Origin of the sequence: Thiocapsa sp. UBA6158, assembly GCF_002423035.1 — a bacterium.
Taxonomy (GTDB): domain Bacteria; phylum Pseudomonadota; class Gammaproteobacteria; order Chromatiales; family Chromatiaceae; genus Thiocapsa.
Map to the genome: position 1 here is coordinate 1 of NZ_DIUM01000064.1, position 87,581 is coordinate 87,581.

75 protein-coding genes, 1 tRNA gene and 3 pseudogenes are annotated in these 87,581 nt (G+C 66.1%); 21 read left to right on the plus strand and 58 right to left on the minus strand.

What is annotated here, in order from left to right:
* Positions 1 to 237 precede the first annotated feature (237 nt).
* The 9 genes from B4N44_RS08960 to B4N44_RS09000 form a co-directional block, all read right to left on the minus strand.
* Positions 238 to 1,629 carry an FtsW/RodA/SpoVE family cell cycle protein gene (locus tag B4N44_RS08960; RefSeq protein ID WP_296699607.1) on the minus strand — a complete coding sequence of 464 codons (1,392 nt, stop codon included), beginning with the start codon at positions 1,627 to 1,629 and terminating at the stop codon, positions 238 to 240.
* Positions 1,626 to 3,206 (minus strand): peptidoglycan D,D-transpeptidase FtsI family protein, encoded by a 1,581-nt coding sequence (locus tag B4N44_RS08965; protein WP_296699610.1) that lies wholly within the window; start codon positions 3,204 to 3,206, stop codon positions 1,626 to 1,628. The genes B4N44_RS08960 and B4N44_RS08965 overlap by 4 nt, the downstream gene beginning before the upstream one ends.
* A gap of 35 nt (positions 3,207 to 3,241) precedes the next feature.
* The gene (gene menC / locus B4N44_RS08970) at positions 3,242 to 4,318 is read right to left on the minus strand and encodes an o-succinylbenzoate synthase (protein WP_296699612.1); all 1,077 of its coding nucleotides are present in this window, start codon (positions 4,316 to 4,318) and stop codon (positions 3,242 to 3,244) included.
* Entirely contained in the window at positions 4,315 to 5,265 is a 951-nt protein-coding gene (locus B4N44_RS08975) for a 1,4-dihydroxy-2-naphthoate polyprenyltransferase (RefSeq protein ID WP_296699615.1), read from the minus strand. The genes menC and B4N44_RS08975 overlap by 4 nt, the downstream gene beginning before the upstream one ends.
* On the minus strand, positions 5,210 to 6,025 hold the full coding sequence (gene menB / locus B4N44_RS08980) for a 1,4-dihydroxy-2-naphthoyl-CoA synthase (RefSeq protein ID WP_296699617.1): 816 nt from the start codon (positions 6,023 to 6,025) through the stop codon (positions 5,210 to 5,212). The genes B4N44_RS08975 and menB overlap by 56 nt, the downstream gene beginning before the upstream one ends.
* 70 nt (positions 6,026 to 6,095) lie before the next feature.
* Positions 6,096 to 7,886, minus strand: a complete 1,791-nt coding sequence (gene menD, locus B4N44_RS08985) for a 2-succinyl-5-enolpyruvyl-6-hydroxy-3-cyclohexene-1-carboxylic-acid synthase (protein ID WP_296699620.1) — start codon at positions 7,884 to 7,886, stop codon at positions 6,096 to 6,098.
* On the minus strand, positions 7,883 to 9,271 hold the full coding sequence (locus tag B4N44_RS08990; RefSeq protein ID WP_296699622.1) for an isochorismate synthase: 1,389 nt from the start codon (positions 9,269 to 9,271) through the stop codon (positions 7,883 to 7,885). The genes menD and B4N44_RS08990 overlap by 4 nt, the downstream gene beginning before the upstream one ends.
* An 88-nt stretch (positions 9,272 to 9,359) precedes the next feature.
* Positions 9,360 to 10,292, minus strand: coding sequence for an alpha/beta fold hydrolase (locus B4N44_RS08995; protein ID WP_296699625.1), 933 nt, complete (start codon positions 10,290 to 10,292; stop codon positions 9,360 to 9,362).
* Between the two features lie 15 nt (positions 10,293 to 10,307).
* Positions 10,308 to 11,789 carry a DUF2867 domain-containing protein gene (locus B4N44_RS09000; RefSeq protein ID WP_296699813.1) on the minus strand — a complete coding sequence of 494 codons (1,482 nt, stop codon included), beginning with the start codon at positions 11,787 to 11,789 and terminating at the stop codon, positions 10,308 to 10,310.
* 414 nt (positions 11,790 to 12,203) lie between these two features.
* Here B4N44_RS09000 and B4N44_RS09005 point away from each other — a divergent pair, with 414 nt between their 5' ends.
* Positions 12,204 to 13,058, plus strand: coding sequence for an alpha/beta hydrolase (locus tag B4N44_RS09005; RefSeq protein WP_296699627.1), 855 nt, complete (start codon positions 12,204 to 12,206; stop codon positions 13,056 to 13,058).
* A gap of 12 nt (positions 13,059 to 13,070) precedes the next feature.
* Here the strand turns inward: B4N44_RS09005 and B4N44_RS09010 are convergent, their stop codons facing one another.
* The 7 genes and pseudogenes from B4N44_RS09010 to B4N44_RS09035 form a co-directional block, all read right to left on the minus strand.
* The gene (locus B4N44_RS09010) at positions 13,071 to 13,520 is read right to left on the minus strand and encodes a hypothetical protein (protein WP_296699629.1); all 450 of its coding nucleotides are present in this window, start codon (positions 13,518 to 13,520) and stop codon (positions 13,071 to 13,073) included.
* Positions 13,521 to 13,944: 424 nt separating this feature from the next.
* Positions 13,945 to 14,331: pseudogene (locus tag B4N44_RS09015) on the minus strand (glycoside hydrolase family 65 protein); the annotation flags it as partial.
* Positions 14,332 to 14,344: 13 nt separating this feature from the next.
* Positions 14,345 to 14,701, minus strand: a pseudogene (locus B4N44_RS19920) (glycoside hydrolase family 65 protein); the annotation flags it as partial.
* Positions 14,702 to 14,965: a hypothetical protein gene (locus B4N44_RS09020; RefSeq protein ID WP_296699633.1), complete on the minus strand. Its 264-nt coding sequence runs from the start codon at positions 14,963 to 14,965 to the stop codon at positions 14,702 to 14,704.
* A 138-nt stretch (positions 14,966 to 15,103) separates the two neighbouring features.
* A complete protein-coding gene (gene treY, locus B4N44_RS09025; RefSeq protein ID WP_296699636.1) occupies positions 15,104 to 20,281 on the minus strand; it encodes a malto-oligosyltrehalose synthase in 5,178 nt (1,725 codons plus the stop codon).
* A gap of 29 nt (positions 20,282 to 20,310) precedes the next feature.
* Positions 20,311 to 22,029: a malto-oligosyltrehalose trehalohydrolase gene (treZ, locus tag B4N44_RS09030; protein ID WP_296699639.1), complete on the minus strand. Its 1,719-nt coding sequence runs from the start codon at positions 22,027 to 22,029 to the stop codon at positions 20,311 to 20,313.
* Between the two features lie 19 nt (positions 22,030 to 22,048).
* Complete coding sequence (locus tag B4N44_RS09035; protein ID WP_296699640.1) at positions 22,049 to 22,240, minus strand: hypothetical protein; 192 nt, start codon at positions 22,238 to 22,240, stop codon at positions 22,049 to 22,051.
* A gap of 292 nt (positions 22,241 to 22,532) precedes the next feature.
* On the opposite strand from B4N44_RS09035, the pseudogene B4N44_RS09040 reads away from it, so the two are divergent.
* From B4N44_RS09040 to B4N44_RS09060, 5 genes and pseudogenes are all read left to right on the plus strand, one after another.
* A pseudogene (locus tag B4N44_RS09040) lies at positions 22,533 to 23,639 on the plus strand (alpha-amylase family protein); the annotation flags it as partial.
* Positions 23,640 to 23,709: 70 nt separating this feature from the next.
* Complete coding sequence (locus B4N44_RS09045; RefSeq protein ID WP_422664311.1) at positions 23,710 to 25,800, plus strand: putative maltokinase; 2,091 nt, start codon at positions 23,710 to 23,712, stop codon at positions 25,798 to 25,800.
* A 49-nt stretch (positions 25,801 to 25,849) separates the two neighbouring features.
* The gene (locus B4N44_RS09050) at positions 25,850 to 26,935 is read left to right on the plus strand and encodes an HlyD family secretion protein (protein WP_296699647.1); all 1,086 of its coding nucleotides are present in this window, start codon (positions 25,850 to 25,852) and stop codon (positions 26,933 to 26,935) included.
* Positions 26,899 to 29,649, plus strand: a complete 2,751-nt coding sequence (rbbA, locus tag B4N44_RS09055) for a ribosome-associated ATPase/putative transporter RbbA (RefSeq protein WP_296699651.1) — start codon at positions 26,899 to 26,901, stop codon at positions 29,647 to 29,649. Before B4N44_RS09050 ends, rbbA begins: the two co-directional genes overlap by 37 nt.
* A 1-nt stretch (position 29,650) precedes the next feature.
* Positions 29,651 to 30,775: an ABC transporter permease gene (locus tag B4N44_RS09060; protein WP_296699655.1), complete on the plus strand. Its 1,125-nt coding sequence runs from the start codon at positions 29,651 to 29,653 to the stop codon at positions 30,773 to 30,775.
* A 238-nt stretch (positions 30,776 to 31,013) separates the two neighbouring features.
* On the opposite strand, the gene B4N44_RS09065 is transcribed toward B4N44_RS09060, so the two are convergent.
* A complete protein-coding gene (locus B4N44_RS09065; RefSeq protein WP_296699658.1) occupies positions 31,014 to 32,609 on the minus strand; it encodes an ABC-F family ATPase in 1,596 nt (531 codons plus the stop codon).
* A 127-nt stretch (positions 32,610 to 32,736) separates the two neighbouring features.
* Positions 32,737 to 32,940 (minus strand): cold-shock protein, encoded by a 204-nt coding sequence (locus B4N44_RS09070; protein WP_007191453.1) that lies wholly within the window; start codon positions 32,938 to 32,940, stop codon positions 32,737 to 32,739.
* A 259-nt stretch (positions 32,941 to 33,199) separates the two neighbouring features.
* On the opposite strand from B4N44_RS09070, the gene gloA reads away from it, so the two are divergent.
* The gene (gene gloA / locus B4N44_RS09075; protein ID WP_296699663.1) at positions 33,200 to 33,583 is read left to right on the plus strand and encodes a lactoylglutathione lyase; all 384 of its coding nucleotides are present in this window, start codon (positions 33,200 to 33,202) and stop codon (positions 33,581 to 33,583) included.
* A 172-nt stretch (positions 33,584 to 33,755) separates the two neighbouring features.
* Here the strand turns inward: gloA and B4N44_RS09080 are convergent, their stop codons facing one another.
* Positions 33,756 to 34,157 carry an HIT family protein gene (locus B4N44_RS09080; RefSeq protein ID WP_296699666.1) on the minus strand — a complete coding sequence of 134 codons (402 nt, stop codon included), beginning with the start codon at positions 34,155 to 34,157 and terminating at the stop codon, positions 33,756 to 33,758.
* A 208-nt stretch (positions 34,158 to 34,365) separates the two neighbouring features.
* Between B4N44_RS09080 and B4N44_RS09085 the strand changes: the two genes are divergently transcribed.
* Together B4N44_RS09085 and B4N44_RS09090 are read left to right on the plus strand one after the other, a co-directional pair.
* On the plus strand, positions 34,366 to 35,076 hold the full coding sequence (locus B4N44_RS09085; RefSeq protein ID WP_296699816.1) for a class I SAM-dependent methyltransferase: 711 nt from the start codon (positions 34,366 to 34,368) through the stop codon (positions 35,074 to 35,076).
* A gap of 65 nt (positions 35,077 to 35,141) precedes the next feature.
* Positions 35,142 to 35,762, plus strand: coding sequence for a ParA family protein (locus tag B4N44_RS09090; RefSeq protein WP_296699669.1), 621 nt, complete (start codon positions 35,142 to 35,144; stop codon positions 35,760 to 35,762).
* On the opposite strand, the gene B4N44_RS09095 is transcribed toward B4N44_RS09090, so the two are convergent.
* Together B4N44_RS09095 and B4N44_RS09100 are read right to left on the minus strand one after the other, a co-directional pair.
* Positions 35,753 to 37,789, minus strand: coding sequence for an EAL domain-containing protein (locus B4N44_RS09095; RefSeq protein WP_296699672.1), 2,037 nt, complete (start codon positions 37,787 to 37,789; stop codon positions 35,753 to 35,755). The two genes, B4N44_RS09090 and B4N44_RS09095, sit on opposite strands and share 10 nt — an antisense overlap.
* A 540-nt stretch (positions 37,790 to 38,329) precedes the next feature.
* On the minus strand, positions 38,330 to 39,592 hold the full coding sequence (locus B4N44_RS09100; protein WP_414718133.1) for a Coenzyme F420 hydrogenase/dehydrogenase, beta subunit C-terminal domain: 1,263 nt from the start codon (positions 39,590 to 39,592) through the stop codon (positions 38,330 to 38,332).
* Positions 39,593 to 39,703: 111 nt separating this feature from the next.
* On the opposite strand from B4N44_RS09100, the gene B4N44_RS09105 reads away from it, so the two are divergent.
* The 6 genes from B4N44_RS09105 to B4N44_RS09130 all read left to right on the plus strand — a co-directional run bounded on the left by B4N44_RS09105 (position 39,704) and on the right by B4N44_RS09130 (position 47,534).
* Positions 39,704 to 40,714, plus strand: coding sequence for an alpha/beta fold hydrolase (locus tag B4N44_RS09105; RefSeq protein ID WP_296699678.1), 1,011 nt, complete (start codon positions 39,704 to 39,706; stop codon positions 40,712 to 40,714).
* Positions 40,715 to 40,942: 228 nt separating this feature from the next.
* Positions 40,943 to 41,968, plus strand: coding sequence for a magnesium chelatase ATPase subunit I (gene bchI, locus B4N44_RS09110; RefSeq protein ID WP_296699681.1), 1,026 nt, complete (start codon positions 40,943 to 40,945; stop codon positions 41,966 to 41,968).
* On the plus strand, positions 41,965 to 43,764 hold the full coding sequence (locus tag B4N44_RS09115; RefSeq protein ID WP_296699684.1) for a magnesium chelatase subunit D: 1,800 nt from the start codon (positions 41,965 to 41,967) through the stop codon (positions 43,762 to 43,764). Before bchI ends, B4N44_RS09115 begins: the two co-directional genes overlap by 4 nt.
* Before the next feature lie 144 nt (positions 43,765 to 43,908).
* A complete protein-coding gene (bchO, locus tag B4N44_RS09120) occupies positions 43,909 to 44,811 on the plus strand; it encodes an alpha/beta fold hydrolase BchO (protein WP_296699818.1) in 903 nt (300 codons plus the stop codon).
* A 145-nt stretch (positions 44,812 to 44,956) separates the two neighbouring features.
* Complete coding sequence (locus B4N44_RS09125) at positions 44,957 to 46,486, plus strand: phytoene desaturase (RefSeq protein ID WP_296699686.1); 1,530 nt, start codon at positions 44,957 to 44,959, stop codon at positions 46,484 to 46,486.
* On the plus strand, positions 46,467 to 47,534 hold the full coding sequence (locus B4N44_RS09130; protein WP_414718134.1) for a phytoene/squalene synthase family protein: 1,068 nt from the start codon (positions 46,467 to 46,469) through the stop codon (positions 47,532 to 47,534). The genes B4N44_RS09125 and B4N44_RS09130 overlap by 20 nt, the downstream gene beginning before the upstream one ends.
* A 166-nt stretch (positions 47,535 to 47,700) precedes the next feature.
* On the opposite strand, the gene B4N44_RS09135 is transcribed toward B4N44_RS09130, so the two are convergent.
* The 7 genes from B4N44_RS09135 to B4N44_RS09165 form a co-directional block, all read right to left on the minus strand.
* The gene (locus tag B4N44_RS09135; RefSeq protein ID WP_296699692.1) at positions 47,701 to 48,501 is read right to left on the minus strand and encodes a DUF4412 domain-containing protein; all 801 of its coding nucleotides are present in this window, start codon (positions 48,499 to 48,501) and stop codon (positions 47,701 to 47,703) included.
* Between the two features lie 106 nt (positions 48,502 to 48,607).
* Positions 48,608 to 49,951, minus strand: coding sequence for a phenylacetate--CoA ligase family protein (locus tag B4N44_RS09140; RefSeq protein ID WP_296699821.1), 1,344 nt, complete (start codon positions 49,949 to 49,951; stop codon positions 48,608 to 48,610).
* Positions 49,952 to 50,346: 395 nt separating this feature from the next.
* Positions 50,347 to 50,790: an ACT domain-containing protein gene (locus B4N44_RS09145; protein WP_296699694.1), complete on the minus strand. Its 444-nt coding sequence runs from the start codon at positions 50,788 to 50,790 to the stop codon at positions 50,347 to 50,349.
* A 198-nt stretch (positions 50,791 to 50,988) separates the two neighbouring features.
* A complete protein-coding gene (locus tag B4N44_RS09150) occupies positions 50,989 to 52,329 on the minus strand; it encodes a phenylacetate--CoA ligase family protein (RefSeq protein ID WP_296699697.1) in 1,341 nt (446 codons plus the stop codon).
* Positions 52,330 to 52,531: 202 nt separating this feature from the next.
* Positions 52,532 to 53,032 (minus strand): indolepyruvate oxidoreductase subunit beta, encoded by a 501-nt coding sequence (locus B4N44_RS09155; RefSeq protein ID WP_296699702.1) that lies wholly within the window; start codon positions 53,030 to 53,032, stop codon positions 52,532 to 52,534.
* A 21-nt stretch (positions 53,033 to 53,053) separates the two neighbouring features.
* On the minus strand, positions 53,054 to 54,682 hold the full coding sequence (locus B4N44_RS09160; protein ID WP_296699705.1) for a thiamine pyrophosphate-dependent enzyme: 1,629 nt from the start codon (positions 54,680 to 54,682) through the stop codon (positions 53,054 to 53,056).
* A 252-nt stretch (positions 54,683 to 54,934) separates the two neighbouring features.
* Complete coding sequence (locus tag B4N44_RS09165; RefSeq protein ID WP_296699707.1) at positions 54,935 to 56,233, minus strand: META domain-containing protein; 1,299 nt, start codon at positions 56,231 to 56,233, stop codon at positions 54,935 to 54,937.
* A gap of 346 nt (positions 56,234 to 56,579) precedes the next feature.
* On the opposite strand from B4N44_RS09165, the gene B4N44_RS09170 reads away from it, so the two are divergent.
* Positions 56,580 to 57,140 carry a HugZ family protein gene (locus tag B4N44_RS09170; RefSeq protein WP_296699709.1) on the plus strand — a complete coding sequence of 187 codons (561 nt, stop codon included), beginning with the start codon at positions 56,580 to 56,582 and terminating at the stop codon, positions 57,138 to 57,140.
* Between the two features lie 38 nt (positions 57,141 to 57,178).
* On the opposite strand, the gene folP is transcribed toward B4N44_RS09170, so the two are convergent.
* The gene (gene folP / locus B4N44_RS09175; protein ID WP_296699710.1) at positions 57,179 to 58,015 is read right to left on the minus strand and encodes a dihydropteroate synthase; all 837 of its coding nucleotides are present in this window, start codon (positions 58,013 to 58,015) and stop codon (positions 57,179 to 57,181) included.
* 211 nt (positions 58,016 to 58,226) lie between these two features.
* Between folP and B4N44_RS09180 the strand changes: the two genes are divergently transcribed.
* The gene (locus B4N44_RS09180) at positions 58,227 to 58,577 is read left to right on the plus strand and encodes a hypothetical protein (RefSeq protein WP_296699713.1); all 351 of its coding nucleotides are present in this window, start codon (positions 58,227 to 58,229) and stop codon (positions 58,575 to 58,577) included.
* 318 nt (positions 58,578 to 58,895) lie between these two features.
* Here B4N44_RS09180 and B4N44_RS09185 read toward each other — a convergent pair whose 3' ends face one another.
* From B4N44_RS09185 to B4N44_RS09195, 3 genes are all read right to left on the minus strand, one after another.
* Complete coding sequence (locus B4N44_RS09185; RefSeq protein WP_296699716.1) at positions 58,896 to 59,552, minus strand: pilin; 657 nt, start codon at positions 59,550 to 59,552, stop codon at positions 58,896 to 58,898.
* 468 nt (positions 59,553 to 60,020) lie between these two features.
* Entirely contained in the window at positions 60,021 to 61,025 is a 1,005-nt protein-coding gene (locus B4N44_RS09190; RefSeq protein ID WP_296699719.1) for an FAD:protein FMN transferase, read from the minus strand.
* Positions 61,026 to 61,451: 426 nt separating this feature from the next.
* Positions 61,452 to 61,625 (minus strand): hypothetical protein, encoded by a 174-nt coding sequence (locus tag B4N44_RS09195; protein WP_296699722.1) that lies wholly within the window; start codon positions 61,623 to 61,625, stop codon positions 61,452 to 61,454.
* A 162-nt stretch (positions 61,626 to 61,787) separates the two neighbouring features.
* Between B4N44_RS09195 and B4N44_RS09200 the strand changes: the two genes are divergently transcribed.
* Positions 61,788 to 65,543, plus strand: coding sequence for an efflux RND transporter permease subunit (locus B4N44_RS09200; protein ID WP_296699725.1), 3,756 nt, complete (start codon positions 61,788 to 61,790; stop codon positions 65,541 to 65,543).
* A 61-nt stretch (positions 65,544 to 65,604) separates the two neighbouring features.
* The gene (locus B4N44_RS09205; protein WP_296699824.1) at positions 65,605 to 66,033 is read left to right on the plus strand and encodes a DUF29 domain-containing protein; all 429 of its coding nucleotides are present in this window, start codon (positions 65,605 to 65,607) and stop codon (positions 66,031 to 66,033) included.
* 253 nt (positions 66,034 to 66,286) lie between these two features.
* Here the strand turns inward: B4N44_RS09205 and ruvB are convergent, their stop codons facing one another.
* Positions 66,287 to 67,342: a Holliday junction branch migration DNA helicase RuvB gene (gene ruvB, locus B4N44_RS09210; RefSeq protein WP_296699727.1), complete on the minus strand. Its 1,056-nt coding sequence runs from the start codon at positions 67,340 to 67,342 to the stop codon at positions 66,287 to 66,289.
* Positions 67,342 to 68,829 carry an FAD-linked oxidase C-terminal domain-containing protein gene (locus B4N44_RS09215; protein WP_296699730.1) on the minus strand — a complete coding sequence of 496 codons (1,488 nt, stop codon included), beginning with the start codon at positions 68,827 to 68,829 and terminating at the stop codon, positions 67,342 to 67,344. The genes ruvB and B4N44_RS09215 overlap by 1 nt, the downstream gene beginning before the upstream one ends.
* A 227-nt stretch (positions 68,830 to 69,056) precedes the next feature.
* Here B4N44_RS09215 and B4N44_RS09220 point away from each other — a divergent pair.
* Positions 69,057 to 69,132, plus strand: a tRNA-Thr gene (locus B4N44_RS09220).
* Between the two features lie 515 nt (positions 69,133 to 69,647).
* On the opposite strand, the gene B4N44_RS09225 is transcribed toward B4N44_RS09220, so the two are convergent.
* Genes B4N44_RS09225 through B4N44_RS09240 form a run of 4 tightly spaced genes read right to left on the minus strand, consistent with a single transcriptional unit; the run spans position 69,648 to position 74,157 of the window.
* A complete protein-coding gene (locus tag B4N44_RS09225) occupies positions 69,648 to 70,625 on the minus strand; it encodes a contractile injection system protein, VgrG/Pvc8 family (protein ID WP_296699733.1) in 978 nt (325 codons plus the stop codon).
* 4 nt (positions 70,626 to 70,629) lie between these two features.
* A complete protein-coding gene (locus B4N44_RS09230; protein WP_296699736.1) occupies positions 70,630 to 70,839 on the minus strand; it encodes a tail protein X in 210 nt (69 codons plus the stop codon).
* 5 nt (positions 70,840 to 70,844) lie between these two features.
* The gene (locus tag B4N44_RS09235; RefSeq protein ID WP_296699739.1) at positions 70,845 to 71,423 is read right to left on the minus strand and encodes a phage tail protein; all 579 of its coding nucleotides are present in this window, start codon (positions 71,421 to 71,423) and stop codon (positions 70,845 to 70,847) included.
* A gap of 10 nt (positions 71,424 to 71,433) precedes the next feature.
* A complete protein-coding gene (locus B4N44_RS09240; protein WP_296699742.1) occupies positions 71,434 to 74,157 on the minus strand; it encodes a phage tail tape measure protein in 2,724 nt (907 codons plus the stop codon).
* Between B4N44_RS09240 and B4N44_RS09245 the strand changes: the two genes are divergently transcribed.
* Entirely contained in the window at positions 74,156 to 74,362 is a 207-nt protein-coding gene (locus tag B4N44_RS09245) for a hypothetical protein (protein ID WP_296699743.1), read from the plus strand. The two genes, B4N44_RS09240 and B4N44_RS09245, sit on opposite strands and share 2 nt — an antisense overlap.
* Here the strand turns inward: B4N44_RS09245 and B4N44_RS19925 are convergent.
* The 20 genes from B4N44_RS19925 to B4N44_RS09340 form a co-directional block, all read right to left on the minus strand.
* Positions 74,359 to 74,472 (minus strand): GpE family phage tail protein, encoded by a 114-nt coding sequence (locus tag B4N44_RS19925; protein WP_414718135.1) that lies wholly within the window; start codon positions 74,470 to 74,472, stop codon positions 74,359 to 74,361. The genes B4N44_RS09245 and B4N44_RS19925 overlap by 4 nt on opposite strands.
* 17 nt (positions 74,473 to 74,489) lie before the next feature.
* Complete coding sequence (locus B4N44_RS09250) at positions 74,490 to 74,828, minus strand: phage tail assembly protein (protein ID WP_296699746.1); 339 nt, start codon at positions 74,826 to 74,828, stop codon at positions 74,490 to 74,492.
* A gap of 9 nt (positions 74,829 to 74,837) precedes the next feature.
* Positions 74,838 to 75,347, minus strand: coding sequence for a phage major tail tube protein (locus B4N44_RS09255; RefSeq protein WP_296699750.1), 510 nt, complete (start codon positions 75,345 to 75,347; stop codon positions 74,838 to 74,840).
* A 15-nt stretch (positions 75,348 to 75,362) separates the two neighbouring features.
* Positions 75,363 to 76,997 carry a phage tail sheath subtilisin-like domain-containing protein gene (locus tag B4N44_RS09260; RefSeq protein ID WP_296699752.1) on the minus strand — a complete coding sequence of 545 codons (1,635 nt, stop codon included), beginning with the start codon at positions 76,995 to 76,997 and terminating at the stop codon, positions 75,363 to 75,365.
* Positions 76,882 to 77,406, minus strand: coding sequence for a hypothetical protein (locus B4N44_RS09265; RefSeq protein ID WP_296699755.1), 525 nt, complete (start codon positions 77,404 to 77,406; stop codon positions 76,882 to 76,884). The genes B4N44_RS09260 and B4N44_RS09265 overlap by 116 nt, the downstream gene beginning before the upstream one ends.
* 44 nt (positions 77,407 to 77,450) lie before the next feature.
* Positions 77,451 to 78,455 carry a gp53-like domain-containing protein gene (locus tag B4N44_RS09270; protein WP_296699757.1) on the minus strand — a complete coding sequence of 335 codons (1,005 nt, stop codon included), beginning with the start codon at positions 78,453 to 78,455 and terminating at the stop codon, positions 77,451 to 77,453.
* Positions 78,456 to 78,524: 69 nt separating this feature from the next.
* The gene (locus B4N44_RS09275; protein ID WP_296699760.1) at positions 78,525 to 79,193 is read right to left on the minus strand and encodes a phage tail protein I; all 669 of its coding nucleotides are present in this window, start codon (positions 79,191 to 79,193) and stop codon (positions 78,525 to 78,527) included.
* Positions 79,163 to 79,747 carry a hypothetical protein gene (locus tag B4N44_RS09280; RefSeq protein WP_296699763.1) on the minus strand — a complete coding sequence of 195 codons (585 nt, stop codon included), beginning with the start codon at positions 79,745 to 79,747 and terminating at the stop codon, positions 79,163 to 79,165. Before B4N44_RS09280 ends, B4N44_RS09275 begins: the two co-directional genes overlap by 31 nt.
* Positions 79,747 to 80,430: a hypothetical protein gene (locus B4N44_RS09285; protein ID WP_296699767.1), complete on the minus strand. Its 684-nt coding sequence runs from the start codon at positions 80,428 to 80,430 to the stop codon at positions 79,747 to 79,749. Before B4N44_RS09285 ends, B4N44_RS09280 begins: the two co-directional genes overlap by 1 nt.
* On the minus strand, positions 80,430 to 81,350 hold the full coding sequence (locus B4N44_RS09290; RefSeq protein ID WP_296699770.1) for a baseplate assembly protein: 921 nt from the start codon (positions 81,348 to 81,350) through the stop codon (positions 80,430 to 80,432). The genes B4N44_RS09285 and B4N44_RS09290 overlap by 1 nt, the downstream gene beginning before the upstream one ends.
* Positions 81,347 to 81,694: a GPW/gp25 family protein gene (locus tag B4N44_RS09295; protein WP_296699773.1), complete on the minus strand. Its 348-nt coding sequence runs from the start codon at positions 81,692 to 81,694 to the stop codon at positions 81,347 to 81,349. Before B4N44_RS09295 ends, B4N44_RS09290 begins: the two co-directional genes overlap by 4 nt.
* Before the next feature lie 5 nt (positions 81,695 to 81,699).
* Positions 81,700 to 82,260 carry a phage baseplate assembly protein V gene (locus B4N44_RS09300; protein ID WP_296699776.1) on the minus strand — a complete coding sequence of 187 codons (561 nt, stop codon included), beginning with the start codon at positions 82,258 to 82,260 and terminating at the stop codon, positions 81,700 to 81,702.
* A complete protein-coding gene (locus B4N44_RS09305; protein WP_296699780.1) occupies positions 82,257 to 82,859 on the minus strand; it encodes a hypothetical protein in 603 nt (200 codons plus the stop codon). The genes B4N44_RS09300 and B4N44_RS09305 overlap by 4 nt, the downstream gene beginning before the upstream one ends.
* Positions 82,860 to 82,923: 64 nt before the next feature.
* Positions 82,924 to 83,430: a hypothetical protein gene (locus B4N44_RS09310; RefSeq protein ID WP_296699783.1), complete on the minus strand. Its 507-nt coding sequence runs from the start codon at positions 83,428 to 83,430 to the stop codon at positions 82,924 to 82,926.
* On the minus strand, positions 83,418 to 84,437 hold the full coding sequence (locus tag B4N44_RS09315; protein ID WP_296699785.1) for a reverse transcriptase domain-containing protein: 1,020 nt from the start codon (positions 84,435 to 84,437) through the stop codon (positions 83,418 to 83,420). The genes B4N44_RS09310 and B4N44_RS09315 overlap by 13 nt, the downstream gene beginning before the upstream one ends.
* A 263-nt stretch (positions 84,438 to 84,700) precedes the next feature.
* Positions 84,701 to 85,102 (minus strand): four helix bundle protein, encoded by a 402-nt coding sequence (locus B4N44_RS09320; RefSeq protein ID WP_296699786.1) that lies wholly within the window; start codon positions 85,100 to 85,102, stop codon positions 84,701 to 84,703.
* Between the two features lie 44 nt (positions 85,103 to 85,146).
* The gene (locus B4N44_RS09325) at positions 85,147 to 86,499 is read right to left on the minus strand and encodes a hypothetical protein (RefSeq protein ID WP_296699788.1); all 1,353 of its coding nucleotides are present in this window, start codon (positions 86,497 to 86,499) and stop codon (positions 85,147 to 85,149) included.
* Positions 86,496 to 86,933: a hypothetical protein gene (locus tag B4N44_RS09330; protein ID WP_296699789.1), complete on the minus strand. Its 438-nt coding sequence runs from the start codon at positions 86,931 to 86,933 to the stop codon at positions 86,496 to 86,498. Before B4N44_RS09330 ends, B4N44_RS09325 begins: the two co-directional genes overlap by 4 nt.
* Positions 86,930 to 87,208 carry a hypothetical protein gene (locus tag B4N44_RS09335; RefSeq protein ID WP_296699791.1) on the minus strand — a complete coding sequence of 93 codons (279 nt, stop codon included), beginning with the start codon at positions 87,206 to 87,208 and terminating at the stop codon, positions 86,930 to 86,932. The genes B4N44_RS09330 and B4N44_RS09335 overlap by 4 nt, the downstream gene beginning before the upstream one ends.
* A 36-nt stretch (positions 87,209 to 87,244) precedes the next feature.
* Positions 87,245 to 87,581 (minus strand): DUF1320 domain-containing protein (locus B4N44_RS09340; protein ID WP_296699793.1); only part of this gene is annotated, 337 nt, incomplete at its 5' end.

Sequence of the window (87,581 nt, forward strand, 5' to 3'; positions counted from 1 at the left end):
GGTTTTTTTATGGGCGCGGAAAAGAGGACACGAAACTGCGCCCGGGCGTGCGATCGATGCTCTCGAGCAGGCCCGTCGCTTCGGCATCCATCAGCAAGGCTTGTAATCGCAATATCGGCTCCGCTGCTCCGTATAACGGCGGCTGGAATTCGCCTAACTTGTTCGTGCCGCGCGCAAAACGCCTATCTGCCGTGCAGACCACGGCCCTTCGCGATTTCCCTGACGCACTCAGTAGAATCAACCCACCGAAGTCTTTTGATTTCTTCGAACACCCTTCCCCGCAACCCCACTTGTCTGCTTAGCGACCCGACTCCTTGACGCTGTTGGGGGTTGCCCGTCGGAGATGGCGAGAAGTATGCCTACACTGATGAATCCCGTGATCAGACTGCTTCCGCCGTGACTGATGAAGGGCAAGGGTAGGCCGGTGAGAGGGACGAATTTGGTGACCCCGCCGATATTGAGAAAGGTCTGGGTTGCGAGGACCGTTACGAGCCCGATCCCGACCGCTCGGCCATAGTTTTCGGGCGCTCGGGAGGCGACCAGCAGGCTTCGCCCGAACAGGATCAGGAAGAAGAGGATCACGATTGCGCATCCCGCAAATCCCAATTCTTCTCCGATAACCGAATAAATGAAGTCCGATTGGGCGATGGGCGTATATTCCGGGCTGCCGCGTCCGAATCCTTCTCCCCAGAGTCCTCCGGAAAACATTCCGGACAATCCCTGCAGGATCTGCCAGCTCCCTCCCGTGGGATCACGGAAAGGCTCGAGCCAAGCCGTGACCCGACGCTCTCCATGGGGCAGAACCTTCAAGACGGCCACGGCCAGTGCGATCGCGCCGATCCCGCCGAAGAGCAGATAGCCCATGCGTCCGCTCCCGACGACGAGCATCGTCAGCAAGGCGATGCTCAGAATGATGAAGAGTCCAAGATCGCGTTGGACGACCAAAAGGCCCGCCAGAACCAGCCAGAAACCGGCGAGCGGCAGCAAGGCGCGCCACGGCGGCAGCGGCAAACCTTTTCCCCAAACGGCGAGTGATTTTGCGTTGCGCGCGATAAATCCCGCCACGAACAGCACGATCGTCACTTTCAGGATCTCGCTCGGTGTGATCAAACCGGCAGCATAGATGCCGCCGCGAAAGCGCTGGCCGAACAGCAGCAAGACCGCCAGAAGCCCGAGCGATACCCCGGCCCAGACCCAGATCCAGTGCGCTAGCCCGAGGGCCTGATAACGGCCGCGCATGAGGATGGTCGCGGTTGCTCCCATCAGGATCAACCCGATCGGAAAGAGAAGCAGGTTGAGCGAGATCGTTCCCCCGGTTTCGAAAGATCCCATCCGGTATTGGGCGAGCATCCCGAATCCCGATAGAAAGGCGACGGCGACCAGGATGAGTTGATCGCCCCTGAATCGCGTCGTTACCAGCATGAGATGCAGCGTCAGCAGCGAAAGGGCATAGAGCCCGAGCGGCAAAAGATCGAGTCCGTCGAGCATTCCGCCGCCCACGTACGTCGAGCCCCAGAGCATGACGAATCCGAGCGCGATACAGACGACACACCAGGCCAGAAGTGCACGCTCCGGCGCGCGTAGATGCCAGGTATCCGCGACGTCGATCGGCCCGTTTGCCCGACTCATCGGATCAACCCCAGATCGACTGCACGCGTCAGGAGATCCCGCGCGATCGGCGCCGCCGTCGTCGAGCCATAGCCGCCGTGCTCGACCAACACCGCCACTGCCAGCTGAGGCCGCTCGGCGGGTGCAAAGCCGACAAACCAGCTGTGCGACGCACCATGTGGGTTCTCGGCGGTTCCGGTTTTTCCTGCAATCGCGAGTCGAGGGGTGTCGATCCCGCGGCCGGTCCCGCTGATCACGACTTGTCGCATCATGGCCGATAAGCGTTCGGCGACGGATGTGCTCATGAAATAGGCCAAGGGCGCGGGCTCTTCCGTCTCGATCAACCGCGGTTTCACGGCGAGCCCCCGATTGCCGACCGCGGAGGCGATCAGCGCCATGTGTGCCGGTGTCACCAGCGCGGCGCCCTGACCGATGGACATCTGAGCGAGTCCATACTGGTCCGAGGCGTCGAGTCGCCGGATCTCGCCCGTGCGCATGGACCAGTCTCCGTAGGGCGTCTCGTGCAGGACGATCCGGCGATTGAGCTGCATCCGTTCGGTCATGCCGTAGAAGGCGTCATGCCCGTAGCGCACGCCGAGCTGAGCGAAAAAGACATTCGAGGATCGGGCGAACGCCGTGGCGAGATCGATGCGCCCGTGCCCCGCCCACATCGAGCCGCTCTTCCTGGCGGTATAGTACTCATGGTCCCGGATCTTCCGATAGCGCGGGGAGGTCGTGAAACCATCCGCAGGGCATTCGAGCGTCCCGGAAAAACCCTGTTCCAGCGCCAAGGCGGCAAGCAGGATCTTGAAGGTCGAGCCCGGTGGATAGAGACCCTGAGTGGCGCGGTTCAACAAGGCCGCGCCCGGGCCCGCATCCTGGAAGAGTGCCGAGGTGATCCGATTCGGATCGTAGGAGGGTGCGCTCGCGAGCGTGCGGATCGCCCCGTCCTCGGGCCGCATGGCAACGATTGCCCCCTGTTTTCCTTCGAGGAGGGCGAAGGCCGTTCGTTGGAGCTCGGCATCGAGCGTGAGTGTCAGGTCTCGGCCGCGCGGACGCTTGTCCTGCGTGACGAGCTGACGACCGAGCTTCCCCCAGTCGCCGAGTCCGTCCGGCGCGCCGCCGTTGAGTCGCACGTTCGCCACCGATTCCATCCCCGAAGCCCCGAACCAGGGATGGCTATAGCCGACGACATGGGCAAAGGCGGGCCCATCGGGGTAGAGCCGATAGACCTGTCCGAGGATCTCCTCGCTGTAGGCGAGCACCTCGCCGCGATGATCCAGGATCCGCCCGCGCTGGATCCGATGCGCCGGGTTCAGCTCGCGCCTGTCGTGCAGCTGCATGAAGGCGATGAACTCCGGGCGAGACGCACCGATCAACTGCCATGTCGCTTGATAGACCAGGATCCCGATGAACAAAAGGATCAAGAGGACGATCGGTACCCGCACCGACCATTTGGGGCGCGGCAAATGGCGCAGCTCGGTGACCCAGCGGGCGTCGAACATCGACCGGAGCAGATAGGCGGCAGCGAAGAAGAAGCCGACATGCAGCGCCACGCGAACCAGCGACCAGAGTTCCGGATCCAGGTGTGTCGTCATGCGGGGACTTCGATCGAAACCTTCTCGTCTTGGTTTTACTCCGGGTTGGGATCCGGATGCGGCGTAAATCCGGAGCCCGGTCGGTCGGAGAGCGACAGGTGTGCGCCGCACAAGCGCGGCACAACCCCGAGATCCTCGGCCAGCCAGTCCGCGGTAGCGAGTCCGTGCGGGAGCGCGCTGCCGGTAGCGGCGGCCAGCTGAGCAGTCGGCCAGAGTCCGGCTGCGCTCTCGACGACACCTGTGACCACGACCTCGAGACCGGCCCTGGCTGCGCGTCGCGACAGGTCGAGCGCCGACCCAAGCCCACCCACGACAGCCGGCTTGATGACGATGCGCCTTACACCCAGCCCGCCGAGATCCGCATCGGCAGTCAGCCCCGCCAGGCTTTCGTCACGCGCCAGCGGAAAGCCCGCTCGCTCCTGAAGCGCATGCAGCCGGCTCGGGTCCGGGATCCGCAGCGGTTCCTCCAACGATTCGATCGGCAGCCCAGCCAGCTGATCGAGAATGCGACATGCCTCGTCATAGCCCCACGCACCGTTGGCATCGAGCCGAAGTTGCATGTCGGTCGGCACGAACGGCGCGAGCGCCGTCAGGCGGGCAATCTCCGAGGCAGACGTCTCGACGCCCACTTTAAGCTTCACCACCCGAAAACCCGCCACCGCGGCTTGTTGAAGATCAGCCGCCGTCAGGGTTGCGAGTGCGCCGAGGATCCCGTTGACCGGAACAACGTCCGATGCATCGGCTGCCAAGAGCCTTCGCAAGGGAACGCCTTCCGCTCGGCTCAGGAGGTCGAGCAGGGCACATTCGAGCGCGAAGCGCGCGGCCGGCGTTGCGGCGTATCCAGTGTCCAGCATCTCCAGGATTTCGCCGACCGATCTGCCGGGCGCCCGGGCACAAGCATTCAACAAAGCGGATTTGGCTGATTCAGGATCCTCCGTTCCCGCGGCGGGAATCGGTGCACAATCGCCGAAACCGATCGCACCATCCGTCTCGGCGCAGACCAGCCAGCCACGTCGTCGCTCGAATCCGCCCCGAGCACTGTGCCAGTCACGACGCAGCGGCAGGTCAAACGGGCGTATCCGGAATCGATCGATCCGGAGTCGATCCATCATGCGATGCGGCTCAGAGCGAATCCGACGAGCAGCAACACCGTTACTGCCGCTTGAAAGAGCCCGGTTTGTCCCAGGAGTGGATTGATCTGCTTGCCGGTTGCGCCGCGAACGAGCTTCAGTGTCGGAAGGACGCCGAGCGGGACGGCCGCGAGTAGAGGCCATGCGATGGTCGGGCCGAAGGTCAGGCCAAGAATTGCGATCGATGCCAGCAGCAACAGGCCATAGAGAACACGCGCCCTCGGTCGGCCCAGATGGTGGCACAGTGTGCGCCGTCCAGCGATGCGATCGGTCTCCAGATCCCGATAATTGTTCAGGAGCAAGACGGCGGCGGCTGGCAGACCCAGTGCGACACCGACCATGAATGCCGACCAATCGAAGCTCAATGTCTGCAGGTAATAGGTCCCGCCCACGGCGGCGAGCCCGAAGAACAACAGCACATAGAGCTCGCCGAACGGGCCGTAGGCGATGGGACGCGGGCCGCCGGTGTAGGCATAGCCCGCGACCAGCGATGCGATCCCGATGGCGAGGATCGGCCAACCGCCGCGCACCACCAAGGCCAGCCCGATCACGAAGGCGAGCCCGAACGCCAGGTGTGCCGCCCGCTTAACCTGCTCTAGACTGAACCAGCCCTCGGCCGTTGCCCTCGGGGGGCCGAGACGATCGGCGGTGTCCGTCCCGCGCTCGTAGTCGGAGGCATCGTTGTGCAGGTTGGTGCCGATCTGGATCGCCACCGCCGCGATCAATGTGAGCAAGGCGGTGCCGGCGGCAAGCTCTCCGGTCCGAAAGACGGCCAGCCCGATCCCCGCCAGGACCGGGGCCATGGCCAGAACTAACGTCTTCGGGCGCGCCGCCGCAATCCAGAGCGCGAGATTCGACCCGGAACTCGCCACGTCAGGGACGCCGCGGGAACTTGCCGAAATCGGGTTCGCGTTTCTCGAGGAAGGCATCGCGTCCTTCTTGTCCCTCGGCGGTCGTGTAGAAGAGCGCGGTGGCATTCCCGGCCAGCTCCTGGATACCGGCGAGTCCATCCGTCTCTGCGTTGAAGGATGCCTTCAGCACACGCAGCGCGGTCGGGGACAGTCGGTTGATCTGCCGGCACCAATCGAGCGTGACGGATTCCAGCTCGCGCAGCGGGACCACCGTGTTGACGAGCCCCATCGCGAGCGCCTCCTGCGCGTCGTACTGACGGCATAGGAACCAGATCTCCTTGGCCTTCTTCAGGCCGACGGTGCGGGCCATGAGTCCGGCCCCGAAACCGCCGTCGAAGCTGCCGACACGCGGCCCGGTCTGGCCGAAGCGGGCATTGTCCGCCGCGATCGTCAGGTCGCAGATCAGGTGCAGTACATGCCCGCCGCCGATCGCATAGCCCGCGACCATCGCCACGACCGGTTTGGGGAGGGTGCGGATCTGACGCTGCAGCTCGAGCACGTTCAGGTGCTCGACCCCGGACTCGTCGCGGTACCCCTCGTCGCCCCGGATGCGCTGATCGCCGCCCGAGCAGAAGGCCAGATCACCCGCGCCGGTCAGGATAATCACGCCGACACGCGGATCCAGATGTGCGCGACGGAAGGCGTCGATCAGCTCGCGGACCGTCTGCGGCCGAAAGGCGTTGCGCACTTCGGGCCGGTTGATGGTGATCTTGGCGATCTGCTCCACCTGTTGGTAGAGGATGTCTTGATAGAGGTCGCCGGGGGGCGTCTCCCACACGACGGGGCTCGGTCCCTCGATTTCGTTTTGACCGGCCTGCTGACTCAACGCTGACGACACCTTAGGAACCTCATTCACTCTCGATGATGGATTGCTCGCGAACGCCGTTCCAGAACGCACGGTGCGTCCGGAGGCTCAGCTCCGCATCCAGACGGACCTCGATGAGTCCGGCCGGCTCTGCACGCATTCCGGCGTCGATCGCCTCGGCCAGGGCCTGCACGAAACCCGATGCGTCCTCGACCGAACGATACGGCAGCCCGAAGGCGCGTGCCAAGGCATCCGGCTGCACGCGCTGCGGCGTTCGCCAGAGTGCCTCGAACCCCGCCAGTCCGCGCTGCGGCAGATAGTCGAAGATACGACCCCCGCCATTATTCAAGACAATGCATGGGCGGTCGAGCTTCTCCATCAGCATCAGGCCGCTGAGGTCATGGATAAAGGACAGATCACCCAAGAGTCCGGCGACGCCGCGTGTCGGCTCGACCCTCCCCGAATTCAGGCCGGCGAGCGTGGAGCTTTGTCCGTCGATCCCGCTCGCACCGCGATGACCGAAGATCCGCAGCGGTTTGCCCGATTGTCCCGACCAGGTGTCGAGCTGACGGATCGGCAGCGAATTGGCGCAGAAGAGACCGTCCCCCGCGGGGAGGTGTTCCAGCAGATCGGCGATGAGATGGCCCTCGCACCAGGGCGACTGCTCCAGGAAGGCGCGGGCGAGCCGCTCGAGCGTCTGCTCCGCGGCGCTCCAGCGCCGGATCCAGAGCCCGTGCGCGTTGCGTTCGATACGTGTCTTCAGCAGCCTGTGAAATGCGATCGGATCTGCGCTGATCCGGGCAATGACGTCGTGGGTCGGATCCGTCCAGCGCTCGCCGGGATCGACGAGGATGGACGGGATCCCCTCGAGCCAGCCGGACAGCATCTTGGAGACGGGTGTCCCGCCGAACCGGATGACCCAGTCGGGTCTCAGCGTCGCTGCGGCCGCGGTATTGCGCAGCAGGCTGTCGTAGCGCGTGATCCGAGCGCTCGGCGCCGGGCGGAAGCGAAGGCCGCACAGTGGGTCCGCCAAGACCGGGGCGTCGAGCCGCTCGGCACAGGCGAAGATGGCCTCGGCCGCTGCGTCAGAGTGCCTCATCGGACCGCAGCAGATGATCCCGCGCCCGCCGAGGAGTGTCGTGAGCTCCTGCGGCCACTGCGGTGTGTCGAAGCAACGCACCTGATCCGCCGCCGACGAACCCGCCTCCGGTCCGTCACGCGGGCCGGTCGCCGGTGCCCGGAAGGACCCGAGCGGCTCGGCCGTGCAGGATGGCCCCGGCATGACCGGCTCGCGAAACGGCAGATTCAGATGCACCGGGCCGGGCCGCGGACCCCGACTGACGAGCGCGGCGCGCAGCCCGAGCGCCCGTATCGCCTTGAGCGCGGCAGGGCCTTCTTCGGCCGGACCTGGATCATGAAACTCGCGTGTAAAACCGCCGAAGAGACGCGTCTGATCGATCGTCTGGTTCGCACCCCAGCCGCGCAGCTCGGGCGGGCGATCCGCCGAGAGCAGGATCAGCGGGACACCGGACTCGGATGCCTCGATCACCGCCGGAAACCAATGGGAGAGGGCGCTGCCCGAGGTGCACACGAGCGCAACCGGCCGAGCTGAGGCCTGCGCCAGCCCCAATGCGAAGAAGGCGGCGCTGCGCTCGTCGAGGATGGGGGTGATCTCGACGAGGAGCTGTCGTTGGGCTGCCAGAATGAGCGGCGTCGAGCGCGAGCCGGGCGAGAGCACGACCCGACGCACACCGCCGCGGACCAGGCCATCGAAGAGCGCCAGTGCCCAGCGTAGATTGCGACAACCCTGATCAGGCGTCTCGGTCTCGCTCATGCGAACTGCAGTGCCGTCGACATGGCCGCAAGCTTGTGCTCGGTCTCCTGCCACTCGGATTCCGGATCCGAGCCCGCGACGATCCCCGCCCCGGCGTAGAGATCCGCCGTGCTCTCGTGGATTTCGGCGCAGCGCAGCAGCACCCAAAGCTCGCCGGTGAGATCCGGCTCGATGATCCCGGCCGCACCTGTATACCAACCGCGTCGGAGCGGTTCGGAGCGCCGTAGCCAGGCCCGCGCCAGCTCGCAGGGGTGACCGTTGGTCGCCGGTGTGGGATGCAGCAGCTCGGCGAGCTGAAAGACGTCCATACCGGGATCCAGCTCGGCGCGCACCAGGCTCCAGAGATGTTGCGCGTTGTTGAGCTGCATCACTCGAGGTCCGTCCGGCGGCTCGATGCGACGGCTGCAATGGCCGAGCGCATCGGTCACGGCATCGACGACGACCATGTGCTCGTGCAGGTTCTTGCGCGAGGTCTGCAGGGCACTCGTGAGCTCGGCATCGCGATCGGCATTCGGCGCGCGGCAGACCGTCCCGGCAATCGCATCCACCTCGATGCGGTCGCGCTGTTGGGTGAAGAGGCGCTCGGGTGTGGCCGCGACGAAGCTGGTCGCGTGTCGGCGGATCGTCACCACCTGACAGGAGGGAAAAAGATAGGCCAGCGCGGCGTTCAGCCGGGTCAGATCGAAGCGCCGGTGACCCTTGAGTCTGAGACGCCGACAGACGACGACCTTCTCCAGATGCGCCTGCTCGATCTGCTCGAGGGCGGACAAGACGAGGTCCTGCCAGCTTGCCGGATCCGGCTCGGTCGGCCCCTGATCGAGACGTGCCGGTGTCAGCGGATCGAGCGCCGGCTGATTCAGGCGTGGAATCACCTGCTCGAGCCGGTCTTTCCAACGCGCGAAAAGGAGATCTGCGGCAACCGGCAACGCACTCGAGAGGATAACCGCGGCCTGACCGCCACGCGAGGACAGCGCAAGCTCGGGAAGCCAGAGCAGCGCGTTGGGCAAGGTCTCGGGCTTGCCCGGTGCGTCGGGCACGGGCGATGACGCGAAGCCGAGCATCGCAAACCCCGAGAAGCCGGTCTCGTCCGGGTCGAGATGCTCCCAGTGCGCCGACATCCGCTTGGCGTGCGTGCGTAAGGTCTGGAGACGTGCCTCTCCCTGCGCGGTCCATTCGCCGGCGATGCCGTAGCCGGCCCGCACCTCGCCCCGATGATTGTGCGCGAACTGAAACTGCGGGCCGGGGATCTCCGGAGCGATCGCCAGGGCTTGAGGCAACTCCAGGACGAGGGAGACGAACCCCTCGGAGCGCGTGAGCGGCAGGTTATCGATCGTCTCGGCGAGGCGAGCGACGATCTGCTCGAGGGTCTTGAGCGGTGCAAGCATGAGTCAGTTTGAAGAACCGGCGGTCTGGTGTCTCTGCCCCGGATGCGGTGTCAAGCGCCGCATCCGGGACAAGGCATCCTCGAAAAGCTCAGGCGGCCTGAGGGATCGACCAGAAGCGATCGATCGCAGCCGCCGCCTGCGCCGGCTGCTCCCACTGGAGTAGTCCGCGCGTCGGCGCGATGCGTTCGGCCCGCCAGTTCGAATGGTGGCTCAGGAAGTCCGGAAGCTCGTGAAAGTCGATGTTCGGATCGCGATCGTAGAGCACAAGCACGGGTTGCGCCACGTTCGCGTAGAGGTTCTCGCGTGCGTTCGGTGTAAACAACTGACCGGACAGGAAGTAGAGCGGCGCGTACTTGGCGCCTGGCTGATGCGATGTCGCGTAGGCGTAATCGATCATCTCGGGCGGGATGGCGCCGTGGAAAGCCTGCTTGTAGAAGAAGCGGATGCTCGGGCGCGAGGTCAGCAGGGCAAAGAGTCCGTCGTTCAACACGGGCACGCTCAGCACCTTGTAGGCGCGTTCTGCGGCCTGGCCGGTCGGCAGTCGGCGCGCGCTGAACCCGGTCGGGGAGATGAGCACCAAGGACTCGACCAACTCCGGCTTGATCAGCGCCGCCTGTGCGGCAAACTCGCAGCCAAGCGAAAAGGCGACCAGATCGCAGGGCCTGCCGACCACCTTCTCCAGAAAGTCGACGATGGCGTTGGCGAAGAGGCTCGGCGAATAACGCCGGCTGCTGCGATCGGAATGGCCGAAACCCGGCAGGTCGAGCGCATAAACGGGCCGCTGCGAGCGATACTGCTGAAACAGCGGCTTCATCTCGAATGCGCTGGGTGCTGCATTGATGCTGTGCACCAGGACCAGCGGACGGCCCGTGGCCGAGGTATCCGCATAAGAATGAATGCGTCCGCCGTGCTCGGTCGCGAGATCGTGCCGCGGGGCGTCGAGCGCGGCCGGAAGTGCGACCTTGCCGGTCTTGGCCGCGCCGTGCGGTTGCGAAAGTGCCGAATCCTTACCTGTATCCATGTCGATAAAACCTCGTTATAGACTGCCTTCGATCGGGTGTGGTCTGTGTTGATCCCGCTCGGCGCGGCGACAGATCTCACGCGTGAGTCCTTTGAAGACGAAGCGGTGAATGGGTTCCAGTGAATACCAGTACAGCAGTCCCCAAACCCCGGCCGGGTGCCAGTAGGCCGTCGCCGTGAGGCATGTGCCCCCGTCGGGCAGCGGGGTGAGGTCGAATTCCATCACGCCCGCTCCGGGGGCGCGCATGCCGAAGGCCAGGCTGAGACGTTTCTCGGGCTCGACGCCGAGCACCTTCCAGTGGTCGATGCGGTCGCCCGTACGCACGTTCTGCGGATGGCGTCGGCCGCGCATGCGACCGGGGCCGCCGATAGCCCAGTCCATCCACTCGCGGATGGACCAGAGCGTATCCAGATAGTAATAGCGGTTGTCCCCGCCGATCGCCGACACCAGTCGCCAGACCGCCGCCGGATCCGCGCGGGTCTCGGACGTGCCCGAGGCACGCTTGGCATAATAGGCGTAATCGATACGTTGATTGCGCACGCTAAAGGCACCCTCGGTCCAGCGCGTAATAGGCTCGCCGCTGCGCTCGAGAGCAAACGCGGCATCGACGGCCTCCCGAAACCCCAGGAGGCGTTGGGGGACCAGCCGGCGGGTCTCGGCATCGTCGGCATAGAAGTCATGGCGCAGACCCTCGATCAGGGCACGCGCCACGTTGGTCGGCACCGATGTGATGAAGCGCAGCCAGTGCGCCGAGAGCCCCGGTGTCAGTACGGGAACCGGGATGATCCAGGGGCGGCGTTTGCCCGCTGCATCGGCCAGGATGTACATCATCTGCGTGTAGGTCAGGGTCTCGGGGCCGGCGGTATCCAGGCTCAGCGACGCGGCCTCCTTCACCCAGGGCAGCCGAACAAGATAGACCAGCAGATTCTCCAGCGCGATGGGCGGCGATTTGGCACGCACCCAGCGCGGCGTGACCATGACCGGGAGATGATAAACCAGGTCGCGCATCACCTCGAACGCCGCCGAGCCCGGACCCACGATGATCCCGGCGCGGATCTCGGTCACGGGGACCGAACCGCGGCGCAGCACCTCGCCCGTGTCGCGTCGCGAGACGATGTGCTCGCTCACGGCATCGTCCGGCACCAGTCCGCCGAGATAGACGATGCGCCGCACGCCGGCCTGTGCCGCGGCATCGGCAAAGTTGCGGGCCGCTTCAAGGTCCAAGCGCCCGAAATCGCGCCCCGCCGCCATGGAATGCACCAGGTAATAGGCAACATCGACGTCCTGCAGCGCCGCGGGCAGGGTCTCGGGCGCAAGTGCGTCCGCCGGTACGATCTCCACGCCGGGCCAGCCGCGCGCCTCGAGCGTCTCTCGGCTGCGCGAACTCGCCCGCACGCGCCGTCCTTCGGCGAGCAGACGCGGGACCAAATGGCCGCCGATGTAGCCGCTGGCGCCGAAGACCAGGCACAGCCCTCCCGCGCCCTCGGGTGCGGGCATCTCTTGCTCCTGCGCGGGGGTCTGGGTCTCGCCTGCGCGAACGGCCGTCGCTTCTGCCATCGGGATCCTGCTGCGGCGGTTGTCGCCGGCATCGGAGGTTTTCTCGTCATTGGTCAGCCACACTTTGCCGATATGGGGGCAAATCGCCGCCCGGCATCTAACCGATGCCTCCGCCGGCGCTGGTGGACTGCGCTGTGCTTGTCCCGACCTGACCTTAGCCACGCCGTCTCCAGCGGCTGTCAAATCTGCCGGGGCCGATCCCATCCAGAAACATCGCATAACGCGCCGGGTGCGGTTTAAATAAGGAAATCGGCACCGAGCCTGCGTTTCGGTACCGATCCTCCGCCAGTCCAGGCGGCCCCGCGTTGATGCGGCGCAATAAATGTCAATTCCGTATTACGGGTCGAGTGTCAAGTGAAGTTTACAGCTATTTTGTGCGTTTGTCTGGTCCTGGCGGGCTGCTTCGGGCTGGTCGCACGGGAGGCCAAGCACACCAGGTCATTCGACAAGGAAGTCGCCGAGGCGTTGCCCGGCGCGTCTTTTTCGCCGGGAGGGGATCCTTCCGACACGCACGTCGAGACCGGTGCGGTTGACTCGGCGACCGGTTGCGCACTGCACTATCGCCTGTATCGACCGACAAGAGCGCGGACCGAGGATCTGGTTGTCCTCGGGCATGGTTTCCTCCGCAGCCAGGAGCGGATGGTCGATCTGGCGCAAACACTCGCGGATAAGGGGGTCCCGACCGTGACGCTGGACTTCTGCAACGCGCGATTCTGGGACGGACGGCATGTCCGCAATGGACTCGATATGATCCTCGTGGCGGATGCCCTGGCTGCGAAACAGGTGGTCTATGCCGGATTCTCGGCAGGCGGGCTGGCGGCACTGGTCGCGGGCCGCAACGATCCACGGACACTCGGCGTGGTCGCGCTCGATCTGGTGGACGCCGGTCGGCTCGGCGAGGGGATGGCTGCCGGTCTCGATCGCCCGCTGATCGGTCTGGTCGGTGATCCCTCGCCCTGCAACGCCGAGAACAAGGGTCTCGCCGTCTTCTCCGCGACCGACCAGGCCGCAGTGGAGCGGGTGACGGGCGCCGAGCACTGCGATTTCGAGTCCCCCACCGACTGGCTCTGCCGGTTGGTCTGCAAACGCGACACGTCCGACACGGCATCGCCACGTCGCGACATCATCGCGGCAGCCACCGACGCGGTGTTCTCCTTGGTCGCGCTTCCGTCCGAGGCGGAGCAGGCGGATCAAAGGGCCGGCGGATGACGCCTTGGTCGCTCAGCGTCCGCGGCCCGCTGAAAGGCCCGAATCGAAACGCCCGACCAAGATCAAACCGGCCAAGCCACCATAGAAGCAGAGCGAGCCGAGCGGAATACTCGCGAGCGTCCAGAGCCAGGCGAGCGCCGCCACCGAAACACAGATCATGGCGCCATAGCCGGTCGCGACAGGCCGCGCGATCGGATGACCGAGCCGCCAATACACAAGTGCTGCGGCCGCCAACGCGATAATCCCCTTGATCCCGACCATCGCGTGCAGGAGCCGCACCAGATCCGGATCCATGCCGTCCGCGGCCGAGAAGGGCGCGGTCACGATCGTCGCCACCGCGGCGGTCGCTGCAATCGTAAAGAGGAGCGCAGCCCTGCGGACAAGCGGACGGTCGCCGGTCACCGGCGGGGTCCGGACGAGGGTTCGATCGAGAACGGATGTCAAAGACGCATACATGCTCATGCGATCGCCTCCGGCAGAGTGGGAGAACAGGTCTGAAACCACGCCGAGGCTAAATGGCGAAAGCTCGGACTTCAACCCCACCCGATGCGATTGAAACCCCGATTCCGCGACACCCCGCGAACCGATGCAAGCTCCGACGGAGGCGGCCGATGAGTCGCACTCAATCCGACGAGCAAGACTATCTGAACCCTTCCGGATCTAGGGGGACGATCTCGGCTCGCTCTAGCGCGAGCCCGACGACGACCGCTATGCCCTCCTGTTCGAGCAGGTCGTTCGGCTGTCGATCACACCTTCACACTTCGCGCGGAAGGATCGGATTGAGCCAGAGGTGTCCGTCGCGTATCTCGATGCCGGTGTAGCAGCGCTGAATCAGATCCACCGTACCGGCCATGGCGCCGAGATGAATGCCTTCGGAGGTGGTGCCGCCCTGAATGTCGGCGACATCGCTTTCCGGCGCCCGGGCCGCCATGCTGGACCGGAAACGCGCGATCTCCAGCAGCATCTCGGCGCCGTAGGCGGCGAGGAATTCGTAGTCGCCGGTGCTCTCGTAGTAGCGCCAGATGTTGAAGGCAACGGCGCTGCCGACATGGCGCTGGAGCTGCGTCTCGTCCGGCGTCCATTGTCCGGAGCGCGGATTGAGATGGACCGATTGACTCTCTTCGCGACCGTTGCTGCCGCTCTGCCAGGGATACATGGCGCCCCGCAGCCCGGCCGCCTGCGCCGCCGCGCGGCTTGCGTCGAGCCGTCGGTAACGGTATCGCAGCAGCGAGCGGGTGATCTCGGGCAGGCGCAGATTCAGCAACGGCAAAATCGCGTGAGCTGTATAGGGCGACGATCTTCTCGACAATGACGGGTGTCTCGCGCGCGAGCTGGAGTTGGAGTTGGAAGGTGTGTTCGATCCTGTCGGGCAACTTGCTCACCGCGGGTTCGATGTCCAGCCGCTCGCCATTGCAATAGGCATGCGTGCGCGCGGCCAACGCAACCTCGATGCGCGCTTGGCGGGTTCGAGACTTGAGATAGATCGCGTCGTCGCGGACGGCCCGGGTTTCCACTGTCTCCAGATGCTGCCCCTCGAGATCGCGATAGCGCGCGACACCGTTGTTGCGAACCCCGCCATCGATGCCGCTCATCACACCGAGCGAGCCGCTCCAATTGATGGCTGTGATCTCGCTCCCCGGCACTCATCGTCGCTCTCCGCCGCGACCAGTGCGCGCAGCAGTGCGGCGACCGCGTCGGGGTCGCGTACCCGATAATGCGCCGCGCTGGGGTCGATCCGCCACCAGGATCCCGAGATCCTGTCCGAGCAGGACGCGCAAGGCATCTTCATGACTGCCGGCATCGACGAGGGTGTCGATGTCGACCATGCAGCGCACGTCGACCAGGTCGCGACCGCTGACGATGGCGACCGGCATGATCCGCGCAGCTTGCTGCAGGACCTGGCGCATCTCCCGAAACAGGGTCGCGTCTTACGAACGCTCGACGATCGGCGTGAGGGTGCCGTCGTAGTCGAGAAAGAGGGCCGGACGCTTTTCATTCAGCCGCTGCGCGAGATCCTCGATGTCGATGAGCTCGGGCGGGATGTCTCAGGCTCGGTCATGGTCTTCGCTCGTCAGGAGTCCCACCGGAAAACGCTGTACCAGCTCCGCCGCAGGGATGAGGTGGCGACCCCGGTCGGTTTTGGTCTGCTGAAGCGCGCCCGACAGGCGGTCGCGCAGGCGAGGGGCCGGTGCCTCGACCCAGGTCGAGGACCAGCCGGGGTGATCGAAGGGATCCGCCTGCAGGGTGTCGGCGGCCTCCGGCTCCGGAACCAGCCCGGCCAACAGGCGCGGGACGACCACCATGACCGCGCGGTCTTCCAGACGGCGGCTGAAGGCACAAAGCCGTTCGGCGTGCGGTCCCTCGACCGCCAGGGGGCGGTAGTCGCCGAGCGCGAAGAGCTCCGGATCGGCGCGGCGCAGCGTCAGCGCTTGGCGAATCAGAAAGAGCTTGGCGCGCCCGTCTTCGATCCGTTCCGCCAGGGCGCGCGTCAACCCGGCGCCTTCCTCGCGAGCGTCCGCGAGCCTGTCGCTCAAGGCCATGCGCAGGGTAAAGTCGACGGGACGGCGATTGTCGGGATCGGCCAGGCTGAAGTTCCACAGCTCGCACCCCTGATAGAGATCGGGCACGCCCGGCGCGGTCAGGCGCAGCGCGGTTTGGGACAGGCTGTTGAAGAGCCCGAAGCGTGCGATGCGCCGCTGAAAGGGCAGAAAGTCGGCGAAAAAGACCGCGCTGCGCTCGCGCTCGAAGAGGGCGTCGATGAAGGCGGCGAGGGCCTCTTCGTAGTCGCCGTCGGGGTTGGTCCAGGCGGTGTGGATCTTGGCCTCCTTGACCGCCTTGAGCATGTAGTCGCGGACGCGCTTGCACAATTGCTGCAACGCCTCTTCGTCGGGATCCTCCAAGGGCCACACCCCGAGAAGGGTCTGATAGAGCAGATATTCGGTGCCCGGATCGGGCAGGACTCGGTCATCGAGCTCGCGTCGCAAGCGCCGATTGATGCGGGACCAGCGCGTGACGTGGCGCCGCCATTCCTCGGGGAGCTCGGAGAGGACATGCAGACGCGCGCGCAGATCCTCCGAGCGTTTGCTGTCGTGGGTGGAGCCGTTCAGCATGGCGTGCGGCCTGGATTTCAAGCGTTTTTGGTTGGCGCGATGCCAGGCGTCGATCCCGATGCCGAAGCGGCCGGGATCATTGCCGACCTCGTTGAGCGAGACCAAACGGTGGTGGCGGTAGAAGGCCGTATCCTCCAGGCCCTTGGCCATGACCGGCCCGGTGTATTGCTGGAACTTCATGGCAAGCCGCAGCACCCGCTCGCGCAGCGGCGCCGGTTTGCCCTCGGCGATGTCGGTCAGGAGCACGTCCCGGACGAAGCCGAAGACGGTCAGGTCGGCGGCCCGACTGCGCCGCCTGGCCTCCGCGACCGCCTTGAGGACCTGATGGCGATCACTGTCGGAGACCTCGCCGGGTGTGAGATAGGTGCGGTAGACGGGGAAACAGGCGGTGATTTCGGTCAGTGCGTCATGCAGCGCATTCTGACTGAAGTCGCGCGTGTGGGGGTCCGCCTCGGCGATACGCGACAGCTCGGTGGCGAGGACCTGGAGCTCGGAGGAGAGCAGGTTGCGCATCACCAGCCGCTTGGCGGCGTAGACCTCGTCGGCCAAGGGCCGAATCGCGCCGGCGAAATCTCGGTAACAGTCGCTCAGCGGAACGGCGCCGCGGGTATCCACCATCAACGCATCGTCGAGCGCCGCGAAGTCATAGCCGGTTGTGCCGTGTAGGGGCCACTCGGGCGGCAGCTCTTCGTCGCCGGTCAGGATCTTCTCGGCAACGAGATAGAGTGGAAGATCGGTCTCGGTCGGCTGATCTTCGCCCGCCGCAAAGGCATTGGCGCTGTGCTGCTGGAGCCAACGGAAGTAGCCGGCGGGATCATGCAGCCCATCCGGGTGATCGATCCGCAGCCCCGTGACTCGGCCGTTGCCGATCAGCTCAAGCACCAGCGCGTGGGTGGCCTCGAGCGCCTGCGGATTCTCCATGCGCAGCGCGGCGAGGTCGTTGATGTCGAAGAATCGGCGGTAGTTGATGTCGTCCGCGGCCACGCGCCAGTGGGCCAAGCGATAGGCCTGGGCTTGGAGCAGGTCATGCATGCGGCCCGGATCGGGTGGATAGTCCTCGGCGCCGTTGAAGTGGCGTAGACACTCCTGAACATACCAGGCGAGATCCGCATGGCGTGAGCACAGCTCCGCCAGACGTTGTTTATGGATCTGCGTATCGCGTCGTCGCTCGCTCAGCGCCTCCGTGTCTCGTGCGTCTCTGGAGGGCAGATTCCCGAAGGCGGTCATCAGGCTTTCAAAGGCGGCGAGGTCGCCGTGATCCCGGCCCATGCGCTCGCGCAGTCGCTCCAGATCGGTGGTCATGGCGAGGATGCGGGGATACTCGCGTGGATCGATCGGAAACCGGTGCTCGTAATACTCGATGCGAAATGCGCCCTCGGCGAACACCAGCTCGAGCTCACCGCTGTCGAGGATGTCGCCGTAATGACCGCCCAGGACCGGTACGAGGATCTTGCCGCGCAGCTCCGCCTTCAAGGGCTCCCAGTCGATATCGAAATAGTCCGCGTAGAGTGAGGCCGGCCCGTTTTCCAGGACATCCAGCCACCAGCGGTTTTCGCTGCCCATGACGCCGACATGATTCGGAACCACATCGAGGATCTGGCTCATACCGTGCTCCGCCAGCGTCTCGCAGAAGCGCTCGTAGTCCTCGCGGCTGCCGAGCTCCGGGTTGATCTGATCGTGCGCGATCACGTCATAGCCGTGCCTACTGCCGGGGCGGGCCTTGAAGATCGGCGAGAGATAGCAATGGGAGATGCCGAGCGCGTCGAGGTAGGGCACCAGCCGGGTCGCTGCGCCAAAACCGAAGCCGCCGTGGAGCTGTAGCCGATAGGTCGCGCGGGGAATGACGGCAAGGCTGCGTGCCCTGCCGGTGTCGTGCTCGGCAGCCGGTCGATCCCGCGGTGTTGTCGCACACTCGGCACCGCGCGCCGTGCGTACCGCCGCGAACAAGGTGCGGATCTCCGGCCGATCGGGCCATTCGTCGATTGCGAGCTTGTGGCGTATCGGCCCCTCGGGAGAGCCGACGTCGCGACCGCCCGCTCGGATCGGTCCGGTCTGACCGAGGATGTCCGTTGCCTGAAGCAGCAACAGGCGTGAGGGTGCGCGAGCGAGATAGACCTGGACGGCGCGCAGGTGCTCGGGCGTGAGTTCGGGCACGGCCAGCGGATCCTTGCTCTGCTCCGGGGTCAGCAGTCCCTCGCGATCCAGTGCGAGCAGCAGATGTGCGCGGTCGTTGTTGCGCCGGACCAGTAGATCCTCGTAGACATGCTTGTCCGCGGCGGGGCCCAACGACCGCTGTTGCTCCAGGTCGGTGCCGCGCCAGAAACCCGCGAGCGGCGGTGTCTCGGGATCGCTCGCCGAGACGAGTGCCTGCTCGGGGTACTGCGAGGGCGGGAGGAAACCGCCGTGCGCGTCGCGTTCGCCGTAAAGGCGGCGGGTCTCGAGGACGCCCAGGTCCGCGAGTGCCTCGCGGATCGATTCCGGTGCGCCGTCCGGGTCATTGTCGATGAGCAAGCACTGATTGCGCCGGCTCTCCAGCGCGAGGACGGCGAGCACCTCCTCTTGCGGTAGGGCGACATAGGTACCGGCCTCCGGCTGCTGTCCCTCCGGGATCAGAAAGGGGCGGAGCAGCGTGGACAAGTGTCGGATGCGCAGAGCTCCGGAGTCGCGCATGTTGGCCCGCAAGACGGCCACGAGCGGGGCATAAGCGGCCTCCCTGAGCGCGCGCGGATGCCAGGACAGTAACCCCCAATCCTCGCCGTCGGGCGACTGCGGCCCGGGGCAGGCGCCCAGCCGTGCGGCAGCGACGAACAGTTCCGGTTCGCTCCAGGCGTCGGCGCCCTGCGGGGCAACGCCGGGCGCGAGCTCCGGACTCAGTCCAAGCGCCAGATGCAACTCCAGAGAGCGCCGCCCGACCCCTTGAAGCTGCCGGTGTGCGATCCATTGCAGCCAGGCGTGGAAGTCGATCTGCTCGGCATGCGCCCGAGCGAGCGTTGCGGCTTCGGCCGATCCCGCGGCGGGCAAAGAGACATGGGCCTCGTCGGCATCGGTCCGCGCGCCGGCGGTTTCGATGGATCCGGCAGCGATGGCCTCGAACAGGCAATAGCGTTGCAATGGCTCGCCGGCTTGGTTGCGGAAGGCCAGAAAGGCCGCTGCGCGCGGACTGTCCGGGTTCGGATGCTGCCGACGAAAATACCGGAACAGGGGTCGTAAGATATCCAGTTTGGTCCGGGCGACAGCGCCCGGATCGCCCGGGGGATCCGCGCGCAACGCGCGCAGGCGGGCCTGAAAGGGCTCCTCGGCGATCTGCGCTCGGGCCTCGGGGGATTCGGCGAGTTCGACAATCGCCTCGACGTCGATATAGAGCGGATTGATGAACTGTCGGCTCGATGCGAAATAGGGGTCGCACAGGTGAACGCGTCCGTCGGCCCGTGGGTGCAGGGGAGGCGTGGCGAGCATGCCGCCGCCGGATTCGGCCAGCAGCTCGATGAGACGGGTGAGGTCGGTGAAATCGCCGACACCCCAGTTGCGCCCCGACCGCAGCGCTTCGAGCGAGGTGGCGAGGCCCCAGGAGCGGCGCTCCCTGCAGATACTTGCGGGTTCATAGGCGCGCCGGGGCGCCAGGATGAGGGTCGTGACCGCTAGCAGTGCGCCGTCTGCGCAAGCGTGCAGCTCCAGGCGATGCCGGCCTGGCCCCGCGGGTAGCGGCAGGGCCACGCGCCGTCGAATCCAGGATCCGTTGTCGAGTCTGCGCCGACTCGACGCCTGCCCCGGCGCGGTCTGCAGAGCCTCTTCCCGGATGCCTGCATCCTCCTCGCGCAGCACCCACTGCAGGGTGTCCGGCTCCACGGACTCCGGCAGCGACAGGTCGATCCAGTGTTCGCGAGAGCCCTCCCGAAGCGCGACCACCGGCTGCAGGATGCGACGCCAGTCTCGATCCAGTGCCGCGCGCAGGGCGACGCGCTCCGTCGCCGCGTCGCCGGCCGGGATCCCGAGTGTCCGCAGCAGTGCGCGCAGCGACTCAGGTGCGACTTCACGGGGCTGGCCGAGGCGATCCGCGTAGCTCACGGCGACGCCGTAATGGGTGCAGAGCTGCGCGAGATCAGAGTGCTTCATTTGAATCGCGTCCGGTTAAACCACGTCCATTACCGTCCTTCACCCTGCAGATGCCAGGCAACCGACCAGGGCGGCAGACGGTTGTCGTTCAAGTCCGTGCCGGCCTCGGAGGGCTCCAGATGCAGAAGTGTGGCGCCCGCATAGGGTGAAGGTTCGGGGAGTCGGAGCTCGGTATTGCTCAGGTTGGCGCGGAGTATGAGTCGGGAGCCGTCGCCCAGCTCCCAGCCCACCGAGAGCCCCTGGTCGCCGAGCAGGACGAAGTCGGTCGCACCCGCGCGAATACGTTCGATACGCGGAACGATCTCGCGTCGTCGCAGCTCGAGCAGCTTGCGATGGACGGCGAGCCATTCTTGGTGCGGGGCATCTCGTGCGCTGGCCCAGTCGAGCTTGCAGCGGCTGAAGGTCGCCGGATCATTGGGGTCCGGAATGGATTGCCGCGCGGCCGGATCGGCGAAGGCGGCGAACTTCGCGAATTCCTGGCGGCGTCCTTCGGCGACGGACCGGGCGAGCTCGTCACCGAAATCGCAGAAAAACAGGAAGGGGGTCTGTGCCGCCCACTCCTGGCCCATGAAGAGCAATGGCGGGGAGGGCGCCAGCAGCAGGATCGCCAGCATGGCCTTGAATGCTTCGGGGCTCGTCAACGTATGGAGACGTTCGCCGAAGGCGCGATTACCGACCTGGTCATGTGTTTGCAGCCAGTTGACGAAGGCGTCGGGCGGCAAACCGGCGCTCGGCTCGCCGCGTGGCTCACCGTGACGACACGTCGAGGGTTCGCCTTGATAGGCGAAACCCTCGGCCAGGCAGCGCGCCAGATAGTCGATGGGGCGATCGGCATAGTCGGCGTAGTAACCGTCGCGTTCGCCGGTCACGATCAGGTGTGCGACATGATGGAAGTCGTCGTTCCACTGCGCGGTGTATCGGCGCGGTGCGCCCGTGTTGTGTCGGGTGAGATAGGACGCGGTATTGCCGTCGTTCTCCAGAACCAAATGGATCGGTCGGTGCCGGCCGGGACCGGCCCGCACGGCCTCTGCCAATTCGGTGAGGAAGTCGGGCTGCGAGTCGTCGAGGATCGCGTGGACGGCGTCCAGGCGCAGGCCGTCGAAATGATATTCCTGTAGCCAGTAGAGCGCGTTTTGAATGAAGAAGGCGCGCACCTCGAGGCTCTCGGGGCCGTCGAAATTGATCGCGGCACCCCAAGGGGTATGGTGGCGCTCGGTGAAGAATTGCGGGGCATAGAGATGAAGATAGTTGCCCTCGGGTCCGAAATGGTTGTAGACGACATCGAGGAACACCATCAGGCCCCGTCGATGCGCCTCCAGCACCAGGCGCTTGAGGTCGTCGGGGCGGCCATAGCTCGAGTCGGGGGCGAAGAGCAGGGCGCCGTCGTAGCCCCAATTGCGTCGGCCGGGAAAATCCGCGACCGGCATCAATTGAACCGCTGTGACACCGAGTGCGATCAGATGGTCCAGCCGCTCGATCACGGCGCGGAAACTGCCCTCCCGGGTGAAGGTGCCGATGTGCAGCTCGTAGCAGACCGCGTCGTACCACGGCCGCCCCTCCCATGCGTGCGTGCCCCAGTCGAAGGCCGCGGGATCGATGACCTCGCTCGGTCCGTGCACGTCGTGCGGTTGAAACCGCGAAGCGGGGTCCGGAACCTCGATCCCGCCATCGATGCGGTAGCTGTAGAGGGTGCCCGGATGTGCCTCGGTGGTCCGGCATTCGAACCAGCCGGCGCCGCTCGCCTGCATCCGTCGTAGAGGGAGGAGATCAGGGAGAGCGCATGCTCCGGCATTCGAACCAGCCGGCGCCGCTCGCCTGCATCTCCAGACAGCGCTCGCCCGCGGGTTGTTTCAGGCAGAGATCGATCCGCCGCGCGGCGGGCGCCCACAGCCGAAACCGCACGGATCCGTCGTGCTCGACCGCCGCACCGAAGGGCATCGTCTGTTGCCGTTCTGTCATTTCAGCAAGCCTCGTGCTTGACGCCGACTGCTTTCTTGGTCTCGTCAATGCCTATACTAGTCGGTAAAACGCCGAGGGTCGGGGCAGCGGCCTTCGGCGGATGCGTCGGGATCAGGAGAGCGCTGTCGAGGCTGGCTCAAAACCACCATGATCGGCGCATTCGACGCGCACACACTGTATTGACGGCGGTTGCGACAGGGATCGCATCGGCACAACCGGTGCGGGATCCTTCCGTGGCTCGGGTGTTGCCGTAGTTGCTTATCGACAAGGGTTCTCGACAGGTTAAATCACGATGTCCGAAGACCTGCTCTGGTACAAGGATGCCATCATCTATCAAACGCACGTCAAGGCGTTTTTCGATACCGACGGGGACGGTACCGGCGATTTCCGCGGGCTGACCCGCAAGCTCGATTACATCCGCGATCTCGGCGCCAATACGATCTGGCTGCTGCCCTTCTACCCGTCGCCCATGCGCGATGACGGATACGACATCGCCGATTATCGCAACATCGATCCGCGCTACGGCAGCCGCCGCGATTTCCGTCGTTTTGTCGGCGCGGCACATCGGCGCGGTCTGCGGGTCATCACCGAGTTCATCATCAACCATACCTCCGACCAGCACCCCTGGTTTCAGGCTGCGCGCAGGGCGCCGAAAGGGTCGAAGAAGCGCGACTTCTATGTCTGGAGCGACGACGACAAGCGATTTGCCGAAACGCGCATCATCTTTACCGATACCGAGACCTCGAACTGGGCCTGGGATCCCGTCGCTCAGCAATACTACTGGCATCGGTTCTTCTCTCATCAGCCCGATCTGAACCACAACAATCCGCAGGTGGTCAAGGCGGTGATCCGCCTGATGCGCTTCTGGCTGGACTTGGGCGTGGACGGATTGCGGCTCGATGCCATCCCTTATCTGTGCGTGCGCGAAGGAACCAACAACGAGAATCTCCCGGAGACACACGCCGTGATCAAGCAGATGCGCGCCGTCGTCGACCACCACTACGGCGACCGCATCTTTTTGGCCGAGGCGAATCAGTGGCCGGAGGACGTGCGCGACTATTTCGGCGACGGCGATGAATGTCACCTCGCCTATCATTTTCCGCTCATGCCGCGCATCTACATGGCGCTTGCCCAGGAGGACCGTTACCCGGTGGTCGAGATCCTGGAGCAGACCCCGGAGATCCCGCCGAGCTGCCAATGGGCCATCTTCCTGCGCAATCACGACGAGCTTACGCTCGAGATGGTCAGCGACCGCGAGCGCGATTACATGTACCGGACCTATGCGGCGGATCCGCGCATGCGCATCAACGTCGGCATCCGGCGACGGCTCGCCCCCTTGCTCGGCAACGACCAGGACAAGATCCGGCTGTTGCACAGCCTGCTGCTGTCGATGCCGGGTTCGCCGATCCTCTACTACGGCGACGAGCTCGGCATGGGCGACAACATCTATCTNNGGCGTGCGCACGCCCATGCAGTGGTCGCCGGATCGCAATGCGGGATTCTCGCGCGCCGATCCGGAGCGGCTCTATCTTCCGCCCATCATGGACGCCATTTACGGCTATCAATCGGTGAACGTCGAGGCGCAGCAGCGTCATGCCGCCTCCCTGCTCAACTGGATGCGGCGGATCATCGAGGTGCGCAAGGCCCATCGGGTCTTCGGACGCGGCAGTCTGCGCTTTCTCGACCCCGGCAACCGCAAGATCCTGGCCTATGTGCGCGAAGGCGGCGCGGCAGATAAGGATGGCGAAGCGTTGCTGTGCGTCGCCAACCTCGGGCGCGGTGCCCAGCCGGTAGAGCTGGATCTGGCGTCGTTTCGCGGACGGGTGCCGATCGAGCTGCTTGGTCAGACAGCGTTTCCCCCGATCGGTGATTTGCCGTATCTGCTCACCCTGCCGGGGCACGGTTTTTACTGGTTTCTGCTCTCGCAGGACGCCGCCGCACCGGATTGGCACGAGGAGCATCTCGCACCGCTGCAGCTTGCGACCTTGGTGACGCCGGAGGGTTGGCGCAGCTTGCAGCCGACGCGGGCGATGCGGCGCGATGCCTCCAAGCGTGCGCTGTCCCTGATGGAAAACAAGATCCTTCCTGCCTATCTGAGCACGCGTCGCTGGTATGCCGCGAAGGGTCGGCCGATCCGCGCCGTGTCGTTCGCGCAATGGCAGGAATGGCGCGAGTGGCTCTTGACGCTGATTCGGGTCGAACTCGAGGATGGCGGCGAGCAGTACTATTTCTTCCCGCTGGCGATCCTCTGGGACGATGGCGACGGCACGGGCATGGCAGGTCCCGGACTCGGTACGGCGCTGGCGCGGGTGCGGCGTCAGGCGACGACGGGTACCCTCTGCGATGCCTTGGCGGACGCCCGTTTCGCCCGGGAGATGACCGCCGCGATTCGGGCGGGTGACGAGATCTCGCTGGATGTCGGCAGCCTGGTGTTTCAGCCGACAAGCGCGATGGCGTCGCTTGTCGGAGACCTCGATGCGAGGCAGGAGGTCCGGCAGCCGCCCGATCGCTCCTACAGTGCGGCCATCCTCGACAACCGACTCTTTCTGAAGATCTATCGGCGGCTGCGGCCGGGTCTCAGCTCCGAAATCGAGATGGGACGCTTTCTAACCGAGGTGTCGCCTTTTGCGGGCATCGTGCCGTTGGCCGGGACCCTGGATTTCCGCGACGAGGATGGTCTCGCGACGACCCTGGCCGTCCTACAGAAATATGTCCCGAACCAGGGCGACTTGTGGGGGGTTACACTGGATCTGCTCGGACGCCTCGGCGATGCCTACGGTGACCGTGTCGATGAGTGGGACAGCGACCTCGCTCATGTCAGTTACGCGGCCTTGATCGACACCTTGGGGCGGCGTCTCGCCGAGCTGCATCGGGCGCTGGCCCGCACCGGCGTTGGCCCGGCCTTCGAGCCCGAGCCGGTCGCCGCTACCGATCCCGGTGCCTGGCGCGAGCGTTTGCACGCCGATGCGCTCACGACACTCGCGCGCTTGGAGGCGCAGCTGCAGAATCTCTCCGATCAAGCGCGCGCAGTCGGCGAGGAGTTTCTTGCCGCGAGCTCCCTGCTCCTGGCGCGCCTCATGGACCCACTCCCGGCGGATCTCGATCTGCTCAAGATCCGCTGTCACGGCAATCTGCATCTCGGCCAAGTCTTGGTCGTCGGCAACGACGTGGTCATGATCGATTTCGAGGGCGAGCCGACGGGTGGTCCGGGTGCCGGACGTCTGAAGGAATGCCCATTGATCGACGTCGCCGGGATCCTTCGCTCGTTTCGGTATGCGGCTGCGCGCACGCTGACCCTCGTGTCGCAGGATCATCCCGCGGAGCGCGAGCGCATGGCCGATCCGTTCGCGCGCTGGAGCGGCGCCATGAGCGAGCGCTTCCTGGCCGCCTACCGCGAAGCCGCCGCCGATGCGCGCCTCTATCCGCCGGCGGCCGAGCAGAGTGATCTCCTCCTGAGGCACTTCATGTTGCGCAGGGCGCTCTACGAGATCCGCTACGAGTTGCATAATCGACCCGAATGGGTCGCCATTCCCTTGCAAGGAGTGTTGGAGCTGCTGTGAGCCGCGAAACCATCGTGCACCGTCGCCCGAATAACCTGGCGCCCATCACATGAGCAGATCGGGCCGTCGGCTGGTTGCCGGAGCCATCCTCGTCCTCCTTCTCGCCGCCGTCATGGCGGGTTGGGTGTTCCTCGGCGGCGGTGATTTACGGGTCCTTCCGGCGGCGCTGCGCGGGTGGCTGGACGATTCCCCGCTGCCGGAGGGTTTTGCCGTGGGCAACGGTCGGATCGAGGCGACCGAGGTGGATGTCGCGACGAAGCTGGCCGGGCGGCTGACGGAGGTGCGGGTCCAGGAAGGCGATCGTGTCGAGCAGGGGCAGGTCGTCGCGGTGCTCGACACCGACGCCTTGGAGGCCCGGCGGCGCCAAGGTCGAGCCGAGCTGCGTCAGGCCGAGCAGGAGCGTCAGCATACACTTGCGGTGGTGGAGCAGCGCGAGAGCGAGCTGGACTATGCCCGCCGCGATCTCGACCGGCTGCAGCGGCTCTCGCGCACCGATCAATTCGTCTCCGAGGAGCAGGTCGATCAGGCGCGCACCAGCGTGCGCAGCGCCGAGGCGGCCCTCTGGGCCTCGCGCGTGCAGGTGGTCGCGGCCGAGGCGGCGATCGAGGCGGCGCAGGCGGGTCTCGAACGGGTCGAGGTCGACATCGCCGACAGCACCCTCCAGGCGCCGCGCGGCGGACGAGTCCTTTACCGTCTGGCGGAGCCGGGCGAGGTGCTGGGCGTGGGCGGCAAAGTCTTGACCCTGCTCGACCTCGCGGACGTCTATATGGTCATCTTCCTGCCGACACCGGCGGCCGGACGGGTCCGGTTGGGTGCGCCGGCGCGGATCGTCCTGGACGCCGCGCCCGAGTATGTGATCCCCGCAGAGGTCTCCTTCGTCGCCCCGCGCGCCCAGTTCACGCCCAAACAGGTCGAGACGCAAAGTGTGCGCGAGTCGCTCGCCTTCCGCGTGAAGGTGCGGGTTGCCCCGGAGCTGCTCGCGCGCTACGAGACGCTGGTGAAGACCGGGCTCCCCGGCGTCGCCTCTGTACAGCTCAGCCCCGACGCGCCCTGGCCCGAGCATCTGGAACCGAGACTGCCGCCCCCGAGGTCATCGCTATGGCCGAGCACGCCGCCGGCCCCGTCGTCAGACTGAGCGGGCTGAGCCACGTCTACGGGGGTTTGAACGCCCTCGATGGTGTGGCGCTCGAGCTCTCCGCCGGACGTCTGACCGGCCTGATCGGGCCCGACGGGGTGGGCAAATCGACCCTACTCGGGATCATCGCCGGGGTGCGGCAGATCCAGTCCGGTCGGGTCGAGGTGCTCGGGCACGATCTGCGGCAGTGCCGCGAGCGCGACGCCGTGATCGAGCGCATTGCCTACATGCCCCAGGGCCTCGGTCGCAATCTCTACCCCAGCCTCTCGGTCCGGGAGAACCTGGATTTCTTCGGTCGCCTGTTCGGGCAGAACAGGGCGACCCGAGCGGAGCGCATCGCCGAGCTGACCGCGGCCACCGGTCTCGCACCCTTCACCGAGCGTCCTGCGATGCACCTCTCCGGCGGGATGAAGCAGAAGCTCGGGCTCTGCTGTGCGCTCATCCACGACCCCGAGCTGTTGATCCTCGACGAGCCGACCACCGGGGTGGATCCGCTGTCGCGGCTTCGCTTTTGGGAGCTGATGGAGCGGCTGAGGCGGCGTCGCCCCGATCTGAGCATCCTGGCGTCGACGGCCTACATGGAGGAGGCGGAGCGCTTCGACACCTTGGTGGCAATGGACGCCGGTCGCGTGCTCGCCGCCGGCACGGTGACCGAGCTGTGTGCACGTACCGGCGAGCGCGACATGGAGTCGGTCTTCGTCGCGCTGCTTCCCGAAGAGCGCCGCGGCGGTCATCGGCGCTTGGTGGTCCCGCCTCGCACACAAGGCGGTGATGGGCCGCTCGCCATCCGTGCCGAGGGCCTGACCCGGCGCTTCGGCGACTTCACCGCGGTCGAGCGGGTCAGTTTCTCGATCCACAAGGGCGAGATCTTCGGCTTCCTCGGCTCCAACGGCAGCGGCAAGACCACGACCATGCGGATGCTCACCGGCCTCCTGCCGGCCACCGAGGGCGAGGCGTGGGTCTTCGACCGGCCGGTGGATGCGGAGGACACGGCGCTGCGCCGGCGTCTGGGGTTCATGTCCCAATCCTTTTCGCTCTACGGCGAGCTGAGCGTGCGGCAGAACCTGGACCTGCATGCGCGGCTCTATCGACTGCCCGCGAAGGACATCCCCGCGCGCATCGCGGAGCTTGCCGAGCGTTTCGATCTCGCACGCGTCATCGACGCCCGTGCCGAGGCGCTGCCGCTCGGCGTGCGCCAGCGTCTGTCGCTCGCCGTGGCGGTGATCCATGCGCCCGAGCTTCTGATCCTGGACGAGCCGACCTCCGGGGTCGATCCGATCGCCCGAGACGGCTTCTGGGAGCAGCTCCTCATGCTTTCGCGCGATCAAGGGGTGACCATCTTCATCTCGACCCACTTCATGAACGAGGCCGAGCGTTGCGACCGCCTCTCGCTGATGCATGCTGGTCGAGTGCTGGCCGAGGGTACCCCCGCTGACATCAAGTCCCGGCAGGGTGCGGCGACGCTCGAGGACGCTTTCATCGCCTACATGGAGCAGGGTGCGGCGGACGCGGGCGAGAAGACCGTCGCCGATCGGGAGGCCGTACGGGATCCCGCGCTTCCCCCGCTGCACCCGCGGTCTCGTTCCACGGGCTTTTCACTGCGCCGGCTCTGGGCCTATGCCCGGCGCGAGGGTGCTGAGATTCGGCGCGACCCGATCCGACTCGCCTTCGCCCTGCTCGGGCCGGTGATCATGATGATCGCCATGGGCTACGGGATCTCGTTCGATGTCGACGAGATTGCCTATGCCGTGCTCGATCACGACCGCACCCCGGCAAGCCGCGACTACCTGGAGCACTTCGCCGGCTCGACCTGGTTCTCCGAGCAGGCGCCGCTGGCCGACGCAGAGCAGATGTGGCGTCGGCTCGCAAGCGGTCGGCTGGCCGTGGCGATCGAGATCCCGCCGGGATTCGGCCGCGCCTTGACGGGTGGCTCCGGCTCCGAGGTCGGATTCATGATCGACGGGGCCGTCCCCTTTCGCAGCGATTCCATCGGCGGCTATGTCGAGGGCGTGCATCGCGGGTATCTGGAGGCTCGCGGGGCCGATCCGTCCGCCGGCCCGTCCGCATCGCCGGTCAGGGTCGAGACGCGCTTTCGCTACAACCAGGACTTCAAGAGCGTCTACGCCATGGTGCCCGGGATCCTGATGCTGCTGCTCATCATGATCCCGGCCACCATGACCGCGGTAGGGGTGGTGCGGGAGAAGGAGCTGGGCTCCATCACCAACCTCTACGCCACACCGACCAAGGGCGGGGAATTTCTGCTCGGCAAGCAGCTGCCCTACGTGGGTCTGGCACTCCTGAGCTACCTGATGTTGCTCCTCATGGCGCTCTTCCTGTTTCGTGTGCCGCTTGCCGGGAGTCTCCTCGGGCTCACGCTCGGGGCGGTGCTGTTCGTCTTCGCGAGCACCGGGCTCGGGCTGCTCATGTCCACCTTCATGCGCACCCAGATTGCGGCCGTATTCGGAACGGCCATCGTCAGCTCCATGCCGACCATCCTCTTCTCGGGCATGCTGGTGCCGGTCTCGGCGCTGACCGGACCTGCGCGCATCATGGGCTACGGCTTCCCGAGCGCCTGGTTCAATCACGTGAGCGTGGGGAGCTTCACCAAGGGGCTGACCGTCGGTGATCTCTGGTTGGACTATCTGGTGCTTGCGGCCTTCGGGCTCGCCTTCTTCCTGCTCGGGCTTGTGCTGCTTCGCACCCGGGAGCGCTGAGATGCGGCTCGCGAACGTCTACCGTCTGGGGCTCAAGGAGCTGTTCAGCCTGCGCTACGACCCGGTGTTGGTCTTTCTGATCATCTATTCCTTCACCTTCGCCATCATCGCCCCGTCGCGCGGGGTGAAGCTCCAGCTCGAGCATGCCTCGGTAGCGGTGGTCGACGAGGACCGCTCGCAGCTCTCGATGCGTCTGACGGAGACCCTGCTCCCGCCCTATTTTCAGGCACCCGAGCAGATCGATGTCGGCGAGATCGACGCAGCCATGGATGCGGGCCGCTACACCTTCGTGATCGACATCCCGCCGCGTCTTCAGGCCGATGCCTCGCAGGGGCGTCGCCCGGCCGTGCAGGTCATCGTGGATGCGACCGCCATGGCGATGGCGGGAGCGGGGGTGCGCTATCTGGAGCGTGTGCTTGTCGAGGAGCCGCTGCTCTATCTGCGGGGCGATCAAGCCGAGTCGCCGCCGGCGGTGGGGTCGGTGATCCGGCTCGCCTTCAATCCAAACAGCGAGTCGATTTGGTTCATGTCGGTGATGCAGATCGTCAACATGGTCACCCTGCTCGGCATCGTACTCACCGGGGCGGCACTGATCCGCGAGCGCGAGCACGGCACCATCGAGCATCTGCTGGTGATGCCGCTCACCGCGGCCGAGATCATGCTCGCGAAGGTCTGGGCCAACGGCCTGGTCATTCTCATCGCCGCGACCTTCGCGATGGTCGTGGTCGTCCAAGGGCTGCTCGGGGTGCCCAACGCGGGTTCGCTCGGGCTCTTCGTGCTCGGTCTCGGGGTCTACCTCTTCTCGATCACCGCACTCGGCATCCTGCTCGCCACCCTCGCCCGGACCATGCCTCAGTTCGGGCTGCTCTCCATCCCGGTGTTCCTGGTGATGTATATGCTCTCGGGCGCCAACACCCCGCTCGATGCCATGCCCGAGCTGCTGCAACGGGTGATGCTCGTCTCGCCCACGACCCATTTCGTCGCCTTCATCCAGTCGGTGGTCTTCCGGGGTGCCGGGCTCGATCTGGTTTGGCCGCACCTGGCCGCGACCCTGGGGCTCGGGGCCATCGCCTTTGCCGTCGCCTTGGCTCGCTTTCGGCAGACGGTGAGTCTCAGTCGGCTGTGATCCCGCATCTCGCCATCGATGCAGCCGCGCGAATCAGATCCAGACTTAAACCGCGCCCGACGCGGTATACGATGTTGTTGGATGGGAGATCGGCCCCGGCGGACTTGACGGCCGCTGGAGTTGGCGCGGTTTAAGTAATTAAAAAATATACTATTTTAAACCGCGTCCACGCTAAGGGCCATGGCTGCATCAAACGTCGAGGTCACTTGAGAATTGAGCCTCTCGCTCTGGATGCGGTTTAAGCCGCAGCGCCCTCGCGCTCGACATAGTCTTCGTAGTTCCCGCGGAAGTCGACCACGCCTCGGGGTGTCAACTCGATGATCCGCGTCGCAAGAGACGAGATCAGCTCGCGATCGTGGCTGACGAAGATCAGTGTGCCCGGGTAGTCTTCCAGCGCGGTGTTGAGCGACTCGATGGACTCCATGTCGAGATGGTTGGTCGGCTCGTCCATCAGCAGGATATTGGGCTTCTGCAGCATCAGCTTGCCGAAGAGCATGCGGCCCTGCTCGCCGCCCGAGATCACGTTCACGGGCTTTTTGATCTCGTCCTGGGAAAACAGCAGCCGCCCCAGCGTGCCGCGGATGACCTGCTCGTCGTCGCCGGGCTGTTTCCACTGGTCCATCCAATCATACAGGCTGGTGTTGTCGGCAAAATCGGCCGCATGGTCTTGGGCGAAGTAACCCAGGGTGCTGTTCTCGGACCATTTGATCACGCCCCCGTCGGGTGCGAGGTCGCCGGCGAGGCTGCGCAGCAGTGTGGTCTTGCCGATACCGTTGGGGCCGATGATGGCGACCCGCTCGCCGACCTCCACCGTCAGGTCCAGGCCGCTGAAGAGCGGCTTGCCGTCGTAGCCTTTGGCGAGGCCATTCACCTCGAGCGCCAGGCGGTAGAGCTTTTTGTATTGGCCGAAACGGATGAAGGGGTTGACCCGGCTCGATGGCTTGATGTCTTCGAGCTTGATCTTCTCGAGCTGGCGCTGCCGCGAGGTAGCCTGCTTCGCCTTGGATGCGTTGGCCGAGAAGCGACTGACGAAGGTCTGCAGCTCTGCGATCTGAGCCTTCTTCTTGGCGTTGTCCGAATAGAGGCGCGTGCGCGCCTGGCTGGCGGCGGTCATGTACTCGTCGTAGTTGCCCGGGTAGACGCGCAGCTCGCCGTAGTCCAGGTCGGCCATGTGGGTACAGACGCTGTTCAGAAAGTGCCGGTCGTGCGAGATGATGATCATGGTGCTGTTGCGTGCATTCAGCACCTCTTCGAGCCAGCGGATGCTGTTGATATCCAGGTTGTTGGTGGGCTCGTCGAGCAGCAGGATGTCCGGGTCGGCGAACAGCGCCTGGGCAAGCAGCACGCGCAGCTTCCAGCCGGGTGCGACGGCGCTCATGGGGCCTTCGTGCTGCTCCAGCGGGATATCCAGGCCGAGCAGCAGCTCGCCTGCACGCGCCTCGGCCGTGTAGCCGTCCAGCTCGGCGAAGTGCACCTCCAGGTGCGCGACCTCCATGCCGTCTTCCTCGCTCATCTCCGGCAGCGCATAGATGCGGTCGCGCTCCTTCTTGATCTGCCACAACTCCTCGTGGCCCATGATGACGGTGTCGAGCACCCCGTCGTTCTCGAAGGCGAACTGGTCTTGGCGCAGCTTGCCGAGACGCTTGCCGGGCTCGACGGAAACGTTGCCCGCGCTGGGCTCCAGATCCCCACCCAGGATCTTCATCAGGGTGGATTTTCCGCAGCCGTTGGCGCCGATCAGGCCGTAGCGATTGCCTCCGCCGAATTTCACGGAGACGTTTTCGAACAACGGCTTGCCGCCGAACTGCATGGTGATGTTGGCTGTGGAGATCAAAGGAGGGTTCCGCAAGAGACAAAAAAGAGAGGGGCGGGCCGCCGACATTCGACGGACCGAAAACGCAAAAAGCCCCGCAGTTGGCGGGGCTTTTTCAGCTCAGGTGACTGGCACCTGAAGGCTGTTTTTACTTGGGTACGACGTTGGTCGCGCTCGGGCCCTTCTGGCCTTGCTCGACGTCGTAGGAGACGCTTTGTCCCTCGGCCAGCGACTTGAAGCCACTGCCTTGGACGGCGCTGTGATGGACGAAGACGTCCTTGGAGCCGTCGGAAGGAGCGATGAAGCCGAAGCCCTTCTCGTCACTGAACCACTTAACTGTGCCTGTAGCCATTTACGGTATTCTCTGATTTAACGAAACGTGTGTACATATGCAGGCGACTGTCGCGAGATTACGGAAGGATCTGCCACGTCACGCGGAGAGGAGTAACAACCGAAATACTACAAGGAAGCACTGCACGAAAGTCATGATGCCCAAGACCGAATGGTTTATCAAGGTTTTTCTCTAGGTTTTTCTGCAGGCCCGGGTCGATGCGAGAATGTCGGCACAGGCTCGACGACAACCCGAGACCACAACGCAAGAGGTCACCCGGATGAGAATCCTCCATACCATGCTGCGGACCGGCAACCTGCAGCGCTCCATCGATTTCTACACCGAGATCCTCGGGATGCAGCTGCTGCGTCAGAAGGACTATCCCGACGGCGAGTTCACGCTTGCCTTTCTCGGCTACGGCGCAGAGTCCGAGCAGACCGTGATCGAGCTGACCTACAACTGGGGTGTCGATCGCTACGACTTGGGCAACGGCTACGGCCATATCGCCATCGAGGTCGACGATGTCTATGAGGCGACGGACCGGATCAAGGCCAAGGGCGGCAAGATCATCCGCGATGCCGGGCCCATGAATGCGGGCAAGACCATCATCGCCTTCGTCGAGGATCCGGACGGCTACCCGATCGAGCTGATCGGTGCGCGATAACGGGCTTCGAGGGCTCGCGGATCTCTTGGCCCGCTGCCCGACCCGCGCTGTCGCTCGGGTGATTCCGGGACCAAGCATCCCGACTGCTCATCTCTGTACGACATGCAGGAGCCACGTCGGGGCGCCTTTAGTCGCCCCGACGGGTCGGTCGATACGTCTAGCGGAAATCACCTCAGCCGCCCACAAGGGCCGCCTTGAACGTATCCACCTCGCTTGAGGTGTATGCCCGGGTCATTTCCAGGTACCCCCAAACGGGCTTGGGCCAGCAGGGATCGGTCGGGCTTCGGCCGATGACATGGACATGCAGTTGCGGCACCAGATTGCCGATCCAGGCCACGTTCACCTTCGGACAACCGAGAACAGCCGTCAGATAGTCCGAGGCCAGCTTGCAGTCGGCGAGGACCGTATCGCGCTGCGCGACGGGCAGATCCAACAGGTTACCCAAGTCGGTCTCGGGCACCAGGATGAACCAGGGAACGGCCGCGTTGCGATGCAGGAGCAGGTGACTCGCGGACAATCGGCCCAGCGGATGACAATCGGCAAGGAGTCGGGGGTGCAGGGTAAAGTCGGGCATGACCAGCGGGCTCCGTTGAATCCAAAGGCGGCGATCGATCAGGTCGGCACGCCGAGACGGTGATACGCAGTGGATGTCCTGTCGAGCCGGCTTGCGTAGAGTCTCCGCCGCCAGCCGTCGATTCGGACAGATCGTATGAATGGAGCGCAGGCATGGCCCGATAACCGGCCCGACCGACATCCTCTACCCTAAGGAGTCACTGCACATCATGCAAATCAACGATCCGAATGCCTACCGTCGTTGCGAGGAGGTCGATCTCATCGGCGACTTGATCGAGGTACGCGACCGCCGTGTCCTCGAGCTGGGTTGCGGCGCCGCCTACATGACCCGTGCGCTGGCCACCCGCTTCGGCGCGGCCCGCATCACGGCGACCGAGGTCGATCGCATCCAGCATGCGCGCAACCTCGCGATCGCGGATCTGCCGCAGGTCTGCTTTCGCTATGGCGGCGCCGAGTCGATCGCGGATCCGGACGCCAGCTACGACCTCGTCGTCATGCTCAAGTCGCTCCACCATGTCCCGGTTGCGGCCATGGATCAAGCACTGCGCGAGATCCATCGCGTGCTGGTCCCGGGCGGTCTGCTCTATGTCTGCGAACCCGTTTACTGGGGTGACTTCAATGCCATCATGCGCCTGATCGACGACGAGCGTCTGGTCCGCGAGGCCGCGTTCGAGGCCCTCCGCAACGCCGTCGATGCTGGACGGTTCGAGCTGGTGGAAGAGGTCTTCTTCGAGTCCGAAGGCATCTACCCCGACTGGGAGAGCTTCGCCGCACGTTTCATCGACGTGACCCACAGCGAGCGAAACCTCGATGCCGCATGCCTGGCCGAAATCCGCGCGGCCTTCGAGCGCCATCTGACACCGCAAGGCGTGCGCTTGTGGAAACCCCATCGGGTCGATCTGTTGCGGCGGGTTGACTGAAGCGACCGGGAGCCGATCATGATCCACGTGCGCGATCCAGACAGCATCGACCGAGCCGGAGACTCATGAGCACAGACCCCATGCCCCCGGCCCGCATTGCCTTCTGGCATCGCAAGGGCGGAACGGGCAAGACCAGCCTCGCCATCGGCTGCGCGGTTCGTCTGGCCGGCGGATCCGCAGCGGACCTTGACGCGGACCCGCACTCGCCTGCGCAGGGTGCGCGGGTGCTGCTCTTGGATACCGATCCCCAGGGCACGGCCGCGGCCTGGGGCGAGCGCTTCGCCGATCGGTTCGGAATCGCCGTGCGGGCGGACAGCGGTTTTGCCCTCTGGCACGACTGGGCCGAGCGCGCCATGGGTTTCGATGCTGTCCTGGTCGATTGCCCGCCCACCGTCGGCCCCGAGGTCATGGAGATCCTCGCCGGTGTCGATCGGCTCCTGATTCCCACTCGCCCGGCTTGGCCGGATGTGTGGGCGCTGGAGTCCGTCGCGGATCTCGTCGCAGATCTTCATTTATCCGGTGGCCGCGGCCGACGGGCGCACGCTGCGCGACGTCATCGGTCAGAAGAGCGCACATGGGTTCGGCTTCTGGGATGCCATGCTCATGGAGACACGCTTGCTCACCGAAGACATGCACGACGCTCGCAGGGTTGGAGCCCTGCGCCTGAAGAACCCGTTCAAGGCTGATTTCGATCTCGGACTGGATTGAACTCATCCCGGCCGTCCACCTCGGCGGCGATCGCCTCGGCCTCGACCAGGCGACTCATCAGAAAACCCTGGATCTGATCGCAGCCCTGCAAGGAGAGCGATTCAAGCTGCTCACGGGTTTCGACCCCCTCGGCCACCACCAGGAGACCCTGCGCATGGGCCAAGTCGATGGTCGAGCGCACAAAGCTCTGATCAACGGGATCCCGATCCATGTAGCGGATAAAGCCCTTGTCGATCTTGACCAGGTCGATCGGGAGCTGTTTGAGCTGGCTCGCCGGGATGTGACCCGTCCCGAAGTTGTCCAGGGCGATGGCAACGCCCAGCTCGCGCAGCTCGGCAAGCGGTGCGAGCCCGGCGAGCGGGTTGCGCGGCAGGAGCGTCTCGCGCACCTCGAGACAAATGAGCTCGGGTGGCAATCCGATGCGATCCAGGAGCTCCCGGATCTCGCGTGCCAAGCCAGGGTCGGCGAGCTGGCGGGCCGAAAGATTGACATGGATCCTGACCCGTCCTCGATTCAACCAGTCCCGCGCCTGCTTGGCGGCCTCTTCCAAGACCCAGCGGCCCACGGGTTGGGCCAGGTCGCTCTGCTCGATCCCGGCGAGGAAGTCGCGCGGCACCAGGAGTCCGTCGCGCGGGTGCTGCCAGCGCATCAAGGCTTCCACCCCGACGATAGTGGCGGTCGCCAGACCGATGATGGGTTGGTAGAGCAGATTGAATTCGCCGCGCTCCAAGGCCTGGCCAAGCTCGAGCACCCGCTGACGGTGTCGGCGCGCACCATGGTCCGAGCTCGGCTGCAAGACGGTTCGGTCGGGCGCGGCACGCTCCTCGGTGATATCTTGGATGGCCAACACGACACCAGAGCCGAGATCGTCGGCTGTCTTGGCGCCCAGGATGCGCAGCCAGCGTCGGCCGCTGTCGGTCTCCCGGGGCAGCTCCACCGTCAGATCGCGTGCCGCGGCGAGCCGGCCGGGCAGGTCGGACTCGGCCAGTCCGGCCGCGTCGAGCAGCTCGTCGAGACCGAGACGGACGCTGGACTCCGCGGTCAGTCCCAAGGCCCGCAAGGCGGCATCGTTGATGAAACGAATCACGCCCCCGCTGTCCGCCAGGATGAGCCCCGGGAGCCCGCACTGCTCGAGCATGCGTTTCCACTGGTCCAGCTCGCGCAGCTCGTCCTCGGCCTCCTGGAGCGCCTCGCCTTGCACGGCGATGACCCGCCTAAGCAGTTTGAGATAGATCTCCTGGACATCCTTCAGGAGGTCGCGGCGGGTCAGGATGCCGACCAGACGACCCTGCTCGTCCTCGACCACCAGGCGCCTGATCCCGAGCTCGCGCATTCGGGTCCCTGCTTCCCGCGCGGGTCGATCCGCGCCGATGCTCTGCAAGGGCAGCGACATGCGCCGGGCCAGCGGCGTGCTCCCGAGATCCAGTTCCGAACCCGCGAGACGAACCGCGTCGCGCTCACTCAGGATGCCGATCGCGCGCCCGGCCTCGGCCACCACCACCGAGCTGATCCGCCGCTCGGCCATGATCCGCAGCGCCTCGGCCACCGTCACCTCCGGGGGCAGATTGACCGGGTCGCGGGTCATGAGATCCGCGACCCGCCGCTCGCCGAGCAGATCACCCCCGCCCAGGATACGCGCGAAATCGGTCTCGGAGAGCACCCCGACAAGCTGGCCTGCACTGTCGACCAGCACCAGGTGTCGGCAGCCGCGCGCGCTCATGCGGGCATAACCCTCGGCGAAGGTCAGCTCGGGCGTCGCGGTGAGCGGATCCGGCGACATCCGCTCGCGCAAGGGCGAGCTTGGATCATAGGTGCCGCGGGCGAGGAGCGAGAGCGCGTCGCGCTCGGTGAAGATGCCGACCGGGTGGCCGGCGATGGCCAGCACGACCGAGCTGATCCGACGCTCGCCCATCGCCGCGACCGCCAGCCCGAGCGGATCCTCGGGGGAGAGGACGAAGGGGGTCCTGGATTGGCACAGATCAGCCAGGGTGAGTGTCTCGATCATGGTGTGACTCGCTGCGCATTCTCTAAAACCGATGACGATCACGATTCAACTGAGTGCCTCGAAACCCTCGCGGGCATCTTGTCTCCATGCCTCGCAGGCGGTCCGTGGCCCGCTCCTGGCCGGATCATAGCATCCTTCTAAAATCGGCACGGATCCCTCGACTCGCCTCGTTGCGGTCTCGGCTCTGGATGCTGTGGTCTCTTCAGCTTGCGAGAGACAGTGAAAGGGGCAAGACGCCGGAGTCTTGTGTTCCAGCTGTCGCTATGGCGCGTCGGGATCAGCACTGTCGGTCGGCAACCCTTTGCCGAAACGGGCGCCGCGGGCGCCGATGTTGCGTCGCCGGAGTTGCTCCGACGGCGGCCGCTCGAGGGTCTGCTTCGGCGGATGGCGTTGCTGCGGGCTTGACCGCCGTCGATCCCTGGATTTCCTAAGGTGCCGTAGCAGGTAGCCTTGCGGCAGCAACGCCAACACAAGCCGCCTTGGATAGAGGGTGCCGTTGCCTCCTGCATCGACACCCTCCGCGGGCCAGCTCGCCCCGCCCTATCCCTCCGACGAAGACTCGGCCGCTGTCGGCGCGAGCGGCCGCCCGAAGGTCTGCTCGTAAAGCTCCGAGTAGGGCTCGAGCGTCTCGTAGACGTGGCCGGGCACCACGCGCGACTCGAACTTGGGGAACTTGCTGCGGACATAGTTGAGGTTGCGCAGCAACTTCATCTCGATGACGGCGCGGGCGAATTCGAGGCCCTTGGGGCCGCGGGTGCGCTGGAGCATGGCGACCAGCTTGCGGATCGGCATCGGCGGGCGTTTCTGTCCCGGCGGGTGGCTCAGGCGCTCCATGTAGCGCGGCATCCCGCGGTTGCGGTCGCCGGATTCGGTCAGCTCGCCGATCTCAAGCTCCGGGCGGAGCATCTCGAAGAGCTCCTCGCCCCTGGGCGTGCGCACCATGACCCATTGCCAGCCGAGCGGGGCGCCCATGTAGCCGATGGTGATGTCGCTGAGTGTGTTGGCGTAGTCGAAGCAGGAGAGACAGGACGACGGGAAGATGCCATGCAGCTTGTCCATCGGGAAGTCGATGTAGTTCAGGCGCTCGACATGCCCGTCTTCATGGCGCATCCAGAGGCTGAAGTCCTGCATGAACTCGTGATGCACGACGGTCTCGGGCGACTTCGAGACCTGGGTCAGGAAATATTCGAGATCCGGATAGCTGACGTTGTCGCTGCAGGGGATGCCGATGACGTAAAGGCGCTCCAGACCCAGCTCGGCCTCGGCGGCGCGCAGTTGATGGACCTGGCAGCCGGTGCCGACGACGGCGAGGCGCTTGATGCCCTGATCGCGCACCGCGTCGATCAAGCTGAGCGCCGGGGAGAGGCAGGGTTTGTTTCCGGCGGTCGCCAGAACCTCCTGCGGGGTGCGCGCCAGCAGGGGCTGTGCCTTGAAGCGCGTTCCGGGTGCGGCGGCGGTGGTGATGACGGCGTCGACCTTGTCCTGTTCGAGCAGGCGCGCGCCCAGGGTCGTAACCATCCCGCTCCATTGCGCATGGGGGTTGGGGCGTGCCATCCGCGCGGCGTACATGGCGCGATAGATCCCGAAGCGGCCTTCTTCGCCGGCGTGGCGGGTGCGCCCGTGCAGACGCTGCTCGATCCCGCGGGTCTGGTTGCGCACGAAGGTGCAGGTCTGCGACATTAGCAGCTTGAGGCTGCTGTCGCAGAAGCCGCAGTCGCTACACAGACGCGGACGCCCCTTGAGCCGCTCGTCGCTGCTGAGCAACGAGATCTGGTCGAGTCCCTTCGAAGGACCTTCTTCCATCGGCGCAATGTCGGTGCTCGTCATTCGCTGGCCCCCGGCAGGTCGCGCCTGGGCTCATGGGCGGCGAGGAGCGCCCCGCTCGTGATTGGGCTCGTCATTGAAGGAACGGACATGCTTCGAATTCTCCTCAGGGTGTTGGCTGGTCTCGTTGTACTTGTCGTGTTGGCGGTCGTCGCCGGGCCTTTTCTGATCTCGGGGAAGCCGAGCGACGGGCTCGCCTCCAACGCCGAGGCGGCATCGACCGAAAGTCGTTTCGTCGGGATTCCGTTCGCGGGGACCGCGGGGCTTTCAATCCATTATCTCGAGCCGCCGTCGCAGGCTTTGTCCGGGGCGCCGTCGGATGCGACGGCCTTCCTCCTGTTGCACGGCTTCACCTTCAACGCCTGGACCTGGCAGCCGGTGCTCGACGCCTTCGCCGCTCGGGGTCGGGCGGTCGCCTATGATCAGTTGCCCTATGGTCTCAGTGCGAAGCCGATGCGGGCCGACTGGGACGGTCCGAATCCCTACTCGAAGGACGCCGCCATCACCCAGCTCTTCGCGGTGATGGATGCCCTCGGGTTGGAGCGCGCTGTCCTGGTCGGGAATTCCTCGGGCGGAACGCTCGCACTGGAGGCGGCGTTGACGCATCCCGAGCGGGTGTCGGCCTTGATCCTGGTGGCGCCCTGGGTCTACGCCACGCGTCCGACCCTGCCCGAGTGGCTGGCCAGTCTGCCGCAGATGCGTCGTCTGAGTCTATTGATCGCGCGCAAGTTGGGCGAAGATGGCGCTTTGATGGATCTGTCCTACGCGGATGCAACCAAGATCTCGGAGGAGCGTCGCGCGCAGTTCGGGATTCACGCCCGGGTTGCGGGTTGGGATCTCGCCTGGGGCGAGCTGCTGGCCTTGTCGCTCTCGGCACCGGTGACGGTGAGTGCGCATCTGGCGGAGGTGGCGATGCCCGTGCTGCTCGTCAGCGGGGAGACCGATCGGCTGGTGCCGATCGAGGACAGTCGGCGCGTGGCCGAGACGCTGCCGGACGCGACCTTCGCCGTGATCGAGGGCTGCGGGCACGTCCCGCAGGAGGAATGTCCGGCGGCCTTCAAGGCGGTCGTCGAGGAGTGGCTGGATGCCCGCGGCTTGTGACGAGCGTTCCGTTTTAAAGTTGAAACAGCCTCTCGACCAAGCTCGGTGAAATCGCCAAGGCCGAATACACCATGAAAACGACGCATGTCGCTCTGGGCGCGGTTGAAACGCCTTCGCATTGATCGACTCCGCTTGACCTGACTGAAGTCGGGGCGCTAGGGTCGCGCCCCGTATCCCTTGGTCCAAGCACACTGCAATCCAATCTCACTGCAACCAGGTTCGCTGCGTATGCCCATCCCGTTTCCGTTTTCCGCTGTCGTCGCCCAGGAGGAGATGAAGCGCTCCCTGTTGATTGCGGCCATCGATCCCTCGATCGGCGGCGTTCTCGTCTTCGGTGACCGCGGGACGGGTAAGTCCACGGCGATTCGTGGTCTCGCGGCGCTTCTGCCGAAGATGCGGGCGGTCGACTGCGTCTATAACTGCGACCCGGAGGCGGGCGAGGATGCGCTTTGCGCCGAGTGCCGCACCAAGCGTGCCAAAGGTCCGCTGAAGAGCCGGATGGTGCCGGTGCCGGTGGTGGATCTGCCGCTCGGTGCGACCGAGGATCGCGTGATCGGTGCGCTGGATCTGGAGCGTGCTTTGACCAAGGGCGAGAAGGCCTTCGAGCCCGGCCTCCTGGCCCGCGCCCATCGCGGTTTCCTCTACATCGACGAGGTCAACCTGCTGGAAGACCATCTCGTCGACTCGCTGCTCGACGTGGCCGCCTCGGGCGAGAACCTGGTCGAGCGCGAGGGTCTGAGTATTCGTCACCCCGCCCGTTTCGTGTTGGTCGGCTCGGGTAACCCGGAGGAGGGCGAGCTACGGCCCCAGTTGCAGGACCGCTTCGGTCTCTCCGTCGAGGTCAAGACGCCGCAGGATCTGCCGACCCGCATGAAGGTCGTGCGTCTGCGCGATGAGTTCGAGCGCGACCCGCCGGCCTTCGTGCTGAAGTGGAAGCGCCAGGACAGCAAGGTCCGCAATCAGATCCAGAAGGCGCGTGATTTTCTGCCGACCGTCGAGGTCCCGGACGCGACCCTGGAGCAGGCGGGACGGCTCTGCATCAAGCTCGGTACCGACGGACTGCGCGGTGAGTTGACCCTGATCCGCGCCGCCCGTGCCTTTGCGGCACTCAAGGGCGATGGCGTGGTGCTGGACGAGCATCTGGTTCAGGTGGCCGCCTCCGCACTGCGGCATCGGCTGCGCCGCGATCCGCTCGACGAATCCGGCTCGACCAGCCGGGTCGAACGGGCGGTCGGGGAGTTGTTCGGGGAATGAACAGTCCTGCGGCGATGCCTGAGTCGGAGCCCGAGCGTCCGCGCGGCGAGGCCGGGGTTTCGCGCTGGGGGGATGCCGTGCTTGCGGCGGCCCTCATGTCCGTGGATCCGGTCGGGACCGGCGGGGTCGCGCTGCGCTCGCTCGCCGGTCCGGTCCGCGACCAGTGGCTGACGATCATGCGCGACCTGCAGCCGCCCGGCACGCCGATGCGGCGTATCCCGCTGCATGTCTCCGATGGGCGTCTGCTCGGCGGTCTGGATCTGGCCGCGACCCTGAGCGCCGGCCGACCGGTGGCCGAGCGTGGTCTGCTGGTCGAGGCCAACGGCGGGATCGTGGAACTGGCGATGGCCGAGCGCATCGGTGCCGGCACCGCGGCGCGTCTCACCATGGCCTTCGATTCGGGCGAAGTGGTGCTGGAGCGCGACGGTCTGGCGATGCGCTCGCCGGCACGCTTCGCCGTGGTCGCGCTGGACGAGGGTGTCGGCGACGACGAAGGTCTGCTCAACGCGCTGCTCGACCGTCTGGCCTTCCATCAAGACCTGACACATATTCGGGTTCACGAGGCGGTCGCCTGCGACTACGATGCCGACGAGATCCTCGCCGCGCGCGCACTGCTTGCCGGGATTCAGGTCAGCGAGGCGCAGATCGAGGCGCTGTGCAGCACCGCGCTGGCCTTGGGGATCCCTTCGCTGCGCGCATCCATCTTTGCCGCCCGAGCGGCCTGCGCCTCCGCTGCGCTTGAAGGTCGCACCGAGGTCACCGACGAGGATCTGGCCGTCGCCGGCCGACTGGTGCTCGCCCCGCGCGCGACCATGTTGCCGCCGATGGAGCAGCCGCCGGACGAGCCGCCTCCGCCCGAGCCGGAAGAGCCGGATCAGGAGCAGGACAAGGGCGAGGATCAGCAAGAGCCCAAAGAGCTCGAAGATCAGGTGCTCGAAGCCACCAAGGCGGCGATCCCGGCGGACCTGCTCGCGCAGCTGCAACTCGGCAAGCTGCGTCGCTCGCGCGCCCGAGCTACGGGCAAGGCCGGTGCGGTGCAGAACGCGCCCCTGCGCGGGCGCCCGGCCGGTGTCCTGCGCGGCGAGCCGCGTGCCGGTCTGCGTCTGAACGTGGTCGAGACACTGCGTGCGGCCGCGCCTTGGCAGCGTCTGCGTCGCGAAGAGGTCGCCCGTTTCGGGGGCGAGTCCAACCGCATCGAGATCCGTCAGGACGACTTCCGCATCACCCGCTTCAAGCATCGCTCCGAGACCACGACCATCTTCGTCGTGGATGCCTCGGGATCTTCGGCACTGCATCGTCTGGCCGAGGCCAAGGGCGCGGTCGAGCTGCTCCTGGCGGACTGTTACGTGCGCCGCGACCGGGTCGCCCTGGTCGCCTTCCGCGGTCAGTTCGCCGAGGTGCTGCTGCCGCCGACACGCTCGTTGGTCCGCGCCAAGCGCTCGCTGGCCAGCCTGCCGGGCGGGGGCGGTACGCCGCTCGCATCCGGGATCGATCTGGGGATGATGCTGGCCGATTCGGTCAAGCGCCGGGGCGGCACGCCGATCCTCATCATCATGACCGACGGTCGCGCCAACGTGGCGCGCGACGGTACCGGCGGGCGTGCTCGGGCCAACGAGGACGCGCTCTCCGCGGCGCGTTTGGTGCGCTCGGTCGAGATCACCTCCTTGGTGATCGACACCTCGCCGCGTCCGCAGCAGCAGGGGCGCGATCTGGCCGTCGAGATGGGTGCGCGCTATCTGCCCTTGCCGCACGCCGACGCGACCTCGCTCTCCCATGCCGTGCGCGCCGCAGGATGAGCCCGGGGACGCGCTGATGACGTCCGAAGGCGCACAGCCCGGGATCGTTGCGTTGCACTCGACTCTTCGGCGGCGCGGCCGGAGCACGGCGTCGCATGCCACTCCACTGCCCCGTGAGCGGCTCAGCCTTGCGGGCGACGCATGATGGTCGATCGCCCGCGCTGGGACATCGAGGGTCGCGACTGGCCGAATCGCACGGCCAGCCGCTTCGTCGAGGCCGGCGGCCTGCGCTGGCATGTTCAGCAGATGGGCGCGGGTCCGACACTCCTCATGCTCCACGGCACGGGTGCCGCGACCCACTCCTGGCGGTCCTTTGCCCCTGCGCTCGCCGATCGCTTTACCGTCGTCGCGCCTGATTTACCCGGCCACGGGTTCACCGGCGCGTTGCCGTCGAAACGCATGTCATTGCCCGGCATGGCCGCGGCGGTTCACGCCCTTCTTCGCGAGCTCGACTGCACGCCCGATCTGGTTCTCGGGCACTCGGCGGGTGCGGCGATCCTGATCCGGATGACGCTTGATGGCTTCATCCGGCCGCGTGGTCTGGTGAGTCTGAACGGCGCACTCATGCCCTGGCGCGGACTCCCGGCACACATCTTTTCACCCGCCGCCAAGCTGATGGCCGCGAATGTCCTGGTCGCGCGTCTCTTCGCCCGGCGTGCCGCCGACCGGCGGGTGGTCGAGCGTCTGGTCGAGAGCACCGGCTCGACCCTGGAGCCGGCCGGCGTCGACCTCTATCAGCGCCTCGTGCGCCATCCCTCGCATGTCGGCGCCAGCCTCGCCATGATGGCCAACTGGGATCTCGCCGCGCTCGCCCCCGAGCTGAGCCGTCTCGAGCCGCCGCTCTTTCTGGTCGTCGGCGAAGGCGACCTGACGGTGTCGCCGTCCGAGGCCCGCCGCGTGCGCGAACGACTCCCGGGTGCGGAGGTCATTTCCTTGCCGGGTCTCGGACACCTTGCGCACGAGGAGCGCCCCGAAGAGGTCGCGGATCTGGTCAAAGGTCTCGCCGACCGACTGGGTGTTGCAGATGGAAGAACCCGGGCGGTGTAGAGATCGATCGGCGCAGCGAGCCGCGTCGGGGTGCTTCATCTTTCCGATCGCGAGTTTGGCTCCGACTTGACCCAGCAGGGGCTGACAAACGCCCATTCCTGCTATAATGTCAACCAACATTGACATTACTGAAGGTCATGCAGACTTGACACTCCCGGCATCGCAGTTCTCCGAGCACTACTCAGGTCGCAGCAAGCCGCATGCGGTCGTTATCGGCAGCGGATTCGGCGGGCTAGCCGCCGCGATTCGCCTTGGTGCTCGGGGTTATCAGGTCACCGTGCTCGAGCGTCTCGATGCGCCCGGCGGGCGTGCCTATGTCCACAAGATCGACGGCTTCACCTTCGATGCCGGCCCGACCATCATCACGGCGCCCTTTCTGCTCGACGAGCTGTGGGGGCTGTGCGGACGCAGCTTCTCCGAGGAGATCGATATCCGCTTGATGGATCCCTTCTACCGGATTCGTTTCGACGACGGCAAGGTCTTCGACTACAACGGCGACGCGGATGCCGTGAAGGCGCAGATCGCGCAGTTCTCGCCGCGCGACGTCGAGGGCTACGATCGCTTCATGGAACACAGCCGGGCGATCTTCAAGATCGGCTTCGAGCAGTTGGGCCACGTGCCCTTCAACTCCTGGACCGACATGCTCAAGATCGTCCCGGACATGATCACGCTCGGCAGCCATCGCAGCGTCTATGCGATGGTCTCCAAGTACATCAAAGATCCCTACATCCGCCAGGTCCTGTCCTTCCATCCGTTGCTGATCGGCGGCAATCCCTTCTCCGTCACCTCCATCTACACGCTCATCTCCTTCCTGGAGCGCAAATGGGGCGTGCACTCGGCCATCGGCGGCACGGGCGCGCTCGTCAAGGGAATGGTGAGCCTGATCGAAGGCCAAGGCGGGACGATTCGCTACGGCGCAGAGGTCGAGCAGATCCTGGTGAAGGACGGCACGGCGACCGGTGTTCGGCTCAAGTCCGGCGAGGCGATCGCGGCCCCTGTCGTCGTCTCCAACGCAGACGCGGCCTGGACCTATCGCTATCTCCTGCCGGCCGAGCATCGCAGCCATTGGACGGATCAAAAGATCGATCGCGCACAATACTCCAACGGGCTCTTCGTGTGGTATTTCGGCACCAAACGCCAATATCCCGAAGTCGCCCATCATACGATTCTGCTCGGCCCGCGCTACAAAGGCCTGCTGGACGATATCTTCAAGAACAAGCGCTTGGCCAAGGACTTCAGTCTTTATCTGCATCGCCCGACGGCGACGGATCCGGGTTTGGCACCGGAGGGTTGCGACACCTTCTATGTCTTGGCGCCGGTTCCGCACCTCAAAGGCGATATCGACTGGGAGAAGGAAGCCGAGCCCTATCGCGCGCGGATCGCGAAGTATTTGAGTGAAACCGTCTTGCCCGGGTTGGAAGACGAGATCGTCGCCTCGCTCGTCGCGACCCCGCGGGATTTCCAGGACAGGCTTCTGTCCTACAACGGGGCCGGGTTCAGTCTCGAACCTATCCTCTTGCAAAGTGCCTGGTTCAGACCGCACAACGCGAGCGAAGAGGTGAATGGCCTTTACTTGGTCGGTGCGGGGACGCATCCGGGTGCAGGTGTGCCCGGTGTCCTATCGTCGGCCCGTGTCCTCGATACGGTGGTACCCGATGCCTCAACCTATGCTTAAGACCGATCACGCGAGCGCGGCGGACATCGCCGCGTGTCGCCAACTGCTGCGGACCGGCTCGCGTTCATTCTACGCGGCCTCCTTTCTCTTGCCCCAGCGCATCCGCGATCCGGCCATCGCGCTCTACGCCTTCTGTCGCATCGCCGACGATGCGATCGATTGCGCGGGCGACGAGCCCGGCGCACAAACGCGCGCTTTGGCCGAGCTGCATCATCGTCTCGACCGCATCTACGACGGCGCTCCGATCGATGAGTACACCGATCGCGCACTCGCCGACGTGGTCGCCTGCTTCGGGCTGCCGAAGGCGCTGCTCGAGGCCCTGCTCGAAGGTTTCCAGTGGGATGCCGAAGGCCGACGTTTCGAGGACCTCTCGGGCGTCTATGACTATTCGGCGCGTGTCGCGGGCACGGTCGGCGCCATGATGGCCGCCCTCATGGGCGCTCGGAGCACCCAGCTGGTGGCGCGGGCCTGCGATCTAGGCGTGGCCATGCAGTTGACCAACATCGCCCGCGATGTCGGGGAAGACGCCCGCAACGGCCGTCTCTATCTGCCGCTGTCCTGGATGCGCGAGGCCGGGATCGATCCCGAAGCCTGGCTGAAGGAGCCCGTCTTCAACGATGCGCTCGCCGGCGTGATCGAACGCCTGCTGCGCGCCGCCGACACACTTTACGTGCGTTCGGATGCGGGGATCGCCGGTCTGCCGATGGGCTGTCGGGCCGGTATCAATGCCGCGCGCTATCTCTATGCCGAGATCGGCCGTCAGGTGGAGCGTCAGGGTCTGGACTCGATCTCTCGGCGTGCCGTGGTCCCCGGCAGTCGCAAGGTGCAGCTCCTAGCCCCGATCCTCGGGACCGCCGTGCTGTCTCCGCGCTATGTCTCCGCTCCGCCGCTCGACGAGACACGCTTCCTGGTCGACGCCGTGGTCTACTCTGCCCATCGCTCCAGCGAAGAAGATGCCGAAGCCCGTGCGGGCCTGGGCGGTCGTGTGATTTGGGTGCTGGAGCTCTTCGAGCAGCTCGAAGAGCGCGAGCGCGCAGTGGCTAACTGACGCGCGTCGCGCCTGAGGGTTTCAGGTGATTTCCGGGAATTGATGCGGGGGATGAGCGAGGCCCTGGCCGAAGGCAACCCTCGAGAGGTTGCTCGGCCGGGGCCGTACGCCGGCCGCTCCTGCGCCGGTGTGGTGGACGCTGCGCTTGTCCAACCTACCGCCTGGATCAAGGGTGGGCGCTGCCCGGCGGAGGCATCTGCATACTCATGTCGCGTTCGCCGTAGCCCTGCGGGATCTCGAAGACGTCGGCGGGGATGGCCTCCTTGCGGATCACCGTGACCTCGGTCTCGGTCTCCATGGTGGTGCCCATCATCTCCATCTTGGTCTTGGTCAGGATGGGATAGCCCTTGATCTTGCTCATCTCTTCACGCTGGACGAGGCCGGCCGGCGAGTTCGCCAGCATGCCGCCGGGGCCCGAGAGACTCATCATGTCGGTGTAGCGGGTGACATCGATGTCCACGTCCTCGGTCGCCCAGATCTCCTGATCCACACCCATCATGCCGGTCTTGGTGATCCGATACTGTTTGGTTTCCCAGTCTCCGATCTTCTTGGCCTCGCCGGTTGCTTCGACCTTTACGGTCATCTCGCCCATCATGGTGCGCATCTGTTCGGCGGCCGGACCGGACATGCTCTCCATCACGGATTTGACGTTGATCGGGAGATATTCCTTCTCGGCGTGATTGATGAAGACGATGGTTCCGGCCGTCGGATCCATGATCATGTCGGTGGCATCGGGCCCCTCGTTGACCACCTTCATCTTGTCGTAGGCGAGGTAGGTCTTGGAGAGGTCTTCGCTCGCCGCTTCTCCCATGACACCCGAGCTGCGATTGATCGTCTCGACGTAATAACCCTCTTCGTCCGCCATCGCGGCGGACACCGGCAGCAGAGCGGCCAACGCGAGGGCCAGCCCGAGACGACGGGTCATGACCGGCTGACGCCCGATGCTCGAGCCTTGCTGATTCATCATGCTTATTCCTCTGCGGTGACTGGATTGTTTTCGACGCGCCGAATCGACGGCGCCGGCGTCCAAACGCGCAAACAGGGTAATCGATGCAGTGCGCGTCGGGATAGGGCTATTCGCCGAGATCGCGTCGGTCGAGCACCCGCTTGGCCTTGCCGACGAAGCGCTCGATGCTGCGCGGCTCGACCAGATCGACATGGGCGCGGATGCCGGCGACCGTATTGATCTCGCGGCTGATCCGCTCGCACAGCGCCTGCATGCGGTCCATGCGGTCGGAGAAGATCTCGGGTCGGATCTCGACCTTGACATGGACCTCGTCGAGCGTGCCGGGCCGGGAGACCTCGATGAGATAGTGAGGAGTCGTACCCTCGACCCGCAGCAGCGCCTCCTCGATCTGGGAGGGGAAGACGTTGACGCCGCGGATGATCAGCATGTCGTCGGTGCGACCGGTGACCCGGCTCATGCGTGTCGTACGTCGGCCGCAGGCGCAAGGCTCGCGATAGAGTCGGGCGATATCGCGGGTGCGATAGCGGATCAGCGGCATCGCCTCGCGGGTGAGTGTGGTGATCACCAGCTCGCCGGGCTCGCCTTCCGGCACCGGCTCGAGGGTCTCCGGGTCCAGACACTCGATGAGGAAATGGTCTTCCTGGATGTGCATCCCGGTGCGCTCGGGGCACTCGCCGCTGACGCCGGGACCGATCACCTCGGAGAGCCCGTAATTGTTGAAGGCGGCGATGTCGAGCTGATCCTCGATCTCGCGGCGCATGTCCTCGGTCCAGGGCTCGCCGCCGAAGTGGCCGAAGCGGATCGGCAGGGAGCGCGGATCGATGCCCAGCTCGCGCGCCGAATCCGCAATCGTCAGGGCATAGCTCGGGGTGCAGATCAGGACCTCGGGGTCCAGGTCGCGCATGATCTCGATCTGGCGACGCGTGTTGCCCGCCGCCGCCGGGATGATGGCCGCGCCGACACGCTCGATCCCGTAGTGCAGTCCGAAGCCGCCGGTGAAGAGTCCGTAGCCGAAGGCGACCTGCGCCGTATGCTCGGGCCTGAGCCCGCCCGCGACCAGGAAGCGCGCGCAGAGATTCGACCAGGTTTCGAGGTCATGAGCCGTGTAGGCGACGAAGGTGGGCCGCCCGGTCGTACCCGAGGAGCCGTGGATGCGCGCAAGCGCCTTGCGCGGAACCGCCAGAAACCCGAACGGATGCTGACGACGCAGATCGTCCTTGGTGGTCAGGGGCAAGCGACGTACGTCGGCGAGCGAGCGGATGCTGTGCGGTCCGATCTCGCGATGGGCGAAGTGGTCGCGGTAGAAGGGCACCCGCGCCACCCGCGTCACCAGCTCGCGCAGACGCTCCAGCTGCAACGCCTCGATGCCGTCGCGCGGCAGGGTCTCGGCATCCGGATCCCAGATGCGGTGCTCGGTGTGCCGATGGGTCTCATGAGTCTGCGCGACCATCATCCTCGATCCGTTGATGGGTGTTGCATCGGCGCGGAACCTGCTGCGTCGACGCTCGATATTAACGTCCGAAGCTCGAGCCCGGGACCGGCCAGGGAGCACGGACGAGCGCGACGTCCGCCAATCTTCGCGCTACCGTCCGGCGGACCTTGTCTGATATCTCCGGCCATCGCGGCACGTGGCGCAGAGCGCCGCAGGGCATGCGTGACACCGCGGAGCGGGTGTCACGAGTCGCTAAAGGTTGGTGGCCGGTCTCATGAACGCGGGCGCCCGATGGGCTGCGCTGGTTCACCCAACCTCATTCCGCAATCGATCGAACATCCTGAACCGCGTCCGCCACCGCGGCCGCAGACTCGCGCAAGCGTGACCCCAACCATATCGCAAAGGGACGCGGTTCAGCAGCCGGAGACCACGCTCAGCAGCTCATCCCCGTCGACGACGTGCAGCCCCTTCTCCAGCAGCACGGCAATTGCCCGATCGGGATCCTCGAACCGGAAGATGAGGATCGCCTTGTCGCCGCGCCGCAGCGAGAAGGCGTACATGTACTCGATGTTGAGACCCGCGCCTTCCAGCACCGCCAGCGCCTCGGCCAGCCCCCCCGGCCGATCGAGCACGTCGACCGCGACCACCTCGGTCAGGTTGACCACCCATCCGGCATCCTCCAAGACCTGCTTGGCCTTGTCCCATTCACGTACGATCAGGCGCAGAATGCCGAACTGGGCCGTGTCTGCGAGCGAGAGCGTCAGGATATTGATCCCTTCCTTCGCGATGGCCTCCAAAGGCGCACCGAGGCGCCCCGGGCGGTTTTCCAGAAAAAGCGAGAGTTGTTGCAATTTCATGGTTTTGAGTCCTCGTGGTGCTCGGTTGGTCTTTTTCAGCCGCCAGCCGCCAGCTTCCTGCCTCCAGCTATCAGCAATTAGCCAGCAGCGCTGGGCCGGGTTTTTTGCCGCTGCAGGGGTTGCGCCAGGGGTTCGGATCGGCACAATCGCTGGCGGCTGGCGGCTGGCGGCTGGCGGCTGGCGGCTGGCGGCTGGCGGCTATGCCCCCTCGTTGCGCCTGTCGATGACCCGCTTCGCCTTCCCCTCGCTGCGCGCAATGCTGCGCGGCTCGACCAGACGCAGCCCGACGCGGATGCCGAGGATGTGCTCGATCGCCTTGGCCAGGCGCGCGCGCACGTCCTCGAGCGCGCGGATCTTGTCGCTGAAGACCTCGGGCGTGACCTCGACCTCGACCGACATTTGGTCCAGACCCTGATCGCGGGTGAGGATGATCTGGTAGTGCGGGAGCGTGCCCTCGACCGCCAGAAGTGCCGCCTCGACTTGGGACGGGAAGACGTTCACGCCGCGGATAATGAACATGTCGTCCGAGCGTCGTCCGATGCGCCGCATCCGCCGGATGGTGCGTCCGCACGCGCAGGGCTCGCTGATCAGCGAGGTGATGTCGCGGGTGCGGTAGCGGATCATCGGCATCGCCTTCTTGCTCAGCGTGGTGAGCACCAGCTCGCCTTCCTCGCCGTCGGGCAGGGCCTTGCCGGTCTCCGGGTCGATGATCTCGGGATAGAAATGATCCTCGAAGATGTGCAGACCCTGTTGGGCCGAGCATTCGCTCGCCACGCCGGGTCCGATGATCTCGGATAGGCCGTAGATGTCGTAGGCCTTGATGCCGGCGGCGTCCTCGATGTGATCGCGCATCCCGTCGGTCCAGGGCTCGGCCCCGAAGATGCCGGCGCGCAAGGGGAGCGAGCGCATATCGATGCCCAGCTCCGCCGCACGCTCGATCAGATAGGTGAAATAGCTCGGCGTGCAGCAGAGTGCGGAGACGCCGAAGTCGCGGATCAGCATGATCTGACGGTCGCTGTTGCCGCCCGAGATGGGGACCACGGTCGCCCCGAGGGCTTCCGCGCCGTAGTGGGCGCCGAGTCCGCCGGTGAAGAGTCCGTAGCCGAAGGCGTTCTGCAGGATGTCGCCGCGGTGCAGCCCGCAGCAGGCGAGGGTGCGCGCCATGACCTCGGACCAGACTCCGACGTCCTCGCGTGTGTAGGCGACGACGATCGGCTTGCCGGTGGTGCCGGAGGAGGCATGCAGCCGGACCACGTCGCTCATGGGCGTGGCAAAGAGCCCAAAGGGGTAGGTGTCGCGCAGGTCGGCCTTGACCGTGAAGGGGAGCTGCTGGATGTCTTCGATCCGCTGAATCGAGTCCGGGGTCAGGTCGCGCTCCTGCATCCGGGCGCGAAAGAGGGCGACGTTGTCGTAGGCGAGCGATACGACCGCACGAAGCCGTCGCAGCTGCACCTGCTTCAGCGCCGTCTCCGGCAGGAAATCGGGCGCGCTGGCCGGGTGGAAACCGCCCTCGGCGTCGTTCCAGAGCTCTGTCAGCATCTTGGTCCTCTCTTAAACCGCGCCCGGCGCGGTTTGTGATGTTTTGGGATGGGATCGGCCTGGCAGACTCGACGATCGTTGGAGGTGGCGCGGTTTAAGATTTTAAAAAAGATGAAATTTTAAACCGCGTCTCCAGCGAGGTCGGTGAAATCCCCAAGACGGAATACAACACGAAAATGACGCATGGCGCTCTGGACGCGGTTTAATGGTGTTGAGCGATCGAGCCCTGGAGCGCGGCCTCGCGACCCAACGCAAAGGCCTGGTCGTTGACCTTATGGAGCTTCTCGGCCAGATTGGCGTAGATGGCGGCCATCCAATGCTCCTGCGGGATGTCCAGCACCGTGGAGACGGCGCCGAGCAGGGCGACATTGAGGCTCTTCTTGTTCTTGAGCGCGCCCTCCGGCAGCAGGCCCGGATCGATCAAGACCCCCCCGGTGCGCAGCATCGGGCGATTGATCTCGATCTGGGTCGCTTCCAGGACCAGGAGGACGTCCGCCTCGCCGGCCGGAACCATCGGGCTCAGGACCTGCTCGCCGTAGCGCACGTCGCTGCTCACCGAGCCGCCGCGCTGGCTCATGCCGTGCAGCTCGCTCTTCTTCACATCGAAACCGGCGCGAAACGCCGCCTCGGCAAGCATGTCGGAGGCCGTCAGGACCCCTTGGCCGCCGAGTCCGGCGATGACGATGTTTTTCACCTTCTCCATCTGTGTCTCTCCGATCTGAAGTCAGTCCGCAACCGCCGCGGAGCAGGTGTGCACGCGCGCCGACTCGGCCGCGGCCTTGTCGTAGAAGCGGATCTTGGGCGCGGCCAGAACACAGGGTTGGCGGGTGATCAGGAGCGATGTCTCGGGTTTGGCGAGCAGCTCCGCGATCAGGTCCTTGAGCGACAGACTCTTGTCCGTGATCTCGACGACCTGCACGTTCTGCACGCCCATGGCGCGCGCGATGCCCTCGAAGCTCAGTTTGTTGGTCGTGGAGTGATCGAGCAGGCGTCCGGTCCCCGGGTGCTCCTGCAGTCCGGTCATCGCGGTCGTGCCGTTGTCGAGGATCATCACCAGATGGCCTGTCGCCGGCGGGTTGTAGACCATCTCGGCGATCCCGGTCAGCCCGGAATGCACGAAGGTCGAATCACCGATCACGCTGACCACGCGTCGCGCCTGATCCTCGGGCAGCACATGACGCAGACCCAGGCCGACGCCGATGCTCGCGCCCATGCAGACACAGGTGTCCATCGCCGAGAAGGGCGGGAGTACGCCGAGGGTATAGCAGCCGATATCGCCCGCGACGATGCAACCGAGCTCCCCGAGCGCCTGGAACACCTCGCGGTGTGCGCAACCTTGACAAAGCTCGGGCGGCTTGCCCTTGGGCGGGACGGGCTCCGGGCTGGTGTCGCCGGCTAGGATGCGACGAACGCGCGCCACGTCCAGCTCGCCGAAGCGATACATCTCCGGCTTGCCCTCGGCCTGGATGCCGGCGGCGCGGAGCTCGTCGGTCAGGACGGGGTCGCCCTCTTCGACGACGACGAGGCGCCTCACCCCTGCGGCGAAGGCGCGGATGCGCTCGATCGGCAGCGGATAGGTCATGCCGATGGTGAGATGGCTCGCGTCCGGGGCCGCCTCGCGCGCATGCACGGCGCTGATGCCGGTTGCGACGATCCCGAGCTTGGAATCGCCCGCGTCCATCCGGAGCGGACCCTCGGCCTCGTTCCAGGCGGCGATCTCGGCGAGCTTGGTGCGCAGGCGATGGTGTGCCGGCTTGGCGTAGGCCGGGATCATGACCCGCGTCGGGATCTTGCGCTCGAAGGCGGGCTCGGCCACACCCGAGACCGGCCCACGCGGGATCACGATGGTCTTGGAATGGCAGACCCGCGTGGTGATCCGCAGCAGGACCGGGATCTTCCAACGCTCCGAGATCTCGAACGCCAGCAAGGTGAAGTCATACGCCTGTTGGGAATCGACGGGCTCGAGCGTGGGGATGGCCGCGGCGCGAGAGTAGTGCCGGTTGTCCTGCTCGTTTTGGCTGGAGGCCATCCCCGGGTCGTCGGCGGAGACGATCACCAGGCCGCCTTCGACATCGGTGTAGGTCGCGGTGAAGAGCGGGTCGGCTGCGACGTTGAGCCCGACATGCTTCATGGTGACCAGCGTGCGCGCGCCGGCGAAGGCGACGCCGAGCGCGACCTCCAGCGCTACCTTCTCGTTCGGCGACCACTGCGCATGCCCGCCGAGGCGCTCGAAGGTCTCCAGGATCTCGGTCGAGGGGGTGCCGGGATAGCCGGTGCCGAGGCGCACCCCCGCATGCAGCGCGGCGAGTGCCACCGCGTCGTCACCGCTCAATAGTTGCCGTTCTGCGGTCATCGTCGACTTACTCTCTGTCAGGGCATCACGAATCCCACATTATCCGCATCCTTGTTGCCCTGCAGCAAGCCGAGTGGATCAATCGTCGGATCGTGCGTGTTCGCGGTCGCTTTCGGCTCGGTCGTTTCGCCCGCTCCACACCAGCCAACCCGCGACGATTCCCGCAACGCCAGCGAGCCGGCGGCGTTCGCGGCGCTTTTACGCTTTCGAGACCCCGCTGACCGGGCGACGGCCGAAGCCTCGGCGGCGTCGCTATTCGCGACGCGCCAGCAGGGCTGCCCCGTCGTCGGTCTTCAGAATCAGGGCACCCGTGGGATCCAGCTCGAAGGCGCGAACCCGAGCGAGCAGATCGAGGACCTTGCGTTCCTGATCCATCAAGGCGGGTGCGCAGGCCATCATGGTTGTCGCGGAGAGCGCGAGTGTCAGACTCTCGCCGGTCAGGCTGTACTCGCCCTGATAGGTGTTGCAGGAGGCTCGACCCCAAAGACGGCCGTCGGCGCCGAAGTTCAGCGTGACGCGCGACCGATCGATGATGCCGCCACCCTCGATGTCCTCGACCACCCATGCGGGTCCCTGCAGCAGCGTGGCCGGATCACCGCCGCATCCGTCGAGCCTGCGATCGTCGAGCTGGATCTCGACCGTCGCGGGGTGCGGCATGCCGCTCATGCTGTCCACGCAGGGCCGATCGAAGATGCTGACGACGAGGTCGCCGTCCTCGATCAGGTTGCGATAGCGCCGCCCGTCCTCGAGCAGCTCTTGCTCGGTCAGCGCGACATTGATCCGCGTCTCCCCGAGGTCCGTGTTCAGATCGACTCGCTTATCGGTGAGCTCGAGGCTCCAAAAAGGCTCGTTCCCTGTGGCACGAAACGGCGTTGTCGCGACCTCGACCGGGAGGCATTCCGGATAGGCCGTGCCCGCGATCTCGAGCATCCCCCGATCCCCCTTGCTCCAGAAGGAGGTGGACGGATCGGCGAGGGCGACATAGCGTGCGCCCGAGCCCGAGACCGCTTGTCTCAGGTCGAAGGTCCGGTCGCCGACCTGGAGGCGCATCCGGTCCTCCAGGAAGCCGACGCGGATGGGCTGATCCCCGCAGGCGAGCTCGCTCGCGAAGGGGATCGGCTCGTAGGCGCGCATCATGACGGTGCCGAGATCGAGTGATTCGACCGAGGGATCGAGCTGCACCTCGTCCGTGATCCAAGACGCCAGGCCGGCGGACAGGACCGCGCCGCGGACCGAATAGGATTGGTTCGGGATCAGCGCCGCGCGCTCGACGACGAGCGCGAAGGGGATCGGGACCTGTCGGCCGTCCAGGGCGATCCTCTGCTCGGCGACCAGGCGCCCGCCGGGCACCGTCGGGTCGCTGAGCTCGACGATCGCAAGGGCGTCCGGCGGCAGGGCGATGCGCGCCTTGTAGCTCAGTGCCCCGGTGATGTGCAGGCTCGCTGCTTCATCCCGGTCCTCGGGCACCGCGGCGAAGACAACCTGCGCGCCGACCATGAGGGTCAGGCATGACACGAGGAGCGTGAGCTTGGTGCGACGGATCAGCGACATCGGGCAGTCTCCTGGGCGATAGAATCCGAACTCGGCCGACCGATCGGCGCTTGACGCGAGTCTCGGTTCGGATGGATCTTTCCGAGCGATGCAGTCGGGCCGCGATGACGGCACCCTCCGCAGCGCGATTCTGCCCTTGATCTCACGGCTGTTCCAGGGCGAGAGGCACGATCGGCGGTGGGGGCGTTCGCCCGTTCCCGCGACCGACACTCCGCGTCTAAACCGCGCCGGATCCAGCGGTCGTCAAGTCTGCCGGAGACGATCCCGTCCAAGAACGACGCACATCGCGCCCGGCGCGGTTTAGGCAACGCCGATTCAACAGTCACGCGCGAGTCACACCCAGCCCATGTCCAGCGAACCGAGCACCGACGCGTCATCCTCCTCACCCGATCTCGATGCGATCTACCAGGAGCTTCAGCGATTTCGCGCCGGGTTTTCGACGCTCTCGATGGCGACCTGCGGTCCCGACGGCGAACCCGACGCGAGCTACGCGCCCTTTGTGGAGTTGGACGGCAACCTCTACGTCTTCGTGAGCGCGCTGTCGACCCACACCGCCAATCTGATCGAAAGGGGTCGGGTCAGCGTGCTCTTCATCGAGGAGGAGACAACGGCCGCGCACCCGTTCGTGCGTCGACGTCTGACCTTCCAGTGCCGGGTCGAGGAGATCGCGCGCGACCGAGACGGCTACGCGGCCGTCCTCGACCTGTTCGAGACCCGCTTCGGCGGCCTGGTCGCGACCTTGCGCGGCTTGGCTGACTTTCATCTCCTGCGCTTGCATCCGGAGCGCGGGCGTTATGTGAAGGGCTTCGGCAAGGCGTTCGCCATCGACGATGTCGGGCTTGCCCGCATCCGGCATCTTCGCGAGAGCGGCCGTCGCAATGTTCCGGGAGACGATTCCGCAGTCTGAAGGCCCCGGGGTGCGCGAGGTGATCGCGGCCCCGCAGTTCAGCCCCGGACTCCGTGAATCGACCAAGCGACGTCCGCCGCTTGGCGGTTGCCCGCGACATCGTGCACTCGAAAGACCTTCACGCCGGCCAAGACGCCGATGGTCGTGGTCGCGCAGGTCGCCGGCATGAGGTCGGCGAGGTCCGGCTCCAGACAAATGGCGCCGAGGAAGCGCTTGCGGCTTGCCCCGAGCAGAACGGGCGGCCCGAGGCGGACCAGCTCGCCCAACCCGGCCATGAGCGCGAGGTTGTGCTCGAGCGTCTTGCCGAATCCGATACCCGGATCGGTCAGGATCTTCTCCTGCGCGACCCCCGCGGCCAACGCCGCTTCGATGCGCTCGGCAAGAAAGTCGCGAACCTCTGCAACCACGTCGGCATAGCTCGGGTTCTGCTGCATCGCCTCCGGCATCCCTTGGCGATGCATCAAGACGATCGGCACGCCCCGATCGGCCGCCAAGGCGAGCATGGCCGGATCGTCGCGTCCGGCGGAGGTGTCGTTGATCCAATCGGCACCGGCGTCGAGCGCGGCCTCGGCCACCCCGGCGCACGTGGTGTCGATACTGAATCGGGTGCTGCTCGGCACGCATTCGCGCAGACGCAGGATCACCGGGATTACCCGGCGCTCTTGCTCCTCGGCGGGGACCGGCTGCGAGCCGGGCCGCGTGGACTCCCCGCCGATGTCGATCAGGTCCGCGCCTTCGTCGATCATTGCGAGGGCGTGTTGCACGGCAACGGCGCTTTCCGAGTAACGCCCGCCGTCGGAGAAACTGTCGGGCGTCACGTTGAGAATGCCCATGATGAGTGGCGGTGTGTTCTGCCCCGACGGCGTGCTGTTCATCTGACTGACTCCGATCGATTGGTTTTGACCTTGCGCGGGGGATGCGTGCATGATCCCGACGCGTTGCGCCGCCGTCGAGCATCGCCTGCGGATCTCTCCGGCGGACCTCCACCGAAGGATACCGCCGACTCGGCCTGACGCATCTATCGGGATCTCGGGCCGGGACCGGAACGAAGCCCACGTCGAGGAGCAAAACGGAAAGGGTACCGAAATGAGCAGTGTCAGGCTTGGTTTGATCGGCGCCTTCACGAGCGTCGCGTTGATCGCGGGTTGTGCGACGGGTGGGCAGTCGGGCACCTTGCCGACCGTGACGAACCCATCCGAAGCGGCGAATATCACGCTGTATCGAGACGGCTCGCTGGCGGGTTGGTTCGCCACCATGCGCGTGGAGCTCGACGGCCGGGAGATCTATCGCATCGGTCGCAACGAGGCGTTTTCCTTCACGGTGGATCCGGGTCAGTACCTGCTGGTCTACAGGCTCGGCTTCAACGAGTGCCGCCAGGTCATTTGGGCCGATGTGCGGGAGAATCAGCGGATACGGTTGTCGCCCACCTGTACTTAAACCGCGTCTCCGGGACCATGGTCTTGGGTTGAGCGGGGTTCGCCGTTGGTGGATTCCGGGAGGGCGTAGGGGACGCAGTTTAAGAACGTCAAACGAATGATTCGTGTGGGATTCGTTGGATCCGCGTGGCGCCTGGGGCATCTACCGTAGGCCCGGCCCGGCGGGTTGAGCACTGCATCCGACCGACTCGACGCGATGCCGGCAATCGCCGCGAAGCGGCGACACCCCGGGATTGACGACTGCGCGGAGCGGATGTCACGAGACTGCGGAAGCGCGTCGTCGAACCCTCGCGATCGGGGCGAGTTTCCGCCTTGCATTTCATCGAGAGCAATTTGGACTGTCAGCAAGTTTGTTCGGATATGTAGCCGGGCAACCAATGGCTGTGTTCTCCCGTTTGCAGAACTTGCCATTCGGCGATGGAGGGCAATTTTTGACTTTTTCCTCTTCCGTCGGCTCCTGCGGCTCAGGAGAGGGCGGAGGCAGTGGCGGAGGCGGCTCGGGCTCCGGCTCCGGCACTGGATCCGCACCTCTACACTTCTCGCTATCCCGACAAGACGCCGGCATATATCGCGCTTCAATATTCTCGCTGTAACAACACCAATCAATCGCACCGCCGCGCTCCGTCGCGGCCAGGACGACGCTTTTTCCGCTGAGTTGCGGGATGGTGGCGTTGAAGGTGACTCGGATATTGCCGCCTTCTTTGATCGTGACCGACTCGACGTACTGGCTGTCGACATTTGCCGCCTCGGCATCACTTCTAGGCAAGCCGCCGTGGCTGAATGCGGAAATGACGTCAACCTTGGCCGCCGACGCAAAGACGATCCCCTCGCTGACCTTGCTGCGAACCTTATAGTCCTGATAGGCCGGCAGCGCGATGGCGGCGAGGATGCCGATCACGGCGACGATGATCATGATCTCGATCAGGGTGAAGCCCCGGATCGGCATCTTGCTGCTCATTCGATTCATTCCGTGCATGTCTTTCAGCCTCCTCGTTAAAGCCGGGCCTCGTCCAGCGGTCTGGCCAAAACACATTCGGCGCGGTTTCCGGGATGTCGAGTTGCATCTGACGCCGCTCGCCGTCAGCCCGGCGGAAGAAGACGACTGCAAGTCGTCGATCCCGGAGGTTTGTCGGTTCGCGGCGATTGGAATGTCGCCTTTGACCGGTTGTATGAACAAGGACCGACTGCTCTATTTTGGATGCGGCCCCGATCTCCGGTCTTCGAAACGCCGCTTCGCACCTCGGGTGCGGCACGACACCGCGTCATGCTTAAGCAAGAATGTGACCAAGGTCACTGTATCGTGCCTGTTCGGGCGTGGTCCGAGTGATGAGGGGGGTGGGTCCGAGGCGCTGGCGTTGCCCTCGTTCCTCGGACGGACCGAGGATGAATGAAAAGGACGTTTTTCGGCTGCGGGAGTTGCATGCCGGTCAGCGCTCAAGGCGGCTCAGTCCGGATCCCGCTCGCTCACCGATGACTCGAAGGCGGTTGTCGCCGAGTGCGCGTAATCGTCCCCGACGCGACTGACGAAGAAGGCCCCGATACCGAGTGATTCGGCCAAGCTCAAGCCGCGCTCGGGCCCGAGGACCAGGAAGGTGGTCGCCAGGGCGTCGGCGGTCGCGCAATCCTCGGTGATGACGGTGACCGAGGCCAGGGCGTGCGCGACCGGTCGACCGGTGCCGGGATCGATGGTGTGCGAGTAGGTCCGTCCGTCTTGCTCGTAGAAGTTTCGATAATCGCCGGACGTCGCCATGGCGTCGTCCTCGAGCGCGACGATCCGGTAGACGCTCCGCGAGGTCGCCTCCGGGCGCTCGATGGCGATGCGCCAGGGCTGATCGCCGGGTTTGGCCCCCTTGGCCCTGAGCTCCCCGCCGATCTCGGCGAGGTAGGCGGTCACGCCGAGCCGGTCCAGCAGGTCCGCGATCTGATCCACGCCATATCCTTTTGCGATGGCGGACAGGTCGACATACAACTCGGGGTGCGCTTTGCGCAGTGCAGGCGGGTGATCGCGCACGTCGAGCTTGTCGTGGCCCACACGCGTGCGGGTCTCCTCGATCGTCAGTTGGTCCGGAATCCGAAACGGGTGGGCATCCGGTCCGAACCCCCACAGATTCACCAGCGGGCCGACGGTGACGTCGAAGGCCCCGTTGCTCAGATCGCTGATGGATTGCGCGCGGGCGACGAGATCGGCCAACTCCGGATCGACCGGAAACCAATCAGTCGATCGGCTCGCATTGAAACGCGACAGCTCCGAGTCCGGACGATAGGTCGACATCAGTGCGTTGACGGTGTCCAGACGTGCATCGATCTGGGCTTTGAGCGCCTCGGCCGTCAGGCCCGGGGGAAGCTCGACGAGTTTGGCGCTGTAGGTCGTTCCCATGGTGCTGCCGTGGATCTCGACGAGCGAATCGGGTTCGCTGCATCCGCTCGCGAGTAGAAGCGCGACGAGCATGGATAGGCAGGCCGATCCTCGGATCCGTGCTGAAAGGCTCAGGCGCATGCGGTCTATTCCGGGTGTGGGCTGCTGCGGCATGTTTCTAAACCGCGTCCAGAGCGAGATGCTCATTTTCGAGCGAGTTCGACGTTCGGTGTATCCACGGCCCTCAGCGGGGCGCGGTTCAACAGGATAGGGAGCTGCCTCGGTCGGCTCGGGTGTGCATCATAACGCCGCTGGTCGGGCGTGCATCGGGTGTCCGTGCCTGAGATGGTCGAGTTCGTCTTGATTCCGCGGGCTGTCTGAGCGATGGAAGAGGACGACTGCAAGTCGTCTATCCCGGGGTTGCCGGCGCTTCGCGACGATCGCCGGCGTCGCTTCCGGCCGGTGGGGCGAACAAGGCCCCGCCGTTTCGAGACTACGCAACGAGCCGGCGAGGGAGGATCAAGTCTCCAGGCACGGCCGAAGAGCAACGGCCTGGTCGTGTCCCCGGGGCTCCGGAACCGACGGGTTCGCATCCTGTTCGACGACCAGGATCTCGCGACGGAACAGAAGCGGCATGAGCAGATAGGTCGAGGCGACGGCGATGCCGACGAGCGTGAGGTTGTCGATGTACATGGCGATGAAAAGTGATTCAGACGCGAGTGAAATTGCTTCGGTACTTTAGCAAACACTAACGCACTGTCAATGTGCCGCTTGTTGGCACCGCGCTTGTGGGCTAGATTCATTGAACCAATTCAGAAAATAGATCAATGTCATGGACGACGGGAGTCGTGACTCATGGCCGATCCCATCGCTGCACCTCCTCCCGAATCCGCGCCGTCGTCCTCGGCCGACGCGTCACTACCCCTCGGCCTCGCCGGTCGCGTTGCCCGCACCTTCATCAATACGCCGGTCACGCCGATGCTCCTGTTCGGCGCGCTCTTCCTCGGGATCCTGGGTCTGTTGTTCACGCCGCGCCAGGAGGACCCGCAGATCTCGGTCCCGATGATCGACATCTTCGTGCAGTATCCGGGCGCCTCCGCGCAGCAGGTCGAGCGTCTGGTGACCGATCCGCTCGAACGGATCATGAAGGAGATCAAGGGCGTTCGGCATGTCTACTCGGCCACTCAGCGCGGGGCGGCGATGGTGACCGTGCGCTTCGAGGTCGGCGAGGAGATGGGCGCCTCGATCGTGAAGGTCCACGACAAGCTCCAGTCCAACATGGACCGTATGCCTCCGGACGTGCAGATGCCGCTGGTCAAGCCGGTCGGTGTGGATGACGTCCCGGTCGTCACCCTCACGCTCTGGTCCGAGGATGTCGAGGATCATCAACTGCGCAAGCTCGGTCTCGATCTGCTGCAGGTGGTTGGTTCGCTGCCGGATGTCGGCAAGGGGTTCGTCGTCGGCGGGCGCGAGGATCAGATCCGCGTCGAGGTCCTGATGGAACGCCTCGCCGGGCACGGCATTACGCTCGATCGCATCGCCAACACCATTCGCACCGCCAACTCCGAGCAGACCACGGGCGTGAGCGAATCAGGCGATACCGCCTTCAACGTCTATTCGGGCTCCTTCCTGCGCAATTCGGAGGATGTCGGTCGGCTGGTGATCGGCAATCGCGGGGACTATCCACTCTATCTGCGCGATATCGCTACGGTCGAGCATGTCCCGCAGGACACCAAGCAGATCGTCAGCCATTTCACCGGGCCGGCCTATAGGGGCGAGCATCGCGCCGACGGGGCACAAGCCGTGACCGTGGCGATCGCAAAGAAGCAGGGGACCAACGGCGTGACGGTCGCGCGCCAGATCCTCGCCAAGGTCGAGGAGCTGAAGACGACGCTCATCCCGTCGAACGTCCATGTCGAGGTCACGCGCGACTACGGTAAAAGCGCCAACGACAAGGTCAACGAGCTGCTGCGGGCGATGTTCGAGGCGGCGGTGATCGTGGCCATCCTCTGTCTGATCGGCCTGGGTGCGCGGGCGGCCTTCGTGGTCATCACGGTCATCCCGGTGGTGATCCTGCTCACCATCTGGTGGGCCTGGATGGTCGACTACACCATCGATCGGGTCAGTCTCTTCGCGCTCATCTTCGCCATCGGGATCCTGGTCGACGATGCGACAGTGGTGGTGGAGAACATCTTTCGCCATTGGCTCGAAAGCGGCAAGACGACCATCGAGACCGCGGTGGCGGCGGTCGACGAGGTGGGCAACCCGACCATCCTCGCCACCTTCACCATCATCGCCGCACTCTTGCCGATGGGCTGGGTCAGCGGCCTGATGGGGCCCTATATGCGGCCGATTCCGGTGCTCGGCTCATCGGCCATGTTCTTCTCGCTGGTCGCCGCCTTCGTCTTCACGCCTTGGTTTGCGTTGCGGGTTCGTCCGCGGCTTGCGGCGCTCGAAAAGGCAGAGCGACGCGAAGAGCGGACGCGCCGCTGGGTCAGCGCCGTCTATCGGCCCTTGGTGATGCCGCTGATCCGCAACCGCAGCCTCGGCATCGCCTTCTTGGTCGGAACCATCCTCACCACGGCGGGTGTCTGCGTGCTCTTCTACACCCAGACCGTCGCGGTGAAGATGCTGCCTTTCGACAACAAGCCCGAGTTCAGCGTCGTCGTCAACATGCCTGAAGGCACGGCGCTACCGGTCACCGCGAACGTGGTCCGCCAACTCGCCGAGAAGGTGCGCACCATGCCCGAGGTGACTGCCGTCCAGGCCTATGTCGGTACGGCCCAGCCTTTTAATTTCAACGGTATGGTGCGTCACTACTATCTGCGCGAGCGACCCTGGGAGGGTGATCTCCTGGTCATGCTCAAGGACAAGAACGAGCGCGCGCTCGGCAGTCATGCCCTGGCCGTGGCCGTGGCCGCGCGCGAGATGCTGACCCCGTTGGCCCATGAGCTGGGTGCCCGGATCGCGGTGGTGGAGATGCCTCCCGGCCCGCCGGTGCTGCAGACGGTCGTGGCCGAGGTCTACGGACCCGATGCCGAGACCCGTCGCCGGGTCGCAACCGATCTGACCGGGATCTTCGAGGAGGTCGAGGGCATCGTCGATGTAGACAGCTACATGGCCGAGCCCTACAGCTACTGGCGCTTCGAGGTGGATGCCGAGAAGGCGGTGCGGATGGGGATCTCGGTCGACGCCGTCAATCGCAACCTTGCCATGGCGATGGGCGGCTTCAAGCTCGGCGACGTCAAGCGCGGCGTCGTCCAGGAGCCGACCTTTATCGTCCTGCAGATCCCGCTCGCCAACCGGGCCGAGATCGGCAGTCTGGCGAGTCTGCCGATCCAGTCCGAGATGGGCGGGCAGGTGCCGCTCGGCGAGCTGGGGCGTTTCGTGCAGCAGCAGGAGGACCCGGTCATCTACCACAAGGATCTACGGTCGATGGAGTACGTGGTCGGCGAGATGCAAGGCCGCTTGGGTGCGCCCATCTACGGGATGTTGGAGGTCGAGGAGCGTCTCGAGTCCTATCGTGCGCCCGACGGTGTACAGATCAGCGGGATGCCGCGAGGTCTGATCGGACCGCCGTTGACCGACCGCCAATCCGGATTCGAATGGTCCGGCGAGTGGACCGTCACCTACGAGACCTTCCGCGACATGGGGCTCGCCTTCATCGCCGCGCTGGTGCTCATTTACGGGCTGATCGTCTGGGAGTTTCGCAACTTCAAGATCGCCGGGCTCATCATGTCGCCCATCCCCTTGACCCTGATCGGCATCGTGCCCGGTCACCTCCTCATGGGCGCCGAGTTCACCGCGACCTCCATGATCGGGCTGATCGCGCTCGGCGGCATCATCGTGCGCCAGTCGATCCTGATCGTGGAGTTCGTCAAGATCGAGGTCGCCAAGGGCAGGGCCGTGAAGGAGGCGGCGGTCGCCGGTGCCGAGATCCGGATGCGACCCATCCTCATCACCTCGCTCACCCTGATGGCCGGCGCCTGGGCCATTATCGAGGATCCCATCTTTCAGGGGATGGCCGTCAGCCTGCTGTTCGGCGCCGGTGTCGCGACCCTGATGGCGGTGATCGTCATCCCGCTCGGCTGCATCAGCCTGTGTCGCGAATTTTATCTCGTGGAGACTTCAAGCGGGGAGCGGGCGCTGTCGGCGCGCTACGGCGAGATCGAGGGTGTCCCGATGCCGGATCGATCCGAGCCTCTTGCGAACCGAGCGCGATCGGCAGGAGGGAGAGCGCTCTTACCGAGACTCTGGAGTGGACTGGTCGGAATCCTTTTCCGGTTGATCGAGGGTATCGGCAGACTCGTCGCTTGGTTGAGGCAGCGCCGATCCAGCGGGCCGGAACAGGGTCCGGACTCGGGTCTCGACGCTGCTGCCGCTCGGACCGACCCGCCTGCCGGTGGCTCCGTGGCCGAGTCGCGTGCCGAGCCGGCGCCGCAGGCGGTTGCCGTGAAGCGCGCCCCCCGTGCCGTCCGAAAGCCGGCGCGAGCGCCGAGCAAGGCGGCGAGCAAGGCGGTTGTGGACGATGCGACGACTGTGAAGAAGCCGCGGGCCAGGCGCGCGACGAGAAAGACCGCGGACAAGCCGGAAGACCCGGGCGAGCGCTGATCAACATCAGTTAAGATATCAATATGCACCTGAGTTTTTTATCGAGGTATCCGTCTTGAACGTGACGTATGAGCAGGACCTTGTGCGTTGGGCTCGCGAGACCGCCGAGCTGATTCGGGAAGGATCTTGGCAGGCGGTGGATGTCGAGCATCTTGCAGAGGAGCTGGAGGATTTGAGCAAGAGCGAAAGAAGGGCCATTGCGAGTCAGCTCGTGCGCCTGCTCTTGCACCTCCTGAAATGGCAGTATCAACCCGAAAGACGCTCCGATAGCTGGATCGATTCGATCACCGATGCCCGGCTCCAGATCGAACTCGCCATTCAGGACAGTCCGAGTCTGCGACCCTACCCGGCTTGGGTGCTCGCACAGAGCTACCAGCGCGCGAGACGCAGCGCCGCGATGCAGACCGGTCGGCCGCTCGCAACTTTTCCCGAGAACTGTCCCTATCGACTTGCAGAGATCCTCGACGAGGACTGGCGACCGGATGCCTGACGAGGTCGGTTGGCGCTTCCCCGTCTCGGTTCGCCGTCGGGCAGGCTTTCGTTTCCGGAGAGCACCTTAATCCGCGCCCGGAGCGAGATGCTGATTTTCGAGTCAGTTCGAGGTTTGGTTCATCCACAGCCCTTGGCGGGGGCGCGGTTCAAAACGATCTATTTTTTCACTTAAACCGCGCCGGCTCGAATGGTCGTCAAGTCTGCCGGGGCCGATCCTGTCCAAAAACATCGCATACCGCACCGGGCGCAGTTTAATCCGAAACGACGCCGAAAAGGTCGGGCAGGGCAGCACGCTCGGCGAGGCTTCGCGGCGGTTTGAGCCCGAGGTGAAGATAAGCCGCCTGCGTCGCAACACGCCCGCGCGGGGTCCGCATCAGATAGCCTTGTTGAATCAGGAAAGGCTCCAGCACGTCCTCGATGGTACCGCGCTCCTCGCCGATCGCCGCCGCGAGGCTTTCCACGCCGACCGGTCCCCCGTCGAATTTGCTGATCACGGCATCCAGCAGCCGGCGGTCCATGTGGTCGAAGCCTAGTGCGTCGACCTTGAGCATCCCGAGCGCCTGATCGGCGACCTCGGCGGTGATGCGTCCGTCGGCACGCACCTGGGCAAAGTCACGCACCCGGCGCAGCAGCCGGTTGGCGATGCGCGGTGTGCCGCGCGAGCGCCGGGCGATCTCGGCGGCGCCTTCCGCCTCGGTCTCGATGGCGAGGATGCGTGCCGAGCGGCGCACGATCCAGGCCAGATCTTCCGCGGTGTAAAACTCCAGGCGTTGCACGATGCCGAACCGGTCGCGCAAAGGCGAGGTCAAGAGCCCGGCCCGCGTGGTCGCGCCGACCAGGGTAAAGAACGGCAGATCCAGCTTGATCGAGCGCGCGGCCGGCCCGTCGCCGATCATGATGTCGAGCTGATAGTCCTCCATCGCGGGATAGAGCACCTCCTCGACCACCGGGCTGAGGCGATGGATCTCGTCGACGAAGAGCACGTCCCCCGCATCGAGATTGGTCAGGATAGCCGCGAGATCGCCCGGCTTTTCCAGCACAGGGCCCGATGTCTGACGCAGATTGACCTGCATCTCATGCGCGATGATGTGCGCGAGTGTGGTCTTGCCGAGTCCCGGCGGGCCGAAGATGAGCACATGATCCAACGCCTCGCCCCGGCCGCGCGCGGCGCCGATGAAGATCTCCATCTGCTCGCGCACGACCGGCTGCCCGACATAGTCTTCCAGCTTGCGCGGACGGATGGCCCGATCGAGTGCCAGCTCGTCGCTGGCCGGGTCGGCGTTGATCAGACGTTCGGGTTTCGCCATCAGTGCGGGTGCCGATGGCTGTGATCCGGAAGTTGGCGATACTCCGAGCAACGTCTCGGCGTCGGCACACCCTTGCCCGGGTTCAGCAACCCCTTCGGATCGAACGCCGCCTTGACCGCGTGGAACTGCGCCAATTCCTCGGGACTGAACTGGACGCACATCTGATTGATCTTCTCGATCCCGACACCGTGCTCGCCCGTGATGGTCCCGCCGACCTCCACGCATAGCTCCAGGATCCGCCCGCCCAGCTCCTCGGTCCGCTCCAGCTCGCCCGGCTTGTTCGCATCGAAGAGGATCAGCGGGTGCATGTTGCCGTCCCCGGCATGAAAGACATTGGCGACCCGCAGCCCGTACTCGCGCGACATCTCCGCCGTGCGCCGCAGCACCTCCGGCAAGGCGCGGCGCGGGATGGTGCCGTCCATGCAGTAATAGTCCGGCGAGATCCGGCCCACCGCCGGGAAGGCGGCCTTGCGACCCTTCCAGAACATCAGCCGCTCGGCATCGTCGCGCGAGGTCCGCACCTCGGTCGCGCCGCTGGTCAAAAGCAGATCGCGCACCCGCAAGACCTCCTCGGAAACCTCCTGACTAGTCCCGTCGATCTCGCAAATGAGGATGGCCGCCGCGTCCGTTGGATAACCGGCGTGCACGAAGTCCTCCGCCGCCTGAATCGCCGGGCCGTCCATCATCTCCAGACCCGCCGGGATGATCCCGGCCGCGATGATGTCGCCGACCGCTTGGCCGGCCTTCTCGACGTCGTCGTAAGCCGCGAGGATGGCTTGGGCACGCTCCGGCACGGGCAGCAGCTTGACCGTCACCTCGACCGTCACGCCGAGCATCCCCTCGGAGCCGATGAAGAGCGCCAACAGGTCATAGCCCGCCGCGTCGAGCCCGCTCGAGCCGAGCTCGATCAGCTCGCCCTCGATCGTCACCAGCTTCACGGCAAGCACGTTGTGCACCGTCAGCCCGTACTTCAGGCAATGCACGCCGCCCGAGTTCTCTGCGACATTGCCCCCGATGGTGCAGGCAATCTGGCTCGACGGATCGGGCGCGTAATAAAGCCCATGCGGCGCCGCGGCTTCGCTGATCGCCAGGTTACGCACTCCCGGCTCGACCCGCGCGGTGCGTGCAATCGGGTCCAGATCGAGGATCCGCGTAAACCGCGCCAGACTCAGCAACACCCCGTCACCGCGCGGCAAGGCGCCGCCCGAGAGTCCGGTACCGGCCCCGCGCGCTACCACCGGCACGTCCCTTTCACGACATAGCCGCATGATGCGCTGTACCTCCTCGACCGTGCGAGGCAGCACCACCAACAAAGGCAACTGCCGGTAGGCCGAGAGCCCGTCGCATTCGTAGGGTTGCACCTGCTCCTGTTGCTCGAGCACTCCGTCCGGCGGCAAAAAGGTACGCAGCTCGCGTACAAGCCCCGCCCGCGTCGCGGTCAGCTCCGGATCGTCGAAGTCGATCCGGTCCGGTTGAATCAGGCTCATGACGTTGACCCTAGTCGTAGTGTCATCCTCGGAATAGGCGCAGACTAGGGCCAGATGGGTTCCGAGTAAACACCGAGAGCGTCGGACGGAGCGCCTTCGGATCGGTTTCGCCGGGCCGCTCGCCAGCCGTGCACGCCCTCGCGGGCTCGCGCTCATTGAGTGGCCATCGTGCTTGATTGTAGAATGACCGCAGCGTCCGGTCTTCGGACACAGGCGCATCCTGTCTCGCTGGCGTAGCTCAGTTGGTAGAGCAGCTGATTTGTAATCAGCAGGTCGTCGGTTCGAATCCGTCCGCCAGCTCCAATAAAACAACGGCTTAGGTGTTATGCGCCTAGGTCGTTTCCTTTTGAGTCACCATAAAGTCACCACGGGAACGGGCTTCGCGGTTTTGTAGCGCGCAACTTGGTTTGCGACGCTGCGCAACTTGGTTTGCGACGCAGAATCGGCTCCTAAACGCCCCCTTAGGCCCTCTTTAGACGGTCAGTAAGCAGCATTGCTCGCTGCCCCGCGGGCTGCCTGGGTTAGCCCTTCACGCGGCCGCGTCAGGCCCGCATCATCCAAGCGTCGAGCTTCACGTTCCGTGCTCATAACACATACCGCCCGGCAGCGGTCGCTGCCGGGTACGCGGCCCCGTCGCGCACGCTCACGCGCTCCCCGAGGACCAGCGCTCGGCCACCTTGTCGCGCCTGGCGAAGGCCCGCGGGGGTGGCGACGTCGACGAGCGTCGACTGCACGCCCACGACGACCCCCGCGACGGGCGCGGAAGGGGCCAGAAGGGCCCGCAGCTCGTGAAGGGGAAAGGTGCCGTTGCTCATGGGTCAGTCCGCGCGCTCCCCTTCTACGCTCGTCCGGTACCCACCACCCTCTATCCGATGCTCGGCGCTCGTCAGAACCCAACGACCATCCACGCCGTCGCCGAACCCGACCAGGGTCAACGGGGTTTCCGCCGCGAGCGCCGTCATCCCTGGCAAACTCAGCGTAAGCAACGCCGTCCCACGCCCCAGCGCGCCGAGCTTGGCTTCTGCCGCGGCTTGCGCGGCGGCGCGGTCGGTGTACGTGCGACGCAGGCGGAACACCGCGTCGCCATCGCCTTGGCCCGCACGCGTCCAAACCTCCTCGGCCGCGTCGCGGTCATACCACCGCGCCTCGACTGCCGTATAGCTATCCCGGTCCGCCAGACTGACACGCCATTCGGTGACATCCTCAGGCTTCAGTGTGATCGCCGGGAGCGCTTGGCCGCTCACGGCCTGGCCCTTGCCCCGCGGCGTGAACAGCAGCACGCCAGCCTTGACGGTGGAAATGGCGTCGAATTGGCGCGACAAGCGGGTGAGCAGGGCCAGATCGGACTCGTTGGTCTGATCCAGGCGCGCGATCGACTTAGACGCCAGCGCGGGCGAGACCTTGCCGACCAGCCTGGCGCCTTTGGCGACATCAGCGATGACGGCACCGACGGTCGTCGACTCCCAGCTCCTGGTGCGCCGCGCCTTCAAGGCCGGCTCGCGCAGCTCTGCCGCACGCGCGCGGATCGACCAGCGCCGCGGCGGGTTCGACAGCTCGATCTCGTCCACCGTGTATTCGCCCATCGACACCGCGCCGGTATGCGCGTAGCCCAATGCGATCGCCAGCCGAGCCCCGTGCCGCGGCCAGGCGATCTCCGATCGTGGATCCGCCACCTCGACCGTCAACTCGTCGGACTCAAGCCCCGACTTATCCGAGACCACCAACGAGACCAGAAACTCGCCCAGCCGGCTGCTGATGTCCGTGCCGTCCGCCGTCAGGGTCCAGACAGGAATCACCGCGTCAGTCCCACAGCCGCACGGGCTGCGCGACGGGCGCGGCGAGGTCGGGGAGATTGATCAGCACCCCGCTTGGGTAGATCGGCCCGCGCTCGGCAAGACCGACGTTCGCAGCGAGCACGGCCTCGACGGCGCCGCTCTGGCGGCCGTAGTAGCGCCAGCAGATCCAGTCTAGGACGTCGCCGGCGAGCGTGCGATAGGTCGTATCGGCCATGGTTGCTAGATCCCCAGAACGCCGCGAATGGCCCCGACGATCGAGGTGTCCGCCTTGATGGCGTCCGGCGCCTCCTCACCGTAGTAGCCGAGCGTGACCGAGAAGACGACGGACAGCGCCGAGCCGTCGGCCAGGTGCCTGGTCTCGGTCTCCTCTAGGCTTTCGATCACCCAATAGCCCCAGAAGCGCCCGCGCCCGTCCACCAAAAGGAGAGGATTACCCGTGTCGGCATCCGCCCGCATCGCTTCGAGCTGCCAGGATCCCGAGCGACCGCCGAGGCCCGGCACGCTCAGCCCGAGACGCGTCAGCGCGCTGTTGGCGCTGGCGATCGTGCCCAGCGCGCTGGTGAGCGCCGGCACCCGCGCGAGCAGGTTCGGCAGCCCGAGCAGGCCCTTGTAATGCGGATGGATGACCCCCTCGACCTGAATCGACTGCGCACCGGGGCCGCAATATTGGCGCACCGGATGCGCGCCGAGTCGATCCTGAGCGGGCCAGCGCCACGCCGCGGAGCGGGTCAGGGTCTGATAAGCCGCGGTGCTGAGCCCGAAGCGGTAGGATCCCAGCGCCATCATGACTTCGAGCATCGCCACATCCCTACATGTCGTCGGGTTGATCGTAAAGCGCGCCGGCCATGCGCCGACCGACATCGCGCCCGGCCTTGGAGACCTCTTCGCGGACCAAGGCGGCGAGCTGCTTGGGGTCGGCTCCGGACGGCGCGGTGATGGAGACGCTGATCGGCATGGAGATCGGGCCGCCTCTTCCGCGCGGGGCGGCTGCCGGGGCGGATTGTGCCGGCGGGCGCACGCGCGCGGCCGGGTCCGCACCCATGGCGTCCACGCGAGCGCGGGCATCCGCCAGCCATGCGCCGCGGCGCGCGTCACGCTCGCGCGAGGCCGGGTCGTCGATGCGCAGCGACTGCATCGGCGTGATGGCCTGCACGCGAGCGCGGGCATCCGCCAGCCATGCGCCGCGGCGCGCGTCACGCTCGCGCGAGGCCGGGTCGTCGATGCGCAGCGACTGCATCGGCGTGATGGCCTGCACGCGCTCGCGGGCATCCGCCAGCCATGCGGCGCGACGCGCGTCGCGTGCCTTGGAGTCCGGGTCGTCGATGCGCAGCGACTGCACGGCGCTCTGAGCGGGCCGCGCGACAGGCGTTGTGCCCGGCGTCGTCATGGCCGCGGCGGGCGCCATCGCGACCGGCCCGGCGACCAGCGCAACACCCGCGAGGCGCTTCGCCAGCCCGCCGAACTCGCCCATCACGGCCGGCACGGTGCGCGCCACACCCTGCTGTAGGCCCTCGACCAGGTTGCGCCCGATCTCGGCGAAGACGCGCGAGGGAGAGTGCACCTGCAACGGCTTTGTGAGCCAGCTCGGGATGATGTCCGCCAGGCCGGTGACCCACGCCTTGAAGGCCGCCCACTTGGATTGCCAGCCGTCCCACAGCCCCTGCACGATGCTTGCGCCGATCGAAAAGACCTTCCCGGGCAAGGCCAACAGCCCGGAGAGCAGCTCGCCGACCTTCAGGATCATGCCGGCGATGGCCGCGCCCCAACGCCGGCCCATAGCCTCGGCCGCGCCGCCGGTGTCCTGCACCGGACCGATCAAGCCGACCAGCTTGTCCCACACCCATTGCAGGCCGTCGAGCACCGGCTGGATCACCGGCATGATGCCGCCGAAGGCGCCGGAGAAGGCGCCCGCAATCGGCGCCAGGCCCGCGGTCAGGCCGGACCACAGGCCGGCGAAGAAGCCCTTGATGGGCGCCCAATACTTGACGACCAGAAGCGCGGCGCCGGCAATGGCGGCCACGGCGAGGCCGATCGGGTTAGCGATGAGCGCCGCGCCGAGCATCCGCACGGCGAACACCGCCTTGCCAAGCCCGCCCTGCGTGAGCGCGAGCGCGAGCGCCATGCCGCGCAAGCCGGCGGCCAACTTGGCCGGCGCCGCGGCGGCCACGGCAAAGGCCGCCGGCAGCGCGCGCACGGGGACCAGCAGCAAACCGAGCAGACGCCCGACGGGGCCGAGCGCGACCGCGAGCATGGACACGCCCCCAAGGATGCCGGCCAGCGCGATCATCAGGCCGCCGCCGACCACGGCGAAGGCCCCGAGCCCGGCGACGACAAGCGCCAGCGTCTTGGCCAGTTGCGGGTTGGCGTCGATCCATTCGCGCGCGCGCGCCGCGGCGACGCCGAGCCAGTCCACGGCCTGCTTGATCTGCGGCGCCAGCAGCTCGCCGATGCGCGCCGCCAAGTTCGACACCGTCCCGGTGGCGGCATCCCAAAGGTTCTTCAGCGTCCCGAGCAGCGGGATCATCCGCTGCTGCATGCTCGCTTGATCCGACAGCTTGGACGTCATCTCGGCATAGCCGGCGGCGCCCTTCTCGACCATGACATTGAGGGCTTGGAGCGTCTCGGAATCGTCGCCCCAGATATCCTTCATCACCCCAAGGCGCTGCTCGGTCGAGAGCTTGCGCAGCTTGGACAACTGCTCGAACAGGTTGTCCAGACCGCGAAACTCGCCGGCATCATCGACGAAGTCCAATCCGGACCTGTCAATCGCTTTGTCGGCCTTTTCACTCCCGCCGAACGAACCCTGGAACACCTTGCGCAGGGCGTTGCCGGCCGCACCGCCGGAGAGCGAGGCTTGATCGAGCATCGCCAGCAACGGCGCCATCGCGTTGGCGCCGGCAAGCCCTTTTTGCTTGATTGCGTCCATGCCGGGCGACAGCGCGGAGAAAGCCGCCAGCATGTTTCCGGGGTCCACGCCGACGTTGTAGGTCCGCTGGATCGTATCGGTCAGCGCAAGCATGTCCTTGGCCGCTGTCCCGGTCGCATCCTGGAGCTTGGCGGAGAACTCGGCCGACGCATCGGCCGGCATTTTCAGCATGACCGCCAGGTTGGCGGCGGCCTCGCCGGTACCGGCAAGGATCGTGGCGGCGTCCATGCCCTGACGGCGCAACATCGTCATCATGCCGGTGAAATCCGCGGTACTGCCGGGCAGGCGGTCCCCGAGCCGCTGCGCCAACCCGCTCAACTCGTGATACGCCGGGAGCACGGCGCCGGACGCGTCCATCATCGAGAGCTTGAATCGCGTCGCCGCATCCTCGGAGTCGGCAAACGCGGCAACCGCGCCTTGCAGCGGGGCGAGGATCTGCTTCCCGGTCTGCTGCAGCGCCCCGCCGATGAAGGTTGCGTTGGTGCTCATGGCGGCAATGCGCTCGAAGCGTCCGTGCATCTGATCGAGCTGCGCGGACACCCCGCGCAACGGAGCAGACAGCCGATCCACCAGCCCGAGGATGACGGAGACGTTGAGATTCGCCATGACCTATACTCGCCTCATGATCGCTTCACTCCTTCAGCTCGCCGCCATCGCGCTCGGCATCTGGCTCGGCCTCGCCATGGGCTCATGGTGGGTCGGGCTCGGCGCCGTGGTGTTCTTGTGGCTGCTCGCCCTGCTCGCCATCGGCACCGTCCGGTTCCTGCTCGGCCCGCACACCGCCGCCGCCAAGCGCTTCGGCGAGCCCTAGCGCCCCGCCTGCGCCTTGAGCAGGCGCGCGGCGCGCGCCTCCCAGTCCATCAGCTCCGCCATGCCCATCCGGCTCATCTCGGACGGCGGCCAATGCCACGCCGCGGCGATCGTCTCCCAAGCATCCTCTACGCAGGAGGGGAGGCCGGATCCTGCGCGAAAAAACCCGCCACCTTGCTCATCAACGCCATCGTATCCGCGGTCTTGAGCCCGTAGAACTCCAGCGTCGAGAGCTCGCTGATGCGCTCGATCACCACGGCATGGGCGGCGGTGTCGAGCTGCAACACGTCCAGCAGCTTCACCCCGCGCAGCTCCCCTGCCGTGGGTTCGCGCAAGTGGATCTTGCGGCCGCTGGTCAGCGTGACGAAAGGGTCGGCCGGCGCGACCTTTTCGAGCGCGCTATCCAATTTCATGATTTCCTCGGCAACTGCCGCGCCTGATCCTTCGGGCATATTCGATTTGCTCATGTCGTCCCCTTACAGTCCGATCGCGCCGCGCAGTGCGGCCATCTGATCCGTCCCGCCGACGACGCGGATCATCCGCTCCGCATCGATCTCGATCACCGTCTGACCGCCGACCTCCAGCTTGTATGACCGGCAATTCACGGTGCACTCCATCTTCGCCTTGGATCCTGCCTCCCAGGATCCGCCGTTGAGCACGTGCATCTGCCCGCGCATGGTGGCCTTGATCGGGGTCGCCTCGGCGCCGTCGTCCGCCATCGCCGCCCCGCGGAACACCAGCGGCACGCGGCCGCCGTCCACCAGGCCCCACATCTTGATGACGTCCGGGCTGTATTCGTAGAGGGTGAACTTGGCGTCAAGGGCCTCCACGAGCCCCATATCGAGCTTGACCTTTCCGGACATGCCGCCGGCCGCGTATTCCTCCGTAACGATGCCGAGCTCGGGGAGCTCGACATCCGCCTTGCCCGCGTAGCCTCGGCCATCGACGAACAGGCTGTAAGCCTTCAAAACACTTGGGATTGCCATGTCAGTACGCTCCGATTAGGCGGCTTGCGGCAGGATCTCGACGAGGTAGTCGTTCACCAGGTGCGAGCGGAAGGTGATGTGCTCGGCCGGGTAGACCGGGGTAAAGTCGAAGTCCCAGTACGCCTTTCCCTGCTCGATTTGGTCCGGCGTGTTCAGCTCGGCGTCTACCCAGCATTTCCCGCCGAGAATCGCGCCGACCTTCACCAGGTGGCTCAGGTAATTGTCGACCCCCTCTTTGACGTCTTCGAAGTAGGTCTTTGTAATGCCGCGATCCACCGCCCACAGGTGGGCGCGCAACAGGCTCTCGTGGATCATATCCGCGGTGCGACGCACACACAGAAACGCCCATTTTGGGTCGGCCGAGCAGGAGCGATTACCCCACAGCCGATAGCCGTCCTTGCGGATGATGGTCGCCACCTCGTTCTCGTTGAGGTAGTTCGCGCGCGAGAGCGCGTCCCCGAGCTCGAAGTCGACCGCGCGGGCGGTGCCGACGATGCCGTTCATCTCCCGATTTGACGGGGACCACCAGAAGCCGCGCTCGTTGTCGCTCTTTGCGATGATACCGGCGACGCGTGCGGATGCCGGGGCGGCGGCCTCGCCGTTGGCGGCGGTGTCCCAGATCGTGACCTGCGGGTCGACGAGATAGACCCGATCGGAGCCGAAGTTGCCGCGGTAGGTGATGGCCGCCGCATCGGTCGTGTTCGGCCCGTCGGCGACGATCACCGCGCGCAGGCGCTCGGCGATGCCGACCATCTCCGCCACCGCCGCCTGCTGATGCGTGAAGCCCGGGGCAATCAGGATCCGCGGCACCACGTGACACACCGACTCCGCATTGAGGAAGGCGTGCACCCCGGTACGGTTGGTCCCGTTGCCCAGCACATAGCCGAGCGTGGCCTCCGGGGTCTGCGCCTCGTCCACGCGCACCACCACCACCCAGGCGCCGGCCTGATCCCAGATGCCTTCGAGCGCGGCGGGCAAAGTGCCGCCCTCGCCCAGGGTCGCCGCCTCGGTGCGGCGCGTGCACAGCACCGGGGTATTGAGCGAGAAGGCGGCATCGCGCCCGCCTGCGAGAAAGGCCGGCTTGACGTTCGGCGCGACCAGGCCCGGCGGGTCTTCCGGGTCGTAGGCGGCGACGGCCGTGAGCAGTGCCGCGGCCCCCGTGTGCGCCGTCACAGCGGTAATAACCTCCGCTGCGGACGATGCGACCAGGCCCTCCTCGTCCGTGGCCAGGCTGACATGGATGGTCGTGCCGACCCGCGAGACCGCGAGCGTGGCATCGGCCGCGCTCGGCACGGTGATCTTGACCGCGATGGCGTTGCCGGCGGCGCCTGCGGCCTTGGCGGTCCAGGTGATCGCCGTCGCGGCGGCGACATCGCCCGTGACCAGGCTCGCCGTCGCGGCGGTCTGCGCGTTCGGCGCCGTGCCGATCAGGCCGATGACGGAGGAGCGGACGGTGGAAATCGGGCGCGGGCCGTCGTCGATCTCGACGATCTCTACGCCGTGCAGGAATTGCTCGGGCATCTCGGTGACTCCGTTAGAGGGTGTTGATGGCGTCGATGGCCGCGTCGCGCGCGGCCGTGATCGCGGGGAGATCGGTCGCGGCCCGCACCGCACGCTTACCGGCCATGCGCCGGCCTTCGATGGCCGCACCGACGAGCGTCCAAGCCTCCTCGGCCGCCAGCGCATCGGCCACGACGTCGGCCATCGGCATGGCGCAGGCCGACGCCTCGGCGTGCAGGATCGGGTAATCGGCCGGAGCCGGGTCGGCCGCCGCCAGCCAGGCGGCCACCTCGGCGGACTTGCGCTGATAGGTCAGGTCCTGCCCGGGGGCGACCGTGATGTAGCGCGCACGCACGGCACCGGCGGCCTGGTCGATGGCCGCAAGGGCGGTATCGCGCGCCACCTCGAGGTTGATCGGCGCGACGATCTCGGAGAGCGAGCCGTCGGCGTTGAAGCGCGGAGCGTCCATCTCTTGGGATGCGAGCCACGTGGCCTCGTCCACGATCACCGCATCGGCGGGGATGTCCGCGCCGTGCACGGCCGAGAGATAGCGCGCCACGATGCGGCGCTCCGGTGAAAGCGAAAACCCATAAATTTGCATCGTCAATACCCGATCGCAATCAGGGATGGCGTGAAGCCGCCGATGTGCGGCAGCCGTGTCACGGTGTTGAGCACAATCACATAGGTCCCGCCGGTGGTCGCCCCACGCGTCCCGACAGTAATCAGAGCTGCGTCCGCCAAATTTGCTTCGCTGCAGACGACGGCAAGGACGGCGGTCGGAAATGCAATCGGCCACGTGATCCACGAACCGTTCACGGATCCCTGGGTGCGCCATTGGATAATCGGGGCAATGCCGGGCGCGGGGATTTTTACCCACCCGCTGGCTCCGGACGCGCCCGCCGTGGCGGATGAAATCCCATCCAATAAGTCTTTCAAGACCTTGCCTTGAGCGGCCGTCAGCGCCTCGGTTGCCGATGTGCTCGTCAGGACATTCGCCAGCCGCATGATGCCCGGCACGACCGTGCTGCCGACCGGCAGGCGCGCCGCGTCCATCACGCCGGATGTGATCTGCGATGCCGAGTGCACATGGGCGCCGGCCGCCTTTCCGGCCAGCGCCTCGGCAAGTCCGGAGATGGCCGACATCGGGTGACTGTCCGAGACGCTGCGATTCACGAGCGCGTTGTGGTCGGTGGTCCCGCCGCCGGACATCTGCTCGATCATCAGCCGCAGCGACCGGCCCTGCGCGGCGGTCAGAGCGCGATCGGTGTTGAGGCTCTGGAGGTCGTCGACCAGCTGAACGATCCCGCGCGCGGCGCTGCTTGCCGCCGGCAGGCGGGCCTCGGCCATCACGCCCGCCGTGATCGACGAAGCGCTGTGGGTATGCTCGGACGGCGCCTTACCGGCGAGCGCGGACACCAGCCCGTCGATTGCCGCCAACGGATGCGCGGCCGCGGCATCGCGGTTGCTCAGCAGCGCGTGATTGGTCGTGCCCCCGCTGACCCCGTCGATAAGCTCCGCGAGGGCTTCGAGCGACTGCTTGAGGTAGGCGGTGCGGTTGGCCAGTTGTTTGGCCTGGAGGTTGTCGATCCCGTCGGCGCCGCCGAGCACGGGGTCGGTGGTCTCGAGCTGATAAATACCCGGCTCCCAGGCCGGTGACTCTGGCACGTTGGCCATGGGCTACTCCTCTTCGGCGGCAAAGCCGCCCGCGTAGGTGATGGATCCGTCGTAGTCGTGCGCGCCGTCGTGGAAGACGCCGTAAGCGACGATGCGGCGCAGGTGCGAGCGGGCGTTCTTGTAGTAGCCGACGCGCCGACGGATCTCCGCCTGTTGCGCGGCGCTGGGCGCGCCGCCGACGTTCAGGACGACGTCGAACTCGTAGGGGCCGATGTCCCCGCCGTGGTTGATGGCGCCGCCGCGGGCATAGGTCCCGTCGCGGCGGTAGGTCGAGCCCTCGAGGATCTCGACATTGCCGTAACCGATCAGCTGGAGCGCACGCTTGACCGCCCATGGCGTGCCTTTGCGCGCATGCAGCAATGCGGACTCGGCCAGCATGTTTCGCTTGGTCGCCTCGCTCCACGCCGGGTCCCACTCATCCACCGACAGCGTCCACGCCAGCCATGGCAGCAGAGCTGTCGGGCAATCGCGCGGGCGCCACAGCAAGCGCAGCTGCACCGGCACACGACCGATGCGCGCGGTGGCGTCTTCGAGCGTGAGCTCCTGGGGCGCGCAATGCGTCGGCAGGAGCCGCTCGCGCACCTGCGAATCCCAGCGCAACCCGGCATCGAACCCGCCGCCCTGATCCCATTGCGTGATCGTCACGGCCACACCCTGAGGCCGTTGAGCCACGCCGCCGAGATCGGCGTCGACCCGATCCGTACGTCCGACACCTCCGCCGCGCCGACGCGCAGATAGCGCGGGACGCTGTACGGCACGTCGATAAACACGGACTTCACATCCAGCGTCGAGGCGGTCGGGTTCGGCTGGAACACGGCGATCGTCACGAAGTCCGCGTCGAGCACATCCGGCACCAGCGACCCGAACGAGCTCGTGCCGAGCGTGAACGCCGCGCCGGTCGCGAGCGCGAGCCGGGTCGCGCCATGGCCGAGGCCGTCCAGGCGCGCGAACGCGATCAACCCCATGACCTCGATGCCGGAGGAGCGCGTGGTCGCGCCGAACGTGCAGGGCTGCAGGATGGCGTCCGGCGGCAATGCGTTCTGCGCCGTCAACCCGGCTGCGGTGCGCCACCCGCCCAGGGCGAGCGGCACGATATCGATGCTCGTGCTCACGGCGAGCGTTGCCCATGCCGCGGTGTCGACCCCGAGCATATTGCCCGGGTTGGTCCAGCCGCGCGCGCCTGCGGCGGCCGTCAACGCATTGGGGTAAAGGCGCAGCGTCGGCATCAGACCCCGCTCGTCACGATGTAGAGCACCCCGGGCGCCGGGCTCGCCGGCAGCGTCGAGACGACGGCCACGGCGAGCCCGGCCTGCGTGTTGTGGGCGTGGATCGACACCTTGGCGTTGAGCGCCGTCTGCTGCGCCGCGCTGACCGGCTTGGCGCTGTCTGCGGTGTTGTCGACGCTGGCGAGCCCGACGTCGGCCTTGGCCAGCGACACCGCCCCGGAGCGCCCGGCGACCGACTGCACCGGCGCGGCCGCGGCGGCTTGCGCAGGCGTGGCTTTGGCGTCGAGGGCGGACTGCAGCCCGGTGATATCCGCAACGCCATGGCCGTGCACGGTTGCGGCCTTGGCGCCCAGCGCCGCGACCAGGTCGGTGATCGCCTCCACCGGATGCGCATCGGATGCCCCGCGATTGGACAGCTGCCCATGATCGAACTGGCCGCCTTCGCCTTCCCCGGCGCCCGACACGGTGACCACGCCGCCGTCTTGCGACACCGTGATGTTCGGCCCGGCCACGATGGCCTGCACCGGCGCCAGGCCGGCGACCTGCGCCGTGGTCGGGCGTTGCGCGACGGCCGCCTCCAGGGCGGCGATCGCCGCGGCGGCCGCGGCAAAGTTTCCCCGCAGCGGCGCCGAAACCAGATCGCCGCCGGACGGCGGCACGCTTGGATTGATCGGCTCAGACATTATTCATCCGTCCCCGTGATCGTGATCGCGATGCCGGTGCAGCTGGCGATCGCGTCGTGAGCCACCACGACATCGGCGGCGGGCGAGCTCAGCACGACGTTGTGCACGCCCGGGCGATGCAGCGCGGCGAACAGGCCCGAGCGCATCACGTCGTGCCCCAGCCGGCGCCGATCCGCGATGTACTCATCCAGCGACGCCCGGGCGGCCGACGCCACGAGATCCGGCGACGGCCCCGCATACAGACTCAGAGTCGCCGTAACGGCGTATTCAATGACCGCCGCCGGCCCCTGCACCTCGACGAGATCGGTGAGCGGGCGCACATGCTCGGCGTTCAGCGCGGCACTCACGATCGAGATCAACTCGCCGCTCGGCGTGCCGTCTTCGGCCTCGGACGACAGCACCGTGACCGTCACGCGGCCCGTGTAGCCGCCCGGCACGCCCGGCGCAAAGACATCGACGTCCATGACCCGGCCGTCCGCGCCGCGGGCGTGAAATTCATAGGCGCCGACCGATCCGGCGACCGTGTAGCCTTCCAGGGCCAGCTGGATGCGCGAGCGCAGATCCGCATCGGACTCCAGAATCAGCGGAATCGGCGGAGATGCGTCGAGGTCTTCAGCTTGGACGATCAGGCGGGCCACATTGAACAGCGCGGCCAGATGCTCGAGATCCGAGCCGGCCGCAAAGGCCAGCATCACGGCGCGCGCGGCGTCGTTCACGTGGGCGCGCAACAGGGTCTCGCGGTAGGCGCAGGCCTCGAGCAGTTTGTTGATCGGCTCGGATTCGAGCGCCAGCACCGCGATCAACTGCGGATCGCGCGCGGCGACGTCCGCGCGCAGCTCGAGCAGGATCTGTTCGAAGTCCAGCGCCTCAACCACCTCGGGCGGCGGCAGCGTGGACAAATCAATCGCGGTGAAGCTCATGCGGATACCCCGCTAGGCGTGATCAACAGGCCCTCCAGACGCAAAGCCCCGCCGTCGGCGCGCCACATCAGGTCAAGGTCCATCTCGACGGACCCTGCATCGAGCGCGCGCACCGCGACACGCTGCACGCTGACCCGCGGCTCCCAGCGCCCGATCGCGCCCGCCGTAGCCTGGATGATGTCGAGCACGGTGACGCCGTCGAGCGGCGCGTCCACGAGATCCGGCAGCAGGCTGCCGTACTCGCGGCGCATCACGCGCGAGCCAAGCGGAGTCGATAGGATGTCCGTGATCGACTGGCGCAGGTGCGAGAGCACGTCCAGGCGCCGTCCGGTGGTGGCGCTCATGCCGCTCATCCCGGCTGGCCCGTGCGTCCGGAGCCGACCTCGACACCGGTATGCTTGTGGGTCTTCAGGCTCACGCCGTCAGCGATTACGTCACCATGCACGAGGATGTTTCCGCCCGATGCGTTGATGGTGACCCCGCCTTCTGCGTTAATCGTCATGCCGCCGTCGGCGACCAGATTGACGGTCGCACCGGATGGCAGCACGGCGCTCAAGCGATGCGCTGCGCGGTCGTACTCGATCACCGCGCCATCGGCGTAGGTCGTGCGCGCCACGGTCGCGGCATCGGCCGGTGCGCCGTGGGCGGCGCAGTAGATGGAGCCGAGCACGATGCCGCCGGCAGGGTCGCCGTCCGGACACAACACGGCGACTTGCTCGCCCACCTCGGGCGCACTCCACGTGCGATCGCCACCCGCGCGCACGCTGAGCCACGGCAGCCAGGCCGTCGTGAGCTCCCCGAGCTTCACGCGCACCCGCGCCTTGGCGTAATCCGCCTCGGCCACGGTGCCGATCTGCACCAGGTTCGCGCGGCTGCGCTCGAGCTCTGCGGTATCGCGGGCGACGCTCATCCCGCGGAGCCTTCCGGCGGAGCATCGACACGCCAGTAGTCCTCGGCCGTGCCGCCCATCTCGCCGATACGCGGAGCGATGCCAAGCCACACCTCGGACGGCGCCACGCCGACGCCGTCCCAGTCCGAGGCGCCGATGCGCACGTCGTGCGTCCAGCGCACCTCGCGCACCGCAACTCCGCGAGACTCAAGCGTCCACAGCGGAGCCGCGCCGGGCTCCTCATCGATGCGGCCGGGCCGAGCCAGCAGGGCCGGCGACACTCCCGACAACCCCCACCGGTTGGCACGCGCGCGCAGCAGGACCTGCGAGGCCAGCGCCCACGCCAAGGCGCCGCGCGCCTCCTCGCCGCCGGCATGTCGCACGCAAGCGAAAGTAGACCAATAGGTGCGGGTCAGAATCTCGCCGGTACCGGGATCATCCAGCACCCGCAAGCGGGTCAGCAGCACCAGCAGCGCCGGCACGCGCAACGTCGCGCGCGCTGAATCCTCCAGCTCTCCCGCATAGGGCTGACAGGTGGCAACACCGGGCAGTGCGCCGAGGTCGGCGCAGATGGCGCTTTGCAGCGCCGAGACGCTGGACGATGGGGTCTGTGAGGTCATGGCCGACAGTGTCGGCCATGCGGGGAGGGGGATCAGCTAACCGACGTTATCCGGTTCGGCCGATTTACAGCGTCGCCGCGAGGCGGAGCAGCTCTGCCTTGCGGTCCGTCGCCCCCACCGCGGCGAGTGCGGCATTGAGGATCGGATCGTCGTATTCCCACGTCTGCGCGCGCTCGACAAACGCCAGCGCCTCGAAATCCTCGACCGGGTCGAGCCCGGCCCGCCACGCGAGAAACGCCTCCACGAGGCCGGCAGCCTTCACTGCGCGCATCCCCTGCAGGGCGGACACCGATGCCGGCGGCTGCTCGGCGATCGCGGCAACGGCGGCAGCGCGCTCATCGGGCGTGCCGGCGGGCTCGCGGTAGTAATGCGGGCCTTTCGCATCTTCCGCCAGCCGCCACGGGCCGTATCCAAGCGGAGCCGGCCCGTCGGCCGTGATGTGCCGCAGCACGCCGAGGCCGGCGAGGCGATGGATATCCTCGTTGCGGATGAGCTGAGCGACGGGATAGCGATGCTCGTCCGCAACGACGTGGGATGGCGGGGTGGCGTGGTCGTGCGTCATGAACAGCATGCGGCCTCCAGGGTGGCACGGGTCGCCGCGGGCAAGCGCGGCACCAGGTCGGGCCGCCGCGCGTACAGCCGGCCCGCGAAATGACGAAAGGATGCGGTCGCGCGGGCGTTGCCGAGCATCGACACCAGGGCGGGGACATCACCCTCTCTCAGCCGTCGCGAGAAACGACACAAGCTATGCTTGCGCACGCAACGCGTGCGGCGCCAGGTGCGGAATCCGACGAAATTCACTCCGCGGCGCACGGGCGCGATGGTGTAGCGGGACAACTCCAGCCCGAGCCGATCGGCGAGAAACGCCTCGATTTCCTGCAACGCCGCGCGCGCCTGCGGGCGGTCCAGACCGAACAGGATGAAGTCGTCGACGAAGCGCACATAGCGGCGAATGCGCATGACGCGCTTCACGTGCATATCCAGATCATGCAGGTAGATGCTGGCGAACAGCTGGCTGAGCAGGTTGCCGATCGGCAGGCCGCGCGGCTCGTCGTATTCGCAGAACGCGGCCATCAGTGCCAGCAGGCGCGGGTCCTTGATCTTGCGCTCGATCTGCGTCATCAGGACCGCACGATCGATGCGGTAAAAGAACTTGCGCACGTCCAGCTGGAGCGTCACGGAGTCCGGTGCGCTCGCGCGCAAATACCGTTGCGCCTGGTCCGCAGCGCGATGATGCCCTTTCCCGACCCGGCACCCGTAGGCGTCATGGATAAAGGTCCGATCGAAGATCGGGTAGACGACGGCGTAAACCGCGTGCTGTACGATCGTGTCGCGAAACTCCGGGGCATAGATCACGCGGGGCTTGGGCTCGCGCACCTCGAACTTGCGGTAGCCGCGCGGGCGATAGCGCCCCTCGGCCAGCTCGTCGGCAAGGGCGGCGAGATTCGCTCCGAGGTTGCGCTCGAATGCCTCCACGGCCGCCTTGCATCGCTTGCCCGCACGCGCCTTCAGGAAGGCGGCGTAGAGGCTTTCCAAAGAGGCCACCTGCTCATACAAGTGACCGAAACGGGTGGGCATGAGAACGTTCTCCGCTGGATACTGGAGCTCAGAGGCCCGCTGATTTCGCCATACCGCAGGACAGGACCATCCCTATGTCTCCAGTCTGCCCATGTGCGGGCTATCAGGTTGGCGGGAGTCATAGTCGGACGCACGGAACGACACCGTGTTGTTGTCATTCGTCCGATAGTTGTTCCAATTCCGGCAACCCACCCCGGAGTTCGAGGTGTTGTTCCAATCACCGGAGACCAGAAGCGCAAGGCCCATCACGTCGTGGTCTGCCCTTATTGCGGCCACTGCTGACGCAGCGACCGAATCCACCCGCCGATCATCGCCCCCAGCTCGTTGACCAGGATCGAGATCGCCGTGTAGCGTCGCAGCGCTTCCGGCTCGGACCGGCCGCGCTTGTGGTGCTGAAAGTCGTAATACCCAAGCTCGAACGCCAAGTTCACCAGCGCCCGCAGCTGCTCATGCCTGACGTCTAGTTTTTGGAGACTGGTCTTGTTGTGATAGCGCTTGCGACATTCCACCAACAGCGCATAGACATCGTAAGCCGCCATCCGGATTTGCTGACACAGCCCGTACTTCTCGTGATGCGGGAAGTGATTCAAGTGCACGTTGAGCAACAAGATCACCTCCCTGCATTTAAAGAAGATCGCCGCATTCGGGTCGATCGGCTTAGGCATGCGCAGCAGCCTCCATCCCGTCCGCTACCGCGGACTCTGTCCAGTCACAGCACATAGGCGGACGCACGGAACGAAACCGCGAGGCCGGCAACCGTCCGAGAGACGTTCCAAGACCGGCAACCCACCCCGGAGATCGAGGCGTCGACCCAATTCCCGGAGACCAGAAGCGCAAGGTTTCGCCGCCAGTATCGATATAGGCCATCATTGCCGAACCGCGCGGTGCCGCCTGCACTGGCACCGGCCGGCCGCGGGATGCCAAGCGCCGTGCGCACACGGTCGAGCCCCGACGTCGCCCCGGAAAAGACTTGCTCGGCGCCATTACCGAGGTACACCCAAGCCGCTGCATTCGACCACCACATGGCGCCCTCTGCGCGCTCGTACAGCGCGTCGATACTCGCTGCGGACTGCCAAGCGTCGGTCGGCCCGGCCCAGCCGGGGGTCAGTGTCGCGATCGCGACCTCCGGACGCAGCACCCAAAGGTCGCCGTTCGAGGCCACTACCGCGTCGCTCGCCGACGCGCCGGGGATCGTCACGCCGATCGCGACCTCCCACATGCCGCCGTTCAGATCCATGATGCCGTTGGCCTGACCGTTGTGCGCCGTCTTGGCGGGCACGGCGCAGGACCCCGTGCGCGGCTTTACAGCCGAGCCGGCATCCCCGGCGGAGAGCCAAAGCAGCGACGGCTCCGAGCTGTCGCCGAGGGCGTTGTTGTTGGCCCCTTTTGGCCAGTTGGTCAGCCCCGCCGCGTCGTACCAGGCGCACGCCTCGGGGCCGGTCGCCGCTTGCCCGTGCGCTGTAGCAAGCCGGGCGAGCATCGTGTAAACGAAGGCGTTGGTGCATTGCCACGCCCCGCCGCGAGCGCGGCTGAGCGTCAGCGCGTCGTGATACTGGCCGGCGCAGCCGGCCATTGTCTGGGAGCGGGTATAAGTCGAGGTCGTCGTCAGGGAGATTGGTACGCCCTCGGCGACCGACACGCCGTGCGTGTTGTCGGCGGACGGCGACGCCATGTACTTGTCGACCATGACGCCGGGCTGCAGGATCCCGCCGTCGATGAATGAGCGGTCGAGGATGTAGCCGTCGAGATTGGCGCTCGCATCGGACGCGTAGGCGCTCAGCGGCGCAATGTCGACGGCATCGAGCCCGTACGCGGCATAGCGCGGACTCTCGAGATGCCCGATGCGGTAGTAGTGCGCCGGCACCCACACGCATTGAGAGACTCCGTATAGGTAATTGCCGAAGTTACCCGACTGCGGATCATCGTAGCCGGCAAGCGGCACAAAGCCCGCCGGCAGCAGAGCGGGCGGGCAGACGCCGACACCGAACCCCATCTCGCCCTGAACACCGATGGCGTCGAGGCGACGCGCTCCGCGCGCGCCCATGAGGCGACGGGCCATCATGCGGGCACACCCAGCACCGTGGCGCGCGCGACCACCAAGCCGGTCGGCGTCGTGTTGAGGATCAGCTCGGTCAGCGCCCCGGGCTCCGGCGCGATATCGGTCACGGTCGCATCGGGCCAATACCAGGCGGCCGGAATCGGGAACAGGTGCCCGCCCGCCGCGTCCTGCAGCACGTAGCAAATGACCGAGCCGCAGACGGGCGGCGCCGGCGCGACGAGGACGACGCTCGCCAGGTCGCCGGCGAGCGCGACCCCCAAGACCCGCCCGTCGAGGGGGATCGTGAGCACGCCGTCCAGGGGCTCGAGTGTCGCTCCGGACTCGGTGTAGGTGGCGAGCGGATTGAGGTCTCTCGGCTGGAGCGCGGTCCCGGCCGCAGCAAGCCGAGGATCGTCGGCAGCGACGCCGCCCCAAAATCCGACGACCTTGATGCTCATGCCATCAGCTCCGCGCTGGCACTCGCCACCGCGGCGGTAATGCGCACGCCGGCGACCGGGCCGGGGAAGAGATAGAGATTCGGCGAGCCGAGCGGGTCGGAATCGAGCGTGTGCCACACCGCCGCGGCGTCCTCGGGGTCCGAGACGGTCACGGCCACGGCCACGGTGCCGCCATCGCCGGGGGAGACCGACAGGCTCCAGGGCGCGGCGCGGGGGACGAGGATCACGGACTCATCGGCAGGGACGGTGGTGCGGATGGCGCGCTCGAGGGGCATGTCAAACCTCGTGTCGGCCGGCGCTTCGGCGTCGGCTTAGTAGTCGGAGAGTGTATCCGGGCTAAACGTCGGCTCCGGGGCCGTGTAGCCCGGCGCTCCGGCGGCTCCTGGAGCGGTCGCGGGCAGGCTCATGACGCCGCGGGCGATGTCGCGCAGCCAGGCGTAGGCTTGCTCGTAGCGGCGCACGACCTCGTCGCTGGCCGCATCGGACCAGAGGCGATAGCGGGCGATGTCGCAGCAGACTTGCGCCAGGCGCTCGCGTGTCGATGCGCCGTAGCCGGTCAGGGGCACGGCGTAACGGGCGCGGAAGGCGTCGTCCATCTCCCCGGAGGCCTCGCTCAGGGCCTGGACGAGGCGGGCCTCGTCCGGGTGC

What these genes read in the sequence shown, in the direction of transcription:
- B4N44_RS08960 (WP_296699607.1), bottom strand. Translation starts at nt 1,629, where the DNA reads ATGAGTCGGGCAAACGGGCCGATCGACGTCGCGGATACCTGGCATCTA.
- B4N44_RS08965 (WP_296699610.1), bottom strand. Translation starts at nt 3,206, where the DNA reads ATGACGACACACCTGGATCCGGAACTCTGGTCGCTGGTTCGCGTGGCG.
- menC (WP_296699612.1), bottom strand. Translation starts at nt 4,318, where the DNA reads ATGATGGATCGACTCCGGATCGATCGATTCCGGATACGCCCGTTTGAC.
- B4N44_RS08975 (WP_296699615.1), bottom strand. Translation starts at nt 5,265, where the DNA reads ATGCCTTCCTCGAGAAACGCGAACCCGATTTCGGCAAGTTCCCGCGGC.
- menD (WP_296699620.1), bottom strand. Translation starts at nt 7,886, where the DNA reads ATGAGCGAGACCGAGACGCCTGATCAGGGTTGTCGCAATCTACGCTGG.
- B4N44_RS08990 (WP_296699622.1), bottom strand. Translation starts at nt 9,271, where the DNA reads ATGCTTGCACCGCTCAAGACCCTCGAGCAGATCGTCGCTCGCCTCGCC.
- B4N44_RS08995 (WP_296699625.1), bottom strand. Translation starts at nt 10,292, where the DNA reads ATGGATACAGGTAAGGATTCGGCACTTTCGCAACCGCACGGCGCGGCC.
- B4N44_RS09000 (WP_296699813.1), bottom strand. Translation starts at nt 11,789, where the DNA reads ATGCCCGCACCCGAGGGCGCGGGAGGGCTGTGCCTGGTCTTCGGCGCC.
- B4N44_RS09010 (WP_296699629.1), bottom strand. Translation starts at nt 13,520, where the DNA reads ATGAGCATGTATGCGTCTTTGACATCCGTTCTCGATCGAACCCTCGTC.
- B4N44_RS09020 (WP_296699633.1), bottom strand. Translation starts at nt 14,965, where the DNA reads ATGCGCCAGGTCCTGCAGCAAGCTGCGCGGATCATGCCGGTCGCCATC.
- treY (WP_296699636.1), bottom strand. Translation starts at nt 20,281, where the DNA reads ATGAAGCACTCTGATCTCGCGCAGCTCTGCACCCATTACGGCGTCGCC.
- treZ (WP_296699639.1), bottom strand. Translation starts at nt 22,029, where the DNA reads ATGCAGGCGAGCGGCGCCGGCTGGTTCGAATGCCGGACCACCGAGGCA.
- B4N44_RS09035 (WP_296699640.1), bottom strand. Translation starts at nt 22,240, where the DNA reads ATGACAGAACGGCAACAGACGATGCCCTTCGGTGCGGCGGTCGAGCAC.
- B4N44_RS09045 (WP_422664311.1), top strand. Translation starts at nt 23,710, where the DNA reads ATGCAGTGGTCGCCGGATCGCAATGCGGGATTCTCGCGCGCCGATCCG.
- B4N44_RS09050 (WP_296699647.1), top strand. Translation starts at nt 25,850, where the DNA reads ATGAGCAGATCGGGCCGTCGGCTGGTTGCCGGAGCCATCCTCGTCCTC.
- rbbA (WP_296699651.1), top strand. Translation starts at nt 26,899, where the DNA reads ATGGCCGAGCACGCCGCCGGCCCCGTCGTCAGACTGAGCGGGCTGAGC.
- B4N44_RS09060 (WP_296699655.1), top strand. Translation starts at nt 29,651, where the DNA reads ATGCGGCTCGCGAACGTCTACCGTCTGGGGCTCAAGGAGCTGTTCAGC.
- B4N44_RS09070 (WP_007191453.1), bottom strand. Translation starts at nt 32,940, where the DNA reads ATGGCTACAGGCACAGTTAAGTGGTTCAGTGACGAGAAGGGCTTCGGC.
- gloA (WP_296699663.1), top strand. Translation starts at nt 33,200, where the DNA reads ATGAGAATCCTCCATACCATGCTGCGGACCGGCAACCTGCAGCGCTCC.
- B4N44_RS09080 (WP_296699666.1), bottom strand. Translation starts at nt 34,157, where the DNA reads ATGCCCGACTTTACCCTGCACCCCCGACTCCTTGCCGATTGTCATCCG.
- B4N44_RS09085 (WP_296699816.1), top strand. Translation starts at nt 34,366, where the DNA reads ATGCAAATCAACGATCCGAATGCCTACCGTCGTTGCGAGGAGGTCGAT.
- B4N44_RS09090 (WP_296699669.1), top strand. Translation starts at nt 35,142, where the DNA reads ATGAGCACAGACCCCATGCCCCCGGCCCGCATTGCCTTCTGGCATCGC.
- B4N44_RS09095 (WP_296699672.1), bottom strand. Translation starts at nt 37,789, where the DNA reads ATGATCGAGACACTCACCCTGGCTGATCTGTGCCAATCCAGGACCCCC.
- B4N44_RS09100 (WP_414718133.1), bottom strand. Translation starts at nt 39,592, where the DNA reads ATGGAAGAAGGTCCTTCGAAGGGACTCGACCAGATCTCGTTGCTCAGC.
- B4N44_RS09105 (WP_296699678.1), top strand. Translation starts at nt 39,704, where the DNA reads ATGCTTCGAATTCTCCTCAGGGTGTTGGCTGGTCTCGTTGTACTTGTC.
- bchI (WP_296699681.1), top strand. Translation starts at nt 40,943, where the DNA reads ATGCCCATCCCGTTTCCGTTTTCCGCTGTCGTCGCCCAGGAGGAGATG.
- B4N44_RS09115 (WP_296699684.1), top strand. Translation starts at nt 41,965, where the DNA reads ATGAACAGTCCTGCGGCGATGCCTGAGTCGGAGCCCGAGCGTCCGCGC.
- bchO (WP_296699818.1), top strand. Translation starts at nt 43,909, where the DNA reads ATGGTCGATCGCCCGCGCTGGGACATCGAGGGTCGCGACTGGCCGAAT.
- B4N44_RS09130 (WP_414718134.1), top strand. Translation starts at nt 46,467, where the DNA reads ATGCCTCAACCTATGCTTAAGACCGATCACGCGAGCGCGGCGGACATC.
- B4N44_RS09135 (WP_296699692.1), bottom strand. Translation starts at nt 48,501, where the DNA reads ATGATGAATCAGCAAGGCTCGAGCATCGGGCGTCAGCCGGTCATGACC.
- B4N44_RS09140 (WP_296699821.1), bottom strand. Translation starts at nt 49,951, where the DNA reads ATGGTCGCGCAGACTCATGAGACCCATCGGCACACCGAGCACCGCATC.
- B4N44_RS09145 (WP_296699694.1), bottom strand. Translation starts at nt 50,790, where the DNA reads ATGAAATTGCAACAACTCTCGCTTTTTCTGGAAAACCGCCCGGGGCGC.
- B4N44_RS09150 (WP_296699697.1), bottom strand. Translation starts at nt 52,329, where the DNA reads ATGCTGACAGAGCTCTGGAACGACGCCGAGGGCGGTTTCCACCCGGCC.
- B4N44_RS09155 (WP_296699702.1), bottom strand. Translation starts at nt 53,032, where the DNA reads ATGGAGAAGGTGAAAAACATCGTCATCGCCGGACTCGGCGGCCAAGGG.
- B4N44_RS09160 (WP_296699705.1), bottom strand. Translation starts at nt 54,682, where the DNA reads ATGACCGCAGAACGGCAACTATTGAGCGGTGACGACGCGGTGGCACTC.
- B4N44_RS09165 (WP_296699707.1), bottom strand. Translation starts at nt 56,233, where the DNA reads ATGTCGCTGATCCGTCGCACCAAGCTCACGCTCCTCGTGTCATGCCTG.
- B4N44_RS09170 (WP_296699709.1), top strand. Translation starts at nt 56,580, where the DNA reads ATGTCCAGCGAACCGAGCACCGACGCGTCATCCTCCTCACCCGATCTC.
- folP (WP_296699710.1), bottom strand. Translation starts at nt 58,015, where the DNA reads ATGAACAGCACGCCGTCGGGGCAGAACACACCGCCACTCATCATGGGC.
- B4N44_RS09180 (WP_296699713.1), top strand. Translation starts at nt 58,227, where the DNA reads ATGAGCAGTGTCAGGCTTGGTTTGATCGGCGCCTTCACGAGCGTCGCG.
- B4N44_RS09185 (WP_296699716.1), bottom strand. Translation starts at nt 59,552, where the DNA reads ATGCACGGAATGAATCGAATGAGCAGCAAGATGCCGATCCGGGGCTTC.
- B4N44_RS09190 (WP_296699719.1), bottom strand. Translation starts at nt 61,025, where the DNA reads ATGCTCGTCGCGCTTCTACTCGCGAGCGGATGCAGCGAACCCGATTCG.
- B4N44_RS09195 (WP_296699722.1), bottom strand. Translation starts at nt 61,625, where the DNA reads ATGTACATCGACAACCTCACGCTCGTCGGCATCGCCGTCGCCTCGACC.
- B4N44_RS09200 (WP_296699725.1), top strand. Translation starts at nt 61,788, where the DNA reads ATGGCCGATCCCATCGCTGCACCTCCTCCCGAATCCGCGCCGTCGTCC.
- ruvB (WP_296699727.1), bottom strand. Translation starts at nt 67,342, where the DNA reads ATGGCGAAACCCGAACGTCTGATCAACGCCGACCCGGCCAGCGACGAG.
- B4N44_RS09215 (WP_296699730.1), bottom strand. Translation starts at nt 68,829, where the DNA reads ATGAGCCTGATTCAACCGGACCGGATCGACTTCGACGATCCGGAGCTG.
- B4N44_RS09230 (WP_296699736.1), bottom strand. Translation starts at nt 70,839, where the DNA reads ATGGCCGATACGACCTATCGCACGCTCGCCGGCGACGTCCTAGACTGG.
- B4N44_RS09235 (WP_296699739.1), bottom strand. Translation starts at nt 71,423, where the DNA reads ATGCTCGAAGTCATGATGGCGCTGGGATCCTACCGCTTCGGGCTCAGC.
- B4N44_RS09245 (WP_296699743.1), top strand. Translation starts at nt 74,156, where the DNA reads ATGACCTATACTCGCCTCATGATCGCTTCACTCCTTCAGCTCGCCGCC.
- B4N44_RS09240 (WP_296699742.1), bottom strand. Translation starts at nt 74,157, where the DNA reads ATGGCGAATCTCAACGTCTCCGTCATCCTCGGGCTGGTGGATCGGCTG.
- B4N44_RS09250 (WP_296699746.1), bottom strand. Translation starts at nt 74,828, where the DNA reads ATGAGCAAATCGAATATGCCCGAAGGATCAGGCGCGGCAGTTGCCGAG.
- B4N44_RS09255 (WP_296699750.1), bottom strand. Translation starts at nt 75,347, where the DNA reads ATGGCAATCCCAAGTGTTTTGAAGGCTTACAGCCTGTTCGTCGATGGC.
- B4N44_RS09280 (WP_296699763.1), bottom strand. Translation starts at nt 79,747, where the DNA reads ATGCCGACGCTGCGCCTTTACCCCAATGCGTTGACGGCCGCCGCAGGC.
- B4N44_RS09285 (WP_296699767.1), bottom strand. Translation starts at nt 80,430, where the DNA reads ATGTCTGAGCCGATCAATCCAAGCGTGCCGCCGTCCGGCGGCGATCTG.
- B4N44_RS09290 (WP_296699770.1), bottom strand. Translation starts at nt 81,350, where the DNA reads ATGAGCTTCACCGCGATTGATTTGTCCACGCTGCCGCCGCCCGAGGTG.
- B4N44_RS09295 (WP_296699773.1), bottom strand. Translation starts at nt 81,694, where the DNA reads ATGAGCGCCACCACCGGACGGCGCCTGGACGTGCTCTCGCACCTGCGC.
- B4N44_RS09300 (WP_296699776.1), bottom strand. Translation starts at nt 82,260, where the DNA reads ATGAGCGTCGCCCGCGATACCGCAGAGCTCGAGCGCAGCCGCGCGAAC.
- B4N44_RS09305 (WP_296699780.1), bottom strand. Translation starts at nt 82,859, where the DNA reads ATGACCTCACAGACCCCATCGTCCAGCGTCTCGGCGCTGCAAAGCGCC.
- B4N44_RS09310 (WP_296699783.1), bottom strand. Translation starts at nt 83,430, where the DNA reads ATGCTGTTCATGACGCACGACCACGCCACCCCGCCATCCCACGTCGTT.
- B4N44_RS09315 (WP_296699785.1), bottom strand. Translation starts at nt 84,437, where the DNA reads ATGCCCACCCGTTTCGGTCACTTGTATGAGCAGGTGGCCTCTTTGGAA.
- B4N44_RS09320 (WP_296699786.1), bottom strand. Translation starts at nt 85,102, where the DNA reads ATGCCTAAGCCGATCGACCCGAATGCGGCGATCTTCTTTAAATGCAGG.
- B4N44_RS09325 (WP_296699788.1), bottom strand. Translation starts at nt 86,499, where the DNA reads ATGATGGCCCGTCGCCTCATGGGCGCGCGCGGAGCGCGTCGCCTCGAC.
- B4N44_RS09330 (WP_296699789.1), bottom strand. Translation starts at nt 86,933, where the DNA reads ATGAGCATCAAGGTCGTCGGATTTTGGGGCGGCGTCGCTGCCGACGAT.
- B4N44_RS09335 (WP_296699791.1), bottom strand. Translation starts at nt 87,208, where the DNA reads ATGCCCCTCGAGCGCGCCATCCGCACCACCGTCCCTGCCGATGAGTCC.